Origin of the sequence: Dokdonella sp., from assembly GCF_017744955.1 — a bacterium.
Classification (GTDB): domain Bacteria; phylum Pseudomonadota; class Gammaproteobacteria; order Xanthomonadales; family Rhodanobacteraceae; genus Dokdonella_A.
The window spans coordinates 56,082-168,704 of the sequence record NZ_JAGIAG010000018.1 but is presented as its reverse complement, the minus strand read 5'-3'; the positions used below and the strand labels follow the sequence as shown (position 1 = coordinate 168,704).

The window sequence follows — 112,623 nt, the reverse complement described above, 5'->3', positions numbered from 1 at the left end:
CCTCGACGTCGGCACCTCGAAGATCGTCGCGATCGTCGGCGAGCACGCCCCGGGCGAGGCGGTCGAGATCATCGGCATCGGCTCGCACCCGGCGCACGGGCTCAAGCGCGGCGTGGTGGTCGACATCGACTCCACCGTGCATTCGATCCAGCGCGCGATCGAGGAAGCCGAGCTGATGGCCGGCTGCCAGATCCGCTCGGTCTACGCCTCGATCGCCGGCAGCCACATCAAGGACGAGAACTCGCACGGCACCGCGCCGATCCGCGACCGCGAGGTCAGCGCCAACGACCTCGACGCGGTGCTGAACTCGGCCTGCGCGATCGCCATTCCGGCCGATCGCAGCGTGCTCTACCGCGAGTCGCAGGAGTACCTGATCGACGGCCAGGAGGGCATCCGCCATCCGGTCGGCATGTCCGGCGTGCGGCTGGAGGCCAACGTGCACCTGGTCACCGGCGCGGCCAGCGCGATCCAGAACATCACCAAGTGCATCAATCGCTGCGGCCTGCAGGTCGACGAGCTGCTGCCGGCCGCGGTCGCCTCGGCGCGCGCGGTGCTGACCGAGGACGAGCGCGAGCTGGGCGTGTGCATGGTCGACATCGGCGCCGGCACCACCGACATCGCGATCTACACCGGCGGCGCGCTGCGCCACACGACCTCGCTGGCGATCGGTGGCGACCAGGTGACTTCCGACATCGCGCACCTGATGCGCACGCCGACGGCGCACGCCGAGGAGCTGAAGGTGCGCTATGCCTGCGCGCTGGCGCAGCTCGCGCACGCCGAGGAGACGATCCAGGTGCCGAGCGTCGGCGATCGCCCGCCGCGTCGCCTGGCGCGGCAGAACCTGGCCGAGGCGGTGCAGCCGCGCTACGAGGAAATCTTCGAGATGGTGCAGGCCGACCTGCGCCGCAGCGGGCGCGAGGAGCTGGTGCGCGCCGGCATCGTGCTGACCGGCGGCGCGGCGCGCATGGAAGGCGCGCTCGACCTCGCCGAGGAGCTGTTCCACATGCCGGTGCGGCTGGGTACGCCGCAGCACGTGACCGGCCTCGCCGACGTGGTCGCCAGTCCGATGCAGTCGACCGGCGTCGGATTGCTGATCTACGGCAGCCGCCGCGACGGCGCGCGCGCGGCGCCGGCCGGCACGTCGGCGGTCGGCGGTTTGTGGAACCGGGTTTCGACCTGGTTCAAGGGCGAGTTCTAGGGCTTCAGCGCCCTCTCCCGCTCGCGGGCGAGGGATGTCGAAACCGTTGCGCAGGAGCGCAGCGAGGCGACCGAAACGGTCGCAGGACGCCGGCACGCCAGCCGGCGTCGGACGGACCGGACCGGGAAGGTCACGGATCCGGGAACGATAAGACACACGGCAATTCACTTGCGGAGGATGGGAAAATGTTCGAACTCGTAGAAAGAATGGCACCGAATGCTGTCATCAAGGTGGTCGGCGTCGGCGGTGGCGGTGGCAATGCGGTCAGCCATATGGTCCAGGCCGGTGTCGACGGCGTGGATTTCGTCTGCGCCAACACCGATGCGCAGGCGCTGAAGTCGAGCGGCGCGAAATTCACGCTTCAGCTCGGCGCGAACGTGACCAAGGGCCTGGGTGCCGGCGCGAATCCGGAAGTCGGCCGCCAGGCGGCGCTGGAAGACCGCGAGCGCATCGTCGAGCTGCTGCAGGGCGCCGACATGGCGTTCATCACCTGCGGCATGGGCGGCGGCACCGGCACCGGCGCGGCGCCGGTCGTCGCGCAGCTGGCCAAGGAGCTCGGCATCCTGACCGTGGCGGTGGTGACCAAGCCGTTCCCGTTCGAGGGCCGCCGGCGCATGCAGGTCGCGCTGAAGGGCATCGAGGACCTCGGCCAGTACTGCGATTCGCTGATCACCGTGCCGAACGAGAAGCTGCTCACCGTGCTCGGTCGCGACGTGACGCTGCTGTCGGCGTTCAAGCAGGCCAACGACGTGCTGCTCGGCGCGGTGCAGGGCATCGCCGACCTGATCACCCGTCCGGGCCTGATCAACGTCGACTTCGCCGACGTGCGCACGGTCATGTCCGAGATGGGCATGGCGATGATGGGCTCGGGCACGGCCAAGGGCGACGACCGCGCGGTGGCGGCGGCCGAGGCGGCGATCAACAACCCGCTGCTGGACGACGTCAACCTCGCCGGCGCCTGCGGCATCCTGGTCAATGTGACGGCCGGACCGAACCTGACCATGCGCGAGTTCGACGACATCGGCCAGGTCATCCACGAGTTCGCCAGCGAGGACGCGACCGTGGTGGTCGGCACCGCGCTCGATCCGGAGCTGAAGGACGAGGTGCGCGTGACCGTGGTCGCCACCGGCTTGAACCGGGCCGTCGCCCGCCAGCCGCTGCGCGAGCCGCGCGAGCGCGAGATGAGCGTGCAGACGCGTCCGCAGATGCGCGTCGTGCGCAACGCGACCACCGGCGAGGTCGACTACCTCGGCATTCCGGGGCAGCCGATGCGCGCGACGGCACTCGACCACCCGGCGCCGGCGGCGGCTCCGGAAGCACCGAGCGACTACCTCGACATTCCGGCTTTCCTGCGTCGACAGGCGGATTGATGGGCGAATCGTTGCACTTCCCATCCTGAAAAATCCGCGCCGTCCGCCTTCCGAGGGGACGTCGATGCGAGACCGGCGACGCGCATTGCGCATCGCCGGATCCCGGTTCCGCTGTCGCGTGGCGTCGCGACGGCGGGTTTCGTCGACGTCAAGGAAGAGTGAGGATTTCGTGCGGAACGGACCGGCAGAATGTTGCTAAAAAGCGACATTCTGTCGGTTCCATACATCGCTTAACTTTTCTCCACAAGTTCGCTGTGCTAGTCTCCTCCGCGTTTTGTCAGCCCTGCCCCAGGGGTTAACGCATAAAAATGATCAGACAGCGCACGCTCAAAAACATCATCAGAGCGACGGGCGTAGGTCTTCATACCGGCGAGAAGGTCTATATGACCTTGCGTCCAGCGGCGGTGGACACGGGTATCGTGTTTCGCCGCGTAGACCTTCCAAACCCAGTCGAAATCCGTTCCAGCTGCGAGAACGTAGGCGACACCCGCCTCTCGACCACGTTGGTCAAGGGCGATGTCCGTATCGCCACGATCGAGCATCTGCTCTCCGCGATGGCCGGCCTCGGCATCGACAACGCCTACGTCGACCTCTCGGCGCCGGAAGTGCCGATCATGGACGGCAGCTCCGGCCCGTTCGTGTTCCTGCTGCAGTCGGCGGGCATCGAAGAGCAGGCCAAGGCGAAGCGGTTCATCCGCATCAAGAAGTCGGTCACCGTCCGCGACGGCGACAAGTGGGCCCGCTTCGAGCCGTTCGACGGCTTCAAGGTCGGCTTCTCGATCGACTTCAACCATCCGATGTTCACCAAGCGCTCCTCGACCAGCGAGATCGACTTCTCGACGACCTCGTTCGTCAAGGAAGTCTCGCGTGCGCGCACGTTCGGCTTCATGCGCGACATCGAGATGCTGCGCGAGAAGAACCTCGCGCTCGGCGGTTCGATGGACAACGCGATCGTGCTCGACGACTACCGTGTCCTGAACGAGGACGGCCTGCGTTACGAGGACGAATTCGTCAAGCACAAGATCCTCGACGCGATCGGCGATCTGTACCTGCTCGGACACAGCCTGATCGGCGCGTTCTACGGCTACAAGTCGGGTCACGAGCTGAACAACAAGCTGCTGCGCACCTTGCTGGTGGACAAGACGGCTTGGGAAGAAGTCAGCTTCGAGGACGAACGCGAGGCGCCGATTTCCTACGCCCACCCGGCGCAGGCGATCTGAAACAAGAACAAGCGATGCTGCATTCCGGTGCGGGCCGGGATGACGGCGGGAAGCGGTATTGAAACGGTAAGTTTTCCCCGGCGCAGGAAGCGCGCCGGGTTTCCGCGAGCGGCGACGTTCGCGGCGGCCGGAACGCAAAGCGTCCGCCGAACAGGCCCTGGCACGACGCCCGGCCCGACAAGAAGAAGAATCGGCTTCCGCCAGGAAGTCCGTTGCGGGGAACAGGGGCCGCCCCGGCTCCTAGTTGGAATCATCAGCGGCGATGGACGCCAGTTGTAGATAGAGGGCCTGGAGTTCCGGGTCGGGAAGGGCTTTCGCTGCCGCTCGCAAGTGTCGGGCGGTGGCGGCAGAAAGCGGTTTCGGCTTTGCCGGTTCCGGTGGAACGGCCGGCAAGGGCGCCACTTTCACGGCGAAACGTTCGACGCTACCGCCGAGTGCGGTACGGGCTTCGGCCAACAGGGCTGCTTGATACAGCCTGAGACGGCTGGCCCAGGTCGGATTGGACGCCAGAAAGACGATGCGTCCGTTGCGTACGTCCGCGAGACGAGTCTCGCGAGCGACCGCAGCGGGCAACAGGAGGCGCAGTTTCTCGTCCAGCGCATCCAGCGCACGCGCGCGATCCGCGAGCGTGTCGAGTGCGATGCACTCCGCTGCCGGCTTCGGGCCGACCGCGGAGACCTGGAGAGGATTGCGACGTGGCGACATGACGAATACGAACTGAAGCGTCTGCAACTATGAACATCATTATCGTCGGCAATGCGCACTCGGCACCACGCCGCATCGATCTCGGCAGCCGGCGCATCCGCCTGCTGGCGCTGGCGGTCGGCGCCGGTTGTGCGTTTTGCCTGGTCGCACTCGGTTTCGGCGTGGGCGTGGCGCTCGGCGGCTCGTACGGTCCGGCGGCGCACGAACTGGCCGATCTGCGCGCGACCCTGGCTCACCAGCGCGAGCAGCTGGCCAATCTCGACAACGATTCGCACCGCAGCCTCGACGCGCTGGCGGTGCAGCTCGGCCGCCTGCAGGCGCAGGCCACCCGTCTGAACGCGCTCGGTGAACGCCTGACCGAGGTCGGCAAGCTCGACGACGGCGAGTTCGACTTCTCCAGCGCCCCGGCGATGGGCGGCCCGGAGGACTCGGTCAGCCTGGTCGCGACCTCGCTGCCGATCCAGAACGGCGTCGACGGCCTGCGTGCCGAGTTCGACCGCCAGGAAGCCCAGCTCGGCGTGCTGGAGAACCTGCTGCGCGACCGCAAGATCGACAACGCGCTGCTGCCGAGCGGCATGCCGGTGGCGCAGGGCTACATCTCTTCCGGCTTCGGCGCGCGCACCGATCCGCTCGACGGCCATGCCGGTACGCATCTCGGACTCGACTTCGACGCGCCGCTCGGCTCCAACATCAACGCGGTCGCCGACGGCGTGGTGACCTGGTCGGGCCAGCGCAGCGGCTACGGCAACGTGGTCGAGATCGACCACGGCAACGGCTACATGACGCGCTACGCGCACAACTCCGTGAACGTGGCCGAGGCCGGCACGCGCGTGCACGCCGGGCAGACGATCGCCAAGGTCGGCTCGACCGGCCGTTCGACCGGTCCGCATTGCCATTTCGAGGTCTGGCTGAACGGGCGCGCGGTCAATCCGCTGATCTACGTGAAATCCCAGCGCGTCACGCGCGCCTGAGGGGGCGCGCGCCTTCAGGCGCGCTGCCCCTGCGGGCAGGATGACCGCGGGTCACGAAGACCGCGTGCGGTGGTCCAATCCGCGGTCATGCGGGGCCGCGCCGTGGGAAACCAGGCGATTCATTCGGGCCGCCGAGGTGGCGGCTGCGGGAGCGGTGTCCCTGAAGGTCCGCTCGTGGCCGTCTCCGGCCGCGATTCCCAGGTTTCTCCGGGACGGCCCCGTCGCCCAAATGCCTTGAAAGCGGAACCCGCGGCACAAAGCTGGCTCTGTATTGGGCCGGCCTGAGGCCGTATCATCGCGGGTTCGGTGCTTTTCGCGGGCCGATCGCCGCAAGACTCGGCGGGCCGGATCCATCTACCGCGCCGCATCCGGCGCGTTCCCTGCACTCATCGTCGAAGACCATCCATGCTGAACAGTTTCCTGACGCGCATTTTCGGTAGCCGCAACGAACGCGTGCTGCGCCAACTCGGCAAGACCGTCGCCCAGATCAATGCGCTCGAACCGAAGATGGAGGCGCTGTCGGACGACGAGCTGCGAGGCAAGACCGACGAATTCCGCCAGCGCCTGGCCGCCGGCGCGACGCTCGACAGCCTGCTGCCGGAAGCATTCGCCGTCGTGCGCGAGGCTTCGCGCCGCGTGCTCGGCCTGCGCCACTACGACGTGCAGATGATCGGCGGCATGGTGCTGCACTCGGGCAAGATCGCCGAGATGCGCACCGGCGAGGGCAAGACTCTGGTCGGCACGCTGCCGGTGTACTTGAACGCGCTGGAAGGCAAGGGCGTCCACGTCGTCACCGTCAACGACTACCTGGCCAAGCGCGACTCCGCCTGGATGGGCAGGCTGTACAACTTCCTCGGCATGTCCGTCGGCGTGGTCTATCCGAACATGGATCACGGCGACAAGCGCGGCGCCTACGCCGCCGACATCACCTACGGCACCAACAACGAGTTCGGCTTCGACTATCTGCGCGACAACATGGCGCTGTCGAAGGAACAGCGCTACCAGCGCGGCCTCAACTACGCGATCGTCGACGAGGTGGACTCGATCCTGATCGACGAGGCGCGCACGCCGCTGATCATCTCCGGTCCCTCCGACGAATCGCCGCAGCTCTACGTCAAGGTCAACCGCGTCGTGCCGCGCCTGACCCGGCAGGCGAGCGAGCCGAAGATGGGCGAGCCGCCGGTGCCGGGCGACTACTACGTCGACGAGAAGCAGAAGCAGGTGCACCTGTCCGAAGAGGGCATGCAGCACGCCGAAGACCTGCTGCGCGAAGCCGGCATCCTCGGCGAGGACGAAGGCCTGTACGACTCGCAGCACATCGCGGTCGTGCATCACTTGAATGCCGCCTTGCGCGCGCACGCGCTGTACCAGCGCGACGTCGACTACATCGTGCGCGACGGCGAGGTGATCATCGTCGACGAATTCACCGGCCGCACGCTGGCCGGCCGGCGCTGGTCCGACGGTCTGCACCAGGCGGTCGAGGCGAAGGAAGGCGTGCCGATCCAGCGCGAGAACCAGACGCTGGCGTCGATCACGTTCCAGAACCTGTTCCGCATGTACAAGAAGCTGGCCGGCATGACCGGTACGGCCGACACCGAAGCCTACGAGTTCCAGCAGATCTACGGCCTCGAGGTCGTGGTGATCCCGACGCATCGGCCGATGGTGCGCAAGGACGAAGCCGACGTCGTCTTCCTGAAGCAGCAGCCGAAGTTCGACGCGATCGTCGAGGACATCAAGGAATCCTACGAGCGCGGCCAGCCGGTGCTGGTCGGCACAGCGTCGATCGAGATGTCCGAACTGATCTCCGGCCTGCTCAGAAAGCAGGGCGTGCCGCACGAGGTGCTGAACGCCAAACAGCACGAGCGCGAGGCGCACATCGTGGCCCAGGCCGGGCGGTCGAAGGCGATCACGATCGCCACCAACATGGCCGGCCGCGGTACCGACATCGTGCTCGGCGGCAGTCTCGAAGCCGAGCTGCACGCGCTCGGCGAGGACGCGCCGCAGAGCGAGCGCGACCGCGTCAAGGCCGAATGGCAGCGGCGCCACGACGAAGTCCTGGCGCTCGGCGGCCTGCGCATCATCGGCACCGAGCGGCACGAGTCGCGCCGTATCGACAACCAGCTGCGCGGTCGCTCCGGACGTCAGGGCGACCCGGGTTCGAGCCGGTTCTACCTGTCGCTGGAAGACAACCTGATCCGCATCTTCATGGGCGAAGGCGTCGCGCGCCTGATGCGCATGTTCGGCATGAAGGAAGACGACGCGATCCAGGACAAGATGGTCAGCCGCCAGATCGAGAAGGCGCAGCGCAAGGTCGAGGCGCACAACTTCGACATCCGCAAGCACCTGCTCGAGTTCGACGACACCGCCAACGACCAGCGCAAGGTCATCTACCAGCAGCGCAACGAACTGCTCGACAGCGAGGACGTCGGCGAGACCATCGTCAGCGTGCGTCAGGACGTGGTCACCGATCTCGTGCGCCGCTACGTGCCGGCCGACTCGGTCGACGAGCAATGGAACATCGCCGGGCTCGAGCGCGAACTCGAGTCGGAATTCGGACTCAAGCTGGACCTGAAGTTCTGGCTCGAAGGGCAGAGTGAAGTCGACGCCGGCGGCGTGCTCGAATACGTGCTCGAAAGCGTCGATCGCCTGTTCCGCGAGAAGGAAGCGATGCTCGGCTCGGAAGTCATGCGCGGGCTGGAGAAGCACGTGATGCTGTCGGTGCTCGACAACGGCTGGAAGGAGCACCTCGCCAGCATGGATTACCTGCGCCAGGGCATCTATCTGCGCGGCTATGCGCAGAAGCAGCCGAAGCAGGAGTTCAAGCGCGAGGCGTTCGAGCTGTTCGAAGGCATGCTCGGCCGCATCAAGCACGAGATCGTGCAGCTGCTCGCGCGCGTGCGCATCCGCAGCGAGGACGAGGTCGAGGCGATGGAGGCACAGCAGCGCCGTCAGGCCGAAGCGCAGGCGCGTGCGATGCAGTTCCAGCACGCCGAAGCGGCCGGTTTCGCCGCCGGCGAAGCGGCGGCGGAAGCCGGCGCGGAGGACTTCGCGCCGTCGGCGCAGCAGCCGGTGCATCGCGAGGCGCCGAAGGTCGGCCGCAACGATCCGTGTCCCTGCGGTTCCGGAAAGAAATACAAGCAGTGTCACGGCAAGCTGACCTGAGCCGGGGTTCGTGATTCCGGATTCGGGATTCGCGCAGGAGTCGAAGCGGATCCACGTCGTCGCCGGAGTTCTGCGCGACAGCCAGGGGCGCGTGCTGATCGCGCAGCGCCCCGCGGGCAAGCACCTGGCCGGGCTGTGGGAATTTCCGGGCGGCAAGTGCGAGGACGGCGAGCTGCCGATCGACGCGCTCGCACGCGAATTGCGCGAGGAGCTCGGCGTCGTCGTCGAGTCCGCGCGGCCGCTGATCGCGGTTCCGCACGCCTACCCGGAGCAGCGCATCCTGCTCGACGTGTGGCAGGTCTCGTCGCACTCGGGCATCGTGCTCGCGCGCGAAAACCAGAAGCTGGCCTGGGCCGAGGTCGAGGATCTCGCGCGCATCGAGATGCCGCCGGCCGATCGTCCCGCCGTGACGGCGTTGCGTCTGTCCGACCGTTATCTGATCACGCCGCCGCTGCCGCCGGAGGAGACCGACACCGTCGTGCGCGGCATCGAGCGCGCCTGCCGCAAGGGCGTACGGCTGATCCAGCTGCGTCTGCCGGGCTGGCCGAGCGACCGCCTGGCGCGCGTCGCGCGCACAGCGCGCAATCTGTGCCGCGACTACGGCGCACAGCTGCTGTTGAACGGCGACTGGAAACTTGCCGCCGTGCTCGGCCTCGACGGCGTGCATCTGCCGGCGGCGATCGCGGCGACGTTGACCCAGCGTCCGCTGCCGGCGGATCGGTGGGTCGGCGTGTCCTGCCACGATGCCGGCGAGCTGGCGCAGGCCGTGCGCATCGGCGCGGATTTCGCAACCCTGGGTCCGGTATTTCCCACGCCGAGCCACGAAGACGCGCCGACGCTGGGTTGGGAGGGCTTCGCCGAGCTCGTCGAAGCGACGACGCTGCCCGTCTACGCGCTCGGTGGCATGGAAATCGACGACGTCGACGCCGCGCAGGTCAGCGGCGCGCAGGGAATCGCGGCCATTCGGGCCCTGTGGGACGTCTGAGGCGTCGCCGCGGCACGCATCGAGCGCGCCGAGGTGAACGGATTTTCACCTTGGCGCACGATGGGACGTGATCGAGCCCGGTTCCGTTACTATGCGGCAACGCCTGGGGAGTGCGCCGCGATTCATGAAGCTCGTCATCCAGATTCCCTGCTACAACGAAGCGGAATCCTTGCCGCACGCGATGCCGCAACTGCCGCGACGAGTCGCCGGCTGCGACGTGGTCGAATGGCTGGTCGTCGACGATGGTTCCGATGACGACACGGCCGCGGTCGCGACGGCGCTCGGCGCCGATCGAGTCGTGCGCCATCCGGTCAACCGCGGACTCGCGGCCGCGTTCATGACCGGACTCGAAGCCGCCGTCGCCAGCGGCGCCGACATCATCGTCAACACCGACGCCGACAACCAGTACGACGCGCGCGACATCGAGAGCCTGGTGCAGCCGATCATCGACGGGCGCGCGGAGATCGTCATCGGCGCGCGTCCGATCGCCGCGACGGAGCACTTCTCCTGGCTGAAGAAGCGTCTGCAGGAGATCGGCAGCTGGGTGGTCCGGCTGGCCAGCAACACCGAGGTCGTCGACGCGCCGAGCGGTTTCCGCGCGTTCACGCGCGAGGCGGCCCAGCGCCTCAACGTCTTCAGCGCCTACACCTACACGCTGGAAACGATCATTCAAGCCGGTCACAGCAACATCCGCGTGCTGTCGGTGCCGGTGCGCACGAATCCGGATCTGCGCCCGTCGCGTCTGGTCAAGAGCATCGGTCGCTACGTCTGGCGTTCGGCGTCGACGATCGTGCGCATCTTCGCGACCTATCGCCCGCTCGTGTTCTTTTCGCTGATCGCGTCGTTCTTCCTGCTGCTCGGGCTCGGGTCGGGCGGGTGGTACCTCGCGCACAAGTTCGCCGGCGAAGGCGCCGGACACGTGCAGTCCGCGCTGCTCGCGGCGGCGTCGATCACGATCGGCCTGATCGCGCTGATGCTCGGCTTCGTCGCCGATCTGCTCGGCGTCAATCGCCGCCTGCTCGAAGGCATCGACTGGCGCGTGCGGCAGCTGGAAGACGTCGCGCACTCGTCCTCGCCGACGGAAGCGATAACCGACGCGAGAGAGCGGGCGCAATGAGCGCCAGTGGTCGGCCCGCCGGCAACTACTACGACAAGTACCGCACGACCAATCCGATCGCGCGTCGCTTGATGCACGGATTCCTCGACGCGTTCGATCGTCTCGCGGCGCAGGTACCGGTGTCGAACGCGCTGGAAATCGGTTGCGGCGAAGGGGAGTTGTCCATACGGCTCGCACAGCGCGGTTTTCGCGTGCGCGGCTGCGACATCTCCGCCGAGATCGTCGAGGAAGCTCGCGCGCGGGCGGCGCGCGCCGGTGCGAGTGCCGAGTTCTGGACCCAGCCGATCGAGACGATCGACGTGGTGCGCGAGGCGGCTCCGCTCGTCGTTTGCTGCGAAGTGCTGGAGCATCTCGACGATCCGAACCTCGGCGTCGACACCCTGGCAGAACTCGCGCAGCCATATTTGCTGACGAGCGTGCCGCGAGAGCCGTTGTGGCGCGCCTTGAACATGGCGCGCGGCAAGTACCTGCGCGCTTTCGGCAATACGCCGGGGCATCTCAATCACTGGAACCGGGACGGCTTTCTCCGCTTGCTCGCGCGGCGTTTCGAGGTGGTCGACGTGCGCACGCCGTTGCCGTGGACCATGGTGCTGTGTCGGCGCCGCTGAGGTGGCCGGACGGTGTCGCCGTGGCGGCCTGCTGCGCGAGCACGGTGAGGTCGGCGCCCGATTTCGTTCCTATGCGTGCTTGCGTGCCGCCATGGCGAGGTAGCGGCGATGCAGCTCCGCGATGCGGGCGTGGAGTTCGGAAAGCGAGCCGTCGTTCGCGACGACGTCGTCGGCCAGCGCGAGGCGCTGCGCGCGCGTGGCCTGCGCATCCAGCATCGCGTCCGCGAGTTCCGGCGTGATGTCGTCGCGCGCGACCAGCCGCCGATGCTGGGTCTCGCGCGGCGTGTCGACGACGAGCACGCGGTCGACCCAGTCGTAGCCTCCGCTTTCCGTCAGCAGCGGAATGGCCAGCACGACGTAAGGTGCCGTGCTGGCGCCCGCGCGCTCACGCAGCGCGTGGCGCACGCGGGGATGCAGGATCGCCTCGAGTCGGCGGCGTGCGGCCGGCTCGGCGAACACGCGCTCGCGCATGGTGCGGCGATCGAGCGCGCCACTCGCGTCGAGCGCTTCCGGACCGAACGCGGCTGCGATTTCGGCCAGCGCCGGCTGTCCGGGGGCGACCAGCTCACGCGCGATCCGATCGGCGTCGATCACCTCGGCGCCGAGTTCGGCGAAGCGATCGCTCGCGGCCGACTTGCCGCTGGCGATGCCGCCGGTCAGGGCGACGATGAAGGGGAGTGCGCGCATGCCGTGAAGTGTACGGCAGCGCGCTCGTGCCTCACTGCAGGCCGAACAAGCGCGCGTAGAACTCGCCGAGGCGATCCCCGAACACGAACCAGACCCAGCCCGCTGCAGCGATGAAGGGGCCGAACGGAATCGGCGTGCTGCGATCCTGGCCGCGCAGTGCGAGCACGAGGCCGCCGACCACGGCGCCGACCAGCGCCGACAGCAACACGATCGGCAGCAGGGCGGACGCGCCCATCCAGGCGCCGAGCGCGCCGAGCAGCTTGAAATCACCGTAACCCATGCCTTCCTTGCCTGTCGCTAGCTTGAACAGCCAGTACACGGACCAGAGGCTGAGATAGCCGATCGCCGCGCCGACGATGGCAGCGGACGGCGATACGAACAATGGAACCAACGTGAGCAGCAGACCGAGCCAGAGCAGGGGCAGCGTCAATTGGTCCGGCAGCAACTGCGTGCGCGCATCGATGCCGGCAGCGGCGATCAATATCCAGGTGAAGGCGAGCCCGGCGCCGAGCGGCCAACCGAGACCGAACTTGCACGCGATCGTGGTCGATGCGAGCGCAGTCAGCAGCTCGACCAGCGGGTACTGCCAGGAAATCGATGCCTTGCAGTAGCGACAGCGCCCGCGCAGTGCCAGCCAGCTCAGCAGCGGGATGTTGTCGAACACCGACAGTCGGTGTTTGCATTGCGGACAGTGCGATCCGGTGAAGACGAGGTCGGGCGGCGGCGCTTCGGCGTCGCCCTCGCTCGCGAGCAGTTCGCGCGCCTGCAGACGCCATTCGTGCTCCAGCCGTCTCGGCAGGCGCAGAATGACGACGTTGAGGAAGCTGCCGACCAGCAGGCCGAGCAAGCCGGTCAGCGGAATCAGCAGTGCCGCTTCGTGCAGCCAGTCGAGGTCGATCATCTTGGCAAGGTCAACCGACCACTGCGCCGAGTTTGAAGATCGGTAGATACATGCCGACCACCATGCTGCCGACCATCACGCCGATAACGACCATGATCAGCGGCTCAAGCAAGCTTGAAAGCGCATCGACGGCGTTGTTGACCTCGGTCTCGTAGAATTCGGCGATCTTGAACAGCATCTTGTCGAGAGCGCCGGACTCTTCGCCAATCGCGATCATCTGCACGACCATGTTCGGGAACAGGATTGTCTGGCGCATCGCGAGTTGAAGTTGGTGGCCGATCGCGACATCCTCACGGATGCGCTTGACCGCGTCATTATAGACGACGCTCCCGGTAGCATTGGAAACTGAATCCAAGGCCTCAACCAGTGGCACGCCAGCGCGGAAGGTCACTCCGAGTGTGCGTGCAAAACGGGCAATTGCTGATTGCCGAAGAATCTGCCCAATAATCGGGAGCTTCAACAGGGCACGTCCGATGAAATGCGCGAATTTATCCGAGCGCTTGTACAGCATAATCAGTCCAGCGATCGTGCCGATGGCGATAAGTAGCATCAGCCACCAATACGAAACCATAAATCGGGATAGGCTGATCAGCATTTGCGTAAAAGCCGGAAGGTCTGCGCCGAAGTTCTTGAAGACGCTTTCGAATTGCGGAATCACAAAAATCAGCAGGATCGAGGCAACAATGATCGCCACCGCGAGGACTGCGGTTGGGTAGAACATTGCCTTCTTAATTTTCCCCTTGATGTTCTCAATGTTTTCCTTATAGGTCGCGATCGTGTCGAGCACGGTGTCGAGTACGCCGGCCGACTCGCCGGCGCGAACGAGATTGCGATAAAGCTCGTCGAACTGCACGGGATACTTGCCGAGCGCCTCGTTAAGCGCTGAACCACCCTCGATCTCCGTCTTGATGTCCGTCAGCATGTCCTTCATGCGTGGATTGGCCTGGCCACCGGCGACGATCTCGAAACCCTGGACCATCGGCACCCCCGCGGCCATCATCGTCGCGAGCTGGCGACTGAAGATCGCGATGTCGCGTCCCTTGATCGTTTTGCCGGTCTTGCCGAACAGCGGTTTGGGCTTCGGCTTGACCATCTGTGGGTTGATGCCCTGCTTGCGCAGGTCGGCCTTGACCAGACTCGCGTTCTTACTGATCTGCTCGCCCTTGATTTTGACCCCGCGTTTGTCGAGGCCGACCCAGGTGAAGGTCTGCAGATCGCTGACCTGCGCACGTTGCTTGCCGCGCTGTGCGGTGGCGGCTTTCGTCTTCAGGGCGGTCACGGTGGCCATGTTGTTCCCCTGGGGTTCCTGAAACTACGCCATTCTGGCAAAAATTGAGCTGTTGAGCCGGAGTGCTCAAGTGAGCACTCGCGGAGCGAATGGCCCGAAGAGCGGGCCTCAGATATAGGTTTAATTCACTTTCTTTCGACCGATCGTACGATTACATGCCGCCGAGGCGATTTGAGTCGTAGGCTCGGGCGAGCAGCAGATCAGTCCTTGGTCACGCGATTAATCTCGGCCAAGCTCACGACACCCTGTTTGACTTTTCTTAGGGCCGAGGCGCGCAAATCGCGCACCCCGTCGAGCCGCGCCTGCTCGGCGATTCTCAAAGCATTGCCGCCAGCGAGAATGATCTTCTGGATCTCTTCGTTCATCGGCATCACTTGATAGATGCCCGTGCGTCCTTTATACCCTTCGTTGCAGCTTGAACAGCCGACTGCGTCGAAAATCTGCAGCCCTGCATCGATTTCGGTTTGGGTGAAACCTTCGGCGAGTAGAGCGGCCGCCGGCAACGAGAGCGATTGCTTGCAGTCGTGCAGGCGTCGAGCCAGACGCTGCGCGATGACCAGAGTTACCGACGAAGTAATGTTGTACGGAGCGATGCCCATGTTCATAAGACGCGCGATCGTCTGAGCGGCATCGTTGGTGTGCAAGGTCGACAACACCATGTGCCCGGTTTGCGCAGCCTTGATCGCGATCTCGGCGGTCTCGAGATCACGGATCTCACCGACCATGATCACGTCCGGATCCTGGCGCAGGAATGAGCGCAGCGCGGCGGCGAAGGTCATGCCGCGCTTGGTGTTCTGTTGCACCTGGTTGACGCCAGGCAGGCGTATCTCGACCGGGTCTTCGACGGTCGAGATGTTGCGGCCTTCGGTATTGAGGATGTTCAGCGCGGTATACAGCGACACCGTCTTGCCCGAGCCAGTTGGGCCGGTGACCAGCACCATGCCATAAGGTTTCTGGATCGCGTCGAGAAAAAGCTGCTTCTGGTCGTCTTCGTAGCCGAGCTTCTCGATGCCCATCTTGGCGGCCGAGCCGTCGAGGATACGCAGCACGATCTTCTCGCCGAACAGAGTCGGACAAGTGCTGACGCGGAAGTCGACCGACTTCGTCTTCGACAGATTCAATTTGATGCGGCCGTCCTGCGGTACGCGGCGCTCGGCGATGTCGAGGCCGCTCATGACTTTCAGGCGAGAGGAGATGCGCGCGTTCAACTTTACCGGCGGCGAAGCGACTGAACGCAGCATGCCATCCATGCGGAATCGCACACGGAATGCGGTTTCGTAGGGCTCGAAATGGATGTCCGAGGCGCCGCGCTTGATTGCATCGACCAGTACTTTGTTGACGAACTTCACCACTGGCGCGTCGTCCGCGGCTGTGGCGTCAACGCCGGCTGACTCGTTATCGTCACTCAAAGCGCCGAGGTCGAGGTTTTCGAGCCCTTCGGCATCGTCGAGTCCGGTGATCGTCGGGCCGGTCGCGTTGATGGCTTGTTCGATAGCGCGATCGAGCTGTTGAGCATCGATCAGAATCGGCTCGATTAGATGGTTTGACTGGAACTTGATCTCATCCAACGCACGGAGATTGGTCGGATCGGACACGCCGACGAACAGGCGGTTACCTCGCTTAAACAGCGGCAGCGCCTTGTGTCGAGTGATCAGGTCTTCGCGCACCACCGTCATCGGTAACTGGACCAGGTCCAATGCTTCGATATCGAGCAACGGCATGCCGAACTCGGCAGATGACACCTGCGCGACTTGCTGGCTGGTGGCAAATCCGTTCTCGGTCAGCCAAGCACCCAGCGGGATCTTCTGGCGTGCGGCTTCCTCCGCTGCCTTACGTGCCTCGCTTTCGGCAACGAAACCCTCTGCTACCAGCCGCTTGGCGACACCTGACAGACCCACCAGCGGTGCCGCATTCATCTGCGTCGCCATAAGAATTGCTTGCAAGCCCCGAAGTTGTTCGAATGTAGCTCAATTCAAGTAAGGCGAACATGACCTAAACGACAGATCTCTCTCGAAAAGTTTCGGGAGATTCGGTTGTGAGCGACTGCTCTATTGTTCTAGCTACGAAAAACAAACCCTGCCGAAGCAGGGTTTGTCGAGTGCTGCGAGGCTGGCGAGTTTCAGGTGATACTGAATCGCCTGCCTTGGCGGAGATTAGCGGCAGCCGGAAGGAATATGCTGCGTCTTGGTCAGGCCCGTACAGGTCCAGCGGGAAATCTGTCCGCTGTTGAGGGTCGGCGTGATGGTCATGGTTTGGCCGGACAGCGCGCCGGAGTTGAAGGCGACGGTAATGACGCCGCCAGCCGCGACAGCTGCACCGCCGGCCGGGAAATACTTGCCCGCGAGCGCGGTGGCTTCCGCGATCGTCTCCGCAGCAGGAGCGATGGCGTTGGTTTCGGAATACTCGACGGCGATGTCCGCCTGCAGGCCGCCCGTGGCCGACAGCGACTCCGTCGCCTGGGCGCGTGCAACATAGTCCTGATATGCCGGCAGTGCGATGGCAGCCAGGATCGCGATGATTGCAACTACGATCATCAGTTCGATCAGCGTGAAGCCTTTTTGGATCTTCTTCGTATTCATGACGTTTCCTCGTGGAATAGGTGAGTCGGACTGCCGTGAGCCGCCAACCTTGCAAGGCGGGCCCGCTTCCGCGATCGCCCGGTACTGGATCGGCGGCTCGCGTCCCTCACGCAGCAGCAAGCGTGCCAAGCCACTCTGATCGCGGTGAGCGGCACAGTTCACGGTGTGAACGTAATGTGATGAGACCTGCGTCTCGAAGCGCAGCAAGGCTTTGACCAGGGAGTCGCGAAAACTGTCAGGGAGTGACAATGGGTGCGAGGTTTGCCTTCTGTCTGTCTATCGCGGAGGAGGGCAGTAGCAGGCTGAGCCCCCACTGGGCCTAAGATCGAGTGAAGCGGTCAGCGTCGTCTCAGTTCGTCCGCGGATCTCCCGGCCTACTCGATACCCAGCTTCTCAAGCCGATACCGCAACTGCCGCAACGTCAATCCGAGCTGCCGCGCAGCAGCCGTGCGATTCCAGCGCGTCGCCTCAAGCGCCTTCATGATCGCAGCGCGCTCGGTTTCGGCGACGGCGGCGGCGAGGTCGCTGGGCAGGCCGCGCGTGGGATCGTCGTCGTCCTGGGCGAAGGCAGGCGCCGACGGCGCGGAGCGGGATTCCGGAATCGGTGTCGCATAGGCCGACGGCGCCGACGGCGTCGGCGTGTTCGCCCACGTGGCCGCGGCCTCGCCGGCGCTGCGTTCGCGCGGCTGCAGGCGCAGGTCGTCGATGTCGATGCGCTGGTTCTCGCACAGGGCGACGGCGCGTTCGAGGATGTTCTCCAGCTCGCGCACGTTGCCGGGGAAGTCGTAGCCGAGCAGGGTCTGCAGGGCATCCGGCGACAGGCGTGCGGGTTCGCCGCTGCCGTCGCGCGCGAGGCGCTCGAGCACGCGCCCGGCGAGTTGCGGGATGTCCTCGCGGCGTTCGCGCAGGGGCGGCACGCGCAGTTCGATCACGTTGATGCGGTAGAACAAGTCCTGCCGGAACGAGCCGAGCTCGACCAGGCGCGCGAGGTTCTTGTGCGTGGCCGAAAGAATGCGCACGTCGACGCCGATCTCGGCGCGCGCGCCGATCGGGCGCACGGCTTTCTCCTGGATCACGCGCAGCAACTTCACCTGCATGTGCATCGGCAGTTCGGCGACCTCGTCGAGGAACAGCGTGCCGCCCTGGGCGGCGTGGAACAGGCCGTCCTTGTCGACGTGCGCGCCGGTGAAGCTGCCCTTCTTGTGGCCGAAGAACTCGCTCTCCATCAGCTCGGACGGAATCGCGCCGCAGTTGACCGGCACGAACGGCGCGCTCGCGCGCGGCCCGAGTTCGTGGATCAGGCGCGCGACCAGCTCCTTGCCGGTGCCCGATTCGCCGGCGATGTAGACCGGCGCCTGGCTGCGTGCGACCTTGGCGATGGTCGCGCGCAGCTGGTTCATGCTGGCCGAGTCGCCGATCAGCTTCGAGCTGCTGGCGGCCTGCTCGTTGCGCTTGCTCTCCGACAGCTTCAGCGCGGTCTGCACCAGGCGGCGCAGCACGTTGATGTCGACCGGCTTGGAGACGAAGTCGAACGCGCCGGCCTTGAGCGCGTCGACGGCGGCGTCGACGTTGCCGTAGGCGGTGATCATCGCGACCGGCGTTTCCGGATACTGCGCCGCGATCACGGCGATGATTTCCTGGCCGGAACCGTCCGGCAGGCGCATGTCGGTGAAGCACAGCGCGTAGCGGCGCTCGGCGAGGCGTTGACGCGCTTCGGATACCGTCGCGGCGGTGTCGACGATCAGATCCATGCGGCCCAGAGTCAGCGTCAGCAGTTCGCGGATGTCGCGTTCGTCGTCGATGACCAGGGCGTAGTGCTTGCTCATGCCGTCGGTTCGAGGCTCAGGGGTGCCTGCAAGCGTAGAGCGTGAAGCGCGTCAAGGCAAAGAATTGTGAACCACGATACCGGCGACAGGCGGGCCGGGCGGCATCTTTCAGCCGGCGATTCGCGTCGCCAGCAGCGAGCCGGCCGGCATCAGCGTGATGCGGAAGCAGGCGCCGCCGCCGGCGATGGGCACGTATTCGAGCGCGGCCTGGCTCGCTTCGGCCATCTGCTTGGCCAGGTACAGGCCGAGGCCGGTGCCGTACTCGTGGGTGGTGTAGAACGGCTCGAAGATGCGCGCGGCGACCTTCGGCGGGATGCCGGGGCCGCGGTCGACGATCTCGATCAGCGGCGGCCCCTTGTCGGCGGCGACCCGCGCGACCACGGTCACGCGCGCCGGCTCGTTCGGGTGGCGGCCGTAGCGCAGCGCGTTCTGCACCAGGTTCCAGGCGACCTGCTGCAGATGCTGCGGATCGACCAGGGCTTCGAGGCGGCGGTTCTGGGTGACCGCGCGCAGATGGTCGCCGCCGAGGTCGTTGGACTGCTTGTAGTCCTCCACGAAGGCGAGCACCCAGGCGTTGAGGTCGATGCTTTCGGGGCGCGAACGTTCGCGCCGCGACAGCTGCAGGATGTTCTCGACCACGTCGTTCGCGCGCGTGCAATGGTTGTTGACGATCTCGACCAGGCGCTTGTCCTCGGCGGTCAGCTTCGGCGACTCGGCCAGCAACTGCGCGGAATAGCGGATGGCGGCGAGCGGATTGCGGATCTCGTGCGCGATCGAGGCGGACAGGCGTCCGAGCGAGGACAGCGTCAGTTCCTCGGCGCGGCGCGACAGCAGCGAGGTGTCGTCGAGAAAGATCAGCACGTTGGTGTCGTCGTTCGGCGTCAGGCGCGTGAAGCGCGGGATCACCTCGGGCATGTCCGGCGCCAGCGCCACCGCGGTCTGCTCGGCCTTGCCCGAGTGGCGCCAGTGATACAGGCGGCGCGACAGCTCCGGCGCGACGCTGCCGAGTTCGCGCTGGTTCGGCGGCGGATTGCCGATCAGGTGCCAGGCCGATTCGTTGATGCGCAGGATCGCGTTGGCCGCGTCGACCAGCAGCACGCCGGTCTTCATGCGCTGGATGATCAGCTCGTTGACTTGCTCGAGGTTGAGCAGGTCGACGCCGCGCTTCTCCGCCAACGCCTCGGTCGCGCGCATGTGCAGGCCGACGTGGCGCATCAACAGGGCGACCAGGAAGTACGCGGCCGCGATCGCCGTGGTCTCGAAAGGAGAGCGCGTGAACGCCGGATCGACGAAGCGGCCGTAGACGTAGGGAACGATCAGGCCGAGCGCCGCGATCGTCGCGAACAGGAACGCGCGCCGCGGCAGCAGCAGCGAGGCGATGCCGACGTTGACCAGCACCATCAGCGATATCGTCTCGTAGCCGCTGGTGGAGACCAGCACCAGCGAAGCGGCCAGGATGTCGACGAACAGCGCCGCGCTGATGCCGTTGGCGAGCCGGGCGCGCAGGCGGTCGGTGCCGAACAGCAGGGCGAGGGAAACGATCAGGTAGACGCCGGCGACGACCTGGCCGAGCAGCGGGCGCGTGACCTTGACCCACTCCACCGCGTACGGGCTGTACACCAGCGCGACGTAGACCACCGCCTCGAGGCAGCGGTACAGATTGAAGAAATACAGTTCACGCCGGGTGATGTCGCCCGGTGAGTCGGCGTGGCTGCGCGCGCGGCGGTCGGTCCCCATTCGACCAAAGTATAACGAGTGCGTCGTGACGAACCGAGAGCGCGGCCGCAACCTTCGTGTCTTTTGATTTCACGCCGACGTTCCCCGAGAATAGGCACCCGTTTCGCGGCCGGCCTCTGCCGGCCGCTCTCCGGATTGCGCTCCGCGGCGCGTTGTCGGCGCCGTTCCCGCGCGTCCCACTCTCAAGGTGTCCAGATGAACTTCCACGAATACCAAGCCAAGGAATTGTTCGCCAGCTACGGCATCGCAGTGCCGCCCGGCAAGGTCGCGGCGACGCCGGACGAGGCCGTCGAGGCGGCCCGCTCGCTCGGCGGCGAGCAGTGGATGGTGAAGGCGCAGATCCACGCCGGCGGCCGCGGCAAGGCCGGCGGCGTCAAGTTCTGCAAGTCGCTCGACGACGTCAAGGCGGCCGCGGCCGGCATGCTCGGCAAGAAGATGGAAACCTACCAGTCCGGCGGCCGCGCGCTGCCGGTGAACCTGGTGCTGGTCACCGACGCCAGCGACATCGTCAAGGAGCTGTACCTGTCGATCCTGGTCGATCGCGGCACCAAGTCGGTCTCGTTCATCGCCTCGGCGCAGGGCGGCGTCGATATCGAGCAGGTCGCGCGCGACACGCCGGAAGACATCCACACGCTCGAGATCAACTTCGTCGAGGGCCTGCAGCCGTACCAGTGCCGCAAGCTCGCCTTCGACATGGGCCTGAACGCCAAGCAGGCCAACCAGCTGACCAAGATCATGCTCGGCCTGTACAAGCTGTTCAACGAGCAGGATCTCGCCCTGGTCGAGCTCAATCCGCTGGCGATCGTCAGCAGCGGCGATCTGATGGCGCTGGACGGCAAGGTCAATTCCGACGACAACGCCGAGTTCCGCCATCCCAAGCTGGTCGCGATGCGCGACGAGTCGCAGGAAGACCCGGCCGAAGCGGCCGCGGTCAAGAACAACCTCAACTACGTCACGATGGACGGCAACATCGGCTGCATGGTCAACGGCGCCGGCCTCGCGATGGCGACGATGGACGTGATCAAGCTCGCCGGCGGCGAGCCGGCGAACTTCCTCGACGTCGGCGGCGGCGCGACCAAGGAGCGCGTGACGGAGGCGTTCAAGCTCATCCTTTCGTCGGACAAGGTGCGCGCGATCCTGGTCAACATCTTCGGTGGCATCGTGCGCTGCGACCTCATCGCCGAAGGCATCATCGCGGCGGTGAAGGAAGTCGGCCTGACCATTCCGGTCATCGTGCGCCTGCAGGGCACCAATGTGGAGAAGGGGCGCGAGCTGCTCGCGAACTCCGGGCTGGCGATCACGCCGGCCGACGACTTGAACGATGCGGCGCAGAAGGCGGTCGCGTCGGTGAAGGCCGCTTGAGAGATCGCGCCTAGAGCACCCTCTTCCGGCCCTCCGGGCCACCTTCCCCCGCGAGCGAGGGAAGGGAAATCAAAGGAATCACCATGAGCGTTTTGGTCAACAAGAACACCAAGGTCATCACCCAGGGCTTCACCGGCCAGCAGGGCACCTTCCACTCCGAGCAGGCGCTGGAATACGGCACCAAGCTGGTCGGCGGCGTGACGCCGGGCAAGGGCGGCACCGAGCACATCGGCCTGCCGGTCTACAACACCGTGCTTGACGCGGTGAACGACACCGGCGCCGACGCGTCGATGATCTTCGTGCCGCCGCCGTTCGCGGCCGACGCGATCCTCGAAGCCGCCGACGCCGGCGTGAAGGTGATCGTGACGATCACCGAAGGCATCCCGGTGCTCGACATGCTGCGCGTGAAGAACGTGCTGAAGAGCTATCCGGACACCGTGCTGATCGGTCCGAACTGCCCCGGCATCATCACGCCGGGCGAGTGCAAGATCGGCATCATGCCTGGCCACATCCACAAGCCGGGCAAGGTCGGCATCGTCTCGCGCTCCGGTACGCTGACCTACGAAGCGGTCTTCCAGACCACCAATGTCGGTCTCGGCCAGTCGACCTGCATCGGCATCGGCGGCGATCCGATCAACGGCCTCAATTTCATCGACTGCCTGAAGCTGTTCCAGGACGATCCGCAGACCGAAGGCATCATCATGGTCGGCGAGATCGGCGGCAGCGCCGAAGAGGAAGCGGCCGAGTTCATCGAGGAATACGTCAAGAAGCCGGTGGTCGCCTTCATCGCCGGCGCCAGCGCGCCCGCGGGCAAGCGCATGGGCCACGCCGGCGCGATCATCTCCGGCGGCAAGGGCACGGCGGCGGCGAAGTTCGCCGCGCTGGAGAAGGCCGGCGTGACGACGGTGAAGTCGCCGGCCGATCTCGGCAAGACCCTCGCGGCGAAGATGGGCAAGTAATCGTTCGCCACGCGTTCGAACGAAAGGCCGCAGAGCGATCCGCGGCCTTTTTGTTTGCGCTCTTTCCCGGAGTCGCGCGGCGTAACGGCGAGAAACCTCGGGCACGCGCAGCGGTATCATGCCGGCCCCACCGCTCGCCCGACGCGTCCGCATGGCTTCGCTCCGCATCGCCCTCGCCCAGTTCGATTTCCCGGTCGGCGCCGTCGCGCGCAACGAAGCGCGCATCGCGGCGCTGATCGCCGAGGCGCGCGACGTGCACCGCGCCGACGTCGTGCTGTTTCCGGAGCTGGCGCTCAGCGGCTATCCGCCCGAAGACCTGCTGCTGCGGCCGAGCTTCCTCGCCGAGTGCGAAGCCGCGCTCGCGCGCATCGCATCGCATGCGCAAGGCATCGTCGCCGTGGTCGGCTGGCCGGAGTCCGACGGCGCGGTCGCGTTCAACGCGGCCAGCGTGCTGCGCGACGGCGCGGTCGCCGCGACGTATCGCAAGCGCGAGCTGCCGAACTACGCGGTGTTCGACGAGCGCCGCTACTTCGAAATCGATCCCGACGGCGGCGCCTGCGTGTTCGACGTCAAGGGCGTGCCGGTCGGCCTGGTGATCTGCGAGGATCTCTGGTTCGCCGAGCCCCTGGCCGACACCGTGCGCGCCGGCGCCGAGCTGGTGCTGGTGCCGAACGCCTCGCCGTTCGAGCGCGACAAGCATGCGCAGCGCGACGCCTTGCTGGAGGCGCGCGTGCATGAAACCGACGTCGCGCTGGCCTATCTCAACGTGGTCGGCGGGCAGGACGCGCTGGTCTTCGACGGCGCCTCGGTGCTCGCCGACGGCGACGGCTTCATCCATCCCGCCGCGCGGGCGTTCGAGGACCACTGGCTGGTCGCCGACTACGACCCGGCGACGCGAAAGTTCGCGCCGGCTAGCTGGCCGGTCGAGGCCGACGAAAGCCGCGAAGCGCTGGCGTGGCGCGCGATCGTGCGCGGCACGCGCGACTACTGCGCGAAGAACGGGTTCGGCAAGGTGTGGATCGGCCTCTCCGGCGGCATCGACTCGGCCCTGGTGCTGGCGCTCGCGGTCGACGCGCTCGGCGCGCGGAACGTGACCGGCGTGCGCCTGCCGTCGCGCTACACCTCGGGGCTCAGCAACGATCTGGCCGAGCAGCAGGCACGCGCGCTCGGCGTGGAGATGCTGACGGTACCGATCGAGGCGCCGTTCAAGGGCTTCGTCGAGGCGCTGGCGCCGGCGTTCGCGGATCGCGCGGTCGACGCGACCGAGGAAAACCTGCAGTCACGCTGCCGCGGCGCGATTCTGATGGCGCTGTCGAACAAGTTCGGCGGCCTGGTGCTGACCACCGGCAACAAGAGCGAGTATGCGGTCGGCTACGCGACGATCTACGGCGACATGTGCGGCGGTTACGCGCCGATCAAGGACCTGTACAAGACCGAGGTCTACGCGCTCGCACACTGGCGCAACGCGGCGGCGGACGCGCCGGTCATTCCGGTCGAAGTGATCGAGCGCGCGCCGTCGGCGGAACTGCGCGACAACCAGACCGACCAGGACTCGCTGCCGCCCTACGACGTGCTCGACGCGGTGCTGTACCGCTACGTCGACCAGGAGCAGTCGCGCGAGGACATCGTGCGCGAGGGCTTCGACGCCGCGATGGTCGACCGCGTGCTGCACCTGGTGCGCATCAGCGAATGGAAGCGGCACCAGGCGGCGCCGGGGCCGAAAGTCTCGCGTCGCGCGTTCGGGCGCGAGCGGCGTTATCCAATCACATCAGGCTGGCGCTAGGTTTCGCCGAAGAGCGAGGCGCTGCGTACGAAAACAGCCCCTCACGGCACCTGTTTTCCCCTCTCCCGCTTGCGGGAGAGGGCAGGCGGAATGCTGCGCTCCGGATTCCTTCACTCGTGCTTGCGGCGCGATCTCCCGCAAGCGGGAGAGGCAGGAGCACGATGCCTCAACTGCGATTCATCAGCGGAATGAACTTCCACCAGTTCGAGCGATAGCGCGGCCAGTCGCCGCGCAGGAACGGGTGATCCGGGTAGTTCAGCTTGAGCACGTTCTCGGCGTCGGTGGCGAGCTTGTCCTGGCCGAGCTTGCGGTAGCTTTCGACCATCACCGCCAGCGCGTCGCCGGCCTGCGGCGTCTGCGGGTAGGTCTCGATGATCGTCTTGGCGCGGTTGGCCGCGGCGACGTAGGCGTTGCGCTTGAGGTAGAACAGCGCGATGTGCAGGTCCGCCTGCGCCATCTCGTTGCGCAGGTAGATCATGCGCTGGCGGCTGTCGCCGGCGTAGCGGCTCTGCGGATAGCGGCTGATCAGCGAGCTGAAATCGTCGAACGACTGGCGCTGGAAGGCCTGGTCGCGCCGGGTCATGTCCTGCCCGACGTAGCGCTCCAGGAAGCCGGCCGAGCGGTTGAAGTTGATCAGGCCGCGCAGGTAGTACGCGTAGTCGATGTGCTTGTGCGTCGGGTAGGTCTTGATGAAGCGGTTGACCGACGAGTACGCGTCGTCGGGCTTGTTCGCCTTGTACTGCACGTAGCCGAGGTTGAGCTGCGACTGCTCGGTGTACGGCCCGAACGGAAAGCGCGAGATCAGGCGCTGGTAGACCCGCTCGGCGCCGTCGTAGTTGCCGCCTTCGAGCAGCTCGGTCGCGTTCTGGTAGACCTGTTCGACCGGCTTGGTGTCGGCCTCGTCGCCCTTCTTCTTGCCGCGGTTGAACAGCGAGCAGCCGGCCAGTACGGCGAGCAGCACGATCAGCGCGAGGCGCAGGACGAAACGGAAATCTCGGGAAACTCGCATGCGGGCGGCAGGCTCTGCGATGATGGGAAGGAGGACGGAACGGTCACGGCCCGCGACGCGCGGCCTTGCGGCCACCGGCGGAGCGTTTCGCCGAACCGCCGGACGCAACGGCGCCGGCTTCAAACGACGATCATAACCCGAACGCCGTTCGCGCTGGAAACGCACGAGCGGCAAGGATTTTTCGATGCACGACCCCGAATCCAGCCTGAATGCGAGCGTGCCGATCGAGCTGGCCGGGCGCCGCTTCGATCAGGTGCTGGCGGAATTGTTCCCGGATTTCTCGCGCTCGCGCCTGACGGCCTGGATCAAATCCGGCGACGCGCGGCTCGACGGCGCCATCGTGGCGCCGCGCCACCTGGTGCGCGGCGGCGAGGCGATCGCGCTGCACGCGCGCAGCGAACGGGAGATCGGCGCCGAGCCGGAGGCGATCGCGCTCGACATCCGCCACGAGGACGCCGAGGTCATCGTCGTCAACAAGCCGCCCGGCCTGGTCGTGCATCCGGGCGCCGGCAATCCCGCCGGCACCCTGCAGAACGCACTGCTGCACCACGATCCCAAGCTCGCGGAGATCCCGCGCGGCGGCATCGTGCACCGGCTCGACAAGGACACCTCCGGCCTGATGGTGGTGGCACGCACGATGCGCGCACACACCTCCCTGGTCGAGCAGCTGTCGGCGCGCGAGGTGCATCGGCAGTACGCGGCCATCGTCTACGGCGCGATGATCGCCGGCGGCAAGGTCGACGCGCCGCTCGGCCGTCATCCGCACGATCGCCTCAAGCAGGCGGTGCGCGAGGACGGGCGCGAGGCGCTCACGCACTACCGCGTCCGCGAGCGCTTCCGCGCGATGACCTTGATCGAATGCCGCCTGGAAACCGGAAGGACGCACCAGATCCGCGTGCACATGGCATACGTGAAGCATCCGCTGATCGGCGACTCGCAATACGGCGGCCTGCTGAAGCTGCCGAAGGGCGCCACGCCGGAGCTGACCGACGCGCTGCGCGGATTCCGTCGCCAGGCGCTGCACGCCGAACGGCTCGAATTCCTGCATCCCAGGAGCGGCGAGACCGTGGCGGTCGAGGCGGAACGGCCCGCCGACATGGAAGCGCTGCTGGCGGCGCTGCGCGCGGATACGCGCGCGCAGGCGAAGTAGCCGGCGGCGGCGCGGATGACCGGACCCGAGCGCAGCGACGAATCGAGCATCGGCTGGATCGTGCCGGACTGGCCGGCGCCGCCGACGGTGCGCGCCGCGGTGACCACCCGGCGGATGGCGGGAAGTTCCGCAGCGCCGTTCGACGCCTTCAACCTGGGTGGGCGCGGCGACGATCCGGCCGCGGTCGCCGCCAATCGCGCGGCGCTGATCGAGCGGCTGGCACTGCCCGCGTCGCCGCGCTGGTTGCGCCAGGTGCACGGTATCGACGTCCTCGACGCCGACGAGTCCATTGCGGATCAGGAAAAAACGGCGGACGCGGCGGTCTCGCGCGGCGAGGCCGTGCTGGCGGTCCTGACCGCCGACTGCCTGCCGATCCTGTTCTGCAGCGAGGACGGCGACGCCGTCGCGGCCGCCCACGCGGGCTGGCGCGGACTCGCGGCCGGCGTCGCCGAGGCGACGATCGCGCGGCTCGGCGTTCCCGCCGCGCGGCTGATGGCCTGGCTGGGGCCGGCGATCGGTGCGCGGTCCTACGAGGTCGGCGAGGAGGTGCGCGCCGCCTTCGTCGGGATCGATCCCCGCGCGGCGGAGGCATTCGCGCCGACACGGCCCGGACATTGGCTCTGCGATCTCTACGCCCTGGCGCACCAAAGGATCGCCGCGGCTGGCGTCGAGCGCGTCTACGGCGGCGGTTTCGACACCTACGCGGACGCGCGCTTCTATTCGTATCGACGGGAGCGCGAGACCGGGCGCTTCGCCAGCCTGATCTGGAACGTGCGGCAGGCTTAGGGCCGCCTGCACCGCCGCGCCGATGCCCGTCGCATCGGTCGCGATCCCTCGCGACGGTCGAGGTCACTCGACGACGGTGAACTCCATGCGCCGGTTCTTCGCGCGGCCTTCCTCGGTGGCGTTGTCGGCGACCGGAACGGTGTCGCCGTAGCCCCGCGCGCGCAGGCTGTCGGCGGCGACGCCGAGGTCGATCAGCTTGCCGCGCACCGCGTCGGCGCGCTCCTCGCTGAGCTTCAGGTTCGCCGCCGCGTCGCCGGTGGCGTCGGTGTGGCCGCCGACCTGGACGCGCGTTCCGGCCGGCGCGTTCTTGATCGCCGCCGCCGCTTCCTCGAGCAGGCCGAGGCTGTCGGCGCTGATCGCCGCCGAGCCCGTCTCGAAATGGATCGTCATCAGGTTCAGCGCCTTGACCAGGTCGGCCGCCGTGTATCGGCCCGGCTGCAAGGCCTTGAACGCCTCGCTCGCGCTTCGCAGCACGCCGGCGTCGAGGCCGTTCAGCGCGAAACCGCCGAATCGGCTGCGCAGCTGGTCGGCGAGTCTCTGGCGCTCCGCGCCGGCGATCGAGCCGCCGAGGGTGATCGCGTTGCCGTCGAGGTCGAGCCTGGCGCCCGCCGCATCGCGCAGATTCGGCAGCAGGGCGAGCAGCGCGTCGAGCCAGCCGGCGGGTTTCGTGCTCGCGTCGATCGTCACCTCGCCGCTGACGTTGGCGGCGCCGAAGGCGCCGTTCAGCGCATCGACGAGGCGGCTGCGCTCCGCGGCCGAAGCGAGCCGGCCGGAGTAGCCGATCCTGCCGGCGTCGTTGGTCAGGGAAATCCGGGCTTGCGCGCTCGGAGCGGGAGCGGACGGTGAGGCAGGGGTCGCGCTCGTTCCCGTCGCCGCCGGCGCGGCGCCTTCCGGCGGGCGATGCAGCATGCAGTAGCCGAGCGCGAGCACCACGGCGAGCAGCAGGGCCCACTTCACCCAGCCGAGGCCGGGGGTCAGGTCGGTGTGCAGGTCGGGCTCGGGCGAAACGCCGTTGGCCGCGGTGCCGGGACCGAAGGCCTTGAGATAGCCGCTGGCGGCGCTGGGCAGGCTGGTCGGCAGTTGGCCGTTCGGGGTCAGCGTGCCGATCAGTGACGGCAGCATCGCGGCCGCCGCGGCGAGGGTCTTTCCGCGCTCGATGCCGAGCCGGCCGGCGAGCGTGGAGATCGCATCCGCGCCGAGGGCTTTCTCGAGCTGCCACGGTTCGATCGGCTTCGGGGCGGCGTTGCCGACCCACGAACCGAACAGGTCGCCCAGCCCCTGTTGGCGGAATCTGGCCAGCAGGCCGGCGATGCCGCCGTTGCGTTCGTCGAAAACGATGCCGAGCAGGGACGCGAGCAACGCGCGTCCCTTGTCGCCGAGTCCGAAACGCTCCGCGACTTCGCCAATCAGTGCATCGAACATGAGGTGCTCCGTGAGGTTCCTGCCTCGGCGGCGCCCCCGTATTCAGCAGCCCCGCCCCCGATTCCTTGCGGCAGTCTAGGCAAGGCATCGCTCCCCGATTGCGAACCTTTGCATCGCCGTTGCAAAACATTGCGAACCTTGAAGCGGCGTCGCCCGCGACCTACCTTGGAAGGCATTCCTGCCGGGGACGGGCCGGCGATTACAGAGAATTCCTCCGATGCGAATGGACAAACTCACTTCGCGTTTCCAGCAGGCGCTCGCCGATGCGCAGAGCCTGGCGGTCGGGCGCGACCACAACATGATGGAGCCGGTGCACCTGCTGGCGGCGCTGCTCGACCAGCAGGGCGGTTCGACGGTGCCGCTGCTGGCGCAGGCCGGCGTCAACGTGCCCTCCTTGCGCACGCGCGTCGGCCAGATCCTCGACCGGCTGCCGAAGGTGGCGGGACAGGAAGGCCACATCAACGTCTCCAACGATCTCAACCGCCTGCTCAACCTGACCGACAAGCTGGCGCAGCAGCGCGGCGACCAGTTCGTCGCGTCCGAGCTGTTCGTGCTCGCCGCGCTCGAGGACAAGGGCGAGGTCGGCGCCGCGCTGAAGGCGGCCGGCGCGAACAAGGCGAACATCGAGGCGGCAATCGAGAAAATGCGCGGAGGCGAGAAAGTGCAGTCGGAAAACGCCGAAGACCAGCGCCAGGCGCTGGAGAAGTACACGATCGACCTGACCGCGCGCTCGGAGAAGGGCAAGCTCGATCCGGTCATCGGCCGCGATGAGGAAATCCGCCGCGTGATCCAGGTGCTGCAGCGGCGCACGAAGAACAATCCCGTGCTGATCGGCGAACCCGGCGTCGGCAAGACCGCGATCGTCGAGGGCCTCGCGCAGCGCATCGTCAACGGCGAGGTGCCCGAAGGCCTGCGCGACAAGCGCGTGCTCTCGCTGGACATGGGCGCGCTGATCGCCGGTGCGAAGTTCCGCGGCGAATTCGAGGAGCGCCTGAAGGGCGTGCTCAACGACCTCGCCAAGCAGGAAGGCCAGATCATCCTGTTCATCGACGAGCTGCACACGATGGTCGGCGCCGGCAAGGCCGAGGGCGCGATGGACGCCGGCAACATGTTGAAGCCCGCGCTCGCGCGCGGCGAGCTGCACTGCATCGGCGCGACCACGCTCGACGAATATCGCAAGTACATCGAGAAGGACGCCGCGCTCGAACGCCGCTTCCAGAAGGTATTCGTCGGCGAGCCGAGCGTCGAGGACACGATCGCGATCCTGCGCGGGCTGAAAGAGAAGTACGCCGTGCATCACGGCGTGGAGATCACCGATCCGGCGATCGTCGCCGCGGCGACCTTGTCCAACCGCTACATCCCCGACCGCCAGCTGCCGGACAAGGCGATCGACCTGATGGACGAGGCCGCCTCGCGCATCCGCATGGAGATCGACTCCAAGCCGGAGGAGCTCGATCGCAAGGAGCGCCGCCTGATCCAGCTCAAGATCCAGCGCGAGGCGCTGAAGAAGGAGAAGGATTCCGAATCGAAGCAGCGCCTGGCCGACCTGGAGAAGGAGATCGGCACGCTGGAGCGCGAGTATTCCGACCTCGAGGAAGTGTGGAAATCCGAGAAGGCGACCTTGCAGGGGGCGACCAGGATCAAGGAACAGATCGAGGCCGCGCGCCTGGACCTCGAAGCCGCGCAGCGCCGGCAGGACTACGCCAAGATGAGCGAGATCCAGTACGGCAAGATTCCCGAACTGGAAAAGCAGCTCAAGGCCGCGCAGGAAGCCGAGACCAAGGGCTTCAGCCTGCTGCAGGACAAGGTCACCGCCGAGGAGATCGCCGAGGTCGTCGCGCGCTGGACCGGCATTCCGGTCAGCAAGATGCTCGAGGGCGAGCGCGAGAAGCTGCTGCGGATGGAAGACGTGCTGCACCAGCGCGTGGTCGGCCAGGACGAAGCCGTGCGCGCGGTCAGCGACGCGATCCGCCGCTCGCGCGCGGGCCTGTCCGATCCGAACCGTCCGAACGGCTCGTTCCTGTTCCTAGGTCCCACCGGCGTCGGCAAGACCGAGCTGTGCAAGGCATTGGCCGAATTCCTGTTCGACTCGGCCGACGCGATGGTGCGCATCGACATGAGCGAGTTCATGGAGAAGCATTCCGTGAGCCGCCTGATCGGCGCACCGCCGGGCTACGTCGGCTACGAGGAAGGCGGCTATCTGACCGAGGCGGTTCGGCGTCGGCCCTACAGCGTGATCCTGCTCGACGAGGTCGAGAAGGCGCATCACGACGTGTTCAACATCCTGTTGCAGGTGCTCGACGACGGCCGCCTGACCGACGGCCAGGGCCGCACGGTGGATTTCCGCAACACCGTCATCGTGATGACCTCGAACCTCGGCTCGCAGTACGTGCAGGACATGGTCGATCAAGATCGGGCCGGCACCGACAGCGAGGAGGAGTACACGAAGATGAAGGCCGCCGTGATGGGCGTCGTGCAGGCGCACTTCCGGCCGGAATTCATCAACCGCCTCGACGAGATCGTCGTGTTCCGCGCGCTCGACAAGAAGCAGATCCGCGCGATCGCGCGCATCCAGACCGAGTATCTGGCCAAGCGTCTGGCCGAACGGCAGTTGAAGCTGGAGCTGTCGGACAAGGCACTCGACCTGCTCGGCAACGTCGGCTTCGATCCGGTCTACGGCGCGCGGCCGCTGAAGCGCGCGATCCAGCAGCAGTTGGAGAACCCGCTGGCGAAGGAAATCCTCGAAGGCCGGTTCCAGCCGGGTGACACCGTCGCGGTCGATGCGGCCGCGGGCAAGCTGGAGTTTCGCAAGGCCTGAAAAGCCACCGGCGATGCGCGCGGCTCCGCGCCGCGCATCGCCGGCGGTGGGGAAACCCGTCAGCCGTCGAAGCCGTCCTGGAACAGGCGGTCGGTCACGGCCGCGCAGGGCGTCAAGATCACGTCCGAGGACAGCGCGAAGCCCGGCGTGGCCGAACCGATGTGGACCTGGCTGGCGTTGTTCATCGCCGGCCACGCGTCCATCGAACCGCCCCAGAAGCCGCCGAACGGGGCTTCGGTGCCCTGCACGGCGAGCACCTGCGCGCTGTCGTCGGCGTGGCGGATGAAGGCGGTGCCGCGTTCGTTGCCGTCGTCCATCACCCGGCTGGTCCACAGCACCAGATCGCCGTTGTCGGCCAAGGCGCGCATCGGATTGCGCGAATACGCCAGCACCTGCGCAGTGCCGCCGTCGATCTCGTCGCCGGGCGCGAGCGCGCGCCGCCACGAGTCGACCTTGCCGGCGACCCAGATCGCCTCGGGTCCGCCGGTGGTATTGGCGAAGAACGCGATCTCGCCGGCGTTGTTCAGCAGCGGCGCCTGGAAGTCGGAATAGGTGCCGCCGCCCGGCGCGTCGTCGCCGGCCTTGACCATCCACTCGTGCCGGCCGCTCGTGCTGAGGAACAGGCCGCCGGGGGAGATGCCGCCGTCGACGTAGCCGCGGAACGAGATCTGGCCTTTCTGGTTCAAGCCCGGCGCCGGGCCGCCGGCGATCGCGCTGCCGTCCGGATAGCCCCACAGCTCGGTGGCGAGTGCGACGAAGGTGCCGCCGCCCGGCGCGGCGTCGCCGGCGGCGACGTACTTCGTCACCGTGCCGTCCTGCCACAGCAGGATGTCCGCGAAGTCGCTGCCGTGGGTGACCGCGAGGAACGCGACCGTGCCGGCGTTGTTGATGGTGCCCGGGCCGAGCATGCTGATCGTGCCGCCGAGCGGCGAGGCATCGCCGACCGCGGCGATCTTGACGATCGAGCCGTCGGCGCCGTCGTACAGGAACAGGCCGCGCGGCGCGCTGCCGCCGACCACGTCGGCGAGGAACACCACGTCGCCGCCGTCGTTGATGTCGGGCGCCGCGAACGTGTCGCGGAAGAAGCCGCCGAACGTGCCGCCGACCGGGGTCGGATCGCCGCAGGTGTCGGTCGAGCCGTAGCCGCCGTCCGCGCCGCAGCCGAGTGCGACGATCTTCAGGCCTTGCGCATCGGCCGTGAAGGTGCCCTGGTTCCGATCCGCGCCGTCGACCTTGGCGGTGAAGGCGATGCGGCCGCCGGCGTTGATCGTCGCCGGGCGCATGAAGGCGATCGGGTTCAGCGTGCCGGATTCGCCGTCGGGCAGCGACTGGCCGTGCCAGGCCACCGCCGTTGCGCCGCAGATGTCGGCGTCGGCCGGTGCCGGTGCCGTCGGGGGCGCCGGCAGCGTCGCTGCCGCGGCTCGCACGACGTGGCGACCGTCGATCGTGCGATCGGTGACGACGGCTCCCGCGCCGTCGTACGGTCGGATCGTTTGCGCCTGGCCGGCGCCGCAGGCGAGCGCGATCAGCAGCGACAAGGAGAGCTTCGGAAGATGCGTGGTCATCGGTGGGCGTGTCCTGGAGCGAAGGGAAAGCCGCCGGGGCGAGCGGCCTGGCGACCGGTCGACTATTCCATGCGGTCGCGCCGGAGCGTGTTTTCGTTGTGTTGCCATCGTCTTTGCGCTGTGTTTTCGCCGCGGTTGGAGCCCGTTTCCGACGTTGCGAGGTAGCGTTCGCGCGCCGGAGGGCTTGCAATTTCCCGTCGCGGCAGCATCCTGCGCCTCCGTTCCGGCGCCGCCGGCGCCGCCACGATCCGATGGATTAGATATGCCGATCTACGAATTCGAGTGCCAGGCCTGCGCGGCCGTGTTCGACCGCCTGCAGAAGATTTCCGACCCCGATCCCACCGTGTGCCCGGAATGCGGACAGCCGCGCGTGCGCCGGCGCCTGACCGCACCGGCGTTCCGCCTCGCCGGCAGCGGCTGGTACGAGACCGACTTCAAGAAGGACGGCGACGCCAAGCGCAACCTCGCCGCGAAGGACGACGCGCCGGCGCTGGCGAAGTCCGAGACCAAGAGCGATACGGCCGACAAGCCGAAAGCCGACAAGCCCGCGGACAAGCCCAAGCCGAGCGGCGCCGACAGCTGACCCGGATGCTTTCCGTTCATGCGGATGTTCTAGACTTGCGGCGCTTTCCAAAATTTCAGACGGGGAGAATCGCAATGCGCAAATTGTTCTGCGGAGTCTTCGGTGTGGCGCTGGCCTTGGTGGCGACCGCCGCGTTCGGACAGGACGCCTCGCGCGTCGCGGCCGCGGTGGGTGTGGCCGGCGTCGCCCAGTACGGCGACTGGCGTCCGGGGCCGGGCTGGGACCGCGACATCGAGGTGCGCTGCGCCAGCAACGACTTCCGCTACAACTTCTGCCAGGTCGACACGGGACGCGGCAGCCGCGTCGTGGTCGCCAAGGGAATTTCCAAGACGTACTGCGAGGAAGGCCGCAACTGGGGCTGGAACCGCGCCGGCATCTGGGTCGACGGCGGCTGCGAGGCGGTGTTCCGCGTGCAGCGCCGCTGGAGCGGCGACGACGACAACAACGGCGGCTGGCGTCCGGGTCCGGATTGGGACCGCGCGATCACGTTCCGCTGCGAGAGTCAGGGCTACGGCTACAACATGTGCCGTGTCGACACCGGCCGCGGCAGCAACGTGCGCATCCGTCGCCAGCTCTCGAAGACGGCCTGCATCGAAGGCCGCACCTGGGGCTGGAATCGCGCCGGCGTGTGGGTCGACAAAGGCTGCGGCGCCGAATTCCTGGTCGATCGCCGCTGGAAGTGATCGGCTAGATCGACCCGACGAACGCCCGCCGCATCGGCGGGCGTTCCGCTTTCCGGGGTGAACCTTCGCGCGGCGAATGCCCTGCGGAGCGGCGCCGTTGCGGTGCAGCAACTTCCTCCGTAGCATTCCGCGCTTCCTTCGCGCCCGAGAGCGCACAGCGGATTGGCATGCGTACACATTATTGCGGCCTCGTCGACGAGGCCTTGCTCGACCGGGACGTCGTTTTGTGCGGTTGGGTCGACACCCGCCGGGACCACGGCGGCGTCGTCTTCATCGACCTGCGCGACCACGAGGGCGTGGTGCAGATCGTCGCGGATCCGGACGAGGCGGAAGCCTTCAAGGCGGCCAGCGCCGTCGGCTACGAGTTCTGCCTGCGCGTTTCCGGCAAGGTGCGCCGCCGCGTCAGCGTCAACGAGCGCGTGCGCAGCGGCCGCGTCGAGGTGCTCGCCTCGCGCATCGAGGTGCTCAATGCCGCGCGCGACCTGCCGTTCGTGCTGCACGAGACGACCAACGAAGACCTCGCGCTGAAATACCGCTATCTCGACCTGCGCCGGCCCGACATGCAGCGCGCGATGCGCCTGCGCACGAAACTGGTGTCGGCGCTGCGCCGCCATCTGGACGCGCAGGGTTTCCAGGACATCGAAACGCCGATCCTGACCAAGGCGACGCCGGAAGGCGCGCGCGACTACCTCGTGCCGAGCCGCGTGCATCCGGGCGAGTTCTACGCGCTGCCGCAGTCGCCGCAGCTGTTCAAGCAGCTCCTGATGATGGCCGGCTTCGACCGCTACTACCAGATCGCGCGCTGCTTCCGCGACGAGGACCTGCGCGCCGATCGCCAGCCCGAGTTCACGCAGCTCGACATGGAATTCGCCTTCGTCGAGGAGCGCGACATCCAGGACGCCGTCGAGGCGATGATCCGCGCGATCTTCGCCGAAGTCGTCGGCGTCGAGCTCGCCGCCGAATTCCCGCGCATGACCTACGAGGAAGCGATGCGCCGCTACGGCTCGGACAAGCCGGACCTGCGCATTGCGCTGGAGCTGGTCGACGTCGCCGGGATCGTGGGCAAGGCCGAGTTCAAGGTGTTCGCCGACGCCGCCAACGACCCCGACGGCCGCGTCGCCGCGCTGCGCGTGCCGGGCGGTGCCGAACTCACGCGCAAGCAGATCGACGAGCTCGGCGTGCACGCGGCCAAGTACGGCGCCAAGGGGCTCGCCTGGATCCGCGTCGACGACCGCGCCAAGGGCCGCGACGGACTCAACTCGCCGATCGCCAAGTTCCTCGACGACGCCACGCTCGGCGCGGTGCTCGACGCGGTCGGTGCCGGCAGCGGCGACCTGGTGCTGTTCGGCGCCGGCGCCTACAAGACCGTCAGCGACTTCATGGGCGCGCTGCGCCTGAAGGTCGGCCGCGATCGCGGCCTGGTCGAGAACGCCTGGAAGCCGCTGTGGGTGGTCGACTTCCCGATGTTCGAGCACGACGCCGAGGCCGGACGCTACGTCGCCCTGCATCATCCGTTCACCGCGCCGAAGGTCGACGACGTCGCCGACCTCAAGGCGAACGCGAAGATCGCCGTCTCGCGCGGCTACGACATGGTGCTGAACGGCAACGAGATCGGCGGCGGCTCGATCCGCATCCATCGTCCCGAGATGCAGAGCGCGGTGTTCGAGCTGCTCGGCATCGGCGCGGAAGAGGCGCAGGCGAAGTTCGGCTTCCTGCTCGAGGCGCTGAAGTTCGGCGCGCCGCCGCATGGCGGCATCGCCTTCGGCATCGACCGCATCGCCGCGCTGATGGCCGGCACCGAGTCGATCCGCGACGTGATCGCGTTCCCGAAGACGACCAGCGCGCAGGATCTGATGACCGCCGCACCGTCGCCGATTCCGGCCGCGCAGCTGGCCGAGCTGCACGTGGGCGTGCTGGAGCCCGAACCGAAATGAAATCCGGCGGCCGCAGCGCGAAGTCCGCGGCGCTGCGTTCGGCGCCGTCGGCGCGCATGCGACGCGACCCCCGCGCCGCGTCCGCGCCGTCGCGCGAGCACGTGATCCTGCTGCACGGCATCTGGATGCGCGGGTTGACTTTGGCGTACCTGTCGCGCCATCTGCGCCACGCCGGCTACTCGGTCGAGACGATGGACTACGCCAGCGTGTTCACCGGCTTCGCGCCGGCGGTCGAGCAACTGCGCGCGCGCCTGCGTTCGCTCGAGGCGCCGGCCGTGCATCTGGTCGGGCACAGCCTCGGCGGCCTGGTCGCGCTGGAGGCGATCCGCGGCGTGCGCGGCTTGCCGCGCGGGCGCGTCGTCGGTCTCGGCTCGCCGCTGCGCGGCAGCGCGGTCGCGCGCGGGTTGGCCGCGATTCCGGGCGGACGCTGGCTGATGGGCCACAGCGTCGAGCCGCTGCTCGACGGCCTCGACGACTGGAGCGGTTCGCGCAAGGTCGGTGTGATCGCCGGCAAGCTGCCGTTCGGGCTCGGCTTCGCGCTCGGCACGCTGAGCGCGCCGCACGATGGCACCGTCGCGGTCGCCGAGACGCAGCTGCCCGGCATCGCCGATCACTGCACGGTGTCGGCCTCGCACACCGGCATGCTGCTTTCGCACGAGGTCGCCGATCTCGTCGTCGAATTCCTGCGCCACGGCCGCTTCGAATCGCAGCCGCAATGACCGCCGTGGCGCTTCCGACTCCGCAATCCCGAATCCCGAACCCCGGCTCCACCGTGCGCATCATCGGCATCGATCCCGGCAGCCAGCGCACTGGCGTCGGCATCATCGACGTCGACGGCACCGGCAAGTCGAACCACGTCTTCCACACTGCGTTGAACCTGCTCGGGCACGATCACTTCGCGCAGCGGCTGAAGCAGATCTTCGACGAACTCGGCGCGATCGTGGCCGAGTACGCGCCGCAGGAAGCCGCGATCGAGCGCGTGTTCGTCGCGCGCAATCCCGATTCCGCGCTCAAGCTCGGCCAGGCGCGCGGCGCGGCGATCTGCGCGGTGGTACATCACGGCCTCGGCGTGACCGAATACGCCGCGCGCGAGGTCAAGCAGGCGGTGGTCGGCACCGGCGCCGGCGACAAGACCCAGGTGCAGCACATGGTCGGCATCCTGTTGAATCTGAAGGAGCGTCTGCAGGCCGATGCCGCCGACGCGTTGGCGATTGCGCTGGCGCACGCGCATACGCGCGCCAGCGTGCAGCGCCTGGGCGTGGAATTCGGCCAGGGCCGGCGCACGACGTGGCGACGGCGGCGATGAGGGATCGATTGACATGATAGGTCGCATCAAGGGCGTTCTCGTCGCCAAGCAGCCGCCGTGGATCGTGGTCGACGTCGGCGGCGTCGGTTACGAGCTGGAGGCGCCGATGTCCACGTTTTTTGACTTGCCCGAGCTCGGCGCGGCGGTGAACCTCTGCACGCATTACGCGGTGAAGGAGGACACGGTGGCGCTGTACGGTTTCCTGCGCGAGTCCGAGCGAGCGCTGTTCCGCAACCTGCAGAAGGTCAGCGGCGTCGGCGCGAAGATCTCGCTGGCGGTGCTGTCAGGCGTCAGCGTGGAGGAGTTCGCGCGACTGGTGCAGACCTCCGACGTCGCGGCGCTCACGCGCATTCCCGGCATCGGCAAGAAGACGGCCGAGCGCATGGTGGTCGAGCTGCGCGATCGCGTCGACGGACTCGGCGGCGGGCTGCCGTCGACGGCTCCCGGCGCGGCGGCGCACGATCCGGTCGCCGAAGCCGGCATCGCGCTGCAGGCGCTCGGCTACAAGCCGGCCGAGGTCACGCGCCTGGTGCGCGATGCGGCCGCGCCCGGCGACCGCGCCGAGGACATCATCCGCAAGGCGCTCAAGGCGGCGCTGCGCTGAACCCGATCGAGGACTGCCGATGAATCAGGGCGAGAACCAGGACGGCGCTACGCAGGCACGCATCAAGACGCTGATATTCGGCGCGATCGGCGTCGTCTACGGCGACATCGGCACCAGTCCGCTGTACACGATCAAGCAGACCTTCGGCGTGCACGGCGCGACGCCGACCGAGCCGAACGTGCTCGGCGTGCTGTCGCTGGTGTTCTGGTCGCTGATCCTGGTGGTGTCGGTGAAGTACGCCGGCTTCATCATGCGCGCCGACAACAAGGGCGAGGGCGGCATCATGGCGTTGACCGCGCTGGCCCAGCGCAGCGTGCGTTCGAGCCAGCGCGGGCGCTGGTGGATCGTCATGCTCGGCCTGTTCGGGGCGGCGCTGTTCTTCGGCGACGGCGTGATCACGCCGGCGATCTCGGTGCTCGGCGCGGTCGAGGGCCTGGAAGTGATGGCGCCGGGCCTGCACCGGTTCATCGTGCCGATCTCCGCCGTCATCATCGTGCTGCTGTTCACCTTCCAGAACCGCGGCACCGGCAAGGTCGGCGCGGTGTTCGCGCCGGTGATGATCCTGTGGTTCCTGACCCTGGCGGTGCTCGGCATCTGGCACATTTCCGAGAACCCGGCGGTGCTGCGCGCGCTGTCGCCGCACTATGCGATCGCATTCTTCGTGCACGAGAAATGGGTCGCGTTCTTCACGCTCGGCTCGGTCATCCTGGCGATCACCGGCGCCGAGGCGCTGTACGCCGACATGGGTCACTTCGGCAAGAAGCCGATCCGCTACTCGTGGTTCGGCTTCGTGCTGCCGGCGCTGGTGCTGAACTACTTCGGCCAGGGCGCGCTGCTGATCGCCGATCCGAAGGCGGCCGAGAACCCGCTCTACCTGATGGTGCCGGAGATGCTGCTGGTGCCGATGCTGGTGCTGGCGACCGCGGCTGCGGTGATCGCCTCGCAGGCGGTGATCTCGGGCGCTTTCTCGGTCACGCGCGAAGCGATCCAGCTCGGTTTCCTGCCGCGCATGCGCGTGCGCCACACCTCGCGCGAGCAGATGGGGCAGATCTACCTGCCGTGGATCAACCGCATGCTGCTGGTGCTGACCCTGGCGGTCGTGCTTGGTTTCCGCTCCTCGGACAATCTCGGCGCGGCCTACGGCATCGCGGTGGTCGGCACGATGACGATCGATTCGATCCTGGTGATGATCGTGTTCCGCCGGCTGTGGAACTGGAGCCGCGCGAAGGTGCTCGCGATCGGCCTGTTGTTCCTGTTCGTCGATCTCGCCTTCCTGGCCGCCAACGCGGACAAGGTCGAGCACGGCGGCTGGTTCCCGCTGGTGCTCGGCGCAGCGATCTTCACGATGATGGCGACCTGGCGGCGCGGCAAGGAACTGGTCGTGCGCGAGGTCAAGCAGAGCGGGCTGGCGCTGGAGCCGTTCATTTCCTCGATCGTCACGCATCCGCCGCTGCGCGTGCCGGGGACGGCCGTGTTCCTGACCTCCAACCCCGGCGGCGTGCCGAACGCGATGCTGCACAACCTCAAGCACAACAAGGTGCTGCACGAGCGCAACGTGATCCTGACGGTGGAAACCGTCGACACGCCGGTGGCCGAGGCGGAGGAGCGCATGGAAGTGGTCGCGCTCGGCGACGACTTCTACAAGCTGACCCTGCGCTTCGGCTTCGCCGAGGATCCGGACGTGCCGCAGACCCTGCTCGCCGTGCGCGAGTGCGGCCCGGAGTTCGATCTGATGGACACCACCTTCTTCCTCAGCCGCGAAAGCATCGTCGCGACCGACCGTCCCGGCATGGCCCTGTGGCGCGACCGGCTCTTCATGTTCATGCAGCGCAACGCGATGCCGGCGACCGCGTTCTTCCAGATTCCGGGCAATCGGCTGATCGAGCTGGGGACGCAGGTGGAGATATGAGGAGCCGGGATTGGTGATTCGTGAGTGGTGATTGGAAAAAGGCCGCAAGCCGGATACTGAACGCCGACTGCGAGCGTGCTCGGGCGCGGCTACCTTGCTGTGTTCAAGCCGGTGATAATCCACGAATCCCCAATCTCGAATCCCCAATCCCGGCTCTCCTATGGACCGCCTGACCTCGGCCAACGCGAACCGCGAAGACGATCTCCTCGAGGCGACGATCCGTCCGCAGCGTCTGGCCGAGTATCTCGGTCAGGCGACCGTGCGCGAGCAGCTCGGCATCTACATCGAGGCGGCGCGGCGGCGTGGCGAGGCGCTCGACCACGTGCTGATCTTCGGGCCGCCGGGCCTCGGCAAGACCACGCTGTCGCACGTGATCGCCAACGAACTCGGCGTGAATCTGCGTTCGACCTCCGGGCCGGTGCTCGAGCGTCCGGGCGATCTCGCCGCGCTGCTGACCAATCTGCAGCCGCGCGACGTGCTGTTCGTCGACGAGATCCATCGCCTGTCGCCGATCGTCGAGGAAGTGCTGTATCCGGCGCTCGAGGATTTCCAGATCGACATCATGATCGGCGAGGGCCCAGCCGCGCGCTCGATCAAGCTCGACCTGCCGCCGTTCACGCTGATCGGCGCGACCACCCGCGCGGGCCTGCTGACCGCGCCGCTGCGCGACCGCTTCGGCATCGTGCAGCGGCTGGAGTTCTACAGTCCGCTCGAACTCAGCGCGATCGTGCGTCGTGCGGCGAAGATCCTCGGCATCGCCTGCGACGCCGACGGCGCCGCGGAAATCGCGCGCCGCGCGCGCGGCACCCCGCGCATCGCCAACCGCCTGCTGCGCCGCGTGCGCGACTACGCCGAGATCAAGGCCGGCGGCGCCATCGACGCCGCGGTCGCCGCGGCCGCGCTGGACATGCTGAAGGTCGACGCCGAAGGCTTCGACGCGCTGGACCGGCGCCTGCTCGGCACCATCATCGAAAACTTCGACGGCGGTCCGGTCGGCGTCGAATCGCTGGCCGCGGCGATCAGCGAGGAGCGCGGCACGATCGAGGACGTGCTCGAGCCGTTCCTGATCCAGCAGGGTTTTCTCGTGCGCACCGCGCGCGGGCGCATGGTCACCGGCAAGTGCTGGCGGCACTTCGGACTTGCGCCGCCGCGGCGTGCGGCGGTCGAGGATCTGTTCGAAGAAGCGCCCGGTCAGCGGTCAGCGGTGAGCGGTGAGCGGGAAGAGCCGCCCCAGCGATGACCCCTTCTTTTCCCGCTCACCGCTCACCGCTGACCGCCGACGCTCCCGTCTTCACCTGGCCGACCCGCGTCTACTGGGAAGACACCGATGCCGGCGGCGTCGTCTATCATGCGCGCTATCTGCACTTCTTCGAGCGCGCGCGCAGCGAGTGGCTGCGTGCCGAAGGCGTCGGTCAGCAAGGGCTGCGCGGGGAGCTGGGCGTCGTCTTCGTCGTGCATCGCATGGAGCTCGACTTCAATGCGCCGGCGCGCCTCGACGATCTACTGCTCGCCACGGTCGAGCCGGTGGAGCGGCGCAGTGCGAGCTTCATCGTGAAACAACGCCTGCTGCGCGAACCCGACGGTAAGCCGCTGGTCGAAGCGCGGGTGCGCATCGCCTGCGTGGACGGGGAGAGCTTCCGCCCGCGTCCGATTCCGGATCATCCTGCACTGACTCGAGTGCTCCAAGAGATCGCCAAGAGATGAACAACGAACTCAACATCCTCGCCCTGATCATCGGTGCCAGCCTGCCGGTCAAGCTCGTGCTCGGCATCCTGATCGCGTTCTCGATCGCTTCGTGGTTCATCATCTTCCGCAAGAAGGCGATGATCGACCGCGCCAATGCCAGCGCGGACGAGTTCGAGGAGCGCTTCTGGTCCGGAGCCGACCTCGCCGGCCTGTTCAAGGAAATCACCAGCGGCAGCGACCGGGTGACCGGCAGCGCGGCGATCTTCGAGGCCGGCTTCCGCGAATTCGCGCGCCTGCGCCAGCGCCGCGGCGTCGATTCGCGCGCCCTGCTCGAAGGCGCCCAGCGCGCGATGCGGGTCTCCTCGACGCGCGAGGTCGACCGCCTCGAGCAGAACCTCGAATTCCTCGCCAACGTCGGCTCGATCAGCCCGTACGTCGGCCTGTTCGGCACGGTCTGGGGCATCATGATCGCGTTCCAGGGCCTGGCCAACGTGAAGGAGGCGACCATCGCGATGGTCGCGCCGGGCATCTCCGAGGCCCTGATCGCGACCGCGATGGGCCTGTTCGCCGCGATCCCGGCGGTGTGGGCCTACAACCGCTATTCGACCAAGCTCGAGCGCGTGAACCTGCGCTACGACACGTTTGTCGAAGAGTTCTCCTCGATCCTGGCGCGCCAGGCGCACGTCGACGACGTGCCGTGAACCCCGCGCACGACCGGATCGCGTTGGAGTAGCCGCCATGCAAAGTTACGGAAGGGCGCGCAAGCGCCGCAAGCTGAAGGCCGAGATCAACGTCGTGCCCTACATCGACGTGATGCTCGTGCTGCTGATCATCTTCATGGTCACCGCGCCGCTGCTCAATCTCGGCGTCGACATCCAGTTGCCGCAGTCGGCGGCGAAGTCGATCCAGAACGACAAGGAACCCGTGGTGGTCAGCGTCGACCAGGACGGCAAGCTGTTCCTGACCCTCGGCAAGGAACAGCGCGAGCCGATCGAGGCGGCCGCGCTGGTCAACAAAATTTCAGCTTTCGTTCGTGAGAATCCGCAAGTCCCCGTGCTGGTCGCCGGCGATCAGCGTGCGGACTACGGCAAGATCTATCAGGCCATGGTGCTGCTGCAGTCGGCCAATGTGCCGAAGGTCGGCTTGATGAGCCAGCCGGTACAGGCGGAAGGAGCGCGCTGACCGGATGGAGAGCGCGCATCAGATCGAAACCTTCGGCGACAAGGCGCGGGCATTCGGATTTGCTCTCGGCTTGCACTTGCTCGTGCTGCTCGGCCTGTTGATCGGGCTGTGGTGGACGAGCACGACCAAGCCGGTGGTGATGCCGGGACCGGTGATCGAGGCGACCCTGATCGGGCCGACCGCGGCGCCGAAGTCGGGGGCGCGCAAGCCGGCGCAGCCGCGACCGGAGCCGCCCAAACCGGAGCCGCCGGCCGCCCAGCCGGCGCCGCCGAAGCCCGAACCGCCGGCGCCCAAGCCGCAGAAGGAAACGCCGGCCGAAGTACAGAAGCAGGACCTGATCGACCAGCAGAAGATCGCCGCCCTGGCCGAGCAGAAGGCCGAGGAGCAGAAGAAGGAACAAGAGGAAAAGCAGCGCCAGCGTCAGGTCGAGCTCGAACAGGAAGAGAAAGAGAAGAAGCTCAAGGAAGAAAAGCTCAAGCAGCTGGCGGATCTGCGCAAGCAACGCGAGGCAGCGGAGCAGGCATTGAAGCAGGAGCGCAACAAGCTGGCCAAATTGGAGAACAGCAACCGGGTCGCGGCGGAGAATCGCCCGCCACAGCCGGAAGCCGAACACGAGGCGGCGCAGGCGACGACGGGCGCCGGCGGCCAGGACAACGATCTCGCGGCGCGCTACGCGGCGGCGATCCAGGCGGCGGTCACGCAGAACTGGAACCGTCCCGACAGCGCCTCCGCCGGGCTGCGCTGCTCGCTGAACATCGTGCAGATCCCGGGCGGTGACGTGATTTCGGTGACGGTGGGCTCGCCCTGCAATGCCGACCAGCCGACGCGCAACTCGATCGAACAGGCGGTCATGAAGGCGGCGCCGCTGCCGTACCAGGGTTACGAGAAGGTGTTCCAGCGCGCGGTCAAGTTCAACTTCAGATACGACGGATGATCCCGATGACAAAGCGGAATGGATGGATGGTTCGAATCGGCGTGCTGCTGGTCGGCGCCCTGCTCGGCACGAGCGCGTTCGCGCAGAGCGGCGGCCTCACCGTCGACATCACGAACGGCAACGCCTCGGCGCTGCCGATCGCCGTCGTCCCGTTCGGCTCCGAGGGCGCCGGCGTGCCGCCGGAATCCAATCCGGGCGAGATCGTGCGCGCCGACCTCGCGCGTTCCGGGCAGTTCCGCACCCTGCCGAAGAACGACATCGTCGAGTTCCCGACGCGCCAGGCCGAGGTCAAGTTCGCCACCTGGCGCCTGCTCAAGCAGGACTACCTGGTGGTCGGGCGCACCACCGACGGCGGCGACGGCGGCCTGCGCGTGGAGTGGGAACTGCTCGACGTGGCCAAGCAGCAGAAGCTCGCCGAAGGCGCGATCAGCGGCCAGCGCACCGGTCTGCGCGACATCGCGCACCAGGTCGCCGACGCGATCTACGAGAAGATCCTCGGCGTGCGCGGCGCGTTCTGGACGCGCATCGCCTACATCACCGCGACCGGCTCGCCGCCGAACTACCAGTACGCGCTGATGGTCGCCGACTCGGACGGCTACAACCCGCAGGTCGTGGTGCGCTCGCGCGAATCGCTGATGTCGCCGGCCTGGTCGCCGGACGGCCGCAAGATCGCCTACGTGTCCTTCGAGAGCGGCAATTCGACCGTCTACGTGCAGGACCTCGGCACCGGTTCGCGCCAGGTCGTGTCCAACAGTCGCGGCATCAACAGCGCGCCGGCGTTCTCGCCGGACGGCTCGCGCTTGGCGCTGTCGCTGTCCAAGGGCGGCAATCCGGACATCTACGTGATGGACCTCGGCAGCCGCCAGACCACCCAGATCACCAAGCACTTCGCCATCGACACCGAGCCGACCTGGGCGCAGGACGGGCAGAGCCTGTACTTCACCTCGGACCGTTCCGGCAAGCCGCAGATCTACCAGGTCTCGCCGAGCGGCGGCGAGCCGACTCGCGTCACGTTCGAGGGCCAGTACAACGCCAGTCCGACGGTCGTGAACGCCAAGGGCATCAAGCTCGCAATGGTGCAGGGCAGCGGAAACGTGTATCGTATTGCGGTCCTCGACCGGACCACCAACCAGTACACCCTGGTGTCGCCGGGCAGCCAAGATGAAGCCCCGAGTTTCGCTCCCAACGGAAGCATGCTGCTGTATGCCGCGAGTGAAGGTTCGCGCGGCGTGCTGTTCGCGGTGTCGGCCGACGGGCGCGTACGTCAGCGCCTCGGGCTCGCCGAGGGCGATGTGCGCGAGCCGTCTTGGGGGCCGTTCCGCCAGCGCTGACGTCGCGTGAAGAATCGCGGTCGGGAAACCGGCCGCGTGAGAGTTGAATAACTAAAGTCCTACTGTCCTGCCACTCCTGCCCAGTTGAGGGGAACACCAAATGAACAATACCGTGCGCATCGTTTTTGCCGTCCTGCTGGTTGCCGGCGTCGCGGCGTGTAAGAAGAAGGCCGTCAAGACCGACACCACGCCGACCGAGACCACCACCCAGCCGACCACGACCGAGCCGATGGACAACGCTGGCCGCTACACGCGCGACAGCCTCGACACCGACTCCTGCCTGCGTCAGCGCGTGGTCTACTTCGACCTCGACCGCAGCGAGATCAAGCCGGAATTCCAGGCGCAGATGTCCTGCCACGCCGCTTACCTGAAGCAGTTCCCGCAGGCGCGCGTCACGCTGGAAGGCAACACCGACGAGCGCGGTTCGCGCGAGTACAACCTCGGCCTCGGCGAGCGCCGCGGCAACGCCGTGCAGGGCGCGCTGAGCGCGGCCGGCGCGTCGTCTTCGCAGCTCAACGTGGTCAGCTACGGCGAAGAGCGCCCGGTCTGCCGTCAGCACGACGAGTCGTGCTGGTCGAAGAACCGTCGCGTCGAGATCGTCTACACCGCTAAGTAAGACACGACGTGATCCGGATGACGTCCAGCAAGTCCTTTGCGAGCACAGCGGCGGCCCTGGTGGCCGCCGTTGTGCTGTCCGCGCCGACGGCACAGGCGCAGCGGCTGTCGCTGGCCGAGCGCGTCGACCGCCTGGAACAGCAGGCGAGCGGCCAGCAGGGCGGCGGCAACGCGGTCGATCTGGTCAACCAGATCCAGGCGCTGCAGTCGCAGGTGCAGTCGTTGCAGGGCCAGGTCGAGGAGCTCAAGCACGCGCTCGACCAGGCCAAGCAGCGCAACAAGGACCAGTACGTCGATCTGGATTCGCGCATCGGCCGCCTCGAAGGCGGCGGTCGTTCGACGCCGCCGGCCGCGGCGTCGAACGCGCCCGCGCCACGCGACGACAATCCGCCCGACGTCGACCTCGGCAGCCCGAGCGGCCAGGGCAATCCGAGCACGCCGCCACCGCGCGACGCGCGTTTCGCGCCGCGCCCCGGCGTCGGCGAGCTGTCGGCCGAGGATCGTGCGGCGGTCGCGCCGGGCGAGCCCGCGGCGAACCCGGCACCGGCCGATCCGGCCACCGAGACGGCGGCCTACAACGACGCGTTTGCGGCATTGAAGGACGGTCGCTACGCCGAATCGGCGAAGCGCTTTCAGACCTTCATCGACCAGCACCCGAACGGCGAGCTGACCGGCAACGCCTACTACTGGCTCGGCGAGTCGTACTACGTCACGCAGAATTTCTCGGTCGCGCAGCAGTCCTTCGAAACCCTGCTGCAGCGCTATCCGAACAGCCAGAAGGCGCCCGACGCCCTGCTCAAGGTCGGCTACACGCAGTACGAACTGAAGCAGTGGGACGCCGCCGAGGCGACCTTGAACAAGGTGGTCGAGACCTATCCCGACACCACCGTCGCGCGCCTCGCACAGGGTCGCCTGCGCGCGCTGAAGATGGAATCCCGTCGCTGAGCGACGTGCGATGACCGTCGTCGCCGCTCCCATCGACGCGGCAGACGCCGCCACCGCCGAGCACAGCGCCGCGCAGGCCGAGCCGCGCCTGCGCATCACCGAAATCTTCCATTCGCTGCAGGGCGAGGCCGACGCGGTCGGCTGGCCGACGGTGTTCGTGCGCCTGACCGGCTGCCCGCTGCGCTGCGTCTGGTGCGACACCGAGTATTCGTTCCACGGCGGCGGCTGGCGCACGATCGCCGAGGTGCTGACGGAGGTTGCCGGCTACGGCGCGCGGCACGTCTGCGTGACCGGCGGCGAGCCGCTGGCGCAGAAGCGCTGCCTGACCCTGCTCGCGCAGTTGTGCGACGCCGGCTACGAGGTCTCGCTGGAGACTTCCGGCGCGCTCGACGTCGCCGAGGTCGACGCACGCGTGCGCAAGGTGGTCGACCTGAAGGCGCCGGGCTCGGGCGAGGTCGCGCGGAATCTGTGGTCGAACATGGACGTGCTGCTGCCGCACGACCAGGTCAAGATCGTCGTCGCCGACCGCGCCGACTACGAATGGGCGCGCGAGCGCGTCGCCGAGCATCGCCTGTCCGCACGGTGCCAGGTGCTGTTCTCGCCCGTGCACGGCCGCGTCGCGCCGCGCGAGCTGGCCGAGTGGATCCTCGCCGACCGTCTGCCGGTGCGCATGCAGATGCAGATGCACAAGCTGCTGTGGGGCAGCGAACCGGGCCGCTGAGTCCGCTCACCGATCGAGAAACGCCATGTCGCAAACGCAACGCGCCGTCGTGCTGGTCTCCGGCGGCATGGACTCCGCCGTCGTGCTCGCGCTCGCGCGCGAACAGGGCCTGGAGTGCCACGCGCTCAGCGTCGCCTACGGCCAGCGCCATTCCTCCGAACTGGAAGCCTCGCGCCGCGTCGCCGCGATGCTCGGTGCGCGCGAGCACAAGACCGTGCAGGTCGACCTGCGCAGCATCGGCGGCTCCGCGCTGACCGCCGACATCGACGTGCCGGCCGATGGCGGCGCCGGCATTCCGGTCACCTACGTGCCCGCGCGCAACACGATCATGCTGTCGATCGCGCTCGGCTGGGCCGAAGTGCTCGGCGCGCAGGACATCTACTGCGGCGTCAACGCGGTCGACTACTCCGGCTATCCGGACTGCCGGCCGGAGTTCGTCGCCGCGTTCGAGCGGCTGGCGAACCTCGCCACCAAGGCCGGCGTCGAAGGCCACGCCCTGCGCGTGCACGCGCCGCTGATGCGCCTCGGCAAGGCCGACATCGTGCGCGAAGGCCTGCGCCTCGGCGTCGACTTCGCGCAGACCGTGTCCTGCTACCAGGCCGACGACGACGGCCGCGCCTGCGCGCACTGCGACGCCTGCCGCCTGCGCGCGGACGGCTTCGCCGCCGCCGGCGTCGCCGATCCGACGCGCTACCGCTGAGCGAGTCGAGCGGGTAAACTGCGCGACCCTTCGCGGTACCCCCGCGCACGCCGATCCTGTGGGCCGTTAGCTCAGCGGTAGAGCAGCGGACTTTTAATCCGTTGGTCGATGGTTCGATCCCATCACGGCCCACCAATCTTGCTCGGTTTCACGCGATTCCTCCCCGTGACGGTCGCCTGCGGTCCGCCGTCGGTTTCGCCGCTTTGGCGTACCATGCGCCACGTGTGTTCGCGCCGATGCGGACGCGCGCTACGCCGTTTCCGAGGCTGCCCCGTTCGAGAATGAGCACGACCGAGTATCGGTTCGGCCGCTTCCGGCTGATCCCCGCAGCGCACGAGTTGTGGCGGGACGACGAGCTCAAGCGCGTGCCGCCGCTGGTGTTTGACTGCCTCGCCTATCTGCTGCAGCAGCGCGAGCGCATGGTCGGGCGCGACGAGCTGGTTTCCGCCGTGTGGGGCCGGCTCGACGTCGCCGATGCGCAGATCCGGCAGCTGATTGCGCGGGCGCGGCGCGCGGTCGACGACGACGCGCAGGCGCAGCAGGTCATCCGCACGGTGGCCGGCGTCGGCTATCGCTGGGTCATGGCGCTCGACGAAGCGGACGTCGGCGACGGGGCCGCGAAGGCGGCACGGGAATCCGATCTCACGCTGGCGGCGTCGCCTGCTCCAATGTCGGAGCCGGACGCCGAGCGCACGGCGCATCCGCCCGCGATTGCCGTCGAAGGCAGCGCGGCAACGTCCGCGGCGAAGCAGCCGATCGGCTGGCGCGTGGCGCTGCCCGTCGCCCTGGTCGTCCTGGTTGCAGCGGCACTCGGGTTCACCGCGTTGCGCCAGCGTGGTGCGTCCGAGCCCGCTCGATCGCGCGAATCGACGTCCGCACCGAGCGCAAACCCCGAAGGCAAGGCGGTCGTCGTGCTCCCGCTCGAGGTCAGCGCTCCCGACGAGTCGGCGTGGATTCGCCTCGGCGGAATGGATCTGGTGGCCGGCCGCCTGCGCACGGCGAAACTACCGGTGCCGCCGACGGACAGCGTGGTGACGGCGCTGCACTCGGTCGGCGACGCGCAGAATGCGAGCGGGCAGGAGCGCCTTCGCGGCATTCTCGGCGCGGCGATGGTCGTGCAGGGCAGCGCGGCGAAGTCGCCGGCTGGTTGGCACGTCGTGCTGAGTGCGATCAGCGCGGACGGCGTGCAACATCGCATCGAGTCCGATCACGCCAACGTGATCGCCGCACTCGACGGTGCTTCGGATCTGCTGCTGGCGGCGCTCGGCCACGCGCCGGCCGGGGAGGTCGGGCGCGACGACGCGGTGCGCGTGCGCCTGCAACAGGCGCAGGCGGCGATGCTCGCCGGAGAACTGGGCACGGCGCGCGCGATCCTCGGCGACGAGTCGCTCGCGCGGCAGGCCGATGCGGAGGTGCGTTTCCGTCTCGCCCAGGCGGACTTCCTCGAAGGCCGCTTCGACCAGGCCGATGCGTCATTGAACGCGCTGCTCGAACGCAAGGAGGTTCGCGCGCAGCCGGTACTGCAGGCGCAGGCCTTGAACCTGCGCGGCTTGATCGACTTCCGTCGCCGCGATTGCGCAGCGATGGAACGGCACGCCGGCGAGGCCGTCTCGGCCCTGCCCGATGGCCAGTCGCCGGCCGACGCGGGACAGGCGCTGGCCACGCGCGCGTTGGCGCGCATCTGTACGGAGCACTGGGAAGACGCCTTGGCCGATCTCGGCCAGGCGCGCGTGCAGATGGAAGCGGCCGGCGATCGTCTCGGCGTCGCGCGCGTCGACCAGTATCACGGCCGGCTCGAACTGCAGCGCGATCGCCCGGCCGAGGCGGTACCGTATTTCGAGGCGGCGGACGGCGTGCTCGCCTCGTTCGGCGCGGTCGAGCCCCTGATGAACAACCTGCTCAGTCTCGTCGACGCGCAAAGCCGACTGCTGCGCTGGAAGGACGCGCTGGCCACCAGCGAGCGGCTGTGGTCGATGCGCGAGCGCATGGCCGACACCAATCGGCGCGCCTATCTCGGTGCGATGCGCGCCAACGTGCTGCTCGCGGTCGGGCGCGATACGGACGTCGAAGCGACGCTGGTCGCGATGCGCGCCCTGACCGGCGACGCCGGCGCCGGCGCGCTCGCGCTGTGCTCGGTGGAAGCGGACCTGGCCTTGCGGCGCGGCCACTACGGCGAGGCGCTCGCGGCCGTCGCGCGCGCGCTGCAGAATTTTCCCGACGCGCCGGGCCCGGACGACGCCGGTCGCGCCTACCTCGAACTGCTGCGCCAGCGTGCCTCGATCGCGGCCGGCCGGCCGCTGCGCGCCGACCCGCCTGCGCGCGACGACGGGACGCCGCAGCAGGCGGCCGCGCTGGTGGCGAAGGCGGAGTGGGCCGCGTACCAGCACGACGAGGCCGCGGCGGGTCGGTTGCTCCGCGAAGCGTCCGCGGCGGCCGAGGCGGACGGCGTACCCGAGATCATCGTGATGGTCGCGGAGGCCTACGTGAAATGGTTGCTCGGGCAGGGGCGTGCGGGCGAGGCCGGCGTGCAGGCCAGCCGTGTCGCGGTCTGGGCCGGCCAGGATTTCGACAGCGCCTTGCTGCAGGTGCGCGCGTTCCACGCGCTCGGTCGACGCGAGGCATGGCAGCGCGCGTTGCAGCAGGCGCGCTTGCTGGCCGGCGAACGCGAGATTCCCGCCGAGCTGCTGCGCGCTCCCGACGCGCCGTAGCACGCGTCGCCGAGCGCCGGGCCGGGTTCTGCAACGCTCCGGCTACGCTCCGACTACGGCTTTGGCGCCGCGAAGACGCGTTCCGCAGGGCATCGTGCAGCGTCACCCGCGCCATGCGCCTGCCGAGAGGACGATCGAGTGAGCTCCCGCACCATCCCTGCTTCGCGCCGCGTCCGCGGCTTGAATTTCCATCCGCTGGCGGCATGCCTGGCGCTCGCGCTGGCGACGGGTTCCGCGTCCGAGGCGGCGTGGAGTTCGGCCACGTACGACGCGCCGGGTGCCGCGCGCCTGCCGCGCAGCACCGTGTCGCGCGATCTTCCCGAACGGCTGGCGGCGCAGGCCGAAAGCGAACGCATTCTGCGGCAGCGCGCCGCCCACTACGCCGAAGCGCGCGCGTTGGCGCGGGCGAAGGCGCAGGTGTCGTCGAGACCGGCCGGCACGATCGCGGTCACCAGTTGCTCGGATGCGGCCGGCGACAGCGGCACCTTGCGCGCCGCCGTCGCCGGTGCGGTCAGCGGGGACACCATCGACCTCGGTGCCTTGAAGTGCAGCACGATCAGCCTGGAGCAAGGGCAGGTCGTCGTGCCGGTCGCCGACCTGACGATCCAGGGCGCGGGCGAGTCCGCGCTGACCGTCGACGGCGGCGACCTCGACCGCGTGTTCAAGCACACCGGTGCCGGAACGTTGACGATCCGCGACCTGACCGTCGCGCACGGCCGCCACGTCGACATGGCCTATGCGGGCTATTTCGACGGCGGCTGCCTGTACTCGCTCGGCAAGCTGGCGCTGGAGCGCGTCACGGTCGATTCCTGCCTCGCGGGCTCGGCGCTGGGCGCGGTCGGCGGCGGCCTGTTCGCTTACGACCTGGAAATGACCGCCTCGACGGTGAGCAACAGCCGGGCCGAGGCATTGGCGGCATTCGGCGGCGGCATCGGGCTGATCGTCGCCGACGGCGCCGAGATCGCCGTGAGCTCCAGCACGATCAAGGACAACACGTCTTCCGGAATCCTGGCGCACGGCGGCGGCGTCACGGTCTCCGCGAGCACCGGCTACGCCGACCTGACCCTGCGCTCGTCGACCGTCTCGGGCAACACCGCCACGGCGGACAGCGCGGACAACTGGAACGAAGCCTGGGGCGGTGGCATCCAGGCCGCCAACGTCGGCCTGCACGTGCGCCGCAGTCTCATCGTCGACAATCTCGCCGAGGTGAGCGGCCCGGCGGATCGCTTGCAGATCGCGCTCGGCGGCGGCATCAACGCGCAGTTCAACTACTTCGTGGGCGACGCCGCCGTGATCGAGGACAGTCTCGTCAGCGGCAATCGCGTGGTCGCCCATGGGGCGACCGGCTGGGGCGACGCCGGCGGCCTGTACCTCACGCAATGGCACACCAACGACTTCACGGCGACGAAGGTCACGCTGTCGCGCACCACTGTTTCCGACAACCAGGTCAGCGGCGACTACATGGCGACGCGCGGCGGAGTCGGGCCGGGGAGCTGGCTGACGATCGCGGCGATCGACAGCACCATCAGCGGCAACCGCGTTTCCTCGACCCATTTCGCGCGCTGCGGCGGCATCGAGGGCAGCGAAGGGTTGAGCCTGGTGTCGAGCACGGTATCGGGCAACCTCGTTTCGACGGCCGAGACTTCCTACGGCGGCGGCGTCTGCATGTACCTCGATCTCGAGGTCGCCAACAGCACGATCGCCTTCAATTCCGCGGGCGGAAGCGGCGGTGGCGTCTATTTCCGCGGGCGGCCGCCGCGGACCGGCGATCGCTTCGTCAGCAGCATCGTGGCGAACAATCAGGCCGCCGCCGGCGCGGACCTGGCCGCCGGAAACTTCGGCTCGCCCGGCGGCCTGGCCGCCCTGGCCGGTTCCGGCAACCTGGTCGCCAGCATCGACGCCAGCATCACGCTGCCGCCCGATACGCTCTCCGCCGATCCGCAACTGCTGCCGCTGGCCGACAACGGCGGCCCGACCTGGACGCACGCGCTGGCGCCGGCCAGCCCGGCGATCGACGCCGGCAGCAACCCGGCCGATCTGCGCTACGACCAGCGCGGGGAGGGCTACCCGCGCAGCTCGGGTGCCGCGACCGACATCGGCGCATTCGAGCTGCAGCCGCCGACGGTCACCGACCGCCTCTTCGGCAACGGTTTCGAGACGCGCTGAGGTCCGGCTGCGGCGCGCGTTCAACGCGCGTCGAAGCCGTCTTCGAAGAGGCGATCGACGAGATCGGGAACGTAGAGTTCGGCACTGCTCGCCGGCGGCACGCCCCATCCGGGCTGGTAGCCGCCGGCGATCAGCACCTTGCCGTCCGGCAGGGCGGCGATGGCGGCGCGGCTGCGCACCTCGTGCATCTCGCCGGCGTCGGCGAACAGCCCGGTGGCCGGATCGAACAGTTCCGCGTTCGACAGCACCGTGTCCTTGGCGGCGAGGCCGCCGACGACCAGCACGCGGCCGTCGGCGAGCCGGGTCTGCCTGTGGTCGCTGCGCGGGATGCCGAGGTCGCCGGCCGTCTGCGAGGTACCCGTGGCCGGATCGTACAGCTCGGCGGTGGCGACGATCTCCTCGTTGTTGACGCCGCCGACGACCAGCACGCGACCGTCGCGCAACAAGGTGGCGCCGCCGAGCAGCCGCGGATGCGACAGCGCGCCGGCATGTTCGAACCGGCCGCTGGCCGGGTCGTAGGCTTCGACGCTGGCGAGCACGTTGGCGTCGGCGTCGATGCCGCCGAGGATCAGCGCGCGTCCGTCCGGCAGCGCGATCGCCATGTGGCCGTTGCGCGCGCTCGGCAGGTCGCCGGTCGGCGCGAAGGTGCCGCTGGCGGGATCGTAGAGTTCGGCGCTCGCGGTGCGCCCGGTTTCCGGCGAGACCCACCCTCCGGACACCAGCACGCGTCCATCCGCCAGCCGCGCCGCCGCGTGCAGGTAGCGCACCGAGGCCATCGAGCCGGTGGCGGCGAACCGGCCAGTGGCGGGGTCGTAGCGCTCGGCGCTGGCCAGGCGCTGCGTATTGCCGTCGCCGTCGCGATAGGTGCCTCCGGCGATCAGCACGCTGCCGTCGGCGAGCGCCGTCGCCGTCGCGTCGCCGTCGCGCGGGACCGACATCGCGCCGGAGGCGGCGAACGCACCGGCCGCTGGGTCGTACACGTCCGTACTCGCTTCGGTGCCGTCGGCGGAAACACCGCCGGCGACCAGCACGCGGCCGTCGGGCAGCGGCGCGCACAGCGCGAAATCGCGCCCGTGCGCCATGGCGCCGGTGGCGACGAATTCGCCGGCGAGCGCCGGCGGCGCGGCCAGTGCGACCAGCGCGATCCAGGACGGCCGCAGGACATTCAGGACAGGAAGAGTGCGCATGTCGCCTCGCGTCGTTGAAACGGAGGCGAAACTCTGCGGCGCGCGGATCGACCGCGCATTCCAGGACGATGAAACGCGAACTCGCGGCGCATTCCGAACGGATCAAAAGCGGCTCTTCGAGCCGCCCGGACGTGCGTTCCGCGTGATCGCGCCGCGCGTGCGCTAGCCGAACTGCGCGTCGGCGAGATCGAGCAGATTGGCGGCGCCGCTGCGCATCGCCGCCGCGTGCATATGGATGCGTGGCAGGATGCGCGCGAAGTAGAAGCGCGCGGTGAGGCGCTTGGCGTCGCGGAAGTCCTGCGCCTGCTTCGAGGCGTCGGCCGCGGCGACGCTGCGCGCCCACAGGTAGGCGAGCGCGACGTAGCCGGAATAGAACAGGTAGTCGTAGGCGGCGGCGCCGATCTCCTCGGCGTTGGCGCCGGCGCGCTTGCCGAGTTCGAGCGTCAGCTCGCCCCATTCCTTGGCCGCGGCGCCGAGCGGGCCGACGAACTCGGCGAGCGCGGCGTCGCCGGCGTGCTCGGCACAGAACGCGCCGATCTCGGCGAGGAAGTGCTTGAGGCCGACGCCTTGCAGCTGCAGCACCTTGCGGCCGAGCAGGTCGTTGGCCTGGATCTGCGTGGTGCCTTCGTACAGCGTGGTGATGCGCGCGTCGCGTGCGAACTGCTCCATACCGTTCTCGACGATGAAGCCGTGGCCGCCGAAGATCTGCAGCGCGTGGTAGGTGCACTCGATGCCGGCTTCGGTCAGGAGACCCTTGACGATCGGCGTCAGGAACGACACCAGCGCCTCGGCGCGCTCGCGTTCGGCGGCATCCTGGCTGTGCTTGCGGATGTCTTCCTGCAGATACGCGTACAGGCCGAGCAGGCGGCAGCCTTCGGCGAAGGCCTTCTGCGTCAGCAGCATGCGGCGCACGTCCGGATGCACGATCAGCGGATCGGCCGGCTTGTCCGGGAACTTGGCGCCGGACAGCGAACGCATCTGCAGGCGTTCGCGCGCATAGGCGAGCGAGTTCTGGTAGGCGCGCTCGGTCAGGCCGAGGCCTTGCAGGCCGACCGCGAGGCGCGCGGTGTTCATCATGGTGAACATCGCGGCGAGGCCCTTGTTCGGCTGGCCGACCAGCCAGCCCTCGGCGCCGTCGAAGTTCATCACGCAGGTGACCGAGCCGTGGATGCCCATCTTGTGCTCGATCGAGCCGCACACCGCGGCGTTGCGGTCGCCGACCTTGCCGTCCTTGCCGACCTTGAACTTGGGCACCAGGAACAGCGAGATGCCCTTCACCCCGGCCGGCGCGTCCGGCAGGCGCGCGAGCACTAGGTGCAGGATGTTGTCGACGAAGTCGTGCTCGCCGGCGGTGATGAAGATCTTGGTGCCGCTGATGCGATAGCTGCCGTCGGCGTTCGGCTCGGCCTTGGTCTTCAACAGGCCGAGGTCGGTGCCGCAATGCGGTTCGGTCAGGCACATCGTGCCGGTCCATTGGCCGGACACGAGCGGCTTGAGGAACACCTCGCGCTGCCAGTCCTCGCCGTGGTGCTCCAGCGCCGAGGCGGCGCCGTGCGAGAGCATCGGGTAGTTGCCCCAGGACAGGTTGGCCGCGTCGATCATCTCCTTCAGCGCGGCGCCGATCGTCTCCGGCAGGCCCTGGCCGCCGAAGCGCTCGTCGGCGACCAGGCCGATCCAGCCGGCGTCGACGTACTGCGCGAAGGCTTCCTTGAAGCCCTTCGGCGTGCGCACGCTCTGCGTCGCCTTGTCGTAGGTGCAGCCTTCGGCGTCGCCGCTCTGGTTCAGCGGCGCCAGCACCTGCTCGGTGAACCTGGCCGCTTCGTCGAGCACGGCGTCGACCACGTCGCGCGTCGCCGACGCGCAGGCGGGCAGGCGCGCGTAGGTCGATTCGACGTCGAGCACGTCGTACAGCGCGAAACGCAGATCGGCGAGCGGGGCGGTGTAGCGGCTCATGGCGAGACTCCGGAGGCGGGGATTCCGGCTCGCGCCGGTCGGCGGGGATGGCGGCGGGACGTGAGGTCTCAGCGGTACGTGTTCGGCACGCCCGGCACCGGCGACAGGCGGCTGGAGCGCTCGAACGGGAAGCTCTCCTTCGGCTCGCTGGTGTCGATGGTGCCCTTCAGCGTGTAGGCGAAGTCGCCGCTGGCTGGCAGCTTGGCGGACGTCTTCAGCGTCGCCTCGACGACGTCGCCGCCGTTGGCGACGATGTCCATGTTCGGCGCGATCGAAATCTCGCCGACGTCGGTGCCGGCGACGACCACGGTCGCCTTCAACGAGCTGTAGTGCATCGGCATCGTGCTGAAGTTCTGGATGCGCAGATCGAACTTCCAGCTGCCGTCGGCCTGCACGGCCAACTGCTGGATGCTCGCCGTCGACGGATGCACGCGCTTGGTCGGGCCGCTGCCGCACGCGGTCAGCGTCGCGGCCAGGGCGAATGCGGCGAGCGGAATGCGCAGTTTCATGTCTGCCTCTGCCTCAAACAGTCGTTCGGATCGAACGGCTAGCCTAGCCAAGTTCGCCGTGCGCCGCAAAGGCGTCCGGAGCGCCGCGCGCTCCTGGAAATCCACTGCCGATCGGAACGAGAATGCCGGTGCGGTCGACCGGACCTCGCCGCCCGGCCGCACGTCGATTCGAACGAAATTCCTCGAACCATTCGGGAGATCGTCATGCATGCATCGCTCGTCGCGGGTCTGGCACGCAACTGGTGGGTGATCGTCGTCTACGGCGTCATCGCCATCTTGTTCGGTCTGTATTCGATGGTCTGGCCCGGCGCGAGCGTCATCGCGCTGACCTGGGCGTTCGGCATCATGGCCCTGGCGGAGGGCGTGATCAGCGCGTTCGCGCTGTTCGACCGCAACGTCAGCATCTCGCGTGGCTGGCTCGTGCTGTACGCGCTGGTCTCGATCGGCTTCGGCCTGCTCGCCATCGTCCAGCCGCTGGTCGTGGCCGGTGCGCTGCTGCTGCTCCTGGCGGCGTGGCTGATCGTCAGCGGCATCTACCGCATCGTCTTCGCGATCCGCGTGCGCAAGCTGATCTCCGACGAATGGCTGCTGATCCTGAGCGGCGCGATCGCGGTCCTGCTCGGCTGCCTGTTCGCCGCCTATCCGGTGGCGGGCCTGCTGACGCTGGCGCTGTGGATCGGCGTCGGCGCGTTGATCTACGGCGTGCTGCAGGTGATGGCGGGCCTGCGCCTGCGCAAGCTGGCCTAGTCCGCGCGCGATCAGGGTTCCTTCGCGGCGAATGCGGCGCGCCGCGCGACGAACTCGGCGATCGGCACCTGCCGCACGATGCGTCCCGCGCTGAGGCGGACGACCTCGTCGGCGAGCGCGCCGACCTCGTCCGCGTGGTGCGTGACCAGCACGGTGAACACGCGCAGTTCCTGCTTCAGCCGGCGCAGGTAGTCGAGCACCTGTACGCGCGCCTCGGCGTGCAGGCCGGTCAACGGTTCGTCGAGCAGCAGGGCGCGCGGATGGGAGAGCAGGGCGCGGCCGACCGCGACGCGCTGGCGCTCGCCGCCGGAGAGGTTGTGCGGCCGGCGCTCGAGCAGCGGGCCGAGTTCGAGCAGGTCGACGATGCCGTCGAACTCGGTGCGGTACGTCGCGTCGCGCGCCGGCGCGCCGTAGAGCAGGTTGTGCCGCACGCTGAGATGTGGGAACAGGCGGCCGTCCTGGAACACGTAGCCGATGCGCCGCTGCGCGATCGGCACGCGCACGCCGGCCGCGGTGTCGAGCAGCACTTCGCCGTCGAGCACGATGCGCCCGGAGCGCGGCTCGAGCAGGCCGGCGATCGCGTTCAGCACGCTGGTCTTGCCGGCGCCGGAGTGGCCGAACAGCGCCAGCGTGCGTGCCTCGGAACGGAAGGCCAGTTCCAGGTCGAGGTCGCCGAAGGCGTGGCGCATCTGCAGCTCAAGCATCCTCGCGCCTCCGCCACGGCGCGCCGCCGGCGACGAATGCGGCGCTCACGCTCGCGACCAGCGCGACCAGCAGGGAGACCAGCGCCAGCCGCTGCACGCCGGGCATGCCGGCGGGCGTGTTCAGCAGTTCGTAGATCGCGATCGGCAGGGTGCGCGTCTCGCCGGGAATGTTGGAGACGAAACTGATCGTCGCGCCGAACTCGCCGAACGCGCGCGCGAAGGCCAGCACGCATCCGGCGACGATGCCGCGCAGCGACAGCGGCAGCGTGATCGTCGCGAAGCGCCGCCAGGCGCCGGCGCCGAGCGTTTCCGCGGCCGCCTCCAGACGGCGGTCGACGCCGTCGAACGCGGCGCGGATCGACAGCACCAGCAGCGGGAAGCCCATCACCGCGGCGGCGATCACCGCACCGGTCCAGCGGAACGCGACGACGATGCCGAACGCGCCGAGCAGCTCGCCGAGCGGGCCGTGCACGCCGAACAATGCGAGCAGGGCGTAGCCGGTCACCACCGGCGGCAGGATCAGCGGCAGGAACAGCAGCGATTCGAGCAGCGCGCGTCCGGGGAAGCGCTTGCGCGAGAGCAGCCAGGCCAGCGCCAGCGCGAACGGCAGCGCGGCCACCACGGCGATCAGGCCGACGCGCAGGCTCAGGCCCAGCGCCTGCCACTCGTCGGGCGTCAGCGCGGTCATGCCCGGACGCGCGCTGTCGCGACGGGTGGAAGGCCTTCAGCGTTTCGGCGGCGCGTCGAATCCATAGGTGCGGAAGATCGCCTGTTGCGGCGGCGCGCGCAATGCGTCGAGCAGCGCGCGCGCCGCCGGCGTGTCGTGCCCGGCGATCAGTGCGGCCGGATAGACGATCGGCGCGTGCGTGTCGTCCGGGAACGTCGCGATCACGCGCACGGACGGTTCCGAACTCGCATCGGAGCGGTACACCACACCGAGCGGCGCTTCGCCGCGGGCGACGAAATTCAGCGCCGCGCGCACGTTGTCGGCCGCGACCACGCGCGCGGCGACGGCGTCCCACACGCCGAGCTTGCCGAGCGCCGTCTTGGCGTACTTGCCGGCCGGCACGCTGTTCGGCTCGCCGAGCGCGAGGCGGCCGTCCTTGCCGAGCGCGCCGACGAGGTCGAAACCGGGCGCGACGTCGAGCCGGATCGCGCTGCCCTTCGGCGCGATCAGCACCAGCGCGTTGCCGAGCAGGTCGCCGCGCGACTCGGCCACGATCAGCTTGCGTTCGGCGACGTAGTCCATCCAGTCCTGGTCGGCCGAGACGAAGATCGCCGCCGGCGCGCCGGCCTCGATCTGCCGCGCCAGCTGCGAGCTGGCCGCGTAGCTCGCCTTGATCTCGCCGATGGCGGCGATCTCCGGTGCTTGGAGGATGCGGTCCAGCGCCGGCTTCAGGCTCGCCGCGGCGAACACCAGCACCGGTTCCGCACGTACGCCGAACGGAATCAGGCACAGGCAGAGCAGCCAGGCGATGCGGATCGGCCAGCGGGAAACGGAGCGGCGGTCGCGCGTCATCGTCGGAAGCCTCGAGTACCGATGGGTACACGAGAACATATCGCAGTTCCGCCTCGTGCGAAACGGTCGCGACCGCATGCTATATAGTCATTCGACTATATCGAGTGCGCGGACCGGGGCGGCGATTCATGACGAAGAGGATGGCGATCGGGATCGCGTGCGCGCTCGCGTCCGCGGGCACGGTTGCGGACGAGCTGACGAAGGCGACGGAGACGGTCGTGCCGCTCGGCGTGGTCGAGGTGATCGGCAACGCGGTCGACGCGCTGCCGCCGGGCGCGGACGTGCTCGACGTCGAAGAGATCCGCGCGCAGGCGCGCCGCAACGTCGCCGAAGCGCTCGACCTGCTGCCCGGCGTCACGCGGCAGAATTTCGGCCAGCGTCGCGATTCGCTGGTCGCCGTGCGCGGCTTCGACAGCCGCCAGGTCACCTTGTACGTCGACGGCGTGCCGGTCTACGTGCCCTACGACGGCAACCTCGATCTCGCGCGCCTCGGCGTGGAAAGCCTGTCGCGCGTCGTCGTAACCAAGGGGCTGACCTCGGTGCTGTACGGGCCCAACGCACTCGGCGGCAGCATCAACCTGGTCAGCCGGCGTCCGCAGGAGGCGTTCGAGGGCCGCGCCTACGCCGGCGTCGACGTCGACCGTTCCGGCGACCTGCCGGCGTACCGCGCCGGCGGCCGCTTCGGCACCAACCGGGGTTCCTGGTACGCGCAGGGGACCGCCTCCTGGCAGGACGCCGACTACTACACGCTGCCGTCGGGCTATCCGCGTACTCCGGTTCAGCCGGGCGAGCGCCGCGCGAATTCCGGCGCGCGCGATCTCGACGTCTCTTTCAAGCTCGGCTGGACGCCGAACGCGAACGACGAGTACGCGCTGAACGTCTATCACGTCGACGACGACAAGCAGACGCCGCCTTACGCCGGCCACGCCCCCGGCGTGTCCGCGCGCTACTGGCGCTGGCCGAAGTGGGACAAGGACGGCGCCTACTTCATTTCGCGCACGCGGGTGCTCGATTCGGCCGATCTCAACGTGCGGCTGTACTACGACAGTTTCCAGAACGAGCTGCGCTCCTACGACGACGCGACATACATCACGCAGCGTCGTCCGTACGCGTTCACCAGCCTGTACGACGATCACACCTACGGCTTCAGCGTCGCCTTCGAGCAGCGCTGGTCGGACAGCCAGGTCACGCGCGCCGCGCTGCACGGCAAGCAGGACTTCCATCGCGAGAGCGACGCGGTCGGCGCGCCGTGGGAGCGCTTCAAGGATCGCACCTGGTCGGCGGCGCTCGAGCACGAGTGGCGTCCGAATGCGGCCTGGACGATCACGCCGGGCGTGTCGTGGAACCTGTTGCAGTCGCAGCGAGCGGACGACCTGCAGGCCGGCAATCGCATCGTGCCGTTCGCGGTCGGCAGCGACGTCGCCTTCAACGGCCAATTGGTCGCCGCCTGGCAGGTCGCGGAGGGTTTCCAGCTCTACGCCGGCGCGAGCCGCAAGACCCGCTTCCCGACCCTGAAGGATCGCTACTCGTACCGGCTCGGCTCGGCGATCCCGAACCCCACGCTGAAGCCGGAAGACAGCGACACCGTGGAGATCGGCGCGCGCGGATCGCGCGGCGCGTTCGACTACAAGATCGCGCTGTTCGACAGCCGGCTGCGCGACGCGATCCAGAGCGTCACCTTGCAGCCGGATGCCTGCACCTCGCCGCCGTGTTCGCAGTTGCGCAACGTCGGTCGCGCCCGGCATCGCGGCGTGGAGCTTTCCGGCGATCTGGCGCTGTCGCCGGCGTGGTCGATGCGGGCCAACTACAGCTACGTGCAGCGCCGCAACATCGCCCAGCCGAGCGTGCTGCCGACCGACACGCCGCGGCAGAAACTGTTCGCCGCGCTCGACTACCGCTTCGCCGCCGGCTGGCAGGCGACCTTGTCCGCCGATGCGGAGAGCAAGCGCTACTCGAGCAGCAACGGCGCGCGCGTCGCCGGCGGCTTCACCGTCGTCGACGCTGGCGTGCGCGGGCCGATCGCGTCGTTCGAGCTCGGCCTCGGCGTGCGCAACGCGCTCGACCGGCGCTACAGCTATCTGGAAGGGTTCCCGGAAGCCGGGCGGACCTTCTTCGTCGAACTCGGCAAGAACTTCTGAGGAGAATGGCATGACCCCGTTGACTCGCCGCTTCGCCGGTTTCGCCTTGTCGCTGGTGGCCTGGATTGCCTGCGGTGTCGCACAGGCGGAGCGCGCGCCCGCCGGGGACGCGCCAGCGGTCGCGCTCGGCGGCGAGGTCGCCAAACCGCTGCGGCTCGACGCCGCGGCGCTGGCGAAGATGAAGCGCGTCGCCGTGGAAGCCGACGATCACGGCACGCCGGGCCGCTGGGAAGGCGTGCGCCTGATCGACCTGCTGCGCGACGCCGGCGTGCCGACCGGCGACACGCTGCGCGGCAAGGCGCTCGCGTTGTACCTGCGCGTCGACGCGGCGGACGGCTATCGCGCGGTGTACGCGCTGGCCGAACTCGACGCCGGCTTCCGCGACGGCGAAGTCATCCTCGCCGACCACCGCGACGGCAAGCCGCTCGACGCGAAGGAGGGGCCGTTCCGCATCGTCGCGACCGGCGAGAAGCGTCCCGCACGCTGGGTGCGCCAGGTCGTCGCGATCGACGTCCTGCGCGCGCCGGAGAAGTGACGCGCGGCGTCTCGTCGGCGTCGTCGTCTTGCCGGTGTTTTGAAGGAGCATTTCTCGCGGAGACGCGGAGACGCAGAGGAAATCGCCGGGGAAGATTGGATCTCTGCGGCTCTGCGGGAGTTCGTTCTCGACACCCTAGCAGCGTTATTCTTCGCGCTCGACGAGGACGCCGCCGATGCAGGCTCTGCGATGAAGAAGAATCCAGCCGCCACCAAGCTGCATGTGCGCGTGACGCTCGCGCCCGGCGTCGCGCTCGGGCCGGGCAAGGCCGACCTGCTCGCCGGCATCCGCGAAACCGGCTCGATCGCCGCCGCCGGCCGCGCGATGCGCATGAGCTACAAGCGCGCCTGGCAGCTGGTCGAGGAATTGAACGGCAGCTTTCGCGGGCCGCTGGTCGAAGCCAGCAAGGGCGGCTCGGGCGGTGGTGGCGCGCGCCTGACGCGCATCGGCGAGGACGTGCTCGCGCGCTACACGCGACTGCACGAGGCGGCGGCGAAAGCGGCGGCGACCGATCTGGCCGCGCTGCGCCGGTATCTGCGATAGCGCGTCGATTCTCGCGATCGTCCGCGATCGCCGTTCCGGGCGAGACGCGACGGTCTGCGGTGTCGATCCGATCCGGGAGTCCGACGCGGCCGTCCAAGCTCGCGTTCTTTGAAAGAACCCGCTTCGTCGGTGCCGGGTGGCGTACGGGCATGAGGTAACAACGAGGCGTCAGTTCCGCGTCGCGGCGATCGCGTCGGAAGATCGGACGACTTCCTGGGGAGCGGATCCGCACGCATGAAACGCCATGTATTCCTGACCGCGGCCGTCGCGCTGCACGCCTTCGCCGCGCCCGCCGCCGCCTACGATCTGAACGACTGGCCGGTGCACTACACCTTCGGCGACGGCACCGACGTCGGCCTGACCGGCGTCTATCGCTACGACGTCAACGAGTTCAGCGACGACACCTTGCCGAACGGCAGCTCGCGCTTCGAGGACTCGCACACCAACCGGCGCAAGGAACTCGGCCTGACGCTGAAGAAGAAGGGCGTCTACGACGCGGTGATCGCCTACGAGTACCAGGCCAAGAGTTGGCAGGACGTCAATCTGCGCCTGCAGTCCAAGGCGTTCCTCGGCGCGGACTACGGCGCGTTCCGATTCGGCTACTCGAAGACGCCGGTCGCGTTCGAAGGCGTCACCTCGTCGAAGGCGACCTCGTTCCTCGAGCTCGCGCTGCCGGCGCAGGCGATCTACGAAGGCCGCCGCACCGGCGTCGACTGGGCGTTCGAGCGGCCGCAGTACCTCGTCAATCTCGGCTACTACTGGGGCCAGGACCTGCACGGCGACAACGACGGCACGACCCTCGCCGGACGCATCGCCTGGACGCCGCGCAAGGGCGAAGGCGATGTGATCCACCTCGGCGTTTCGGCCTCGGAGGAAAACCCCGACGCGACCACCAACGGCCGCGGCCAGCGCAATGGGCCGAGCGCGCGCATCCGCTCGACGCCGGAAGCGGGCCTGACCACCGTGCGTCTGGTCGACAGCGGTGCGCTGTCCGACGTCGACACCATCCGCCGCTACGGCCTGGAAGGTCTGTGGATTTCCGGGCCGTGGTCGGTGCAGGGCGAATGGCTCGCCGTCGACGTCGCGCGCAAGGCCGGCAAGCCCTACTACGGCGCCGATGGGTTCTACGTGTTCGGCAGCTGGGTCGTCACCGGCGAATCGCGGCCCTACAGCGGCGGCAACACCAACAACCTCAAACCGAAAGGTGCCTGGGGCGCGTGGGAACTGCTGCTGCGCTACAGCGAGCTGGACTTGAACGACGGCGCGATCCGCGGCGGCAAGCAGCACGACTGGACGCTCGGCGCGAACTGGTACCTGACCCAGCACTTCAAGTTCCAGGCGAACTACATCCAGGCGAGCAGCGACCGCGCGGGGCTTTCGCTCGATCCGCGCATCTTCGAATTGCGCGCGCAGATCTATTTCTGATCGTGCGCGCGCAGCAGGTGCGCGGCGGTCGCGGCATCGCACAACGGCGCGTGCTCCCGCGACTGCTAGCATGCGCGGATGTCGTATCCGCACGCCAATCCGCTCGTTTCTCCGTCTGCGCCGCAACAGCTGCTGCAGAACGTGCGGCTGCCTTCGGTCGCGCACATCCGCGCATTCGAGGCGGCGGTGCGCTCCGGTTCGTTCGAGCGCGCCAGCGATGAGCTGGCGGTCACGCCGAGCGCGGTCGGCAAGCGCGTCGCGGCGCTGGAATCGCTGCTCGGCGTGAAGCTGCTGTGCCGCGTCGGCCGCGGCGTGGAGCCGACGCCGGCGGGGCGCGAGTACCTCGACCAGGTCAGCGTGGCGCTCGGTCTGCTGACGCGTTCGACGTTCCACCGCCGCGCCTCCGCCGCGCAGCAGCGCCTGCGCGTGACGCTGCCGCCGACGTTCGCGCGCGAGGTGCTGATCCCGCACATGGCCGAATTCACCGGCGCGTATCCGGAGATCGAACTCGAGCTGATGCTGTCGATTCCCTATCTGGACATCTCCGCGCCCGGCTGCGATCTGGAAATCCGCTTCGGCGAAGGCTCGTTCGACGCGCTGGAATGCGAGCGCCTCGTCGACGAGCCGGTGTTCCCGGCGTGCAGCCCGGCGTTCCTTGCGCGCCAGGGCGGGCTGGCCTCGCCGCGCGACCTGCGCAAGGAATTCCTGCTGCGTTGTCCGTTGGAGCCGTGGCAGCCGTGGCTGGCGCAGGCCGGCATCGACTGGCCGGACCCGGAGTCGGGCCATCGCATCGTCGACCTCGGCATGATGCTGGAGGCGGCGATCACCCATCAGGGCATCGCGCTGGCGCGCCGCAGCCTGGCGCGTCGCGCGTTGAAGGAAGGTCAGCTCGTGCAGCTGTTCGCGGTCGAGGCGCGGCCGAAGTTCTCCTACTTCGTGTGCTGGCACCGCAAGCACGGCATCGACGAGGCGAAGGGCCGCTTCATCGACTGGCTGACGGCGATCTGCGCGCGCGCGGCGGCGCCTACTTCAGCAGTTCCCTGACCGCGTCGAGCCCGGCCTGGGCGCAGACCTCGTCGTTGTCGGGCATGCTGCCGCTGACGCCGACGGCACCGATCGTCACGTCGCCGACCTTGATCGGCAGGCCGCCGGGAAACGTCACGAAACCGGGCAGGTGCGCCACGCCGGGCAGCGGTCCGCCCTTGGCGTCCTTGCCGAACGCCAGCTCGCCGAACTGGCGCGTCGCCGCGCCCATGCGCGCGGACTGCTCGGCCTTCAGCTGCGCGTGCTGGATCGAGCCGAGCGCGGCGCCGTCCATGCGCTCGAACAGCAGCGTGTTGGCGCCGCCGTCGACGATCGAGACGTTCATCTTCCAGCCTTTCTCGACCGCCTTGGCCTTGACCGCGTCGGCGATCTTCTGCGCGACGTCGAGCGACAGCACCGGCACGCGCTCGAGCGCCTGCGCCGGGGCGGCGAGCAGCAGGCCGAGCGCGAACAGGGCGCCGGCGGCATCGGTACGCATCTTCATCGGAATCTCCGGCGGCGCGCCGTCGTGCGGTGGCCGCTTCGCGGGGAAGTGCGGCGCGTGCGCCGCGGAAAGGAACGTCCGCGCCGAGTCCGGCGCGGACGTCCGTGACGGCGATGCGCTCAGTCGCCGAGCGCGAACACCCACACGCTGCCGCCTTCCGGAACCTTCTCGTCCCAGCCCGCGAGCGTGTGCATCTTGCCCTGGATCCACTGCGCGTCCACGCCCCAGCCGGACACCACCGCGACGTACTGCTTGCCGTCGATGGAGAAGCTCGACGGCGGCGAGATGATGCCGGAGGGAGTCGGGAACTCCCACAGCAGCTTGCCGCTTTGCGCATCGTAGGCACGGAACATGCGGTCGTTGGTGCCGCCGGCGAACAGCAGGCCGCCGGCGGTGGTCAGGATCGAGCCGAAGTTCCACGACTTGGGATACTTCTCGCGCCAGACCAGCTTGCCGCTGTCCACGCCCCAGGCCTGGATGCCGCCGATGTGGTCGAAGCCTTCCTTCACCGACAGGTCGAGCTTGTTGATGTCCGCGCCTGCCGACCATTGGCCGGGGATGATCGGCTGGATGATGCCGGTCAGCGTCAGGCAGTGGTTGTCGTTGTAGGGCACGTACAGCATGCCCGTCTTCGGGTTGTAGGCCTCGTACGGCCAGTCCTTGCCGCCCCACAGGCTCGGGCAGTAGGTGTGGGTCTCGCCGGTGTGCGGCTTGGCGTCCATGTTGTAGGTCGGCCGGCCGGTCTTCGGATCGACGCTGGTGAAGACCGTGTTGGTGACGTAGGGCTCGGACTTGTTGTAGGTGATGTTGCCCTTGGCGTCGCGATCCAGCCAGTACAGGCGGCCGTTGCGCTGCGCGCTGATCATGCCGCTGACCTTCTTGCCGTTCTTGGTGTACTCCACCAGCGTCGGCGCGTTCATGCCGGCCCAGTCCCAGGAGTCGTTCCAGTGGTACTGGAAGTGGCTGATGATGTCGCCGCTGGCCGGATCGAGCGCGAGCACCGAGGCCAGATATAGGTTGTCGCCCGGACGCTGATCGCCCATCCACGGGCCGCCGTTGCCCACGCCCCAGTAGATGACGTCGTTCTTCACGTCGTAGTTGCCCGGCATCCACATGGTGCCGCCGCCGTGCTTCCAGGCATCCTTCCACTTGCCGTCCTGCGGCCAGGTGTCCGAACCCTTCTCGCCGGGAGCCGGCACGCTGTAACGCGTCCACACCAGCTTGCCGGTCTGCGCGTCGAAGGCCTTGAGGAAGCCGCGCACGCCGAACTCGCCGCCGGACGGACCGATGATCACCTTGCCCTTGACCACCAGCGGCGCGGAGGTGATGTAGGCGCTCTCGGTCTCCCAGTCGCACACCTGCGCGTCCCACAGCAGCTTGCCGGTCTTGGCGTCCAGCGCGCTGAGCATGCAGTCGACGCTGCCGACGTAGACCTTGTCGCCGTACAGCGACACGCCGCGGTTGGTGCGATGCAGGGCGCCGATGCCTTCGGGCACTTCGCGCTGGAAGTGCCACAGCGGCTTGCCGGTCCTGGCGTTGTAGGCGAACACGTGGTTGTGCGGCGTGGCGACGAACATGTAGTCGCCGTTGACGATCGCCGGCGCCTCGTGGCCGGACAGCACGCCAGTGGCCGCGGACCACACCGGTCGCAGCTTGGCGACGTTGGCGGTGGTGATCTGCTCGAGCGGGCTGTAGCTCCAGCCGGCGTAGTTGCCCTTGGTCAGCAGCCAGTTCTCCGGCTCGGGGTTGGCCAGGCGCGCGTCGGTGACGGGCTGGTAGTCGGCCGCGGCGAGCGGGGCCGAGGCGATGGTCGCGACGAGCGCGGCGGTGATCAGCTGCAATTTCATGCGTTCCTCCCGGTAGTGCGTTCGAGTGATGAGTGCGGCGTAGCGAAGCGGCGTCAGGACGTCGGTGGCCCCAGCGGGCCGTCGAACTTGCCTGCCACCACCAGCGCGCCGTCCTGAATGGCCAGCGGCAACATCGCGAGCCGCCGCGTGGCCGGCCCCTGGGTCACGGCGCCACGGTTGGCCGCGTCGAAGATCGAGCCGTGGCAGTTGCAGACGATCTGCGTCTTGCTCGGGTGCAGCGTGGTGATCGGACAGCCGTAGTGCGTGCACAGCGAGGAGAACGCGACGATGCCGTCGGCGGCGTTTTTCGCGCTGGCCGGCTGCAGCTCCTCCGGCTTCAGGCGCACCACGGTGAGCAGGTTGGCCTTGGCGACCAGCGCCTTGCCGGTCTGCGGATCCATCGGGTAGGCCAGGGTCGGTTCCTTGCCGGCCTCGATGTCGCCCGGCTGGATCGGCTGGCCCTCCTTGGGGCCGAGCATGAAGGCGAGCTTGTCGCCCGGCTGCGGCTTGCGCGTGGTCTTCGTCGCCGCGGCCTGCTCCTGTGCGACCGCCAGCCGCGTGGCCGTCGCCGGTGCCAGCGCGACCAGCGCCAGCGCGCCGGTCAGCAGGCTGCGGCGCGCGCTGTCCGTCGAGCGGCAGGCGCAGCCGCAGCCGCAGCCGTCGTGTGCGTTCGTCTTGCTCATCGTGGTTCCCTCAGGACGTCTGCAGGTAGACCACGTGGGTCTCGGTGAACTCGTAGAGTCCGTGCTTGCCGTCGGCGCCGCCGATGCCGGACTTGCGACGACCGGCGTGGAAGCCCTGCATCGCCTCGAAGTGCTCGCGGTTGACATAGGTCTCGCCGAAGCGCAGCTCGCGCGCCGCGCGCATCGCCGAATCGAGGCTGCGCGTGAAGATCGACGAGGTCAGGCCGTACTCGGAGTCGTTGGCGAGCGCGATCGCCTCGTCCAGGCCGTCCACCGCCTGCACCGGCAGCACCGGGCCGAAGATCTCCTTGCGCATGATGTCCATGTCGGCGCGCGTACCGGTGATCAGCGTCGGTTCGTAGTGGAAGCCGCGGCCGCGTTCGGCGCGCTTGCCGCCGACGACGATGCGCGCGCCGTCGCTGCGCGCCTGCTCGACCATCGCGGCGACCTTGTCCAGCCCGGCCTGGTTGATCAGCGGGCCCATGTGCAGGTCCGCCTCGGCCGAGGGATCGCCGTAGCGGGTGGCGGAGAACAGCTTCGCCAGGCGCTCGACCAGCGCGTCGTGCACGCCGCGTTCGACGTAGACGCGCTCGGCGCAGTTGCAGACCTGGCCGGTGTTGATCACGCGCGAGTCGTAGATCGCCTTGGCGGCGAGGTCGAGATCGGCGTCGGCGAGCACGATCGCCGGCGCCTTGCCGCCGAGTTCCAGGTTCACGCGCGTGAGGTTGCGTCCGGCCGTCTGCATGATGCGGCTGCCGGTGGCGACGCTGCCGGTGAAGGTGATCAGGTCCACGCCCGGATGCGACACCAGCGCCTCGCCGGCGGTCGCGCCGCGTCCGCCGACGAGGTTGAACACGCCTGCGGGCAGGTCCGTCTCGGCGACCAGTCGCGCGAACTCGAACGCGTTGATCGGCGTCTCCTCGCTCGGCTTGATCACGATCGTGTTGCCGGTGACCAGCGCCGGCGCGAGCTTGCGCGCGATCAGGAAGAACGGGAAGTTCCACGGCAGGATGCCGGCGACCACGCCGACCGGCTTGCGCAGCAGGAAGATGCTCTCGTTCGGCCGGTCGCTGGTCAGCACCTCGCCTTCGAGGCGGCGCGCCCACTCGGCCATGTAGTCGATGTAGTCGGCGGTGAAGTCGACCTCGACCTGGGCCAGCCCTTGCACCTTGCCCTGCTCGCGCACGATCACGCGCGCCAGTTCGGTGCGGTGTTCGCGCAGCTTGGCCGCGATCGCGCGCAGGTGGCCGGCGCGCCGGATCGGCGGCAGCTTCTCCCATGCCGGCTGCGCGCGGCGCGCCGCGGCCACGGCGTCGTCGACGCTCGCCGCCGACGCGTCGGGGACGCGCGCGAGCAGCTCCTGCGTGGCGGGGTTGGTGACGTCGATCGTCGGTTCGCCCGGCGTGCCGACGAAGGCGCCCGCGATGTAGTTCTGGTAGGTCGGTTGCATCAGAGGTACTCCTGGTGGATCGGGCGCGGCGGCGCCGCGCAGTGCCGCGACTAGAATACGTACACGTACTTGACGTTCATCGAGTCGTTGGAGCCGTGGTTTTCGCCTTCGGTGCTGCGCGAGTAGCGCAGCGCGAGCGAATGCTTGGGATGCAGGTGGAACAGCACGCCGGCGCCGAGGTCGAGCGCATGCGAGGACGGCGTCTCGCCGCCGCCGCGCACCGAGCCCTTGCCGGTGCGCTCGTAGTCGACCGCGACGAACGGTTCGAGCAGGTCGGTGGCCTTGAAGCCGACGCGGTTGTTGGTGTGCACCGTCACGCCGGGATGCAGGCCGTCGTCGCGCGGGCTCTGCACGACGAAGCCGAAGTCGCCGGTCCAGCCCCAGCGGCCGTCGCCGAACGGCACGTACCAGAACGCGCTGGTCAGGTTCTTCCAGTTGGTGTCGCTGACTTCGTTCGAGCCGATCGGCATCTGCACGAAGGTCTGCAGGCCGAGGGTCGTGCCGGGCGTGGGCTTGTACCAGACCGCGTAGCCGATCATGGTGTCGCCGAAGCCGCTGTTGGTGTTCGCGCGCACGGTCGAGGTCGCGTCCGTGCGCACGTTGACCTCGGGCTGGATCACCTCGAAGCCCATGCCCACGTTCGGCAGCGAGTCGACGGTGAAGAAGTGCACCCACTTCGACAGGCCGGTGATCGCGCGCGAGCCGGGATCCAGCTTGAAGCGGTCGCCGGAGCCGTCGAAGGCCTTGTCGTTGTCCTGCACGGTGACGTACTGGACGAACACGTTCCACGGCTCGTAGCCGACCGGCAGGTCGTACTCGTGCGGGCCGATCACGTCGAACGTGACCTGCGCCGGCGCCGTCCGCGGTGCGGCGGCAGCCGCCAGCGCCAGCGCGACGGCAGCGAGCAGGGATGGGCGGCAGCGGGTGATTCGATCGTCGTTGCGCATCTTCGTTGTCTCCCCAGTGGCCGGGCGCGGGACTTCGTCCGGTCGCGCTGCCCGAAGCGGTATGTGGATCGCGCGCTATCCGTGCGCGATCCGTGGTGATGTCTCGTCCGAGTTCGCGAGCGGAGCCGGCGCCGATGCCGGCACGTAAGGGCTGCCGTCGGCGTGCAGCAGGATCGAGCGGTCGACGCGGCGCACGTCGGTGCGTCCGGTCAATGCGAGGCTGACGTCCAGTTCGCGCCGGATGATCGCGATCGCCTGCGCGACGCCGGCCTCGCCGTCGGCGCCGAGGCCGTAGAGGAAGGCCTTGCCGATCAGCCCCGCGCGCGCGCCGAGCGCGAGCGCCTTGAGCAGGCTCTGGCCGCTCAGGATGCCGCCGTCGAACAGCACCTCGAGGCGGTCGCCGACCGCGTCGACGATGCGCGGCAGCGCGGTCACCGAGGCGATCGCGCCGTCGAGCTGGCGGCCGCCGTGATTCGACACGACGATCGCGTCGACGCCCGCACGCGCCGCCTGGCGCGCGTCGTCGGCGTCGAGCACGCCCTTCAGGATCAGTTTCCCGGGCCACAGCTCGCGGATCCAGCCGATGTCGTCCCAGGTCAGCGTCGGATCGAACTGGTTGGCGATCCACTGTGCCAGCGTGCTCAGGCCGTCGGCGCCGGCGACGCGGCCGTCGAGATTGCCGAACGAGCGGCTCGGCGCCGTCAGCACGCGCCAGATCCACGCCGGCTTGCCGAGGATGTCGAACAGGTTGGCCAGGCGCAGGCGCGGCGGCACGGTCATGCCGTTCTTGATCTCGCGATGGCGCTGGCCCTGGATCTGCAGGTCCACCGTCAGCATCAGCGCGCTGCACTGCGCGTCGCGCGCGCGCTGGATCAGCGAGCGCGTGAAGCCGCGGTCGCGCATCACGTAGATCTGGAACCAGAACGGCGTCGGCACCGCCGCGCGCACCTGTTCGATCGAGCAGATCGACATCGTGCTGAGGCAGAACGGAATGCCGGCCGCCGCCGCGGCGCGCGCGGCGAGGATCTCGCCGCTGCCGCGCGTCAGCCCGGTCAGGCCGGTCGGCGCCAGCGCCAGCGGCAGCGCGGCCGCCTCGCCGACGATGCTCGTCGCCAGCGAGCGCCGGTCCACGTCGATCATCACGCGCTGGCGCAGGCGGATCGCTTCCAGCGCCTGCACGTTGTCGCGCAGCGTGATCTCGTCGTAGGAGCCGCGGTCGTCGTAGTCGAAGAACGCGCGCGGCACGCGGCGTTCGGCGCGTTCGCGCAAATCCCGGATGTTGGTGATCGTCTCGCCCATGCCCGCGCCGGTGGTTCCTTGCTGCGACGGGCCTGGATACTAGAGACGCTTTTTCGGCGCGTGTCCGAATAAATTTCTGCGCAGCCCCGAAGGAAATTCCGGTGTCGCTTGCTGCGGTGCAGTGCGCGAAGCCGCGATTCCGGGCGCGCGCATGCGAATGGCGGCGTCGAAACGCGCTGTGTCCCGACTATTGCATCGCGGCAATCGTGATGATCGCAGTGGCGGCCATGACCGAAAGTTTCTTTGTGGAGAAAGCCGGAAAGCCGCTTCGCCGGCTACCACACGTCTCCGGGTCGCCAGTCGGTCGACAGGCGCGCATCCAGGTCGAGCGCTGGCGGCGTCGACGGCAGCCGGTGGATCATCACCTGCTCGCCCGGCGTGTTGATGTCGACGCCGCAGGGATCGAGATACGACAGCGGGCCACGCCAGAGTTCCCAGCCGAGGCGGCGGTAGTAGCCGTCATCGGATGGCGACAGCGCGGCCAGCGCGAAATCGCCGACGAGGGCGGGAATCCTCGTCAGTACGTCGCTCGCGTAACCCTTGCCCTGGTGCTCCGGCGCGGTCGCCACGGCTTCGACGTAGGCGGTGCGAAGCGGCGCGAGATTCGCCGCGCGCAGCTCGCGTTCGACCCAGGCCGCATGGCTGACCAGCTCGCCGTCGAGGCGCGCGAGCAGGTGCACGGCCGGCGACAGCAGAGCCAGGAACGGCGAGAAGTCTTCCTCGTACGCGCGCGAGCACAGCGACAGCAGGGCGCCGCGAAGATCACCGCGGACGGCTTCGCTCGATACCACCTCGAAGTGCAGGCGGCGGCTTGCGTGGCCGGCGTCGGCCGGTCGGGTCGGTGGGATCATCGGATCAGGAATCGGCGCGCTTCGCGTGCCGCGGTGTCGGCGCAGGTTCGTGGCTCCATCGACGCCGTCGCCGCGATTGCGAGCTCAAGCGGAATCCTACGTTTCACGGCGATGAACTCCTACAGACATCGATGCCATTCCTGCGATCATCGCAGGTGCCGGGCGCTGGTCGGGAAAGGTTCGCGCAATTTCGTCGTTCCAGCATGCGGCCTCGTCGGATTCCACTCATCGCTTTGTTAGCATCGCCGCATGTCTTCATCACAATCCCGCGCCGAACACATCCTGCATTCCGTCTTCGGCTACCCCGCGTTTCGCGGCGAGCAGCAGGCGGTCGTCGAACATGTCGCCGGCGGCGGCGACGCCCTGGTGCTGATGCCGACCGGCGGCGGCAAGTCGCTGTGCTACCAGATTCCCGCGCTGCTGCGCGACGGCTGCGCGGTAGTGGTGTCGCCACTGATCGCGTTGATGCAGGACCAGGTCGACGCATTGCGCCAGCTCGGCGTCGAAGCGGCATTCCTGAACTCCAGCCTCGACGCGCTGGAGCAGCGCGAGGTGGAGAAGCGCTTCGCGCGCGGCGAGCTGAAGCTGCTCTACGTCGCGCCGGAGCGCCTTCTGACCGAGCGCTGCCTGGACCTGATCGCACACACGCCGGTGGCGCTGTTCGCGATCGACGAGGCGCACTGCGTGTCGCAATGGGGGCACGACTTCCGCCGCGAGTATCGCGAACTGATCGTATTGCACGAGCGCTTTCCCGACATCCCGCGCATCGCCTTGACGGCGACCGCCGACGCGCCGACGCGGCGCGAGATCGTCGAGCGCCTGGCGCTGGAATCGGCGCGCCAGTTCGTCGCCAGCTTCGACCGGCCGAACATCCGCTACCGGGTGGTCGAGAAGGACGACTCCAAGCGCCAGCTGAAGGATTTCCTCTCCGCGCACCGCGGCGAGTCGGGCATCGTCTATTGCCTGTCGCGGCGCAAGGTCGAGGACACCGCCGAGTGGTTGGCGGGCGAGGGCGTCGCCGCGCTGCCGTACCACGCCGGCATGGAGGCCACCTTGCGCGCGCGCAACCAGCAGCGCTTCCTGCGCGAGGAAGGGCTGGTGATGGTCGCGACGATCGCGTTCGGCATGGGCATCGACAAGCCGGACGTGCGCTTCGTCGCGCATCTGGACCTGCCGAAAAGCATGGAAGGCTACTACCAGGAAACCGGCCGCGCCGGCCGCGACGGATTGCCGTCGGACGCCTGGCTCTGCTACGGCCTCGGCGACGTCGTCACGTTGGCGCAGTTCATCGCGCAGTCGGAAGCCGGCGAGGAGCGCAAGCGCGTCGAGCGGCGCAAGCTCGACGAGCTGCTCGGCTACGCCGAGACCACCGCGTGCCGGCGCCAGCGCCTGCTCGCCTACTTCGGCGAGACGCTGGCCGAACCGTGCGGCAATTGCGACAACTGCCTCGACCCGCCGGAGACCTGGGACGCCAGCGTGACCGCGCAGAAGGCGCTGTCATGCGTCTACCGCACCGGCCAGCGCTACGGCGTCACGCACCTGACCGCGGTGCTGCGCGGCGAGGCCGACGAGCGCGTCCAGTCGCTCGGCCACGACCAGCTCAGCACCTTCGGCGTCGGCGCAGATCTGGACAAGTCGCAGTGGCGCGGCGTGTTCCGCCAGCTGGTCGCGATCGGCCTGCTGACGCCGGACGAGGAGGGCTACGGCACGCTGCGCCTGACCGAGGCGAGCCGCGCGGTGCTGCGCGGCGAGCAGCCGGTGCTGCTGCGCCGCCAGGCCGACCGCGCCGGCCGCCGCGCCAAGCGCCAGTCCGCGCGCAGCGAACGCGCGCGCGCCGTGCTCGACATCGCGCCGCACGAAAGCGGCCGCTGGGATGCGCTGCGGGAACTGCGCGCGCGCCTGGCCAAGGAGCAGGGCGTGCCGGCCTACGTGATCTTCCACGACGCGACCTTGCTGGCGATGCTGCGCGAGCGGCCGCAGACCCTGTCCGCGCTCGGCGCGATCAGCGGCGTCGGCGAGCGCAAGCTCGAACGCTACGGCGAGGCCTTTCTCGCCCAGCTGGCGTCATAGGCCGGGCCACACAATATTCACATAGCGATAAGGCGCAGTCGGGGGCGAACGGCTAAACTTGTTCGGCGCCTTCAGCGCATTTCCTTCTTCCAATACTGCGCATGGGCCCAAGCCCCGTACATTCGCCACCGTCACAGGGCAACGGCCGGTCCTACCGATTCCGATTCGCGGTGCTTTGCGCGCTGGGCGTCGTGGTGGCCGGCTGCGCCACGCCGCGGCTGCCGCATCTGCCCAAGCAGACGCCGGCCACGTGGCAACACGCGCCGTCGGAGTCGGCCGCGCTGGGGCCGGCGCCGGACCTGCACGGCTGGTGGAAGGCGTTCGACGACGCCGAACTCGATCGCCTGGTCGAACAGGCGCTGACCGACAACCTCACGGTGCAGCAGGCGGCGCTGCGCATCGGCGCGGCGCGTTCGCTCGACAGCCACACCTACGCGGCCTATCTGCCGCAGGCCGGCATCCGCACCTTCGCCGAGCCGGCGCCGGACAACAGCGCCAGCTACTTCCAGATGGGCTTCGACGCCAAATGGGAGTTCGGCCTGTTCGGCCGCGCCAAGAGCCATTCGCGCGTCACCGCCGGCGAAGTCGGCATCGCCGAGAGCGAAGCGCAGGCCGCGCGCGTCAGCGTGGTCGCCGAGGTCGCGCGCGCCTACGTCGAACTGCGCGGCGCCGAGCAGCGTCTGCGTCTGCTCGAGCAGATGCAGCAGCTGGCGCAGGACAAGGTCGGCTTGACGCAGACGCGCCAGCGCCTGCGCCTGGCATCGGCGAACGATCTGGCGCGCACCCAGGCCGAACACGTCTCGGCCCAGGCCGCGCTGTACGAACCGCGCCTCGCCGTCGAGCGCTGCCGGCAGCAGCTCGCGGTCCTGCTCGGACGCAGCCAGCCGGGCGCGGATCTGCTCGCCGCCGGCGAGCCGCCGCGCCTGGGCGCCTTGCGCATCGCCAGCGCGCCGGCGGATCTCCTGCGCACGCGGCCGGAAATCCACCGCGCCGAGAGCGAGGTGCTGAAGGCGGCCGGCGAACTCGGTCTGGCCCAGGCCGACCTGTATCCGCGCCTCGGCATCGGCGGTTCGCTGACCTACGCCTCGCGCGTGATCGGCCACACGCGGCTGTCCGACGCCGACGGCATCGTCACGATCGGTCCGGCGATCGACATCCCCCTGCTCGACTGGGGCGCGCGCCACGCCGTGGTCGAGGCGCGCGACGCCGCGCTGTCGGCCAGCGTGCTCGCCTACCGGCAGGCCGTGCTCGACGGCATCGCCGAGGCGGAGATCGCGCTGGCGACGCTGCAGCAGAACAGCGAACGCGCCGCCACGCTGGCGCGCGGCGTCGAAGGTCTGGAAAACAGCGCCGCCGCGACCGCGACGCTGAGCCGGCTCGGCCTCGCCGACGGTTTCGATCGCACCGCCGCGAGCACGGCGCTGCTGCAGGCCAAGCTCGACGCCGCGCAGGCCGAGCAGGCGCGCAGCATCGCGTTCATCGCGCTGTACAAGTCGCTCGGCGGCGCGCCGTTGCCGGCATCGAACGCCGCGACCGAAATCGGCGCCGCTGCGGGCTCCGCGACGGATACGCCCGCGGCGACGCCGGCATTCCGCAATGCCCACGAAGGCCGGCGCTGATGGTGCCTCTGGCGCGCAAGACGCTGGTGCACGAATGGCGGCGTTTCCTGCCGTCCGCGCTCGCGGTCGCCTTCTCCGGCCTGCTGCTGCTGGTGCAGGCCGCGCTGGTGCTCGGCATCTTCAACAGCGCGGCGGTGTACATCAAGAAATCCGGCGGCGACCTGTGGGTCGGCTATCCCGGCACGCAGAGCATCGAACTCGGCAGGCCGATTCCGCACGATGCGGAGATCAAGCTGCTGATGGATCCGGAAGTCGCGCGCGTGGAACCGTTCCGCTGGATCGACGGCGACTGGCGCGGCCCGCGCGACAAGGGCGGCGTGTCGGTATTCGTCTCCGGCATCGACACGCGGCCGGACGCGATGATGTTCGCCGACGTGCTCGCGCCGGACCTGCGCGGCCGCCTCGACGAGCCCGACAGCGTGATCATCGACCGCGCCGACTTGGCCAAGCTCGGCCTCGACGTCGGCGCGCAGGCGGTCATCAACGGCAAGCGCGTGCGCATCGTCGGCGTCGGCAACGGCCTGCGCGCGCTCGGCGGCGTCAACATCCTCACCTCGCTGGCCACCGCGCGGCGGCTGGAAACCGACAACGAGGCCGGCGACGTCGCCTATTACGTGGTCAAGCTGCGCGATCCGCAGCGCGCCGACGAGGTGCGCAAGCGCCTGCAGCCGAGCGGCGCGCGGCGCTACGAGATCTGGACCACGCGCGCGTTCGCGCACCGCGCGGTGACCTACTGGATGTTCGAGACCGGCGCCGGCCTCGGCGTGATCTTCCTCGCCGCGGTGGTGTTCCTGGTCGGCGCGGTGATCACCAGCCAGACGCTGATGGGCGCGGTGGCCGGCTCGATCCGCGAATACGCGACGCTGCACGCGCTCGGCGTCGGCTTCTCCGCGCTGCGCGGCGTGGTGGTGAAGCAGTCGGCCTGGGTCGGCGTGTTCGGGCTGGTCGTCGGCGGCGTCGTCACGGCGTTGATCGTCTGGCTCGCCGGCCGGCGCGACGTGCCGGTGCAACTGGATGCGCTCACCGTCGCGATCTGCGCGTTCGCGGTGATGGGCATCGCGCTGGTCTCCGGCCTGATGGCGGTGCGCGCGCTGCGCCACGCCGATCCGGCTCTGCTGCTGCGATGACGAACGCATGAGCGCCGCGCTGATCGCCGACAACCTGAGCAAGGCCTTCGTCACCGGTGCGGTGCGCACCGAGGTGCTGCGCGGGCTTTCGGTCGAGGTGCAGTCCGGCGAGCTGACCTTGGTGTCCGGGCCTTCCGGGTGCGGCAAGAGCACCCTGCTCGCGATCCTCAGTGCGCTGCTGCGGCCGGACGGCGGCCGCGCCTTCGCGCTCGGCCAGGATCTGGCGCGCCTGTCGCCGCGCGAGCGCGAGCGCTTCCGCTTGCGCCACACCGGTTTCGTGTTCCAGGGCTTCAACCTGTTTCCCGCGCTGGACGCGGTCGAGCAGGTGGCGCTGCCGCTCGGCTATCTCGGCCTCGACGACGCCACCGCGCGCAAGCGCGCCACGGTGGCGCTGGAGGAGGTCGGCCTGGCCAGCCGCATGTACCTGAAGCCGGCGGAGCTTTCCGGCGGCGAGAAGCAGCGCGTGGCGATCGCGCGCGCGCTGGCGAAGGAGCCGCAACTCCTGTTCGCCGACGAGCCGACCAGCGCGCTCGACGCGGCCAACGGCCAGATCGTCATCGACACCCTGCATCGCATCGCGCGCACGCACGGCGCGACCGTGCTCTGCGTCAGCCACGACCCGCGCCTGATCACGCACGCCGATCGCGTGCTGGCGATGGAGGACGGCCGCATCCTGTCCGACCGGCGGGTGACGCCGGAGGCGGCATGAGCGCGCGCGGCGTCGAACAGGGAAAGGGAGCCGCGCGCGAGGGTTCGCGCGGATTTGCTATGTTGCACGGACTGCGGAGAAGACCAGTGTTGGCGGCAGCGGCGAAAACCTCTTCGATCCATCCGTTCGGTGCGCACCGGCGCCCGCTGGCCGCGCTTTTGCTGGCGCTGACGCTGGCGGCGTGCACGGACGGCAAGCAGGAGAAGGCGGCCGCCGCGGCGCCGAGTCCGTACCTGGCGATGGCGCGCGGGCAGGTCGACGTCGAAGGCGGCCTGGTCCGCATCGTCGCGCCGCGCGACGGCCGGCTCGACGAGGTGCGCGTCGAGGACGGCGACGTGGTCAAGGCCGGTCAGGTGCTCGCGGTGATCGATTCGCGCCAGGCGAAGATCGCGCTCGGCGCCGCGGAGGCGCGTCTGGCGCAGGCCGAAGCGCAGGTCGGCGTATTGAAAGCGAAGCTGCCGCAGGCGCAGCAGCAGGCGCAGCGCATCGGCGAGGCGGCCGGCGCCGGTGCCGCGACCGGCCAGTCGGCCGACGACGCGACGGCCGCGCTGGCCGTGCTGAAAGCCGAAATCGTGGCCGCCGAGGCGGCGGTCAAGCTCGCGCACCAGAGCGTCGACGAAGCGCATGCCGAGCTCGACGCGCGCACGCTCAAGGCGCCGGTGGCCGGTCGCGTCGTGCGCCGCGCGGCGCACGTCGGCGACGTCGTTTCGGTGCAGCTGGCGACCGAATTGTTCCAGCTGCTGCCGGACCGCCCGCGCATCGTGCGTGCGGAGCTGAACGAGGCCTACGTCGATCTGGTCAAGCCCGGCATGCAGGCCGAAGTCGTGCGCGACTCGGATCAGGGCCAGGCGGTGCCGGCGCGCGTGCTGCGCGTGGGCGAGGTGTTCGGCCCGAGCAAGCTGACCGACGATCCGGTCGAGCGTGCCGGCGCGCACGACGTCGAATGCGTGCTGCAGCTCGACGGCGGCGAGTTCCGCATCGGCCAGCGCGTGCTGGTGCGCTTCAAGCGCTGAGGCGCGTTCGGGCGTGACTTTCGGCGCCCGGCGGTGAAAGCTGGCCGAAAGACGTCCGCCCGTATCCTGACGACGTAAAGCCCGGCTTGCGGGCTGTGGTTGGGATTCCTTCGTGACGCAATGGAAGATCCTGTGCGACTTTGACGGCACCGTCTCGGTCGAGGACATCACCGATTCCCTGCTCGAACGCTTCGGCCGCCCCGGCTGGCAGGCGATCGAACAGGCCTGGAAGCGCGGCGAGATCGGCTCGCGCGAGTGCATGGAGCGCCAGATCGCGCTGCTCGACGCCAGCCGCGAGGAGCTCGACGCGCACCTGGACGGCATGGCGATCGACCGCGCGTTCCCCGCGTTCGCCGCCGCCGTGCGCGACGCCGGCATGCCGATGGCGGTGGTCAGCGACGGTCTGGACTACGCGATCCGCCGCATCCTCGGCGCCTACGACCTGGCCGATCTGCCGATCGTCGCCAACCGCCTCGAAGCGGTCGGCGAGCGCGGCTGGCGGCTCGACTTCCCCTACGGCAACGCGAACTGCCGCAGCGGCAACTGCAAGTGCTCCTGCGCCGGCCGCGCGCACGCCGAGCGGCAGCGCGTGCTGGTCATCGGCGACGGCGCCTCGGATTTCTGTGTCGCCGGCGAGGCGGACCTGGTGTTCGCCAAGCATCGCCTGATCGAACATTGCCGCGCGGCGGGCATTCCGTACGTGCCGATCACCAGCTTCGTCGACGCGCTCGACCTGCTGCCGACGCTGATCGCCGGCGAACTCGCCGCGCACGGCAGCGACATGCCTCTGGCCGCTTCGCTGCAGGCGGCCTGACGCAAGATTCCCCGTCGGCGCCGGCGCGTTCGCGCCGGTCTCCCGGCCCCAGTTTCCCGGTTCCCCGCGCCGAGCGGGGCCGATCCGTCATCGTGGAGTGGCCTCCTTGAACATCGACAGCTCGAACCATCGCGTCGCCAGCGACGCCCGTCTCGTCGCGACACTCGACACCGCCGGCAGCGCCGCCCTGTTCGAGGCCGCCTGCAAGCTCATCCCGGGCGGCGTCAACAGCACGGCGCGCGCGACCTGGTCGGGCTGGTCGCCGTATCCGCTGTTCGTCGCCAGCGGGCGGGGCTCGCGCCTCACCGACGTCGACGGCAACGAATACATCGACTATCTGCTCGGTCTCGGACCGATGATCTTCGGCCACCGTCCGGCGCGCGTGACGCAGGCCGTGGTCGACTTCATCCAGACGCGCGGCACCGTGTTCGCGCTGCCGACCGCGGACGAGGCGCGCCTGGCGGAGAAGATCATCGCCGCGGTGCCCAGCGTCGAGCAGGTGCGCTTGTGCAACACCGGCACCGAAGCGGTGCTCTATGCCACGCGGCTGGCGCGCGCGTTCACCAAGCGCAACAAGATCATCCGCTTCGAAGGCATGTACCACGGCTTCTCCGACGGCGTGTACTGGAGCAAGCACCCGTCCATCGCCAAGGCCGGTCCCGACGACCGCCCGGTGGCGGTGGCGCAGGGCCCGGGCATGCCGAAGGGCGTGGAAGAGAACCTCATCATCCTGCCGTGGAACGACGCACAGGCGCTGGCCGACACGATCGCGCGCGAGGGCGATTCCATCGCCGCCGTACTGACCGAGCCGGTGATGTGCAACACCGGCTGCATCCTGCCGCAGCCAGGCTATCTGGAAACGATGCGCGAGCTGACGCACAAGCACGGCATCGTGCTGATCTTCGACGAGGTGATCACCGGCTTCCGCCTCGGCCTCGCCGGCGCGCAAGGGCGCCTGGGCATCACGCCGGACCTGTCGGTGTTCGCCAAAGGCATCGGCGGCGGCTTCCCGGTCGCGGCGATGGGCGGCCGCGCCGACATCATGGCCCTGGTCGCCAACGGCACGGTCTCGATGGCAGGCACCTACAGCGCCAACGGCATCGCGATCTCGGCGGCGAACGCGGCGCTCGACGAACTGGCCACTCCGGGCCTGTACGAAAAGCTCGACGCGGTGTCCGACGAGTTGCGCCTGGGCCTGGGCAAGGTCCTCGGCGACGCGGGCCTGCCGGCCTACGTCGTCGGCATCGGCCCGCTGATGCAGGTGTGGTTCGCGAAAGACGAGATCCACAACTACCGCGACGCCGAGCGCCGCGCCGACCAGGACATCTTCCGCCGCTGGTGGCAGGGCATGCTCGAGCGCGGCGTGCTGTTCCATCCGGGTGCGTACGAGAACCTGTTCGTCTCGACCGCGCACACGCGCGAAGACGTGGCGGCGACGCTGGCCGCGGCGAAGCAGGTAGCGACGGAACTCGCGCGCAGCGTGTGACGGTGGCGGCCGCGGCGCATCAGTGCGTGCCGCGGCTATCTAGAAAGCTTTCTCGCAGAGACGCAGAGGCGCTGAGAAAGCGTTTCGGCGAAAAAGGCTTTTCTTTCCTCCGCGCCTCTGCGCCTCTGCGAGAGATGCTTCTTCGATAGCCTCGCCAGCGGTTCTCACCCGGCGAGTTCGTACTCGAACTCGTAGTAGTGCTTGCCGCCCTCGGCAATGATGATCTTGAGCGTGCCACTGAGCCCGGCGAGTTCGTCGGTGCCCGAGCCGGGCACGACGATGATGTTCAGATGGGCTTCGCCGGGCGTGCGCGTCGCGTTGTGCTGCAGCGAGAAGCCGCCGCGCCTGCCCTGCAGCGTGCCGGTCACGCGTTCCACCGCGACGTAGCCGCCGGTGTCCTTGCTGTTTCCGGCGTACAGCATCTCGCCCTGGCTGCTCGCGTCGAGATCGCCGTGGAACTGCTTGTCGATCGACATGCGGCCGAGACCGGCGCCCTCGCTCTTGTTGTAGGCTTCGAGCGGCTGCAGCTTCACGTCGAATGCGCCTTTGGCATGGTGTTTCATCGTGGTTCCTTTGTCGGTGCGCGGAATGTCCGCCTCGGCTCGGCCGATGCCGAGCCGGACTGGGCCGGACAGCAAGACCAGCGCGATCAGTGAAGCGCCAAACGTGTGCATGATGCCTCCTGCGCGGCACGGTGGATCGCCGCTGCGGAGAAAAGGCTAGCGGCCGCGGACCGGCGCGGATTGAAGAAACGCGACATGGCGAAGAGCAAGCCGATCCAACGACGTGGTGTCCTGCGCGCGCAGCTCGACGCGAGGGGATTTCGCCACGCGCGCTACTGGCCCTCGCCCGATCTGGCGCCGTTCGTCGAACACTACTGGGCGGTCGACTGGGCGCTCGACGAATCGTGCGTGCGCGAGACGCTGCCGCATCCGGTCGTCCATCTCGTCGCCGAAGACGACGCGGCGACAGTCGGCGGGCCGGCGACGCGTCGCTGGACGCGGCTGTTCGCGCCAGGCGAAGGGCGCGTGTTCTCGATCAAGTTCCGCGTCGGCGGCTTTCGGCCGTTCGTCTCGGGGCCGGTCGGCGCCTACGCCGATCGCCAGTTCTCCGCGCCCGAGGTATTCGGCGAACGCGCGCGTCGCCTCGGCCGCGACGTGCTCGCCGCCGAGGATCATCACGCCGCCGTGGCGATCTACGAATCGTTCCTGCGCGGCTGCGGCGCGCGCGAGGATCCGATGGTCGACCTCGTCGCCGCCATCGCCGCGCGCATCGCGGACGATCGCGAGATCCTGCGCATCGAGCAGGTCGCGAAGGCGTTCGATCTGCAGCCGCGCACTCTGCAGCGGCTGTTCCGCGACTACGTCGGGGCCGGTCCGAAATGGCTGATCCAGCGCTATCGCCTGCACGAGGCGGTGGCGCTCATCGACGAAGGCGGCCGCAGCGACTGGACCGTGCTCGCGCTCGATCTCGGCTACGCCGATCAGGCGCATCTCATACGCGACTTCAAGAAGCTCGTCGGCTGCACGCCTGCGGAGTACGCGCGCTCGACGTCGCGGTGATCGTCGACGAACGTGCGGTCGATGCCGCGTCGCATCGCTGCAGTGCTTCGCGCCCTCGTTACCACTTTATTCACTTTGCGAATTCGATACCACGGCAGTATTCCGTGTCGAAGCATCGATCCCCTGAGAGGACACCATGAGAAGAAAAATCAAATCGCTGTGCGCACTGGGCCTGCTCGCCACCAGCTCGGTCGCGCTCGCCGATCCGTCGCCCGCGCTCGACCGCGTCAGCGTCTGGCTAGGCGGTTCGTATCTGAACACCGACGTCCAGCTCGAAGCGAGCAATCGTTCCGGCGACCTGTCGACCGGCAAGCTGGATCTCGGCGGCGGGCACGAAACCGCCGCGCGTGCGCGTCTGGACCTGTTGCTGTTCGACACGCAGGGCTTCACCTTCGACTACTACACGCTCAGCCACTCGGAAACGAGGACGCTGAACGAGCAGTTCGATTTCCAGGGCGTTCCGTTCGACGTGAACGCGAGACTGCGCGGTAAGTTCGATTTCGACATCGGCAGCGCCTCGTATCACTGGTGGTTCGGCAGCGGCAACGACGTGTTCGGCCTCGGGCTCGGCGCGGCGTACTACCGTGCCAAGCTCGGCCTCAAGGGCGACGTCTTCGCCGACGGCCAGTCCGCCAGCGCCCGCGCGAGCTGGGACGAGGACGCCGTCGCGCCGATGGTCACGCTGGCGTACAAGCACGCGTTCTCCGATTCGTTCCGCTTCTACGTCGACGCGTCCGGCGTGAAGAAGAGCGGCGGCAAGCTGTCCGGCCACATCTACGACGGCCGTGTCGGCGTGGAGTGGTTCCCGTGGCACAACGTCGGTCTCGGCGCGGAATACAGCAAGACCGAGATCAGCCTCGATCACAAGCGCAGCGCGTACAAGGCGAACCTCGACATCGATCTCGACGGTCCGTCGCTGTTCGCGCGCATGCGGTTCTGATCGCGCGACGGGCTTTTCGTGATCGCCGCGCTCCGGAAGGAGCGCGGCGATGAAGGATTTTCCAGCCTCGTATGGCCGCTTCCCGAGGGCCTCGACGGCCGATCCTGAGCGGCCAATCCTGGACGGCCAATCGCGGCCTTCCTTGGCCGCGGTTCTCGAGAAGGGCCGGTGTGGAACGCGCCGGGATCAGCGGCGCCAATAGCCGCCTGAGCGATGCCAGCCGTGGCGATCGCGTTCCCAGCGCGGCGGCGCGTAGTGATAGCCGTGGCGCGCGCGGACCCAGTGTCCGCGATTCCAGTGATAGCGGCCGTGCGACCACGCCCAGGAGCCATCGATCCAGACGTAGCCCGCTCGCGGCGGCGGCATTCTCTCCACGCGCATCGGCGGCGGCGCGGACGGTGCATAGATGACGACGGCTCCGCGCGCCTGCGCCGGGGCTGCATTCAACAGGCAGCCGGCGCCGAGTGCGGCGGCGAGCAGCAGCGAAGACAGGATCGGACGTTGCATGGTTTTCTCCTCGTTTCGGCGCGCGACGTGGCGCGCGACTCGGGGTCGAAAGCTACCGGGATCGCCCTGAATCGGGCCCATGCAAACGCACGTAAAGGGTGCGTCTTGCGCGCGCCGTGCTACGGCGCGCGGCGCAGCGCGACGACCGCGTTGAGCCCGCCGAAGGCGAACGAATTGCTGAGCGCGACGCGCACCGGCGTCTCGCGCGCGATGTTCGGCACGTAGTCGAGATCGCATTCCGGATCGGGATCGACGAAGTTCGCCGTCGGCGGCACCACGCCTTCGCGCAGGGCGCCGATCGCGGCGAGCAGCTCGACCGCGCCGGCGGCGCCGAGCGCGTGGCCGTGCATCGACTTCGTCGACGACACCGTGAGGCGATCGGCGTGCGCGCCGAACACGCGGCGGATCGCCTTGGTCTCGGTCGGGTCGTTCGCCGGCGTCGCGGTGCCGTGCGCGTTGACGTAGTCGACGTCCTGCGACGCCAGGCCGCCGTCCTTCAGCGCGCGCTCGATCGCCTTCGCCGCGCCGACTTCGGACGGGAACACGATGTCGCCGGCGTCGGCCGACATGCCGGCGCCGGCGAATTCGGCCAGGATCGTCGCGCCGCGTCGCTGCGCACGCTCGAGCGTCTCCAGCACGAACACGCCCGCGCCTTCGCCGAGCACCATGCCGCGGCGCTGTCTGGAGAACGGCCGGCAGGTGTCGTCGGCCATCACGCGCATCGCTTCCCAGGCCTTGACCGTGCCGAGCGTGATGCACGCCTCGCTGCCGCCCGCGACGGCCGCGTCGGCGACGCCGCTGCGCACCATGTGGAACGCCTGCGCGAGAGCGTGGTTGGCCGACGAGCAGGCGCTGACGGTGGCGAATGCGGGGCCGTGCAGGCCGAACTCGATGGCCACGTGCGAAGCCGGCGCGTTGGCCATCAGGCGCACGATCGTCAGCGGGTGCACGCGCGGATTGTTCTCGCCGTAGAGGCGCTTGAACGTGGCGTCGTGGGTCTGCTCGCCGCCGATGCCGCTGCCGATCACGACGGCGGTGTTCTCACCGAGTCCGTCGGCGGCGAAATCGATGCCCGATTGCGCCACCGCCTCGCGCGCCGCGACCAGGGCGAACTGCGAGACGCGGTCGAGCAGGATCAGGCGCTTGTCGTCGAAATGCGCGGCCGGATCGAAGCCCTGCACCTCGGCGGCGATGCCGAAGCGCAGGTCTTCGCGCGGCAGGCTGGTGATCGGACCGATCGCCGGACGGCCTTCGCGCATCGCGTTCCAGGAATCGGCGGCGTTGTGTCCGAGCGGCGTGACGGCGCCGATGCCGGTGATGACGACGCGATGCATGCGGGCGGCGGCGTCAGCTCTGCGCCGGCTTCTCGGCGACCAGCTTCTCGACCGCCTCGACCAGACCCTTGACCGACTCGGTGTCGAAGTTCGGGTCGCGGTCCGGCATCGTGATCTTGAAGTGGTCCTCGATCTCGAAAATGATCTGCACGGCGTCGAGCGACTGGATCTCCAGATCCTTCAGCGTCGCTTCCGGCGTGATGCGCGCGCGATCGATGCCCGACTCCCTCGCGATGATGTCGAACACGGTGTCCTGCACGCTGCTCATTCCGTTTCTCCTCGATGGGGGCATCGGCACGCGACGCTCGGCCGCATGATCGCCGGGCGCGTGGCGATCTTCAAGCGCGGACGGTCGACGCTGTCACGCGGCACGGGCATACTGCGCCGCCTTCCACCGTAGTTGCGGCCGTATCGACGGGCCGTGAAGGACGCCGATGTCCGCGACCGTGGTCACGCTGTGGCTGCTCAATGTATTGCTCGATACTTTCGGGCAGCTTTCGTTCAAGGCCGCCGCGGCCGCGCCGGGCCTGGGCGAGGGCATGGCGCGCTGGCGCGCGATGGCGCGGCGGCCATGGATCTGGATCGGCGTCGGCTGCTACGTCGCCGAGTTCCTGGTCTGGCTCGCCTTCCTCTCGCTGGTGCCGCTGTCGGAAGGCGTGCTGCTCGGCTCGATCAACATCGTCGCGGTGATGGTCGCCGGGCGGTTCCTCTTCAACGAGAAGTTCTCTCCGCTGCGTACGGTCGGCATCCTGCTCGTCGCCGCGGGCGTGGCCGTCGTGGGGCTTGCCTGATGCGCCGCTTCTACGTGATCGGATTCCTCGTGCTGGTCTGCTTCGACACCTTCGCGCAGGTGTGCTTCAAGCTGACCGCCAATCACGCGATGCCGCCCGAGGCGAGCCTGGACTGGGTCTGGCGGCTCCTGTCCACGCCGTGGGTGTACTGCGCGATCGCCTGCTACGTCGGCGCCTTCCTGACCTGGATGACGCTGCTCGAACACGCGCCGATCGGCCCCGCGTTCGCCGCGTCGCATCTGGAAGTGATCAGCGTGATGGCGCTGTCGGTGGTGCTGTTCGGCGAGAAGATCGGCACGCCGCAACTGCTCGGCAGCGCGCTTATCATCGCCGGCATCGTCTGCCTCGCGATCAGCGAAACCGATGGCGAAAAGCCGCCCGCCACGTAGCGAAATCCCGCCGACCGCCGGCCTGCCGCCGCGCTGGCGCGATCTGTCGCCGTTCGCCGGCAACGCGCCGCACCACGGCGATCTCGCGCGCTGCGCCGCCGACTTCCTCGGCGTCGAGGAGGTGCAGGTCGAATGTTCCGGCACCGCCAGCCTGGTCGTCGCCTTGACCGCGATGCATCGCCTGAGCGGTCGGCGCGCCGTGATCGTGCCGGCCTACACCTGCCCGCTGGTCGCGCTCGCGGTGGCGCATTGCGGCCTGGAACTGCGCCTGTGCGATCTCGCGCCGGGCTCGATCGACTTCGACGCCGCGCAGCTCGCGCGGCTGTGCGATCGCGACACGCTCGCCGCGGTGCCGACGCACCTGGCCGGCCGCGTCGCCGACGTCGGCACCGCGCTCGCGATCGCGCGCGAGGCCGGCGCGTTCGTGATCGAGGACGCCGCGCAGGCGCTCGGCGCACGGCGCGGCGGCCGGCCGGTCGGCCTCGACGGCGACGCCGGCTTCTTCAGCCTCGCGGTCGGCAAGGGCCTGACCACCTTCGAGGGCGGCCTGCTGGTCGCGCGCGATGCGCCGTTGCGCCGCGAGCTCGCGCGCACGAGCCGCGAGATCGTGCCGTACCGGTTCGGCTGGGAACTCGAGCGCTCGTTGCAGCTGCTCGGCTACCACGCGTTGTACCGGCCGTCGCTGCTCGGGCTCGCCTACGGCGCGCCGTTGCGCCGGGCGTTGCGCCGCGGCGATCCGGTCGCCGCGGTCGGCGACGATTTCAGCGCCGACATCCCGCTGCACACGCTCGGCCGCTGGCGCCAATCGGTCGGCGCGCGTGCATTCGCGCGGCTACCGTCGTTTCTGCAGACGTGCACCGCGCAGGCGATGCGGCGCAAGACGCGTCTGGCGCGAATCGCCGGCGTGACGCTGATCGACGATCCTGCCGATGCTGCCGGCAGCTGGCCGTTCCTGCTGCTGCGCCTGCGCGACGAAGCCACGCGCGATGCGGCGTTGCGTGTGCTGTGGGGCGCCGGTCTCGGCGTCAGCCGGCTGTTCATCCGCGCGCTGCCGGACTACGGCTATCTGCAGCCGTTCGTCGGCGAGCACCAGGTGCCGAACGCGCGCGCGTTCGCGGCGACCACGCTGACGATCTCGAGCAGCCCCTGGCTCGACGACGAAGCGTTCGAGGCGATCTGCACGGTCCTGCAGACGGTCGCCACGGCGGCGTAGCCCGTTCCGCAGCCGGTCATTTCCGGATCAGGTAGACGTCCTGCAGCGCCCACAGCAAGCCGACCGGAAAGGTCGTGGTGTGGAACGCGCCTTCGACGACCTTGCCGTGCAGCGCGAGGCTCTTGTACTTGCGCGAGGCGAGGCGCTTCAGCATCTCGGCCTGTTGCGCGACCATGTTCGGCCCGTCCGGGCACTGCGAGGGCGCGTCGCCGCAGCCGCCCGGATACTCGGTCGAGCCGATCGCCATGTAGAGATTCGCTTTCAGGTCGGCGTGCGTCTTCGCGTACGCGGTCTCGGCGTCGAACATCGCCTTCTTGTTGTACCAGAGCGAGGCGCTGGTCAGGATGTAGTTCTGGAACAGCTCCGGCTCGTTGAACATCACCCAGATGCCGAACAGGCCGCCGTACGACTGGCCGGCAAGGCTGCGCCGGCGCGGATCGGTGCGGTAGGTCTTCTCGATCAGCGGGATCGCCTCGTCGCGGATGAAATCGAGATAGGCCGGCCCGCCGCCCGTCGGCGTCGACTTGCTGCGCAGGTCGACCAGCGGCGTCAGGTCGCGTTCGCGGCTGACGACCGGGTCGTCGCCTTGCGCGTACGACAGCCCGACCAGGATGAAGTCCTCGAAGGTGCCGTGGTTGAACGGCACGCGCGTGACGCCGGAGGCGACCTGGAACGTGTACGGGCCGTCGGTCAGGTACAGCACCGGGTATTTGCGCTGCACGTTCTCGGGCTTGTCGTAACCCGGCGGCAGCTTCACGTAGAGGTCGTAGCTGCGCTTGAGCTTCACCGAGGCGATCGTGTGGACGGCGCTGCGTTCGATCTGGAAGGCAGGCGGATTGGCCGGCGTCGCCGTGGGAGCCGGTGATCCAGCGACGGCGAGCGGGCAGATGGCCAGCAGTAGCAGGAGGAGTGAAGCATTGAAGCTCGTACTCATCAGGCCTCTTATGCCTTAGGCGATACACGTTCGGGATTTGCGACCGTATTGCGTGATCCGGAGATTTGCCATGGTCCAGAAGGCACGGGCGTCTTCGCAAGAGAGCGGCTTCGCCTGACAGGCGTAGACCGGACTCGAGGTGCGCTCTATGCTCGACGTCCTCGAAGTGGGACCACGTTTCATCAGGCGCTCCTCGGCGAGCGCGGCGCCGAGCTCCATCGCACGCACGCGACGCATCGGGAACTCCCGAAAGAATTCGAGTACGGTCCGGTTACCGCCGCGTCGCCGCGTCGATCCGTTGGAGCAGCCGCAGATTCAACGCATGCTGCTGTCCCTGCCACTCGGCCAGTTGCGCCGCGTCGATCTCCGGCTGCTCGTCGAGCGCGCTGAGCTTGCGCTTCCACCAGGTCCGGTAGCGATAGGCCGAGACGTCGCCGGTGATGTCGCTGCCGATGAGGCGTCCGTCCAAGGCTTCGATGCCGCGGACGAGATCGGCTTCGAGCATCCGGCCCTGGTCCCAGTTGGTGTGCGCGACTTCGGGGCTGAGCACGTCCTTGTCGATCGACAGGTACGTCGGCACCGTCGAGCCGCGCTGCTCCTCGACGAAGCGGTCGAGCAGGGCGGCCGGCGTGTCGAAGTCACGGAACGCGGACTGCACGCCGAAGCGACGCGACCAGCCGGTGTCGACGCCGACGGTCCAGTATTCGAGCTTGCCGCGACGCAGCGGCGTCAGATAGTTCTCCCATGCGTGCGCGGCGGACACGTCGGCCGAGCTGATGCCGAGCACGCGCACGCGCGCGACCTGGGGCAGCAGCGCGACCTTGCGCACCCACGAGCCGCAATGCACGCCGAACGGGAAGCGCATGTTGTCCGGATGGTTGTCGAACACGACGACCTCGAACGGCGCCTGGGCGGCGCGGCGCTCGATCAGCGGCCAGCTCAGGTGGTGGTAGTCGCCGCTGCCGAGGAAGACGGTGCCGTAGCTCGCGGGCAGCTGCGCCTCGATCGCGCGCACGACCTCGCGGAAGCGGCGCAGCGTGCAGCCGAAGCGGATCGCTTCCTGCCAGTCGGCGAGGTCGACGACGCGCGCGTCCGGCAGCGCGCCGACCGAGCGGTCGAAGTCAAGGACGAGCGGCGCCGGCATCGGTCTTCGCTTCCGCGTCGCCGCCGTCGAGGCGCGCGCGGTCGCTCTCGAAGCGGCCGGCGATCCGTTGCAGCACTGCGCGCAGCACGCGGCTGCGCGGGCGCACGGCGTGGCGCGTGAAGGTGAAGCGCGCACCGAGGTAGGACTTGATCGCAGGATCCGTCCAGCCGGCGACGTAGCAGCACAGGTCGCGGCGCAGCGCGTAGTCGAGGTTGTGCATCCAGCTCACGAAGTACAGGTTCTGTTCGCGCGCCTGCGGGTAGCGGAAGCCGACGTACTTGTCGACCAGCGCGTCGCCGACGACGAAGCACAGATTCCAGCCGATCAGTTCGCCGCGGTGACGATACACGAAGACGATGCCGCCGCACGACGCGTCCTGCAGCAGCGCGTCGAAGAATTCGCGACTGAGCTGGTCGAAGTGGATTTCGCTCTGCGCATAGACGTCGAGATAGCGCGCGTAGAACTCCTCGCGCACGGCGGCGTCGGCGAAATAGGCGTCGCCGGTCGGGATTTCCGAGATCTCCAGTTCCGCGCGCGCGCGCAGCTTGCGGCGGATGTCCTTGCGCCGGCTGGATGACAGGCGCGTCAGGTAGTCTTCGGTCGATTCGAAGTCGATCGGCACCCAGGCCAATGCCTGGCCCTCGAGCAGCACGAAGCCGGCCTGCTCGCAGGCGCGCGCGACGGCGCGCGCGGCGGCGTTGCTGGCCTGGTCGAGCAGGGGCGATTCCTGCGGCAGGTCCTTGACGATCAGGAACGGCTGGCGCGCCGCCGGCGCGGTTCGCCACTCGCGCACCAGCGCGTCGGCGTCGGCGCCGCGCGGCAGCAAGGCGTACTCCGACACGGTGGTGCCGACGAAGCAGGTGCGCGGACGCAGCAGGCGGCTCCACCAGCGATACAGCGGCAGCGCCGACACGCGGCGGCGCAGGTCGTCGTCGGCGGTGGTCAAGAGATCGAAGCGCGCGACGAAGGCCGGCGTGCCGGACGGCAGCGTCAGCGCGCGGAAATCGAGCGGCGGATGCGCGAGGAAATGTCCTACCAGCGCGGGCGGCTCGAGCAGGTTGTGGTACGACGCGCCTGCCGTCGCCATCAGCCGGCCACGGTCAGTCGATCGCGGTCGCGACCGCGGCACCCTGCGGCAGCTCGATCGGATTCTGCTCGACGACCCGCTGGAAGAACGCAGCCGAGCGCTCGATCAGCTTGCCGCGTTCCTGGTCGACGGTGACCATGTGGTAGCTGTTGTCGAGCAGCAAGGTCTCGACCGGCGCGCTCACGCCGCGCTCGACCGCGCGCACGTTGCGCAAGCTGGCGACGTCGTCGTTGGAGGAATGCGCGACGAAGCACGGCGCACGCACGCGGCCGATGCGGTTGCGCACGTGCAGCGACAGGCGCTGGAACTCGGCCAGCGACGGCCACGGGAAGCCGGCCAGGCCGGCGGCCTGGCTGTCGCCGGAGAGCATCGCGCCGACGATGCGGTTGCGGATGCGCTCGTCCTTGATGCCGTACGGCTCGACTTCCTCCGACACGCGGTCGCGGCCGAAGCCGAGCGAGGTGATCAGCGGCAGCAGGAAGGCGAGGCGGCCGACGGCGGGCGTCGCCCAGCCGTCGTGGAAGAAGGTGGTGCCGTAGAGACCGAGACCGTCGACGTCGCGCGGACGGTCGATGGCGAGTTTGAGCGCGAGCACGGCGCCCATCGAGAGGCCGGCGACGAACAGATGGTCGACCTGCTCGCGGAGGCGATCGGCCGCCGCGGACACGCTGGCGACCCAGTCGCGCCAGCCGGTGGCGAGCAGGTCCGATTCGTCGCCGCAGTGGCCGGCCAGCTGCATGCCGAGCACCGTGAAGCCGGCGCGGTTGAGGCCGTTGCCGACGAAGCGCATCTCGGTCGGCGTGCCGGTGAGGCCGTGGATCAGCAGCACGCCGGCGCGCCCGCCGCGCAGATAGAATTCCGAAGGCTTGATCATGGAAATTGTCTAGCGAATCAGGGCTTTGGCTTCTTCCTGGTGTCGCCGTCGAGGCGCCGCCGCGAAGCCTTGCCGATAGTGTGAAGCGGTCTTCTTTCGGGCGGCTTTCGCCGGCGCTGCGGCGCGAATGTCCCGATTGCGCGCGAACCTGCGTACTTCGACGGCGTTCCACCATTCATCACGGGGAAGGCCATGAAATCTCTGCTGCTCGCTCTCGGCTTGCTGGCGCTCGCGCCGGCGTCGGCCATGGACATCGACAAGGACATCCTGCAAACGCGCGTGCTCGACGCGGAAGGCCAGCCGCTCGGCTCGCTGGCGATCAGCGACCTGACGCCGGACGGCACGTTCGACGGCACCGGTTGGCGCACGGCCGACTTCAACAGCGCCGACGGCGCGTTCGACGTCGGGCTGCGCGTGTTTCCGAGCAGCGACGGCGGCTACTGGCTGACCGGATACCAGACCGGCGCCTCGGGCGCGCGCCGCCTGGCCATCGCCAAGCTGAAGGCCGACGGCGCCTACGACACCGGCTACAACGGCACCGGCCGCAAGCTGATTCCCTCGACGATGCTGGAAGTCACCGACGTCGCCAAGGGCACCGGCGACACGTTCTACTTCGTCGGCACCCAGCACACGGGATCGAACACCGATCTGGACATCCAGGTGGCGTGCATCGACGGCACCGGCGCGCCGTGCAGCGGATTCGGTTCGAACGGCGTCAAGACGGTCTGGCTGGATCTGGGCTCCGATCCGGCGAACAAGGACGAACGCCCGAACCGCATCGTCTGGTACGCCAGCCAGCTCTACATCGTCGGCGAGGTGGAAACCGATGCCGGCGTCGGCACCACCCGAAACCCGGCCGCCTTCGCGATCAACCTGAACCCGGCGAGCGGCGCGCGGAACCTGGCGTTCGGCAACGTCCCGGAGCATGCCGGCGTGTTCGTCTACAACCCGGACTACACGCCGGCCGGCCGCGACGCCGCTTTCGACGTGCTGGCCTATTCGCCGGCGCCGTTCGCGTACCGGCTGGTGATCGTCGGCGAGCGGCAGCGGGCGCCGGCCGGCGGAGACATCGACGGATTCGTGCTCAGCGTGAACGGCGTCACCGGACAGGTGGACCACTTCATCGACGACGCCGTCTACGGCGATCTGGGCACCAGCAAGCAGGATGCGGTGACGCGCATCGCGCGGCGTCACAATGGCGGCTTCGTCGTCGCCGGGTTCGCCTACAACGACAGCGCCACTCCGTCGCCGCAATACGAACTGCTGCTCGCGGCCTACCATCCGGACGGCACGCTGGACAACGATTTCGGCGGCGGCAGCAGCAACATGCGGCACCAGTTGCTGCTCAGCGGATTGAACGTCCCGTACGGCATCGCCGAGCGCGCCGACACGCGCGACCTGGTGGTCGGGATCAACATGAAGGCGGACTTGTTCGGCGACGGCCATCCGATGCAGGCCGTCGCTCAGCTGGGCTCGACCGGCACGCCGCTGCATGCGTTCGCCGTGCTGGATTTCTCCGCCAACCTCGACGCCGACAAGCTCTCCTTCGGTTCCGACCTGATCATGGACGGCGACGACGTCGTCACCGCCGGCTACCGTCGCTGGACGCTGTCCAGTCCGGCCAATACCAGCGATTTCGACATGACCATCGCGCGCTTCGTCGCCAACGACACGATCTTCGCCGACTCGTTCGGCGGCGCCACGTCCGATTGACGCCCGCCGCGACGCCGCCCGGCAGCGCAGCGGGCGGCGCCGCGGTTTGCGCCGGAGCTATCATCGCCCTCGACGCGGCCGTGCCGCCGACGGAGCATCGCGATGGAACTGGGCATGATCGGCCTCGGCCGCATGGGCGCGAACATGGCGCAGCGGCTGCTGCGCGGCGGGCATCACCTGGTGGGTTTCGATCCGAACGCGGACGCGCGCGCGGCGATCGCCGCGCACGGCGGCGAAGCGGCCGCCTCGCTCGAAGAGCTGGTCGGCAAACTCGCCGAGCCGCGCGCGTTGTGGCTGATGGTGCCGGCCGGCGAAATCACCGATCGCACGGTGGACTCGTTGCTGTCGCTGCTCGGCGCCGGCGACGCATTGATCGACGGCGGCAACTCGAACTACCAGGACACGCTGCGCCGCGCCGCACGGGCCGCGGAGCATGGCGTCGACTACGTCGACTGCGGCACCAGCGGCGGCGTGTGGGGATTGGAGGAGGGCTACAGCCTGATGATCGGCGGCGAGGTGTCGGCGATCGAGCGCCTGCAGCCGATCTTCGCGACGCTGGCGCCCGCGCCGGAGCGTGGCTGGGGACGCGTCGGCGCGAGCGGCGCCGGACACTACGCGAAGATGATCCACAACGGTATCGAATACGGCCTGATGCAGGCTTATGCCGAGGGCTTCTCGATTCTCCGGCACAAGACCGGCTTCGCCTTCGACCTGCACCAGGTCGCCGAGATCTGGCGCCACGGCAGCGTGGTGCGTTCGTGGCTGCTCGACCTGACCGCCGATGCGCTGTCGAAGAATCCGGCGATGACCGGCATCGCGCCGCACGTGGCCGATTCGGGCGAAGGCCGCTGGACCGTCGCCGAGGCGATCGCGCTCGACGTGCCCGCGCCGGTGATCACGCAGGCGCTGCTCGAGCGCCTGCGTTCGCGCGACGACGATTCCTACGCCGACAAGCTGCTCGCGGCGATGCGCAACGAGTTCGGCGGGCACGCGGTCAAGCGCGAATAGTCCGGCGGCTGTCCCGCCGTCCGCTCATTCCGGATACGTGAAGACTTGGATCGGGTTCGGGATCAGCACCTTCTCGATGCCTGTCCGTTGATCGTCGATCTGCACGCTGTCGTTGTCGTCGACGCGCACGCGCAGGTTCTGCGTCTCCTCGCGGCTGAACTCGTACTTGACGCCGTTGACGCTGACGGTCGAGCTGCCGTCGTCGTGGATCGTGATCTTGACGTCGTCCGGACCTTCGCGGCCCGTGTCGAGCACGAGGAAGATGCCCTTGCCGTATTCGCAGCCCCAGGAAATCACCGTGTCGTCGAGGCGCAGCATCGGATCGAACGTCGACGAGGGCGAACGGGCGGAAGGCATCGCGTCGCCGGACAGGGAAGTGGAGTTCCAGCCGCTGAAGCCGTTGATCGCAGTCATGCCGAATCTTCTCCTCGCACGAACGTCGAAAACGGCTTCACGCTAGCGGGAGCGCTCCGGCGCAGACAAGATCGTGCCGACCCTAGCTGGTGCAAGCCCTAGGTCGACACGTTCAGGATGCGACCATTCCGCGCGTCGCCGCATCCGGGTTCCCCGACACTTTTGCGGAAAAGGGGAATCGCCGGTGCCGTCGATCCGACTTCATTCATGCACCTTCGTCGCCGGTGCGCTGCTGGCCGCGGCCGTGCCCATCGGCGCGAACGGCGCGACGACGAACGCCGAAGCCTCGCGAGGTTTCGAGCGCACGCTGCGCCCGGCGGTGCAGCGTGCGGGCGAGGCGATGCCGGCCTGGCCGCTGGCCGAGCGCATGGCGCACTACGGCGTGCCGGGCGTCGCGGTCGCGATCCTGCGCGACGGTGAAGTCGTGCACGCGGCCGGCTACGGCCTGCGCCAGGCCGGCACCTCGGACGCCGTCGACGCCGACACGCTGTTCTCGGTCGGCTCGGTCAGCAAGGTGCTCGCCGCCGGCGCGACGCTGCGGCTCGTCGCGCAGGGCAAGCTCGATCTCGACCGCGACGTCGGCACCTATCTGCGTTCGTGGAAGATCCCGCCGTTCGGCAGCGACGCCGCGCCGAAGGTGACGCTGCGCATGCTGCTGTCGCATACCGCCGGCTTCAACGTGCACGGCTTCGAGGACTTTCCGCCCGGCGCGGCGGTGCCGACGGTGCTGCAGACCTTGGAAGGCGAGTCGCCGGCGAAGCACGAGCCGATCCGCCTGATCCACCCGCCCGGCGAGCGGCTCGACTATTCCGGCGGCGGCGTCACGGTCGAGCAGCTGGTGCTGACCGACGCTACCGGCCGCGACGTCGAGTCGATCGCGCGCGACGCGGTATTCGAGCCGCTGCGCATGCAGCGCAGCACGTTCGAAAGCCCGCTCGCAGCGACGCGCGTCAACGTCGCCAAGGCGCACGGGGCGGACGGCAAGCCGCGCGCGTTGCCGCGCGGCTGGGAGACGTTTCCGGAGCTGGCCGCGTCGGGCCTGTGGAGCAGCGCGAACGATCTCGCCGCGTACGTGCGCGCGTTGATCCGCAGCTATCGCGGCGAGGGCGACTTCCTGCCGCGTGCGCTGGCACGCGAGATGATGACCGAGGTCGCGCCGAGCGAACACGGCCTCGGCCCGCGCCTGGCCGGCATCGGGGAGACGCGGACGTTCCACCACGGCGGCGCCAACGACAGCTATCGCGCCACCATTGAAGGAAATCTGTACAGCGGCGACGGGCTCGTCGTGCTGACCAACGGCGAGCGCGGCGACGAACTGGCCGAGGAGATCGCCCGCGCGGTCGCCGACGTCTTCGACTGGCCGACCCATCGCCCCGTGCGCACGATCGCGGTCGATCCCGACGATGCGCAGGCCGCACGCTATGCCGGAACCTACCAGTTCGACGACGCCATCCCGCAGGCCTGGCAGAAGCGCCTGAACGAAGCTCCCCACGAACTGCGCGTCACCGCCGCGCGAGGAAAGCTGAGCGGGAGCTGGAACGGGAAATCGTTCGAGTTGCTGCCGGTGGCGACGAACCGCTACGTCGCGATGCCGTCCGGCGCGCTGCGGATCGAATTCCATCGCGATGCCCATGGCGCCGTCTCTGCGCTGAGCCTGGATACCGCCGTCTCGCGCGCCTACTACCGGCGTCGTGCGTCGCCGTGACCTCCTTTCGTGGCGCTTCCAGAAACTTCGACGACCTCGCAGGGGTGGCGCGTGTTTCCAGCGCCAGCCACGAGGATCTTCGAGCGGTCTCATCGGTGCCGCTTTTGCGGGAGCGATGGCGATCCAGGCTCTTCACCATCATCACCAGGGAACTCTTCGTGAAATCGATCATTCTCGCTGCAACTCTGCTCTCGCTTCCCGCCCTCGCTCCCGCTGCGTCCAACGCTGCGGCCGTGCGCGACGTCGAAGCGGTCGTGGAGGCGTTCCGCACCTCGATCATCGACAAGGACAAGGCGCGCTTCGTCGCGCTGTTCCTGCACGACCGCATCACCTGGCAGTCGGTCGACGGCGACGACTTCGTGCAGCGCCGCCGTTTGAAGAACCCGAAGGCGCGCAAGGTCGAAGTCGAGGCCAGGTACAACCCGCAGTCGTTCATCGACGGCATCGTCTCGGACCAGGCCAGGACCGAGGAGACGTTCCGCAATGTGAAGATCGAGACCGACGGCGACGTCGCCTCGGTATGGTTCGACTATGCCTTCCTGCAAGACGGTCGCGAGACCAATCGCGGCAAGGAAGCGTGGCAACTGGTCAACACCGGCGAGGGCTGGAAGATCGTCGCGGTGGTCTGGTCGATGAACGCGGGGCGGAAAACGGCGAAGTAGGTCGCCGGAGCCGGCGGCTCGGCGACGCCGCGCATTCCGCGGCGCGGCGGATGCGGCTGCGCGGTGGCGGGCCGCATCCGAGCGCGCGCCACGCGCTTGCCAGCCCGCATCGGGGATGGTCTGATCGGCGGTCATGACGGCGACCGACATCCAGAAGACCATCGAAGCGGTTTGGCACATGGAGTCGGCCAAGCTGATCGCAGTGCTCGCGCGCATGCTGCACGACATCGGCCTCGCCGAGGAGCTGGCGCAGGACGCGCTGGTCACCGCGCTCGAGCAGTGGCCCGAGCGCGGCGTGCCGGACAATCCGGGCGCGTGGCTGATGGCGACCGCCAAGCATCGCGCGATCGACCGCCTGCGCCGCCAGCAGTTGCTGCAACGCAAGCACGAGGAGATCGGCTACGAGATCGAGATAGGCCAGGCGTCGCCGAACGCCGACGCGGACGCGGCGGTCGACGACGACATCGGCGACGACCTGCTGCGCCTGGTCTTCGTCGCCTGCCATCCGGTGCTGTCGGCCGAGGCGCGCGTCGCGCTGACCCTGCGCCTGCTCGGCGGCCTGACCACCGACGAGATCGCCCGCGCGTTCCTGGTGCCCGAGCCGACCATCGCGCAGCGCATCGTGCGCGCGAAGCGCACGCTGGCGGACAAGCAGGTGCCGTTCGAGGTGCCGCGCGCGGATGAGCTCGCGCCGCGATTGTCCTCGGTGCTCGAAGTCATCTACCTGATCTTCAACGAAGGCTATGCGGCGACCGCCGGCGACGACTGGACGCGCCCGGCGCTGTGCGAGGACGCGCTGCGCCTCGGCCGCGTGCTGGCCGAGCTGATGCCGGAGCAGGCCGAAGTGCACGGCCTGGTCGCGCTGATGGAGATCCACGCCTCGCGCCTGCGCGCGCGCATCGGGCCCGGCGGCGAGCCGATCCTGCTGCTGAAGCAGAACCGCGGCGCCTGGGATCGTCTGCTGATCCGCCGCGGCCTGGCCGCGCTCGAGCGCGCCGACCGGCTCGGCGGCGCGCAGGGACCGTACGCTTTGCAAGCCGCGATCGCCGCTTGCCATGCGCGCGCGCCGACCGCGGAGCAGACCGATTGGCCGCGCATCGCCGCGCTGTACGCCCGGCTCGCCGAGGTGACGTCCTCGCCGGTGATCGAGCTCAATCGCGCGGTCGCGGTGTCGATGGCGTTCGGTGCGCAGGCAGCGCTGCCGATCGTCGACGCGATCGCCGCCGAGCCGACCTTGGCGAACTATCACCTGCTGCCGAGCGTGCGCGGCGACCTGCTCGAGAAGCTCGGTCGCCACGACGAGGCGGGCGTCGAATTCGAGCGCGCCGCCGGTCTCGCGCGCAATGCGCGCGAGCGCGACCTGCTGCGCGCGCGCGCGGCGGCCTGTAAACAACTGGCCTGACCGCCGCGTCGCCTGCGCGGCTACGGTACCGGCGACTCGGCTGCGCCCGCCGCCGGCATCGACGCACGCAGCAGCGCCGCGCCGATCAGCGCGGCCAGTCCGGCGAAGCAGGCGCCGACCAGGAACGCCGCGCGGTAGCCGCTGTTCAGCGCGAACGCGGGATCCGCGCCGGCGGCGGCGAGCGCGCTGCTGCGCGACGCGGCGAGGCTGGCGAGTACGGCCAGGCCGAGCGCGCCGCCCATCATGAACGAGGTGTTGACGATGCCGGAGGCGAGGCCGGACTCGCTCGGCGCGACGTCGTTCATCGCCGCCAGCAGCACCGGGTTGAAGGCGATGCCGGCGCCGAAGCCGAGCAGCAGCATCGCCGGCAGGATGTCGAGCACGAAGTCGCCGTGCACCGGCGCGCGCGCGAACAGCGCCAGGCCGATCGCCGCGAACATCAGCCCGCTGGCCAGCGGCAGGCGGATGCCGAAGCGCATGACCAGCTTGGCCGAGACGCCGAGCGAGCACACCGCCATGATCAGGTTGGCCGGCAGGAAGGCCAGGCCGACCTGCATCGGCGTGTAGCCGAGCACCAGCTGCATGTACAGCGCGGAGAGGAAGAACCAGGCGAACATCGCCGCCGCCCACAGCACGCCGATGACGTTCGCGGTGGCGAGGTTGCGCAGGCGGAACAGGCCGAGCGGCATCAGCGGCACGCGCGCGCGTGCCTCGATCACCAGGAACGCGAAGAGCAGTGCCACGGCGACGCCGAGCAGGCCGAGCGTCCGCGTCGAGCCCCAGCCGACGTCGTTGCCGTTGACGATCGCGTAGACGGCGAGCATGAGCGCGGTGGTCACGGTGATCGCGCCGGCGACGTCGAGCTGCTTGCCTTCGGCGCCCGTGTGCGACGCCGGCAGCAGGCGCAGCGACAGCGCGACCACCGCAGCGCCGATCGGAATGTTGATCAGGAAGATCCAATGCCAGCTCAGCGCGCCGGTCAGGAAGCCGCCGAGCATCGCGCCAATGCTGCCGCCGCCGGCGCAGACGAAGCCGAACACGCCCATCGCCTTGGCGCGGTCGGCCGGTTCGGTGAACAGGTCCATGATCAGCGACAGCGCGACCGCGTTGACGACGGCGCCGCCGACGCCTTGCAGCGCACGCGCCGCGACCAGGAAGCCTTGCGAGCCGGCCAGGCCGCAGGCGAGCGAGGCCAGCGTGAAGGCGACGATGCCGAGCAGGAACAGGCGCCGGTGCCCGTACAGGTCGCCGAGGCGCCCGCCGAGCAGCAGGAAGCCGCCGAAGGTCAGCATGTAGGCGTTGACGACCCAGGCCAGCGCGCTGTCGGTGAAGCGCAGGTCGGCCTTGATCGACGGCAGGGCGACGTTCACCACGGTGGTGTCGAGCACGATCATCAGCACGCCGAGGCAGAGCACGCCGAGCGCGAACCAGCGCTGGCGGCCGTGGGGATCGTGGGATTGGGTGGCGGTGGCGCGGGACATGCGGAATCCTCGGAATTGACGGGTGTCTTGCGGATACGACGAGCGAGGGAGGCCGGAATCGACAGGCCGTCATCCTGCCCGAATCCGTCGCAGAGGCTGCGATTGAAGTCGCCGATGGTTGCACCATGTCTACAATTCCAAAATCCTACCCAGCGCGCTCCTGCGACCCGAAGGAACCATCCATGCGAATTGCCACCGAGCCGGCGCCGAGCGGCGTGGGCGAACCGATCGTGCAGGTGTCGGGTCTCGGCAAGACCTACGCCGGCGGCTTCCAAGCGCTGAAGAACGTCTCCTTGAGCATCCGCCGTGGCGAGATCTTCGCCCTGCTCGGGCCGAACGGCGCCGGCAAGACGACGCTGATCAGCATCATCTGCGGCATCGTCAACCCGAGCGAAGGCACGGTGCTCGCCGACGGCCACGACATCGTGCGCGACTACCGCGCCGCGCGCGCGAAGATCGGCCTGGTGCCGCAGGAACTGCACACCGACGCGTTCGAGAGCGTGTGGGCGACCTTGCGCTTCAGCCGCGGCCTGTTCGGCAAGCCGCCGGACCCCGCGTATCTGGAGAAGGTGCTGCGCGAGCTGTCGCTGTGGGAGAAGAAGGACAACAAGATCATGTCGCTGTCCGGCGGCATGAAGCGCCGCGTGCTGATCGCCAAGGCGCTCGCGCACGAGCCGAAGATCCTGTTCCTGGACGAGCCGACCGCCGGCGTCGACGTCGAGCTGCGCCACGACATGTGGCAGATGGTGCGGCGCCTGCGCGACGACGGCGTCACCATCATCCTGACCACGCACTACATCGAGGAGGCCGAGGAGATGGCCGACCGCATCGGCGTGATCCGGCGCGGCGAGCTGATCGTGGTCGAGGACAAGGCGGTGCTGATGCGCAAGCTCGGCAAGAAGCAGCTGACGCTGAACCTGCAAAATCCGCTGCCGCGCATTCCGGACGACCTGGCCGCGCTGCCGCTCGAACTGGCGGGCGACGGCGGCATCCTGGTCTACACCTTCGACGCGCAGAGCGAGGAAACCGGCATCGCCGATCTGCTGCGGCGGCTCGGCGAGCACGGCATCGCGTTCAAGGACCTGCATTCCAGCGAGAGTTCGCTGGAGGACATCTTCGTCGGCCTGCTGCGCTCCGACGCCAACGCCGCCCGGGAGCCAGGCGCATGAACACCCACGCGATCCGCGCGATCTACCGTTTCGAGATGGCGCGCACGTTCCGCACCATCACCCAGTCGATCGCCTCGCCGGTGCTGTCGACCTCGCTGTACTTCGTCGTGTTCGGCGCGGCGATCGGCTCGCGCATGGGCGCGATCGACGGCGTCAGCTATGGCGCCTTCATCATCCCCGGCCTGATCATGCTGTCGCTGCTGAACGAGAGCATCTCCAACGCCTCGTTCGGCATCTATCTGCCGAAATGGTCCGGCACGATCTACGAGCTGTTGTCGGCGCCGGTGTCCTATCTCGAGGCGCTGATCGGCTACGTCGGCGCGGCGGCGACCAAGTCGGTGATGCTCGGCGTGCTGATCCTGATCACCGCGCGGCTGTTCGTGCCCTACCACATCGAGCATCCGCTCTGGATGCTCGGCTTCCTGCTGCTGACGGCAGTCACCTTCAGCCTGTTCGGTTTCATCATCGGCATCTGGGCCGACGACTTCCAGAAGCTGCAGGTGATTCCGCTGATGGTGGTCACGCCGCTGACCTTTCTCGGCGGCGCGTTCTACTCGATCGGCATGCTGCCGCCGGTGTGGCAGAAGATCGCCTTGTTCAATCCGGTGGTCTACCTGATCAGCGGCTTCCGCTGGAGCTTCTTCGGCCAGTCCGACGTCAACGTCGGCATCAGCCTCGCCGCGACGCTCGGCTTTCTCGCGCTGTGCCTGGGCATCGTCTGGTGGATCTTCCGCACCGGCTACAAGCTCAAGAGCTGAGCCAGCGCGCGCGTCAGCTCCGCGGCCGGAACAGCGCGGCAGCCGCCGGCGTTCTGGCCGGCCCACAGCGGCGAGAAGTCGCCGCTGCCGTGCGCCTCGGCGTGGGCGCGCAGCGGTGCGAGCGCGGCGGAGGCGAGCGGGAATGCCGGCGCAGCCGCATCGAAAGAGCCCAGCTCGCGCATCAGGCGATTGACGATGCCGCGCGCGGGGCGGCCGCTGAAGAGATTGGTCAGCGCGGTGTGATGCGCTGACTCGCCGCGCAGGGCGGCGCGATGCACGGACGAGGTCGTCGCCTCGGGACAGAGCAGGTACGCCGTGCCGATCTGCGCCCCGGCCGCGCCGAGCGCCAGCGCCGCGGCGACGCCTTGCGCGTCGGCGATGCCGCCGGCGGCGATCACCGGCACGCGCACCGCGCGCGCGAGCTGCGGCAGCAGGGCGAATGTGCCGGCCTGCAGGGTCAGGTCATCGGAGAGGAAATGCCCGCGATGGCCGCCGGCCTCGAGGCCTTGGGCGATGATCGCGTCGACACCGCGCGCCTCGAGCCAGCGCGCTTCCTCGACGGTCGTCGCCGACGACAGGATCTTCGCGCCCCAGCCGCGCACGCGCGCGAGCAGGTCCGGCTCCGGCAGGCCGAAGTGGAAGCTGACCACGGGCGGTTCGAATTCCTCCAGCACCTCGGCGGCGGTGGCGTCGAACGGCTTGCGTGCCGGTCCGCCCGCGACGGCATCGGCGTCGAGGCCGGCTTCGTGGTAGTACGGCGCGAGTCGATCGCGCCAGGCCGCTTCGCGCTGCGCATCCGCAGCCGGCGGCGCGTGGCAGAAGAAATTGACGTTGAACGGGCGCCGCGTGCGTGCGCGGATCGCGGCCAGCTCCTCGCGCAAGACCTGCTGCGGCAACGTCGCGCAGGGCAGGGAGCCCAGCCCGCCGGCTTCGCACACGGCGATCGCCAGCGCGCTGCCCTGCACGCCGGCCATCGGCGCCTGGACGATCGGCAGGTCGACGCCGAGCAATGCTTGCAGGCTCGCGGACGGCTTCCCGGTGCCCGGCATCACGGAGCGCCGCCGCTCATGCGAACGTCACCGCGTGCACCGGCGGCAGCCGCGTGTCGTTCGCCTGCCAGCGCTCGCCCTGGTCGGGGCTGGTCCACAGGCCGCCGGTGGTGGAGCCGAACGCGAGGTGATCGCCGGCGTCGTCGACGGCGAGGCCGTGCCGATAGACCAGGTCGTAGGCGTGTTGCGGCAGGCCGCTGTCCAACGTGTCGAAGCTGGCGCCGCCGTCACGCGTGCGTGCGACGACGAGGCGGCCGTCGACCGGCACGCGGCATTCGTCCTTGACCGCCGGCACGAACCAGGCCGTGTGCGGATCGCGCGGATGCACGGCGACGGCGAAGCCGAACGCCGATGGCGGCACGTCGGGGACTTCCCGCCAGCGCCGGCCGCCGTCGACGCTGCGGAACACGCCGTTGTGGTGCTGCACCCACAGGTGATCGGGCGCGTCGGCGCACTGGACCATGCGGTGCGGGTCCTGGATCGCGGGGTCCTCGCGGCGCTCCGGCGGCATGTAGGCGGCGAACATGCCGCGGGTGCTGACGTTCCAGCTCGCGCCGGAGTCGGCGCTGTGCCAGACGCCGCCGCAGGAGATCGCGATGCGCAGCACGCGCGCGTCGCGCGGATCGACGCAGATGGAATGGATGCCGGGCGCGTCGTAGCCACCGCCGAACCATTCCGCGCGCTCGGGGCGGTCCCACAGCGAACGCACCAGCTGCCAGCTTTCGCCGTGGTCGTCGGAGCGGAACAGGCCGCCCGGAATCGTGCCGGCCCAGAGCCGGCCCGCTTCGCCGGCGCCGCCGCAGGCCAGCGACCACAGCAATTGCAGCTTCGCCGGCGCCGGCGGCTTGCCGTCGCCGGTCGCGCAGGTGTCGCCTTCGGCGTAGGCGGGCACGGCGATCTCGTTCCAGCGGCGGCCCTGGTCGGTCGAGCGGTGCAGCTTGACGCCGAAGTGGCCGAGGTTCAGCACCGCGTACCAGCTGCCGTCGCGCGCATCGGCGTGCGCGAGCGTGACGTTCTCGCCGAGGAAGGCGTGGCGTTCGACCTGCCAGGCGCCGCTCTTCGGCGCGAACACGAACAAGCCCTTGCGGGTAGACACGAGGAGACGGTCGGTCATTTCAACCTCCGGAAAGCGCCTGCATGACGTAGACCTCCGAATCCGCCGCGAGCGGCTGCTGCAGGTGCCGCTTGTCGCGGATCGCGGTGCCGTCGACGAAGATCGCGACGTGATGGCGCACCGCGCCGTGCTCGTCGAGCACGTAGCCGCGCAGGCGCGGGTGCTGCGCGAACAGATGTTCCAGCGCGGCATCGAGACGTTGGGCCTGCGCCGTCGTCGCCGTCTCGACGTGGTGCGTCGAGGGCGAGTCTTGCAGCCAGCGCGCCAGCGCCGGCGCGAGCACGATCTTCGCCATGCAGGGATTCTCGGCCGGCCCGTTCGGCCTGGGTGTCCGACAGCCTACTCCAGCCCGGCGGCGAGCGTCGCGCTGCGTCGCGCCACGCGCCCGGAAAAAAATTTCGCGCAGTGCGTCGAGTCCGTGTCGATTCGCGCGACTCCCGTTCGTCGTCCCTGCAAGAGCGCAGGAAACGGACCCGCCGCGACCCGCTCACATCCGAGGAGAAGCGACATGCGATTCATGGTGATCGTGAAGGCGAACCAGGACACCGAAGCCGGTGTGATGCCGAGCGAGCAGATGCTGGCCGCGATGGGCAAGTACAACGAGGAACTGGTCAAGGCCGGCGTGATGCTGGCCGGCGAGGGGCTGCATCCGAGTTCGAAGGGCGTGCGCGTCGACTTCGGCGCGAACGGCAAGCGCACGGTCGTCGACGGTCCGTTCGCCGAGACGAAGGAACTCATCGCCGGCTTCTGGTTGTGGCAGGTGCGCTCGCGCGAAGAGGCGATCGAGTGGATCAAGCGCGCGCCGTTCGAGCCGGGCGACGTGATCGAGATCCGTCAGGTGTTCGAGGCCGAGGACTTCGGCGCGGAATTCACGCCCGAACTGCGCGAGCAGGAAGAGCGCCTGCGCGCCGAGATCGCGGCGCGTTGATCCGGACGATCCCGACCGACAAGGAGACTGCGATGAAACTGACCACCTATCTCAACTTCGACGGCAACACCCGCGAGGCGTTCGAGTTCTACGCCGGCCTGCTCGGCGGCAAGGTCGTCGCGATGATGACCTACGGCGACACGCCCGGCTGCGAGAACATGGCCGAAGCCGACCGCAACAAGATCATGCACGCGCGCCTGGAAATCGGCGGCGACGCGCTGATGGCGACCGACAGCACGCCGGACTATCCGTACCACAAGATCCGCTGCGCCTACGTCGTGTTCGACGCGGACAGCTCGGAAGACGCCGAGCGCATCTTCGCCGCGCTGTCGGCCGGCGGTGCGGTGGAGATGCCGATGCAGGAAACGTTCTGGGCGCATCGCTACGGCATCACGGTCGACCGCTTCGGGGTGCCGTGGATGATCAATCACGCCAAGCCGATGCCGGCCGGCTGATTCCTCGGGGCTTCGCGGAAGCTCCGCCAGCCCCGGACGAATGGTTCGACCTCATGCCCGCGAACGCGGGCACCCCTTGGGAGTACCCCGCGGGCGATCGTGTCCGGTCGACCGAACCGCTCCCGCTGCCGAGGGAGTGACGATTCCCGGGGAGTCCGAGAGAGCGAACTCTCGCAGAGGCGCAGAGACGCGGAGAAAAGAAGCTCTTTACCTCCGCGTCTCTGCGCCTCTGCGAGAAAATCTCTTTAGTCATTCCCGCGGTAACGTGCCTGCGGGTGCAAGGTTCCTCAAGAACTCCGCAGCGCCTCGTCGACCATTCCCTGCGCCTCGTGCAACAGCTCGGCCAGGTGCGCCTCGTCGCGGAAGCTCTCGGCGTAGATCTTGTAGATGTTCTCGGTGCCGGAAGGCCGCGCGGCGAACCAGCCGTTCGCCGCGACCACCTTGATGCCGCCGATCGTCGCGTCGTTGCCGGGGGCGCGGTCGAGCACCGCTTGGATCTTCTCGCCGGCGAGCGAGTCCGAGCGGACTTCGGCCGGCGACAGTTTCGACAGCCGCTTCTTCTGCTCCGGCGTCGCCGGCGCGTCGATGCGGCTCGCGTACGACACGCCGAGTTCCGCGGCGATGCGCGCGTAGTACTCGCCCGGATCGCGGCCGCTGCGCGCCGTGATCTCGGCCGACAGCAGGGCGGCGGCGATGCCGTCCTTGTCGGTGCTCCAGGCGCGGCCGTCGCGGCAGAGGAAGGACGCGCCGGCGCTTTCCTCGCAGCCGAAGCCGAGCGAGCCGTCGGCGAGGCCGTCGACGAACCATTTGAAACCGACCGGCGTCTCGTACAGCCGCCGCCCGAGACGCGCGGCGACGCGGTCGATCAGCGCGCTGCTGACCGCGGTCTTGCCGATGCCGGCGTCGGCGCGCCACTGCGGTCGGTTGCGCAGCAGATAGTCGGCCATCGCGGTGAGATAGTGGTTGGCCAGCATCAGCCCGCCGCTGCGCGCGACGATGCCGTGGCGGTCGTGGTCGGTGTCGCAGGCGAAGGCGACGTCGTAGCGATCCTTGAGGCCGATCAGGCCGCGCATCGCGAACCTCGACGACGGATCCATGCGCACGCGGCCGTCCCAATCCAGCGTCATGAAGGCGAAGGTCGGATCGACGCGTTCGTTCAGCACGTCGAGCGGGATACGGTGGCGTTCGGCGATGCGCGTCCAGTAGTGCACGCCGGCGCCGCCGAGCGGATCGACGGCGAGCCTCGGCGCGGCGGCGCGGATCGCCTCGAAATCCAGCACGTCGGCGAGGCCGTCGACGTAGCGGCCGAGGAAATCGTACTCGTGCGTCGTCGCGGCTTTGCGTGCCTGCGCGAACGGCACGCGGCTCACGTCGCGCAGGCCGTCGGCGATCAGCGCGTTGGCGCGCTTCTCGATCGACGAGGTCAGATGGGTGTCGGCCGGACCGCCGTTCGGCGGGTTGTACTTGAAGCCGCCGTCGCCGGGCGGATTGTGCGACGGCGTGACCACGATGCCGTCGGCGAAGCCGCGCTCGCGGCCGCGGTTGTACGCCAGGATCGCCTGCGACAAGGCCGGCGTCGGCGTGTATTCGCCGTCTTGCGAGACCATCGTCTCGACGCCGTTGGCCGCCAGCACCTCCAGCGCGGATTCGAACGCCGGCGACGACAGCGCATGCGTGTCGATGCCGATGAACAGCGGCCCGTCGATGCCGCGCTCATGGCGCGATTCGCAGATCGCCTGCGTGATCGCGAGCACGTGGCTCTCGTTGAAGCTGGCGTCGAATGAGGAGCCGCGATGACCGGAGGTGCCGAACGCGACGCGCTGCACAGCCGCCGCCGGATCGGGTTTCAGCGCGTAGTAGGCGTCGATCAGCGCGCCGACGTCGATCAGCGGCGCTTCGGTGGCGGGATGCCCGGCGAGCGGGGAAAGATTGGCGCTCATGCCTTGCCCCGGCGTGCGCGGTAGCGGCGGATCAGCGCATTGGTGGAACTGTCGTGCGCGAGTTTCGGTTCGTCCTGGCTCGCCAGTTCCGCGGCGGTCGTCTTCGCCAGCGCCTTGCCGAGCTCGACGCCCCACTGGTCGAACGAGTCGATGTCCCAGATCGCGCCCTGCACGAACACCGTGTGCTCGTACAGCGCGACCAGCGCGCCGAGCGTGTGCGGCGTCAGGCGGTCGGCGAGGATAGTGCTGCTCGGCCGATTGCCCTCGAATACGCGGTGCGGCACCAGCGCTTCCGGCGTGCCTTCGGCGCGCACCTCGGCGGCGGTCTTGCCGAACGCCAGCGCCTCGCTCTGCGCGAACAGGTTCGCGATCAACAGATCGTGCTGATCGCCCAGCGGGGTCAGCGCGTTGCAGAAGCCGACGAAGTCGCAGGCGATGCCGCGCGTGCCCTGGTGGATCAGCTGGTAGAACGAGTGCTGGCCGTTGGTGCCGGGCTCGCCCCAGTAGACCGGTCCGGTGGCGTAGTCGACGCGCCGGCCGGCCTTGGTCACGCTCTTGCCGTTGCTCTCCATCGTCAGCTGCTGCAGGTAGGCCGGGAAGCGCTTCAGGTATTGCTCGTACGGCAGCACCGCGACGCTGTCGAGCTGCAGGAAATTCGTGTTCCAGAGGCCGATCAATCCTATCAGCACCGGCAGGTTGCGCTCGAACGGCGCAAAGCGGAAATGCTCGTCCATCGCGCGGAATCCGGCGAGCAGGTCGCGGAATCCGTCGGGCCCGATCGCCAGCATCGTCGACAGGCCGATCGCCGAATCCATCGAGTAGCGCCCGCCGACCCAGTCCCAGAAGCCGAACATGTTGGCAGTGTCGATGCCGAACCTGGCCACTTCCTGCGCGTTGGTCGAGACCGCGACGAAATGCTTGGCCACGGCCTTCAGGTCGCCGTCGAACGCGGCCAGCGTCCAGGAGCGCGCGGCGTGCGCGTTGGCGAGCGTTTCCAGCGTGGTGAAGGTCTTGGAGCAGACGACGAACAGGGTTTCGCGCGCGTCGAGGTCGCGCGTCGCCTCGAGGAAGTCGACGCCGTCGACGTTGGAGACGAAGCGGAAGGCGAGTTCGCGCCGGCTGTAGTGGCGCAGCGCCTCGTAGGCCATCACCGGTCCGAGGTCGGAGCCGCCGATGCCGATGTTGACGACCGCGCGGATCGGCCTTCCGTCGTGGCCTTTCCACGCGCCGCTGCGCACGCGCTCGGCGAAGGCGGCCATGCGGTCGAGCACGCGATGCACGCCCGGTACGACGTCGACGCCGTCGGTCTCGATCACCGCGTCGGCCGGCGCGCGCAGCGCCGTGTGCAGGACGGCGCGATGCTCGGTGGTGTTGATGCGCTCGCCGCGGAACATCGCTTCGACGTGCGCGCGCAGGTCGGTCGCGTCGGCCAGTTCGCGCAGCAGCCGCAGCGTCTCCTCGTCGACGCGCTGCTTGGAATAGTCCAGATACAGCCCGGCGGCTTCTGCTGCGTAGCGTTCGCCGCGCGTGGGATCGGCGGCGAAGTATTCGCGCAGGCTGCGTCCTGCGTGGCGATCCGCATGCGCCTGCAAGGCGCGCCATTGCGGGCGCGCGGTCAGACCCGCGCCGGTCTTGTTGTCGTCGCTCATGCGGTGTGCTTCGGTCCGAGGTCGGCGCTCTTGTCGGCGATGTGCCGCATCAGCTGTCGCCAGGATTTCACGAAGGCTTCGGCGCCTTCGCGCTGCAGGTGCGATGCGAGCGCGTCGAGGTCGACGCCGGCGCCGACGAATTCGGACAGCACGCCTTCCGCGTCGCCGCCGTCGATCGGCATCGCGCCCTTGATGTCGCCGTGCTCGGCCAGCGCATGCAGGGTCTTTTCCGGCATCGTGTCGATCGTGTCCGGCGCGGCGAAGGCTTCGACGTAGAGCGTCGGGCGCGCGTTCGGATCCTTGGTGCCGGTGCTGGCCCAGAGCAGCCGCTGCGGTCGCGCGCCGGCCGCGGCGAGCCGGGCCCAGCGCGGCGTCGCGTAGAGTTCGCGATAGGCGCGATACACGCGCCGGCCGACGGCGATGCCGAGTCGGTTGTGCAGCGTCACCGGCACCGAGTCGGCGACGGCGCGATCCCAGCGGCTGATGAACAGCGAGGCGACCGAGCCGACGCGCGGATCGAGCCCGACCGCGATGCGCCGTTCGATGCCGCGCAGGTAGGCCTCGGCGGCGGCGAGGTAGTGCTCGCGCGAGAACAGCAAGGTCACGTTAACCGGGACGCCGGCGTAGATCGCTTCCTCGATCGCGACGACGCCGGCCGCGGTGCCCGGGATCTTCACCAGCAGGTTCGGCCGCGCCGCCTGCGCGTGGATCGCCTTGGCCGCTTCGATCGTCGCGTCGGCGTCGTCGGCGAGCAGCGGCGAGACTTCCATCGAGACCCAGCCGTCCTCGCCGCGACTGGCGTCGAAGATCGGTCGGAACAGGTCGGCGGCGCGACGCAGATCCTCCAGCGCGAGTTCGGTGAACAGCGCCTCGCCGGCGAGGCCGGCGCGTGCCTTCGCGGCGATGCCGGCGTCGTAGGCGGCGGTCTTGCCGATCGCTTCGTCGAAGATGGTCGGGTTCGAGGTCAGGCCGGTGACCGACAGCTCGTCGATGTAGCGGCGCAGGGTGCCGTCGTCGAGCATCTCGCGCGTGATGTTGTCGAGCCAGAGACTCTGGCCGAGTTCGTGCAGCAGGCGGGTGGGCTTCATGCGCCGACGATACACCGCGTTCGCAGGCTTGCCCAACAGCGGCCGCCTCCCGGATTTACCGTCGGTTGGGCGAGGCGGCGGCGCCCGGTCAAGGCGCCAGTCGAACCAGCAGGGCGATCGCCGCCGCGGCCGCCAGCAGCAGGCCGCGGGCATGGACGGATCGCATTCGGCGAGCCGTCTTCACGCGCGCATCGCCGCGCGACGCGCCTTGAAGCGCTCCAGGGCGGCCTGCAGTTCGAGGCTGCGTTCGTGCAGCGCCTTGAATTGCGCGCGGGAGCGGATCACCGCATGCACCAGCTGCGCGCGTTGCAGCAGGTCGTCGTGGCGGCGCATCTGCCCCGGCGTGCACAGATGCGCGCAGGCGGCCTTGGCGCGTTCGAGTACGGCGACGGCGGTCATCACGTCGGTGGCGGCGTTCTTGCTGGGCATCGGCGAATTCCTCGGGTCCGGTCGGATGTCGGGCGCGCATCGAAGCGGCGTGCGGCCGACGTACGGAGAGGGTTACGCCACTCGGCGAAGGGAACTGTCAGCGGAGCCAAGGAAATCTTGCCGAGGCGGCCGGCCGGCCGCTCGTGTCCCGCAGGTGATGTCGCGCGCGGATCTGCCGATGCTTGATCGGACGCTGAACGAGTCCCGAGGAGGTTCGCTCTTCAGTCACCCGCGAAAGTGAACGATCCGACTACCGGCTGAGTGGTGACGACACTCGCCGGCGACGCACCGACATTGAAGACACGACGAAGGAGCACCGATGCTGCGCACCATCCTCCTGATTCTTCTGATCCTTCTGATCCTCGGCGCTCTGCCTTTGTGGCCGTACAGCACGGGCTGGGGCTACTACCCGAGCGGCGGCGGTCTTCTGCTGTTGATCATCCTGCTCCTCCTGCTGTTCCGATGAGGGGCGGAATCAACGGCGGCGGAGCCGCTCGAACGCGAAGAGCGACGCACACGGATGGCGACGGCCGGCCAGCGCCGCGGCGATCAGTTCGGCGCCGATCATGCTGTAGGTGATGCCGTTGCCTCCGTACGCCATCGCGAAGTGCACGCGAGGGCCGTGCTGTTCGTGGGGGCCCAAGAACGGCAGCCCGTCCTTCGTCTCGGCGAACGTGCCGGCCCAGGCGAACGCGGGATCCAGGGTGAGATGCGGAAACAAGGCGCGGGTCTTCTCGATCAGTTTGCGGGCCTTTTTCAGCACCCTCGCGTCCCGCCGCAGCGGAATGTCGATCCTGTCGTCCTCGCCGCCGATCAGCAGTCGACGGTCCGCCGTGCTGCGGATGTACAGGTAAGGCCGCGACGACTCCCATACCAGGCAGGATTTCAGCGGGCCGAGGTCTTCGGGCACGGGGTCGGTGATCAACGCGTAGCTGCTGCGGTTGGCGGCGACTTTCTGGTCGATGT

104 protein-coding genes and 1 tRNA gene (2 of these 105 running past the window's edge) are annotated in these 112,623 nt (G+C 68.7%); 63 read left to right on the top strand and 42 right to left on the bottom strand.

The window, feature by feature from the left end; translation table 11 throughout:
* The 3 genes from ftsA to lpxC form a co-directional block, all read left to right on the top strand.
* Positions 1-1,198, top strand: partial view of a cell division protein FtsA gene (gene ftsA / locus J7520_RS19295; protein ID WP_291192033.1) — the 3' portion only. The gene continues 35 nt to the left of window position 1, outside the view; the window shows 1,198 of its 1,233 coding nt (coding positions 36-1,233); its start codon lies off the left edge, out of view; it ends in the stop codon at positions 1,196-1,198.
* Between the two features lie 185 nt (positions 1,199-1,383).
* Positions 1,384-2,568, top strand: a complete 1,185-nt coding sequence (ftsZ, locus tag J7520_RS19290; RefSeq protein ID WP_291192031.1) for a cell division protein FtsZ — start codon at positions 1,384-1,386, stop codon at positions 2,566-2,568.
* A 308-nt stretch (positions 2,569-2,876) separates the two neighbouring features.
* Positions 2,877-3,788 carry a UDP-3-O-acyl-N-acetylglucosamine deacetylase gene (gene lpxC / locus J7520_RS19285; RefSeq protein ID WP_291192029.1) on the top strand — a complete coding sequence of 304 codons (912 nt, stop codon included), beginning with the start codon at positions 2,877-2,879 and terminating at the stop codon, positions 3,786-3,788.
* A gap of 240 nt (positions 3,789-4,028) precedes the next feature.
* Here lpxC and J7520_RS19280 read toward each other — a convergent pair whose 3' ends face one another.
* The gene (locus J7520_RS19280; RefSeq protein WP_291192027.1) at positions 4,029-4,520 is read right to left on the bottom strand and encodes a DciA family protein; all 492 of its coding nucleotides are present in this window, start codon (positions 4,518-4,520) and stop codon (positions 4,029-4,031) included.
* 2 nt (positions 4,521-4,522) lie between these two features.
* On the opposite strand from J7520_RS19280, the gene J7520_RS19275 reads away from it, so the two are divergent.
* From J7520_RS19275 to J7520_RS19255, 5 genes are all read left to right on the top strand, one after another.
* Entirely contained in the window at positions 4,523-5,464 is a 942-nt protein-coding gene (locus J7520_RS19275; protein WP_291192025.1) for a M23 family metallopeptidase, read from the top strand.
* 405 nt (positions 5,465-5,869) lie between these two features.
* Positions 5,870-8,626: a preprotein translocase subunit SecA gene (secA, locus tag J7520_RS19270; protein WP_291192023.1), complete on the top strand. Its 2,757-nt coding sequence runs from the start codon at positions 5,870-5,872 to the stop codon at positions 8,624-8,626.
* A 10-nt stretch (positions 8,627-8,636) separates the two neighbouring features.
* Entirely contained in the window at positions 8,637-9,611 is a 975-nt protein-coding gene (locus J7520_RS19265; RefSeq protein ID WP_291192021.1) for a Nudix family hydrolase, read from the top strand.
* A gap of 124 nt (positions 9,612-9,735) precedes the next feature.
* Entirely contained in the window at positions 9,736-10,728 is a 993-nt protein-coding gene (locus J7520_RS19260; protein ID WP_291192019.1) for a glycosyltransferase family 2 protein, read from the top strand.
* Entirely contained in the window at positions 10,725-11,336 is a 612-nt protein-coding gene (locus J7520_RS19255) for a class I SAM-dependent methyltransferase (protein WP_291192017.1), read from the top strand. Before J7520_RS19260 ends, J7520_RS19255 begins: the two co-directional genes overlap by 4 nt.
* A gap of 69 nt (positions 11,337-11,405) precedes the next feature.
* Here the strand turns inward: J7520_RS19255 and coaE are convergent, their stop codons facing one another.
* The 7 genes from coaE to J7520_RS19220 all read right to left on the bottom strand — a co-directional run bounded on the left by coaE (position 11,406) and on the right by J7520_RS19220 (position 20,354).
* Positions 11,406-12,023: a dephospho-CoA kinase gene (gene coaE / locus J7520_RS19250; protein WP_291192015.1), complete on the bottom strand. Its 618-nt coding sequence runs from the start codon at positions 12,021-12,023 to the stop codon at positions 11,406-11,408.
* Positions 12,024-12,054: 31 nt separating this feature from the next.
* A complete protein-coding gene (locus J7520_RS19245) occupies positions 12,055-12,924 on the bottom strand; it encodes an A24 family peptidase (RefSeq protein WP_291192013.1) in 870 nt (289 codons plus the stop codon).
* A 10-nt stretch (positions 12,925-12,934) separates the two neighbouring features.
* Positions 12,935-14,212, bottom strand: a complete 1,278-nt coding sequence (locus J7520_RS19240; protein WP_291192011.1) for a type II secretion system F family protein — start codon at positions 14,210-14,212, stop codon at positions 12,935-12,937.
* 200 nt (positions 14,213-14,412) lie between these two features.
* Entirely contained in the window at positions 14,413-16,128 is a 1,716-nt protein-coding gene (gene pilB / locus J7520_RS19235) for a type IV-A pilus assembly ATPase PilB (RefSeq protein ID WP_291192269.1), read from the bottom strand.
* A gap of 237 nt (positions 16,129-16,365) precedes the next feature.
* Positions 16,366-16,791: a pilin gene (locus tag J7520_RS19230; RefSeq protein WP_291192009.1), complete on the bottom strand. Its 426-nt coding sequence runs from the start codon at positions 16,789-16,791 to the stop codon at positions 16,366-16,368.
* 374 nt (positions 16,792-17,165) lie between these two features.
* The gene (locus J7520_RS19225) at positions 17,166-18,617 is read right to left on the bottom strand and encodes a sigma-54 dependent transcriptional regulator (protein ID WP_291192007.1); all 1,452 of its coding nucleotides are present in this window, start codon (positions 18,615-18,617) and stop codon (positions 17,166-17,168) included.
* Positions 18,618-18,725: 108 nt separating this feature from the next.
* Positions 18,726-20,354, bottom strand: a complete 1,629-nt coding sequence (locus J7520_RS19220; RefSeq protein WP_291192005.1) for an ATP-binding protein — start codon at positions 20,352-20,354, stop codon at positions 18,726-18,728.
* 195 nt (positions 20,355-20,549) lie between these two features.
* Between J7520_RS19220 and sucC the strand changes: the two genes are divergently transcribed.
* From sucC to J7520_RS19205, 3 genes are all read left to right on the top strand, one after another.
* The gene (sucC, locus tag J7520_RS19215) at positions 20,550-21,716 is read left to right on the top strand and encodes an ADP-forming succinate--CoA ligase subunit beta (RefSeq protein WP_291192003.1); all 1,167 of its coding nucleotides are present in this window, start codon (positions 20,550-20,552) and stop codon (positions 21,714-21,716) included.
* 83 nt (positions 21,717-21,799) lie between these two features.
* Positions 21,800-22,675, top strand: coding sequence for a succinate--CoA ligase subunit alpha (sucD, locus tag J7520_RS19210; RefSeq protein WP_291192001.1), 876 nt, complete (start codon positions 21,800-21,802; stop codon positions 22,673-22,675).
* Positions 22,676-22,826: 151 nt separating this feature from the next.
* Positions 22,827-24,458 (top strand): NAD+ synthase, encoded by a 1,632-nt coding sequence (locus tag J7520_RS19205; protein ID WP_291191999.1) that lies wholly within the window; start codon positions 22,827-22,829, stop codon positions 24,456-24,458.
* Between the two features lie 166 nt (positions 24,459-24,624).
* Here J7520_RS19205 and J7520_RS19200 read toward each other — a convergent pair whose 3' ends face one another.
* Positions 24,625-25,467, bottom strand: a complete 843-nt coding sequence (locus J7520_RS19200) for an outer membrane protein assembly factor BamD (protein WP_291191997.1) — start codon at positions 25,465-25,467, stop codon at positions 24,625-24,627.
* Between the two features lie 184 nt (positions 25,468-25,651).
* Between J7520_RS19200 and rluD the strand changes: the two genes are divergently transcribed.
* Entirely contained in the window at positions 25,652-26,617 is a 966-nt protein-coding gene (gene rluD, locus J7520_RS19195; RefSeq protein ID WP_291191995.1) for a 23S rRNA pseudouridine(1911/1915/1917) synthase RluD, read from the top strand.
* Between the two features lie 15 nt (positions 26,618-26,632).
* Positions 26,633-27,403 carry a peptidoglycan editing factor PgeF gene (gene pgeF / locus J7520_RS19190; protein WP_291191993.1) on the top strand — a complete coding sequence of 257 codons (771 nt, stop codon included), beginning with the start codon at positions 26,633-26,635 and terminating at the stop codon, positions 27,401-27,403.
* A gap of 63 nt (positions 27,404-27,466) precedes the next feature.
* On the opposite strand, the gene J7520_RS19185 is transcribed toward pgeF, so the two are convergent.
* The gene (locus J7520_RS19185; RefSeq protein WP_291191991.1) at positions 27,467-28,825 is read right to left on the bottom strand and encodes a YidB family protein; all 1,359 of its coding nucleotides are present in this window, start codon (positions 28,823-28,825) and stop codon (positions 27,467-27,469) included.
* 217 nt (positions 28,826-29,042) lie between these two features.
* Here J7520_RS19185 and clpB point away from each other — a divergent pair, with 217 nt between their 5' ends.
* Positions 29,043-31,643 (top strand): ATP-dependent chaperone ClpB, encoded by a 2,601-nt coding sequence (gene clpB / locus J7520_RS19180; protein ID WP_291191989.1) that lies wholly within the window; start codon positions 29,043-29,045, stop codon positions 31,641-31,643.
* Between the two features lie 59 nt (positions 31,644-31,702).
* On the opposite strand, the gene J7520_RS19175 is transcribed toward clpB, so the two are convergent.
* On the bottom strand, positions 31,703-33,208 hold the full coding sequence (locus J7520_RS19175; RefSeq protein ID WP_291191987.1) for a choice-of-anchor tandem repeat NxxGxxAF-containing protein: 1,506 nt from the start codon (positions 33,206-33,208) through the stop codon (positions 31,703-31,705).
* Positions 33,209-33,470: 262 nt separating this feature from the next.
* On the opposite strand from J7520_RS19175, the gene J7520_RS19170 reads away from it, so the two are divergent.
* From J7520_RS19170 to J7520_RS19075, 20 genes are all read left to right on the top strand, one after another.
* Positions 33,471-33,791: a zinc ribbon domain-containing protein gene (locus J7520_RS19170; protein ID WP_291191985.1), complete on the top strand. Its 321-nt coding sequence runs from the start codon at positions 33,471-33,473 to the stop codon at positions 33,789-33,791.
* 74 nt (positions 33,792-33,865) lie between these two features.
* A complete protein-coding gene (locus tag J7520_RS19165; protein ID WP_291191983.1) occupies positions 33,866-34,474 on the top strand; it encodes a DUF3011 domain-containing protein in 609 nt (202 codons plus the stop codon).
* Between the two features lie 167 nt (positions 34,475-34,641).
* On the top strand, positions 34,642-36,408 hold the full coding sequence (aspS, locus tag J7520_RS19160) for an aspartate--tRNA ligase (RefSeq protein ID WP_291191981.1): 1,767 nt from the start codon (positions 34,642-34,644) through the stop codon (positions 36,406-36,408).
* Positions 36,405-37,127: an alpha/beta fold hydrolase gene (locus J7520_RS19155; RefSeq protein WP_345776926.1), complete on the top strand. Its 723-nt coding sequence runs from the start codon at positions 36,405-36,407 to the stop codon at positions 37,125-37,127. Before aspS ends, J7520_RS19155 begins: the two co-directional genes overlap by 4 nt.
* Entirely contained in the window at positions 37,124-37,714 is a 591-nt protein-coding gene (gene ruvC / locus J7520_RS19150) for a crossover junction endodeoxyribonuclease RuvC (protein WP_291191979.1), read from the top strand. Before J7520_RS19155 ends, ruvC begins: the two co-directional genes overlap by 4 nt.
* 13 nt (positions 37,715-37,727) lie before the next feature.
* Positions 37,728-38,318, top strand: coding sequence for a Holliday junction branch migration protein RuvA (ruvA, locus tag J7520_RS19145; protein ID WP_291191977.1), 591 nt, complete (start codon positions 37,728-37,730; stop codon positions 38,316-38,318).
* 19 nt (positions 38,319-38,337) lie between these two features.
* Positions 38,338-40,227 carry a potassium transporter Kup gene (locus J7520_RS19140; RefSeq protein WP_291191975.1) on the top strand — a complete coding sequence of 630 codons (1,890 nt, stop codon included), beginning with the start codon at positions 38,338-38,340 and terminating at the stop codon, positions 40,225-40,227.
* Between the two features lie 160 nt (positions 40,228-40,387).
* A complete protein-coding gene (gene ruvB / locus J7520_RS19135) occupies positions 40,388-41,467 on the top strand; it encodes a Holliday junction branch migration DNA helicase RuvB (protein ID WP_291191973.1) in 1,080 nt (359 codons plus the stop codon).
* A complete protein-coding gene (gene ybgC / locus J7520_RS19130; protein ID WP_291191971.1) occupies positions 41,464-41,931 on the top strand; it encodes a tol-pal system-associated acyl-CoA thioesterase in 468 nt (155 codons plus the stop codon). The genes ruvB and ybgC overlap by 4 nt, the downstream gene beginning before the upstream one ends.
* Complete coding sequence (tolQ, locus tag J7520_RS19125; protein ID WP_291191969.1) at positions 41,928-42,614, top strand: protein TolQ; 687 nt, start codon at positions 41,928-41,930, stop codon at positions 42,612-42,614. Before ybgC ends, tolQ begins: the two co-directional genes overlap by 4 nt.
* Before the next feature lie 37 nt (positions 42,615-42,651).
* Entirely contained in the window at positions 42,652-43,095 is a 444-nt protein-coding gene (gene tolR / locus J7520_RS19120; protein ID WP_291191967.1) for a protein TolR, read from the top strand.
* 4 nt (positions 43,096-43,099) lie between these two features.
* Complete coding sequence (tolA, locus tag J7520_RS19115; protein ID WP_291191965.1) at positions 43,100-44,029, top strand: cell envelope integrity protein TolA; 930 nt, start codon at positions 43,100-43,102, stop codon at positions 44,027-44,029.
* A 26-nt stretch (positions 44,030-44,055) separates the two neighbouring features.
* Positions 44,056-45,360 carry a Tol-Pal system beta propeller repeat protein TolB gene (tolB, locus tag J7520_RS19110; protein WP_291191963.1) on the top strand — a complete coding sequence of 435 codons (1,305 nt, stop codon included), beginning with the start codon at positions 44,056-44,058 and terminating at the stop codon, positions 45,358-45,360.
* A gap of 100 nt (positions 45,361-45,460) precedes the next feature.
* Positions 45,461-45,976 (top strand): peptidoglycan-associated lipoprotein Pal, encoded by a 516-nt coding sequence (pal, locus tag J7520_RS19105; protein ID WP_291191961.1) that lies wholly within the window; start codon positions 45,461-45,463, stop codon positions 45,974-45,976.
* A gap of 17 nt (positions 45,977-45,993) precedes the next feature.
* Positions 45,994-46,920: a tol-pal system protein YbgF gene (ybgF, locus tag J7520_RS19100; protein ID WP_291191959.1), complete on the top strand. Its 927-nt coding sequence runs from the start codon at positions 45,994-45,996 to the stop codon at positions 46,918-46,920.
* 10 nt (positions 46,921-46,930) lie between these two features.
* Positions 46,931-47,641: a 7-carboxy-7-deazaguanine synthase QueE gene (queE, locus tag J7520_RS19095; RefSeq protein ID WP_291191957.1), complete on the top strand. Its 711-nt coding sequence runs from the start codon at positions 46,931-46,933 to the stop codon at positions 47,639-47,641.
* A 25-nt stretch (positions 47,642-47,666) separates the two neighbouring features.
* Positions 47,667-48,341 (top strand): 7-cyano-7-deazaguanine synthase QueC, encoded by a 675-nt coding sequence (gene queC / locus J7520_RS19090; RefSeq protein WP_291191955.1) that lies wholly within the window; start codon positions 47,667-47,669, stop codon positions 48,339-48,341.
* A 60-nt stretch (positions 48,342-48,401) separates the two neighbouring features.
* Positions 48,402-48,476: transfer RNA gene (locus J7520_RS19085), tRNA-Lys, on the top strand.
* Positions 48,477-48,622: 146 nt separating this feature from the next.
* Entirely contained in the window at positions 48,623-51,049 is a 2,427-nt protein-coding gene (locus J7520_RS19080; RefSeq protein WP_291191953.1) for a winged helix-turn-helix domain-containing protein, read from the top strand.
* Between the two features lie 138 nt (positions 51,050-51,187).
* Positions 51,188-53,215 carry a choice-of-anchor Q domain-containing protein gene (locus J7520_RS19075; protein ID WP_291191951.1) on the top strand — a complete coding sequence of 676 codons (2,028 nt, stop codon included), beginning with the start codon at positions 51,188-51,190 and terminating at the stop codon, positions 53,213-53,215.
* A gap of 20 nt (positions 53,216-53,235) precedes the next feature.
* Here J7520_RS19075 and J7520_RS19070 read toward each other — a convergent pair whose 3' ends face one another.
* Entirely contained in the window at positions 53,236-54,402 is a 1,167-nt protein-coding gene (locus tag J7520_RS19070; RefSeq protein ID WP_291191949.1) for a kelch repeat-containing protein, read from the bottom strand.
* Here J7520_RS19070 and J7520_RS19065 point away from each other — a divergent pair.
* Positions 54,401-54,568 carry a hypothetical protein gene (locus tag J7520_RS19065; protein WP_291191947.1) on the top strand — a complete coding sequence of 56 codons (168 nt, stop codon included), beginning with the start codon at positions 54,401-54,403 and terminating at the stop codon, positions 54,566-54,568. The two genes, J7520_RS19070 and J7520_RS19065, sit on opposite strands and share 2 nt — an antisense overlap.
* Here J7520_RS19065 and J7520_RS19060 read toward each other — a convergent pair.
* Positions 54,565-56,355 (bottom strand): acyl-CoA dehydrogenase C-terminal domain-containing protein, encoded by a 1,791-nt coding sequence (locus tag J7520_RS19060; RefSeq protein WP_291191945.1) that lies wholly within the window; start codon positions 56,353-56,355, stop codon positions 54,565-54,567. The genes J7520_RS19065 and J7520_RS19060 overlap by 4 nt on opposite strands.
* A 68-nt stretch (positions 56,356-56,423) precedes the next feature.
* On the bottom strand, positions 56,424-56,864 hold the full coding sequence (locus J7520_RS19055) for a hypothetical protein (protein ID WP_291191943.1): 441 nt from the start codon (positions 56,862-56,864) through the stop codon (positions 56,424-56,426).
* 204 nt (positions 56,865-57,068) lie between these two features.
* On the opposite strand from J7520_RS19055, the gene J7520_RS19050 reads away from it, so the two are divergent.
* A complete protein-coding gene (locus J7520_RS19050; RefSeq protein WP_291191941.1) occupies positions 57,069-57,611 on the top strand; it encodes a DUF308 domain-containing protein in 543 nt (180 codons plus the stop codon).
* 11 nt (positions 57,612-57,622) lie between these two features.
* On the opposite strand, the gene J7520_RS19045 is transcribed toward J7520_RS19050, so the two are convergent.
* From J7520_RS19045 to modA, 3 genes are read right to left on the bottom strand one after another with little or no spacing between them, the layout of a single operon-like run.
* A complete protein-coding gene (locus tag J7520_RS19045; RefSeq protein ID WP_291191939.1) occupies positions 57,623-58,315 on the bottom strand; it encodes an ATP-binding cassette domain-containing protein in 693 nt (230 codons plus the stop codon).
* Positions 58,308-59,003, bottom strand: a complete 696-nt coding sequence (gene modB / locus J7520_RS19040) for a molybdate ABC transporter permease subunit (protein ID WP_291191937.1) — start codon at positions 59,001-59,003, stop codon at positions 58,308-58,310. Before modB ends, J7520_RS19045 begins: the two co-directional genes overlap by 8 nt.
* 36 nt (positions 59,004-59,039) lie before the next feature.
* Positions 59,040-59,834 carry a molybdate ABC transporter substrate-binding protein gene (gene modA / locus J7520_RS19035; protein ID WP_291191935.1) on the bottom strand — a complete coding sequence of 265 codons (795 nt, stop codon included), beginning with the start codon at positions 59,832-59,834 and terminating at the stop codon, positions 59,040-59,042.
* Between the two features lie 140 nt (positions 59,835-59,974).
* On the opposite strand from modA, the gene J7520_RS19030 reads away from it, so the two are divergent.
* From J7520_RS19030 to J7520_RS19010, 5 genes are all read left to right on the top strand, one after another.
* Positions 59,975-61,972 (top strand): TonB-dependent receptor, encoded by a 1,998-nt coding sequence (locus J7520_RS19030; protein WP_291191933.1) that lies wholly within the window; start codon positions 59,975-59,977, stop codon positions 61,970-61,972.
* Between the two features lie 10 nt (positions 61,973-61,982).
* Positions 61,983-62,507 (top strand): molybdopterin-dependent oxidoreductase, encoded by a 525-nt coding sequence (locus tag J7520_RS19025; protein ID WP_291191931.1) that lies wholly within the window; start codon positions 61,983-61,985, stop codon positions 62,505-62,507.
* 189 nt (positions 62,508-62,696) lie between these two features.
* Complete coding sequence (locus J7520_RS19020; protein WP_291191929.1) at positions 62,697-63,050, top strand: LysR family transcriptional regulator; 354 nt, start codon at positions 62,697-62,699, stop codon at positions 63,048-63,050.
* Positions 63,051-63,284: 234 nt separating this feature from the next.
* Positions 63,285-64,475 (top strand): porin, encoded by a 1,191-nt coding sequence (locus J7520_RS19015; protein WP_291191927.1) that lies wholly within the window; start codon positions 63,285-63,287, stop codon positions 64,473-64,475.
* A gap of 78 nt (positions 64,476-64,553) precedes the next feature.
* Positions 64,554-65,519, top strand: coding sequence for a LysR substrate-binding domain-containing protein (locus J7520_RS19010; protein WP_291191925.1), 966 nt, complete (start codon positions 64,554-64,556; stop codon positions 65,517-65,519).
* Here J7520_RS19010 and J7520_RS19005 read toward each other — a convergent pair.
* The 7 genes from J7520_RS19005 to J7520_RS18975 form a co-directional block, all read right to left on the bottom strand.
* Positions 65,500-66,003, bottom strand: a complete 504-nt coding sequence (locus J7520_RS19005) for a heme-binding protein (RefSeq protein WP_291191923.1) — start codon at positions 66,001-66,003, stop codon at positions 65,500-65,502. The two genes, J7520_RS19010 and J7520_RS19005, sit on opposite strands and share 20 nt — an antisense overlap.
* A gap of 119 nt (positions 66,004-66,122) precedes the next feature.
* Positions 66,123-67,850, bottom strand: a complete 1,728-nt coding sequence (locus J7520_RS19000; RefSeq protein ID WP_291191921.1) for a PQQ-dependent dehydrogenase, methanol/ethanol family — start codon at positions 67,848-67,850, stop codon at positions 66,123-66,125.
* A 53-nt stretch (positions 67,851-67,903) separates the two neighbouring features.
* Positions 67,904-68,533 (bottom strand): Rieske (2Fe-2S) protein, encoded by a 630-nt coding sequence (locus J7520_RS18995; protein WP_291191919.1) that lies wholly within the window; start codon positions 68,531-68,533, stop codon positions 67,904-67,906.
* A gap of 10 nt (positions 68,534-68,543) precedes the next feature.
* Entirely contained in the window at positions 68,544-69,983 is a 1,440-nt protein-coding gene (aldA, locus tag J7520_RS18990; protein WP_291191917.1) for an aldehyde dehydrogenase, read from the bottom strand.
* Positions 69,984-70,033: 50 nt separating this feature from the next.
* On the bottom strand, positions 70,034-70,930 hold the full coding sequence (locus tag J7520_RS18985; RefSeq protein WP_291191915.1) for a transporter: 897 nt from the start codon (positions 70,928-70,930) through the stop codon (positions 70,034-70,036).
* Between the two features lie 75 nt (positions 70,931-71,005).
* Positions 71,006-72,229, bottom strand: a complete 1,224-nt coding sequence (locus J7520_RS18980; protein WP_291191913.1) for an alpha-hydroxy acid oxidase — start codon at positions 72,227-72,229, stop codon at positions 71,006-71,008.
* A 275-nt stretch (positions 72,230-72,504) separates the two neighbouring features.
* Positions 72,505-73,080: a GNAT family N-acetyltransferase gene (locus J7520_RS18975; protein WP_291191911.1), complete on the bottom strand. Its 576-nt coding sequence runs from the start codon at positions 73,078-73,080 to the stop codon at positions 72,505-72,507.
* Positions 73,081-73,329: 249 nt separating this feature from the next.
* On the opposite strand from J7520_RS18975, the gene recQ reads away from it, so the two are divergent.
* The 7 genes from recQ to J7520_RS18940 all read left to right on the top strand — a co-directional run bounded on the left by recQ (position 73,330) and on the right by J7520_RS18940 (position 81,918).
* Positions 73,330-75,150, top strand: a complete 1,821-nt coding sequence (gene recQ / locus J7520_RS18970; RefSeq protein ID WP_291191909.1) for a DNA helicase RecQ — start codon at positions 73,330-73,332, stop codon at positions 75,148-75,150.
* A gap of 170 nt (positions 75,151-75,320) precedes the next feature.
* Positions 75,321-76,769: a TolC family protein gene (locus J7520_RS18965; RefSeq protein WP_291191907.1), complete on the top strand. Its 1,449-nt coding sequence runs from the start codon at positions 75,321-75,323 to the stop codon at positions 76,767-76,769.
* Positions 76,769-77,896, top strand: coding sequence for an ABC transporter permease (locus J7520_RS18960; protein WP_291191905.1), 1,128 nt, complete (start codon positions 76,769-76,771; stop codon positions 77,894-77,896). The genes J7520_RS18965 and J7520_RS18960 overlap by 1 nt, the downstream gene beginning before the upstream one ends.
* 7 nt (positions 77,897-77,903) lie before the next feature.
* Positions 77,904-78,605 (top strand): ABC transporter ATP-binding protein, encoded by a 702-nt coding sequence (locus tag J7520_RS18955; RefSeq protein WP_291191903.1) that lies wholly within the window; start codon positions 77,904-77,906, stop codon positions 78,603-78,605.
* A gap of 86 nt (positions 78,606-78,691) precedes the next feature.
* Entirely contained in the window at positions 78,692-79,618 is a 927-nt protein-coding gene (locus J7520_RS18950) for an HlyD family efflux transporter periplasmic adaptor subunit (protein WP_291191901.1), read from the top strand.
* Between the two features lie 112 nt (positions 79,619-79,730).
* Positions 79,731-80,432 carry an MtnX-like HAD-IB family phosphatase gene (locus tag J7520_RS18945; protein ID WP_291191899.1) on the top strand — a complete coding sequence of 234 codons (702 nt, stop codon included), beginning with the start codon at positions 79,731-79,733 and terminating at the stop codon, positions 80,430-80,432.
* A gap of 106 nt (positions 80,433-80,538) precedes the next feature.
* Positions 80,539-81,918, top strand: a complete 1,380-nt coding sequence (locus J7520_RS18940; protein ID WP_291191897.1) for a glutamate-1-semialdehyde 2,1-aminomutase — start codon at positions 80,539-80,541, stop codon at positions 81,916-81,918.
* Between the two features lie 164 nt (positions 81,919-82,082).
* Here the strand turns inward: J7520_RS18940 and J7520_RS18935 are convergent, their stop codons facing one another.
* Positions 82,083-82,481 (bottom strand): DUF3224 domain-containing protein, encoded by a 399-nt coding sequence (locus J7520_RS18935; RefSeq protein ID WP_291191895.1) that lies wholly within the window; start codon positions 82,479-82,481, stop codon positions 82,083-82,085.
* Between the two features lie 195 nt (positions 82,482-82,676).
* Here J7520_RS18935 and J7520_RS18930 point away from each other — a divergent pair, with 195 nt between their 5' ends.
* Both J7520_RS18930 and J7520_RS18925 read left to right on the top strand, forming a co-directional pair.
* The gene (locus J7520_RS18930) at positions 82,677-83,480 is read left to right on the top strand and encodes a helix-turn-helix transcriptional regulator (protein ID WP_291191893.1); all 804 of its coding nucleotides are present in this window, start codon (positions 82,677-82,679) and stop codon (positions 83,478-83,480) included.
* Positions 83,481-83,616: 136 nt separating this feature from the next.
* Positions 83,617-84,420, top strand: coding sequence for a hypothetical protein (locus J7520_RS18925; protein ID WP_291191891.1), 804 nt, complete (start codon positions 83,617-83,619; stop codon positions 84,418-84,420).
* A 186-nt stretch (positions 84,421-84,606) separates the two neighbouring features.
* On the opposite strand, the gene J7520_RS18920 is transcribed toward J7520_RS18925, so the two are convergent.
* The 3 genes from J7520_RS18920 to J7520_RS18910 form a co-directional block, all read right to left on the bottom strand.
* Positions 84,607-84,927, bottom strand: coding sequence for a hypothetical protein (locus J7520_RS18920; RefSeq protein ID WP_291191889.1), 321 nt, complete (start codon positions 84,925-84,927; stop codon positions 84,607-84,609).
* 119 nt (positions 84,928-85,046) lie between these two features.
* Complete coding sequence (locus J7520_RS18915) at positions 85,047-86,261, bottom strand: beta-ketoacyl-[acyl-carrier-protein] synthase family protein (protein WP_291191887.1); 1,215 nt, start codon at positions 86,259-86,261, stop codon at positions 85,047-85,049.
* Positions 86,262-86,274: 13 nt separating this feature from the next.
* Positions 86,275-86,529: a phosphopantetheine-binding protein gene (locus tag J7520_RS18910; protein WP_291191885.1), complete on the bottom strand. Its 255-nt coding sequence runs from the start codon at positions 86,527-86,529 to the stop codon at positions 86,275-86,277.
* 166 nt (positions 86,530-86,695) lie between these two features.
* Here J7520_RS18910 and J7520_RS18905 point away from each other — a divergent pair, with 166 nt between their 5' ends.
* The 3 genes from J7520_RS18905 to J7520_RS18895 are packed head-to-tail and all read left to right on the top strand — an operon-like array spanning position 86,696 to position 88,654.
* Positions 86,696-87,052: an EamA family transporter gene (locus J7520_RS18905; protein ID WP_291191883.1), complete on the top strand. Its 357-nt coding sequence runs from the start codon at positions 86,696-86,698 to the stop codon at positions 87,050-87,052.
* Positions 87,052-87,441: an EamA family transporter gene (locus tag J7520_RS18900; protein ID WP_291191881.1), complete on the top strand. Its 390-nt coding sequence runs from the start codon at positions 87,052-87,054 to the stop codon at positions 87,439-87,441. The genes J7520_RS18905 and J7520_RS18900 overlap by 1 nt, the downstream gene beginning before the upstream one ends.
* Positions 87,416-88,654 carry a DegT/DnrJ/EryC1/StrS family aminotransferase gene (locus J7520_RS18895; protein WP_291191879.1) on the top strand — a complete coding sequence of 413 codons (1,239 nt, stop codon included), beginning with the start codon at positions 87,416-87,418 and terminating at the stop codon, positions 88,652-88,654. The genes J7520_RS18900 and J7520_RS18895 overlap by 26 nt, the downstream gene beginning before the upstream one ends.
* Before the next feature lie 16 nt (positions 88,655-88,670).
* Here the strand turns inward: J7520_RS18895 and J7520_RS18890 are convergent, their stop codons facing one another.
* The 4 genes from J7520_RS18890 to J7520_RS18875 all read right to left on the bottom strand — a co-directional run bounded on the left by J7520_RS18890 (position 88,671) and on the right by J7520_RS18875 (position 92,693).
* Positions 88,671-89,588: an alpha/beta hydrolase-fold protein gene (locus J7520_RS18890; protein ID WP_291191877.1), complete on the bottom strand. Its 918-nt coding sequence runs from the start codon at positions 89,586-89,588 to the stop codon at positions 88,671-88,673.
* 271 nt (positions 89,589-89,859) lie between these two features.
* Entirely contained in the window at positions 89,860-90,732 is an 873-nt protein-coding gene (locus J7520_RS18885; protein WP_291191875.1) for an arginase family protein, read from the bottom strand.
* Positions 90,710-91,819, bottom strand: coding sequence for a peptidogalycan biosysnthesis protein (locus J7520_RS18880; RefSeq protein WP_291191873.1), 1,110 nt, complete (start codon positions 91,817-91,819; stop codon positions 90,710-90,712). The genes J7520_RS18885 and J7520_RS18880 overlap by 23 nt, the downstream gene beginning before the upstream one ends.
* 13 nt (positions 91,820-91,832) lie before the next feature.
* Positions 91,833-92,693 (bottom strand): alpha/beta fold hydrolase, encoded by an 861-nt coding sequence (locus J7520_RS18875; protein WP_291191871.1) that lies wholly within the window; start codon positions 92,691-92,693, stop codon positions 91,833-91,835.
* Between the two features lie 192 nt (positions 92,694-92,885).
* Between J7520_RS18875 and J7520_RS18870 the strand changes: the two genes are divergently transcribed.
* Entirely contained in the window at positions 92,886-94,406 is a 1,521-nt protein-coding gene (locus tag J7520_RS18870; RefSeq protein WP_291191869.1) for a hypothetical protein, read from the top strand.
* 102 nt (positions 94,407-94,508) lie between these two features.
* Positions 94,509-95,414: a phosphogluconate dehydrogenase (NAD(+)-dependent, decarboxylating) gene (gene gnd / locus J7520_RS18865; protein WP_291191867.1), complete on the top strand. Its 906-nt coding sequence runs from the start codon at positions 94,509-94,511 to the stop codon at positions 95,412-95,414.
* A gap of 24 nt (positions 95,415-95,438) precedes the next feature.
* Here the strand turns inward: gnd and J7520_RS18860 are convergent, their stop codons facing one another.
* Positions 95,439-95,828, bottom strand: a complete 390-nt coding sequence (locus tag J7520_RS18860) for a hypothetical protein (protein WP_291191866.1) — start codon at positions 95,826-95,828, stop codon at positions 95,439-95,441.
* 184 nt (positions 95,829-96,012) lie between these two features.
* On the opposite strand from J7520_RS18860, the gene J7520_RS18855 reads away from it, so the two are divergent.
* The 3 genes from J7520_RS18855 to J7520_RS18845 all read left to right on the top strand — a co-directional run bounded on the left by J7520_RS18855 (position 96,013) and on the right by J7520_RS18845 (position 99,597).
* Complete coding sequence (locus tag J7520_RS18855) at positions 96,013-97,533, top strand: serine hydrolase domain-containing protein (protein ID WP_291191864.1); 1,521 nt, start codon at positions 96,013-96,015, stop codon at positions 97,531-97,533.
* Positions 97,534-97,691: 158 nt separating this feature from the next.
* Complete coding sequence (locus J7520_RS18850; RefSeq protein WP_291191862.1) at positions 97,692-98,195, top strand: nuclear transport factor 2 family protein; 504 nt, start codon at positions 97,692-97,694, stop codon at positions 98,193-98,195.
* Positions 98,196-98,328: 133 nt separating this feature from the next.
* Positions 98,329-99,597, top strand: a complete 1,269-nt coding sequence (locus J7520_RS18845) for an RNA polymerase sigma factor (protein WP_291191860.1) — start codon at positions 98,329-98,331, stop codon at positions 99,595-99,597.
* Positions 99,598-99,617: 20 nt separating this feature from the next.
* Here J7520_RS18845 and J7520_RS18840 read toward each other — a convergent pair whose 3' ends face one another.
* Positions 99,618-101,078, bottom strand: coding sequence for a DHA2 family efflux MFS transporter permease subunit (locus J7520_RS18840; RefSeq protein WP_291191858.1), 1,461 nt, complete (start codon positions 101,076-101,078; stop codon positions 99,618-99,620).
* Between the two features lie 182 nt (positions 101,079-101,260).
* Between J7520_RS18840 and J7520_RS18835 the strand changes: the two genes are divergently transcribed.
* Positions 101,261-102,247: an ABC transporter ATP-binding protein gene (locus tag J7520_RS18835; protein ID WP_291191856.1), complete on the top strand. Its 987-nt coding sequence runs from the start codon at positions 101,261-101,263 to the stop codon at positions 102,245-102,247.
* Positions 102,244-103,005 carry an ABC transporter permease gene (locus J7520_RS18830; protein WP_291191854.1) on the top strand — a complete coding sequence of 254 codons (762 nt, stop codon included), beginning with the start codon at positions 102,244-102,246 and terminating at the stop codon, positions 103,003-103,005. The genes J7520_RS18835 and J7520_RS18830 overlap by 4 nt, the downstream gene beginning before the upstream one ends.
* On the opposite strand, the gene J7520_RS18825 is transcribed toward J7520_RS18830, so the two are convergent.
* The 3 genes from J7520_RS18825 to J7520_RS18815 are packed head-to-tail and all read right to left on the bottom strand — an operon-like array spanning position 102,987 to position 105,463.
* Positions 102,987-104,054 carry a nitronate monooxygenase gene (locus J7520_RS18825; RefSeq protein ID WP_291191852.1) on the bottom strand — a complete coding sequence of 356 codons (1,068 nt, stop codon included), beginning with the start codon at positions 104,052-104,054 and terminating at the stop codon, positions 102,987-102,989. The genes J7520_RS18830 and J7520_RS18825 overlap by 19 nt on opposite strands.
* Before the next feature lie 16 nt (positions 104,055-104,070).
* A complete protein-coding gene (locus J7520_RS18820) occupies positions 104,071-105,168 on the bottom strand; it encodes a sialidase family protein (protein WP_291191850.1) in 1,098 nt (365 codons plus the stop codon).
* Between the two features lies 1 nt (position 105,169).
* Positions 105,170-105,463 carry a MoaD/ThiS family protein gene (locus J7520_RS18815; protein ID WP_291191848.1) on the bottom strand — a complete coding sequence of 98 codons (294 nt, stop codon included), beginning with the start codon at positions 105,461-105,463 and terminating at the stop codon, positions 105,170-105,172.
* 213 nt (positions 105,464-105,676) lie between these two features.
* Here J7520_RS18815 and J7520_RS18810 point away from each other — a divergent pair, with 213 nt between their 5' ends.
* Positions 105,677-106,096, top strand: a complete 420-nt coding sequence (locus J7520_RS18810; protein WP_291191846.1) for a YciI family protein — start codon at positions 105,677-105,679, stop codon at positions 106,094-106,096.
* A 32-nt stretch (positions 106,097-106,128) separates the two neighbouring features.
* Positions 106,129-106,551, top strand: coding sequence for a VOC family protein (locus tag J7520_RS18805; RefSeq protein ID WP_291191844.1), 423 nt, complete (start codon positions 106,129-106,131; stop codon positions 106,549-106,551).
* 287 nt (positions 106,552-106,838) lie between these two features.
* Here the strand turns inward: J7520_RS18805 and pgm are convergent, their stop codons facing one another.
* The 4 genes from pgm to J7520_RS18785 all read right to left on the bottom strand — a co-directional run bounded on the left by pgm (position 106,839) and on the right by J7520_RS18785 (position 111,657).
* The gene (gene pgm, locus J7520_RS18800; protein WP_291191842.1) at positions 106,839-108,491 is read right to left on the bottom strand and encodes a phosphoglucomutase (alpha-D-glucose-1,6-bisphosphate-dependent); all 1,653 of its coding nucleotides are present in this window, start codon (positions 108,489-108,491) and stop codon (positions 106,839-106,841) included.
* Complete coding sequence (gene pgi / locus J7520_RS18795; protein ID WP_291191840.1) at positions 108,488-110,140, bottom strand: glucose-6-phosphate isomerase; 1,653 nt, start codon at positions 110,138-110,140, stop codon at positions 108,488-108,490. The genes pgm and pgi overlap by 4 nt, the downstream gene beginning before the upstream one ends.
* Positions 110,137-111,228, bottom strand: a complete 1,092-nt coding sequence (gene tal / locus J7520_RS18790) for a transaldolase (RefSeq protein ID WP_291191838.1) — start codon at positions 111,226-111,228, stop codon at positions 110,137-110,139. Before tal ends, pgi begins: the two co-directional genes overlap by 4 nt.
* 180 nt (positions 111,229-111,408) lie before the next feature.
* Complete coding sequence (locus J7520_RS18785; protein WP_291191836.1) at positions 111,409-111,657, bottom strand: hypothetical protein; 249 nt, start codon at positions 111,655-111,657, stop codon at positions 111,409-111,411.
* Between the two features lie 322 nt (positions 111,658-111,979).
* Here J7520_RS18785 and J7520_RS18780 point away from each other — a divergent pair, with 322 nt between their 5' ends.
* Positions 111,980-112,123, top strand: a complete 144-nt coding sequence (locus J7520_RS18780) for a DUF3309 family protein (RefSeq protein ID WP_345776931.1) — start codon at positions 111,980-111,982, stop codon at positions 112,121-112,123.
* A 9-nt stretch (positions 112,124-112,132) separates the two neighbouring features.
* Here the strand turns inward: J7520_RS18780 and J7520_RS18775 are convergent, their stop codons facing one another.
* Positions 112,133-112,623, bottom strand: the final stretch of a protein-coding gene (locus J7520_RS18775) for an FAD-binding oxidoreductase (RefSeq protein ID WP_345776925.1). The gene runs 658 nt beyond the window's last position; the window shows 491 of its 1,149 coding nt (coding positions 659-1,149); the start codon falls outside the window, past its right edge — the gene reads right to left on this strand; its stop codon occupies positions 112,133-112,135.

Bases quoted from the DNA above. Each gene is read 5' to 3' on its own strand.
- ftsZ (WP_291192031.1), top strand. From the start codon at position 1,384: ATGTTCGAACTCGTAGAAAGAATGGCACCGAATGCTGTCATCAAGGTG.
- lpxC (WP_291192029.1), top strand. From the start codon at position 2,877: ATGATCAGACAGCGCACGCTCAAAAACATCATCAGAGCGACGGGCGTA.
- J7520_RS19275 (WP_291192025.1), top strand. From the start codon at position 4,523: ATGAACATCATTATCGTCGGCAATGCGCACTCGGCACCACGCCGCATC.
- secA (WP_291192023.1), top strand. From the start codon at position 5,870: ATGCTGAACAGTTTCCTGACGCGCATTTTCGGTAGCCGCAACGAACGC.
- J7520_RS19260 (WP_291192019.1), top strand. From the start codon at position 9,736: ATGAAGCTCGTCATCCAGATTCCCTGCTACAACGAAGCGGAATCCTTG.
- J7520_RS19255 (WP_291192017.1), top strand. From the start codon at position 10,725: ATGAGCGCCAGTGGTCGGCCCGCCGGCAACTACTACGACAAGTACCGC.
- coaE (WP_291192015.1), bottom strand. From the start codon at position 12,023: ATGCGCGCACTCCCCTTCATCGTCGCCCTGACCGGCGGCATCGCCAGC.
- J7520_RS19245 (WP_291192013.1), bottom strand. From the start codon at position 12,924: ATGATCGACCTCGACTGGCTGCACGAAGCGGCACTGCTGATTCCGCTG.
- J7520_RS19240 (WP_291192011.1), bottom strand. From the start codon at position 14,212: ATGGCCACCGTGACCGCCCTGAAGACGAAAGCCGCCACCGCACAGCGC.
- pilB (WP_291192269.1), bottom strand. From the start codon at position 16,128: ATGAATGCGGCACCGCTGGTGGGTCTGTCAGGTGTCGCCAAGCGGCTG.
- J7520_RS19230 (WP_291192009.1), bottom strand. From the start codon at position 16,791: ATGAATACGAAGAAGATCCAAAAAGGCTTCACGCTGATCGAACTGATG.
- J7520_RS19225 (WP_291192007.1), bottom strand. From the start codon at position 18,617: ATGAGCAAGCACTACGCCCTGGTCATCGACGACGAACGCGACATCCGC.
- J7520_RS19220 (WP_291192005.1), bottom strand. From the start codon at position 20,354: ATGGGGACCGACCGCCGCGCGCGCAGCCACGCCGACTCACCGGGCGAC.
- sucC (WP_291192003.1), top strand. From the start codon at position 20,550: ATGAACTTCCACGAATACCAAGCCAAGGAATTGTTCGCCAGCTACGGC.
- sucD (WP_291192001.1), top strand. From the start codon at position 21,800: ATGAGCGTTTTGGTCAACAAGAACACCAAGGTCATCACCCAGGGCTTC.
- J7520_RS19205 (WP_291191999.1), top strand. From the start codon at position 22,827: ATGGCTTCGCTCCGCATCGCCCTCGCCCAGTTCGATTTCCCGGTCGGC.
- J7520_RS19200 (WP_291191997.1), bottom strand. From the start codon at position 25,467: ATGCGAGTTTCCCGAGATTTCCGTTTCGTCCTGCGCCTCGCGCTGATC.
- rluD (WP_291191995.1), top strand. From the start codon at position 25,652: ATGCACGACCCCGAATCCAGCCTGAATGCGAGCGTGCCGATCGAGCTG.
- pgeF (WP_291191993.1), top strand. From the start codon at position 26,633: ATGACCGGACCCGAGCGCAGCGACGAATCGAGCATCGGCTGGATCGTG.
- J7520_RS19185 (WP_291191991.1), bottom strand. From the start codon at position 28,825: ATGTTCGATGCACTGATTGGCGAAGTCGCGGAGCGTTTCGGACTCGGC.
- clpB (WP_291191989.1), top strand. From the start codon at position 29,043: ATGCGAATGGACAAACTCACTTCGCGTTTCCAGCAGGCGCTCGCCGAT.
- J7520_RS19175 (WP_291191987.1), bottom strand. From the start codon at position 33,208: ATGACCACGCATCTTCCGAAGCTCTCCTTGTCGCTGCTGATCGCGCTC.
- J7520_RS19170 (WP_291191985.1), top strand. From the start codon at position 33,471: ATGCCGATCTACGAATTCGAGTGCCAGGCCTGCGCGGCCGTGTTCGAC.
- J7520_RS19165 (WP_291191983.1), top strand. From the start codon at position 33,866: ATGCGCAAATTGTTCTGCGGAGTCTTCGGTGTGGCGCTGGCCTTGGTG.
- aspS (WP_291191981.1), top strand. From the start codon at position 34,642: ATGCGTACACATTATTGCGGCCTCGTCGACGAGGCCTTGCTCGACCGG.
- J7520_RS19155 (WP_345776926.1), top strand. From the start codon at position 36,405: ATGAAATCCGGCGGCCGCAGCGCGAAGTCCGCGGCGCTGCGTTCGGCG.
- ruvC (WP_291191979.1), top strand. From the start codon at position 37,124: ATGACCGCCGTGGCGCTTCCGACTCCGCAATCCCGAATCCCGAACCCC.
- ruvA (WP_291191977.1), top strand. From the start codon at position 37,728: ATGATAGGTCGCATCAAGGGCGTTCTCGTCGCCAAGCAGCCGCCGTGG.
- J7520_RS19140 (WP_291191975.1), top strand. From the start codon at position 38,338: ATGAATCAGGGCGAGAACCAGGACGGCGCTACGCAGGCACGCATCAAG.
- ruvB (WP_291191973.1), top strand. From the start codon at position 40,388: ATGGACCGCCTGACCTCGGCCAACGCGAACCGCGAAGACGATCTCCTC.
- ybgC (WP_291191971.1), top strand. From the start codon at position 41,464: ATGACCCCTTCTTTTCCCGCTCACCGCTCACCGCTGACCGCCGACGCT.
- tolQ (WP_291191969.1), top strand. From the start codon at position 41,928: ATGAACAACGAACTCAACATCCTCGCCCTGATCATCGGTGCCAGCCTG.
- tolR (WP_291191967.1), top strand. From the start codon at position 42,652: ATGCAAAGTTACGGAAGGGCGCGCAAGCGCCGCAAGCTGAAGGCCGAG.
- tolA (WP_291191965.1), top strand. From the start codon at position 43,100: ATGGAGAGCGCGCATCAGATCGAAACCTTCGGCGACAAGGCGCGGGCA.
- tolB (WP_291191963.1), top strand. From the start codon at position 44,056: ATGGTTCGAATCGGCGTGCTGCTGGTCGGCGCCCTGCTCGGCACGAGC.
- pal (WP_291191961.1), top strand. From the start codon at position 45,461: ATGAACAATACCGTGCGCATCGTTTTTGCCGTCCTGCTGGTTGCCGGC.
- ybgF (WP_291191959.1), top strand. From the start codon at position 45,994: ATGACGTCCAGCAAGTCCTTTGCGAGCACAGCGGCGGCCCTGGTGGCC.
- queE (WP_291191957.1), top strand. From the start codon at position 46,931: ATGACCGTCGTCGCCGCTCCCATCGACGCGGCAGACGCCGCCACCGCC.
- queC (WP_291191955.1), top strand. From the start codon at position 47,667: ATGTCGCAAACGCAACGCGCCGTCGTGCTGGTCTCCGGCGGCATGGAC.
- J7520_RS19080 (WP_291191953.1), top strand. From the start codon at position 48,623: ATGAGCACGACCGAGTATCGGTTCGGCCGCTTCCGGCTGATCCCCGCA.
- J7520_RS19065 (WP_291191947.1), top strand. From the start codon at position 54,401: ATGTCGCCTCGCGTCGTTGAAACGGAGGCGAAACTCTGCGGCGCGCGG.
- J7520_RS19070 (WP_291191949.1), bottom strand. From the start codon at position 54,402: ATGCGCACTCTTCCTGTCCTGAATGTCCTGCGGCCGTCCTGGATCGCG.
- J7520_RS19060 (WP_291191945.1), bottom strand. From the start codon at position 56,355: ATGAGCCGCTACACCGCCCCGCTCGCCGATCTGCGTTTCGCGCTGTAC.
- J7520_RS19055 (WP_291191943.1), bottom strand. From the start codon at position 56,864: ATGAAACTGCGCATTCCGCTCGCCGCATTCGCCCTGGCCGCGACGCTG.
- J7520_RS19050 (WP_291191941.1), top strand. From the start codon at position 57,069: ATGCATGCATCGCTCGTCGCGGGTCTGGCACGCAACTGGTGGGTGATC.
- J7520_RS19045 (WP_291191939.1), bottom strand. From the start codon at position 58,315: ATGCTTGAGCTGCAGATGCGCCACGCCTTCGGCGACCTCGACCTGGAA.
- modB (WP_291191937.1), bottom strand. From the start codon at position 59,003: ATGACCGCGCTGACGCCCGACGAGTGGCAGGCGCTGGGCCTGAGCCTG.
- modA (WP_291191935.1), bottom strand. From the start codon at position 59,834: ATGACGCGCGACCGCCGCTCCGTTTCCCGCTGGCCGATCCGCATCGCC.
- J7520_RS19030 (WP_291191933.1), top strand. From the start codon at position 59,975: ATGGCGATCGGGATCGCGTGCGCGCTCGCGTCCGCGGGCACGGTTGCG.
- J7520_RS19025 (WP_291191931.1), top strand. From the start codon at position 61,983: ATGACCCCGTTGACTCGCCGCTTCGCCGGTTTCGCCTTGTCGCTGGTG.
- J7520_RS19020 (WP_291191929.1), top strand. From the start codon at position 62,697: ATGAAGAAGAATCCAGCCGCCACCAAGCTGCATGTGCGCGTGACGCTC.
- J7520_RS19015 (WP_291191927.1), top strand. From the start codon at position 63,285: ATGAAACGCCATGTATTCCTGACCGCGGCCGTCGCGCTGCACGCCTTC.
- J7520_RS19010 (WP_291191925.1), top strand. From the start codon at position 64,554: ATGTCGTATCCGCACGCCAATCCGCTCGTTTCTCCGTCTGCGCCGCAA.
- J7520_RS19005 (WP_291191923.1), bottom strand. From the start codon at position 66,003: ATGAAGATGCGTACCGATGCCGCCGGCGCCCTGTTCGCGCTCGGCCTG.
- J7520_RS19000 (WP_291191921.1), bottom strand. From the start codon at position 67,850: ATGAAATTGCAGCTGATCACCGCCGCGCTCGTCGCGACCATCGCCTCG.
- J7520_RS18995 (WP_291191919.1), bottom strand. From the start codon at position 68,533: ATGAGCAAGACGAACGCACACGACGGCTGCGGCTGCGGCTGCGCCTGC.
- aldA (WP_291191917.1), bottom strand. From the start codon at position 69,983: ATGCAACCGACCTACCAGAACTACATCGCGGGCGCCTTCGTCGGCACG.
- J7520_RS18985 (WP_291191915.1), bottom strand. From the start codon at position 70,930: ATGCGCAACGACGATCGAATCACCCGCTGCCGCCCATCCCTGCTCGCT.
- J7520_RS18980 (WP_291191913.1), bottom strand. From the start codon at position 72,229: ATGGGCGAGACGATCACCAACATCCGGGATTTGCGCGAACGCGCCGAA.
- J7520_RS18975 (WP_291191911.1), bottom strand. From the start codon at position 73,080: ATGATCCCACCGACCCGACCGGCCGACGCCGGCCACGCAAGCCGCCGC.
- recQ (WP_291191909.1), top strand. From the start codon at position 73,330: ATGTCTTCATCACAATCCCGCGCCGAACACATCCTGCATTCCGTCTTC.
- J7520_RS18960 (WP_291191905.1), top strand. From the start codon at position 76,769: ATGGTGCCTCTGGCGCGCAAGACGCTGGTGCACGAATGGCGGCGTTTC.
- J7520_RS18955 (WP_291191903.1), top strand. From the start codon at position 77,904: ATGAGCGCCGCGCTGATCGCCGACAACCTGAGCAAGGCCTTCGTCACC.
- J7520_RS18935 (WP_291191895.1), bottom strand. From the start codon at position 82,481: ATGAAACACCATGCCAAAGGCGCATTCGACGTGAAGCTGCAGCCGCTC.
- J7520_RS18930 (WP_291191893.1), top strand. From the start codon at position 82,677: ATGGCGAAGAGCAAGCCGATCCAACGACGTGGTGTCCTGCGCGCGCAG.
- J7520_RS18925 (WP_291191891.1), top strand. From the start codon at position 83,617: ATGAGAAGAAAAATCAAATCGCTGTGCGCACTGGGCCTGCTCGCCACC.
- J7520_RS18920 (WP_291191889.1), bottom strand. From the start codon at position 84,927: ATGCAACGTCCGATCCTGTCTTCGCTGCTGCTCGCCGCCGCACTCGGC.
- J7520_RS18915 (WP_291191887.1), bottom strand. From the start codon at position 86,261: ATGCATCGCGTCGTCATCACCGGCATCGGCGCCGTCACGCCGCTCGGA.
- J7520_RS18910 (WP_291191885.1), bottom strand. From the start codon at position 86,529: ATGAGCAGCGTGCAGGACACCGTGTTCGACATCATCGCGAGGGAGTCG.
- J7520_RS18905 (WP_291191883.1), top strand. From the start codon at position 86,696: ATGTCCGCGACCGTGGTCACGCTGTGGCTGCTCAATGTATTGCTCGAT.
- J7520_RS18900 (WP_291191881.1), top strand. From the start codon at position 87,052: ATGCGCCGCTTCTACGTGATCGGATTCCTCGTGCTGGTCTGCTTCGAC.
- J7520_RS18895 (WP_291191879.1), top strand. From the start codon at position 87,416: ATGGCGAAAAGCCGCCCGCCACGTAGCGAAATCCCGCCGACCGCCGGC.
- J7520_RS18890 (WP_291191877.1), bottom strand. From the start codon at position 89,588: ATGAGTACGAGCTTCAATGCTTCACTCCTCCTGCTACTGCTGGCCATC.
- J7520_RS18885 (WP_291191875.1), bottom strand. From the start codon at position 90,732: ATGCCGGCGCCGCTCGTCCTTGACTTCGACCGCTCGGTCGGCGCGCTG.
- J7520_RS18880 (WP_291191873.1), bottom strand. From the start codon at position 91,819: ATGGCGACGGCAGGCGCGTCGTACCACAACCTGCTCGAGCCGCCCGCG.
- J7520_RS18875 (WP_291191871.1), bottom strand. From the start codon at position 92,693: ATGATCAAGCCTTCGGAATTCTATCTGCGCGGCGGGCGCGCCGGCGTG.
- J7520_RS18870 (WP_291191869.1), top strand. From the start codon at position 92,886: ATGAAATCTCTGCTGCTCGCTCTCGGCTTGCTGGCGCTCGCGCCGGCG.
- gnd (WP_291191867.1), top strand. From the start codon at position 94,509: ATGGAACTGGGCATGATCGGCCTCGGCCGCATGGGCGCGAACATGGCG.
- J7520_RS18860 (WP_291191866.1), bottom strand. From the start codon at position 95,828: ATGACTGCGATCAACGGCTTCAGCGGCTGGAACTCCACTTCCCTGTCC.
- J7520_RS18845 (WP_291191860.1), top strand. From the start codon at position 98,329: ATGACGGCGACCGACATCCAGAAGACCATCGAAGCGGTTTGGCACATG.
- J7520_RS18840 (WP_291191858.1), bottom strand. From the start codon at position 101,078: ATGTCCCGCGCCACCGCCACCCAATCCCACGATCCCCACGGCCGCCAG.
- J7520_RS18835 (WP_291191856.1), top strand. From the start codon at position 101,261: ATGCGAATTGCCACCGAGCCGGCGCCGAGCGGCGTGGGCGAACCGATC.
- J7520_RS18830 (WP_291191854.1), top strand. From the start codon at position 102,244: ATGAACACCCACGCGATCCGCGCGATCTACCGTTTCGAGATGGCGCGC.
- J7520_RS18825 (WP_291191852.1), bottom strand. From the start codon at position 104,054: ATGCCGGGCACCGGGAAGCCGTCCGCGAGCCTGCAAGCATTGCTCGGC.
- J7520_RS18820 (WP_291191850.1), bottom strand. From the start codon at position 105,168: ATGACCGACCGTCTCCTCGTGTCTACCCGCAAGGGCTTGTTCGTGTTC.
- J7520_RS18815 (WP_291191848.1), bottom strand. From the start codon at position 105,463: ATGGCGAAGATCGTGCTCGCGCCGGCGCTGGCGCGCTGGCTGCAAGAC.
- J7520_RS18810 (WP_291191846.1), top strand. From the start codon at position 105,677: ATGCGATTCATGGTGATCGTGAAGGCGAACCAGGACACCGAAGCCGGT.
- J7520_RS18805 (WP_291191844.1), top strand. From the start codon at position 106,129: ATGAAACTGACCACCTATCTCAACTTCGACGGCAACACCCGCGAGGCG.
- pgm (WP_291191842.1), bottom strand. From the start codon at position 108,491: ATGAGCGCCAATCTTTCCCCGCTCGCCGGGCATCCCGCCACCGAAGCG.
- pgi (WP_291191840.1), bottom strand. From the start codon at position 110,140: ATGAGCGACGACAACAAGACCGGCGCGGGTCTGACCGCGCGCCCGCAA.
- tal (WP_291191838.1), bottom strand. From the start codon at position 111,228: ATGAAGCCCACCCGCCTGCTGCACGAACTCGGCCAGAGTCTCTGGCTC.
- J7520_RS18785 (WP_291191836.1), bottom strand. From the start codon at position 111,657: ATGCCCAGCAAGAACGCCGCCACCGACGTGATGACCGCCGTCGCCGTA.